Here is a 90,412-nt window from a genome sequence, read left to right on the forward strand (position 1 = left end):
GCGTCCGGATCCCGGCGCCGGGGCAGTCGCACATCGGTGCGCCAGAAGAAGCCCTGACAGAGCAGCAGCCACAGCCAGGCGAGAAGTGATCCAGCGGCAGTCCACACAACGGCGCTCACGCGCGCAGTCTGCCCCACGGGGCCGGCCCGGGACGGCTCATCGTCTATCGTGATCGGGTGAAGATCGCGCTCATGGACTCCGGAATCGGTCTGCTGGCGGCCACCGCCGCGGTGCGGCGGCTGCGCCCCGACGCCGATCTCGTGCTCTCCCTGGACCCCGAGGGCATGCCGTGGGGTCCTAGGACCCCGGAGGAACTGACCGAGCGCGCCCTGGCCGTCGCCGAGGCGGCCGCCGCGCGCCGCCCCGACGCCCTGATCGTCGGCTGCAACACCGCGACCGTGCACGCGCTCACCGCCCTGCGCGCCCGCCTGGAACCGGAGCTCCCGGTCATCGGCACCGTCCCGGCGATCAAGCCGGCCGCGGCCGGTGGCGGGCCCCTCGCCATCTGGGCCACCCCGGCCACCACCGGCAGCACGTACCAGCGCACCCTGATCCGGGACTTCGCCGGCGGCGTGCCCGTCACGGAAGTGCCGTGCTGGGGCCTCGCCGAGGCCGTGGAGCGCGCGGACGAGGCGGCGATCGACGCCGCCGTGACCGCGGCCGCCGCACTCACCCCGGAGGAGGTGACCACCGTCGTCCTCGGCTGCACGCACTACGAACTGGTCGCCGAGCGCATCCGCACCGCCGTCCAGCGCCCCGGCCGCCCGCCCCTCGTACTGCACGGCTCCGCGGGCGCCGTGGCCGCCCAGGCCCTGCGCCGGCTCGGCAAGCAGCCCGCTCCGGGCGCCACGCCGCACGGAACCCTGACCGTGCTGCTGAGCGGACGCGAGGGCCTGCTGCCCGCGCCGGCCCTGGCGTACGAGGAAGGGCGGCTGCTGCACGCGGTCACCCCGGCCGGCTGACCGGCTCCGGTCACCGACGGCCGCCGGCGAGCCGGAAGAGCCCGACGCCCGGCCGGCGCAGTCACGCTCCGCCACAGATACCAGCGGAGCGAAACCTGAGTACCCTCATGTGTATGAGGGACCACCGCCACGGCGAGAACGCCTCTGCCGCGCATCCCGACGTCTGGACCGGCCGTGCGACCAACCGCGTCCAGTGGCTGCTGGCGCTCGGCGGCGCGGCCTGCATGGCGCTCGGTATCGAGCTGGCCGTCGACTCGGCGTGGACGTCCGGCTCGGCGCCGCTCGTCATGGCCGTGGTCGGGTGCATCGCCGCTGGGCTGCTGGTCCTCTTCGGAACCCTCGCCTTCGTGCACGTCGCCCTGCGGGTCGACGAGGACCACCTCGAGGTGCGCTGCGGCCACATCGGCCTGCCCCGCCGCCGTATCCCGCTCTCCCAGGTGGCGGGCGCCACGTACACCTCGCATGTCACCCCCCGCCACTGGGGCGGCTGGGGCTACCGGTGGCGGCCGGAGAAGGGCACCGCGGTGGTCGTACGCCAGGGGGAGGGCGTCGTGCTGGAGCTGTGGGACGGGCACACCTTCACGATCACGGTGGACGACGCGGAGGCGGCCGTACGGGTCATCAAGGCGCGGTTGCGGCCCAGGAAGCCGGGCGCTGCGGCGCACTGAGGTGCCGGGACCTCTGACGAGACCTCTGATCTGACAGGCCCTGAGCCGCGACTCGGTCATCACGCAGGAGTGCGTCCCGCGTCGCGTGGGTGTGTGTCCGGCGCGCGGCTCGACGGTTCCTCGGTGAGCGGGCGTGCCGTGGCCATGCCCGCCAGCAGGCCCGCACCCACCGACACCGCGGTGAAGCTCAGCGCGTTGCCGATCGCGGCGATGGCGGCGAGCACCGTCAGGGCCGCGCCCGCCGTGAGGGCCACCGGCGTCGGCCGCGGGCCGCGCCACAGCGCGTACAGCACCCAGCCGAAGGCCGCCGCCAGCAGGGCCACGCCGACGACGCCCTGTTCGGCCGCCTGCTGAAGCGGCGCCGAGTGGGGCTTGCCGTCGGACAGCAGCGACTGGGCGGACGTCGCGCTCAGCTCCCCGAACCGGCCCGGGCCGACCCCCACGACGGTGTCCTCCCGCAGCAGGTCCCACGCGTCCTGCCACAGCTCGACTCGGTGCGGCGTGAGGCGCTCCTCGAGGGCGGTGCCGAGCCCGCCCGGTACGGCCCGGGCGGCGATCGCCCAGGTCAGCCCGGTCACCAGGACGGCGACCGTGGCCAGCACGGCGAGGCCGGCGCCGCGGCGCCGGGTGTGGCCGGCGGCCAGCGAGCAGAGCAGCACCGCCGCACAGGTGACGCAACCGGTGGTCGAGCCGAGCGCGGCAGCCAGCACCGCGGTCCCGGCGGCCACGAGGCGCAGCGCGAACCGCATGACCGGAACCGGAGTGGCCCAGGCCGCACAGCACGCGGCACCGGCCGACAGCGTCAGCACGGCCGCCGTGGCCCCGGCATGCCCCAGGGGTGCCGTGATCTGCGGACCCGGAGCGAGATGCGGAACGGCCACGGTCAGCCCGATACCGGCCAGCGCGCCGGCGCAGGGCGCGGCCACCGGCAGCAGCGCCCCGCTGATCCGCCCGGCGGCGTACCCGGCGGCCACGGCCAGCACCGCGAGCAGTACGCCTTCGGGCCGGCCGTCGCGCACGGCCCCCGTGATCAGGGACCAGCCGGCGCACGCCCCCAGCACCACGACGCCCGCCGCGTCCGGAACGATCCGTCTCTCGCTGTCCGCGTCCGGCCGGGACGCAGACGTCATTCCACTGGAACCCACCCCGCCCCGCCCCCCGCACCCCGTCGCCCCCGAGCCGTGAAGACCCCGGCCGCACAGACGGCCACCGGCCGCGCGACTGAGGCTTCGGCACACCGTAACGGCTGGTGGGCGGTTTGGGGATGTGTCGTGACGAAATGAGCAGGAACGTTGCTGCGGTGCCGGGGGGCGAAGGGCGCCGCTGTCCCGCGCGGCGCGACCGGAGCCGTGCGGCCGTCGCGTGGACCGCGCTGTCGGCGTCAAGGCCGCCCGACTTACACTCCGGGAGTGACCGTCACCGCAACCTCCGTCGACGAGTCGGACCAGCTGAAGCCGCGGATCGCGCCCGGGACACGGGCGGCGTGGGCCCGGCGGCTCGTGCGCCTCCTCCCTGCCGCCGCTGCCGCGCTCTCCGGCCTGGTCCTCTACGTCAGCTTCCCGCCCCGCACCCTGTGGTGGCTGGCCCTGCCCGCCTTCGCCGTGTTCGGCTGGGTGCTGCGCGGCCGGAGCTGGAAGGCGGGGCTCGGCCTCGGCTACCTCTTCGGCCTGGGTTTTCTGCTGCCGCTGCTGGTGTGGACCGGGGTGGAGGTCGGGCCGGGCCCCTGGCTCGCCCTGGCAGCGATCGAGGCGGTCTTCATCGCGCTGGTCGGCGCGGGTGTCGCGGTCGTGTCGAAGCTGCCCGGGTGGCCGGTGTGGGCGGCCGCCGTGTGGATCGCCGGAGAGGCGGCACGCGCGCGTGTGCCGTTCCACGGGTTCCCCTGGGGGAAGATCGCGTTCGGGCAGGCGGACGGCGTGTTCCTGCCGCTCGCCGCGGCCGGCGGCACTCCGGTGCTCGGCTTCGCGGTGGTCCTGTGCGGCTTCGGGCTGTACGAGGTCGTCCGCCTGGCCGTGTCGTGGCGGCGCACCGGGACGGTGCGGCGCGCCGCGGCGGCAGTGGGCCTGCTCAGCGTGGCCGTCCCGGTCGTGGGCGCCGTGGCGGCCCGGCCGCTGGTCAGCGACAAGGCCGAGGACGGCAGCGTCACCGTCGCGGTGATCCAGGGCAACGTGCCCCGCGCGGGCCTGGAGTTCAACGCCCAGCGGCGGGCCGTACTCGACTACCACGCGCGCGAGACCGAGCGCCTGGCCGCCGAGATCAAGGCCGGCAAGGTCGCACGGCCCGACTTCGTGCTCTGGCCGGAGAACTCCTCCGACATCGACCCCTTCGCCAACCTCGACGCCCGTGCCGTGATCGACACGGCGGCCAAGGCCGTCGGCGTACCCATCTCGGTCGGCGGCGTCGTCGAGCGGGACGGCAAGCTGTACAACGAGCAGATCCTGTGGGACCCGGCGAAGGGCCCCGTCGACACCTACGACAAGCGCCAGATCCAGCCGTTCGGCGAGTACCTCCCGCTGCGCTCGCTCATCGGCGCGATCAACGCGAACTGGACGGCGATGGTCCGCCAGGACTTCAGCCGGGGCACCGAGCCGGGCGTGTTCACCATGGACGGCGCCAAGGTCGGCCTCGTCACCTGCTACGAGGCCGCCTTCGACTGGACCGTGCGCTCCGAAGTCACCGACGGCGCCCAGATGATCTCCGTGCCGAGCAACAACGCGACCTTCGACCGCAGCGAGATGACCTACCAGCAGCTCGCCATGTCCCGGGTCCGCGCGGTCGAGCACAGCAGGACCGTCGCGGTGCCGGTGACCAGCGGTGTCAGCGCCTTCATCATGCCGGACGGGAAGATCACGCAGCGGACCGGCATGTTCGTGGCCGACTCTCTGGTGCAGAAGGTGCCGCTGCGCTCCTCGCTGACCCCGGCCACGCGGCTCGGCGTGCTGCCGGAGATCGCCCTCGTGCTGGTCGCGGCCGGCGGACTGGGCTGGGCGGTCGGCGCCGGTCTGCGCGGGCGACGCGCCGGTGACGTGTAGCCGTACGCCGGTCGCACGCCGCCTGAAACCGGCCAGGGTGCCCTGACAGGCCCCTTAGGGTCGTCGCCATGGCTACTCCTGACTTCATCCGCACGCTCCGCGCGTCCGCCGGGCATCAGCTGCTGTGGCTCCCCGGAGTCACCGCCCTGGTCTTCGACGACAAGGGCAGAGTCCTGCTGAACCGCCGGTCCGACACCCGCAAGTGGTCGGTGCTCGGCGGCATCCCGGACCCGGGGGAGCAGCCCGCGGCCTGCGCCGTGCGGGAGGTATACGAGGAGACGGCCGTGCGCTGCGTCGCCGAGCGGGTCGTCCTCGTCCAGGCGCTGGACCCCGTCACGTACGACAACGGCGACACCTGCCAGTTCCTGGACATCACCATCCGCTGCCGGGCCACCGGTGGCGAGGCGCGGGTCAACGACGACGAGTCGCTGGACGTGGGCTGGTTCGACGTCGACGCCCTGCCCGAGCTGAACGAGCACTGCCTGTTCCGGATCAAGCAGGCTATGTCGGACGCCCCCACATGGTTCGACACCACTGCCTCCGGCTGAACTATGGGGCCTGACCATATGGGGCGGGGCAGGGGTGCTGCCTAGGGTCGAGGCATGACCGCGCCCCGTGTCCTTCCGGCTCCCGACGCCTCCCCGCTCGACCTCGGCGGCCGCACCGCGCTCGTCACCGGCGCCGCCGGCGGCATCGGCCGCGCCTGCGCCCTGCGGCTCGCGGCCGCCGGGGCCAAGGTGAGAGCCGTCGACCGGGACGCCGAGGGCCTGGAGACGCTCGCCGGACAGGGCCGTGACCTCGCGGGCACCGTGGAACCGCACGTCCTCGACCTCACCGACCTGGACGCCGCCGAGCTCGCCGCCGCGGGCACCGACGTCCTCGTCAACAACGCCGGACTCCAGCTCGTCCGGCCCATTGAGGAGTTCCCGCCCGACGTCTTCCACACGGTGCTCACCGTGATGCTGGAGGCACCGTTCCGGCTCATCCGCGGCGCCCTGCCCCACATGTACGGGCAGGGGTGGGGCCGCATCGTGAACGTGTCGTCCGTCCACGGGCTGCGCGCCTCCGCCTACAAGTCGGCCTATGTGGCCGCCAAACACGGCCTGGAGGGACTGTCCAAAACCGCTGCCCTGGAAGGCGCGCCCCACGGTGTCACCTCCAACTGTGTGAACCCCGCCTATGTGCGCACCCCACTGGTCGAGAAGCAGCTCGCCGACCAGGCCCAGGCGCACGGCATCCCCGAGGAGCGCGTCCTGTCCGAGGTGCTGCTCCAGGACAGCGCGGTCAAGCGGCTCATCGAGCCGGAGGAGGTCGCCGAGGCCGTGGCGTATCTGTGCGGTCCGCATGCGTCCTTCGTGACCGGCAGCTCGCTCGTGCTCGACGGCGGCTGGACCGCCCACTGACTGCCGGGATCCGTCGGCCGGGGAGTTATCCACAGGGCTGACGGGACGGCCGGGTCATGGTGAATCCTGTGGGCATGTCCAGCGATCACGTTCAGTCAGCCGAGCGCTTCGCCGGCGCCGCCGAAGCGCCGCCGGCGAGTGCCGAGACGCCGTTTCTCGAGCTACTGGCCCGGGGCGCGTCCGCCGACGCCTACGAGCAGCCGGTGCTGCTCGCGCGCGCCGAAGGACGGCCGGCGGAGTGGATCGCGGCGCTCCAGCGGGCCAGGCCGCTCGCCCTGCGCGTGCGCGCGGAGCTGGAGGGTCGGCGTCGCCGCGAGGCCGAGCTGTCCGCCCTCTTCGAAACCGCCCACGACCTGGCCGGACTGCGCGACCTGGACGCCGTGCTCCAGGCGATCGTGCAGCGCGCCCGGTCGCTGCTCGGCACGGACGTCGCGTACCTCAGCCTGAACGACCCGGCGCGCGGCGACACCTACATGCGGGTCACCGAGGGCTCGGTCGCGGCCCGCTTCCAGCAGCTCCGGCTCGGCATGGGCGAGGGACTCGGCGGCCTGGTCGCGCAGACCGCACGCCCCTATGTCACCGACGACTACTTCAAGGACGACCGCTTCCAGCACACCCTCACCATCGACGCCGGCGTGCGGGACGAGGGGCTCGTCGCCATCCTCGGCGTGCCGCTGATGCTCGGGCACCACGTGATCGGCGTGCTGTTCGCCGCGGATCGCCGTGCCCGGGTCTTCGAGCGGGAGCAGATCGCCCTGCTCGGTTCCTTCGCCGCCCTGGCCGCGGCCGCCATCGACACCGCCAACCTGCTCGCCGAGACCCGCTCCGCCCTGGCCGACCTGGAGCGGGCCAACGAGATCATCCGGGATCGCAGCGGCGTCATCGAGCGCGCCTCCGACGTCCACGACCGGCTCGCCGAGCTGGTCCTGCGTGGCGGCGGGGTGCACGACGTGGCCGCCGCGGTCTCCGAAGTCCTCGACGGCACGGTCGAGTTCGCCGAGGCCGCCGCGGCACCGGCCGAGGCCCTGGAGGCCTCCCGCGCGGACGGGCACGCGGTACGGGACGAGGACGACTGGATCGCCGCCGTCGCCGCCGGCGGCGAACTGCTCGGCGCCCTCGTACTGCGCGGACACCCGGGGCTCGACCCCGTGGACCAGCGCACCCTGGAGCGGGCCGCCATGGTCACGTCCCTGCTGCTCCTGGCCCGCCGGTCCGCCGCCGAGGCCGAACAGCGCGTGCGCGGCGAGCTGCTGGACGATCTGCTGGACGCCCGCGACCGCGACCCGCGCCTGCTGAGAGAGCGCGCGACCCGTCTCCACGCCGATCTCGACGCCGTCCACGTGGTGCTGGCCGCGCGACTGGAGGGCGGCGCGGCCGACGCCGGGCAGGAGGCGGACGCCCGCAGACGCCTGGCGTCCGCGGCGTCCCACCTGGCCGCGACCCGGCACGGCCTCGCCGCCGCACGCGACGGCGGCGCCGTCCTGCTGCTGCCCCTCGGCCCGGGTGACACCGCCGGCGAACTGGCCCGCGGTACCGCCCGGCAGCTGGGCACGGCGGTCCACGCGCCGGTCACCGTCGGCGCCTCCGCACCCGCCGGGGATCTCGCCACCCGCCCCGAAGCGGTGGCCACGGCCTACGCGGAGGCCCGGCGCTGCCTCGATGCCTTGGGCCTCCTCGGCCGCCGCGGGGACGGGGCCGCCGCCGGGGACTTCGGCTTTCTGGGACTGCTCCTGGCCGGCGACCGGGACATTCCCGGCTTCGTCGACCGCACCATCGGCGAGGTCGTCGCCTACGACCGACGACGCGGCACGGAACTGCTGCGCACCCTCGACGCGTACTTCGCCTGCGGCATGAGCCCCGCCCGCACCAAGGACGAACTGCACGTCCATGTGAACACCGTCGCCCAGCGCCTGGAGCGCGTCGGCCGCCTCCTCGGCGACGACTGGCAGAGCCCGGCGCGCGCCCTGGAGATCCAACTCGCCCTGCGCCTGCACCGCTTGTCGGAACCGGCGCGGCACTGACCCCCGCACGCGGGGACGTACGGGGGCCGGGTCCCGCCAGATCGGCGGACGGCTCAGAGGGTCCGGGCGTTCGCCGCCGGGGCCGCGGCCCGGTCCGCCTCGGCGGCGGGGGCGACGTCGGCGAGGTCCCGGTGGCGGGTCTCCTGGGCCGCCGCCACGGCGACGACCGTGAGCAGCGAGGCGGCGATGACGTACAGAGCGATCGGTGTGGAGCTGCCGTAGTCGGACAGCAGCGCGGTGGCGATCAGCGGCGCGGGCGCGCCCGCCGCGACCGAGGCGAACTGGGCGCCGATGGACGCGCCGGAGTACCGCATCCGCGTCGCGAACATCTCCGAGAAGAACGCCGCCTGGGGCGCGTACATCGCCCCGTGCAGCACCAGCCCCACCGTGACGGCGAGGATCAGGCTGCCGAAGCCGCCGGTGTCGATCAGCGAGAAGAACGGGAACATCCACAGCCCGACACCGACCGCGCCCATCAGATACACGGGACGGCGGCCGATCCGGTCGGACAGCGCGCCCCAGGCCGGGATGACCGCGAAGTGCACGGCCGAGGCGATCAGCACGGCGTTCAGCGCGACCTGCTTGGAGACGCCGGCCGAGGTGGTGGCGTAGACGAGGATGAAGGCGGTGATGACGTAGTAGCTGATGTTCTCCGCCATACGGGCGCCCATCGCGACCAGGACGTCACGCCAGTGGTGCCGCAGCACGGCGACGAGCGGCAGCTTCTCCGCGTCCGCCTCCGCGTCCGTGGTCCGGTCCGCCTTGCGGGCCTCGGCCTGCGCCAACGCCTGCTGGAACACCGGTGATTCATCGACAGACAGACGAATCCACAAACCGACGATCACCAGCACCCCCGACAGCAGGAACGGGATCCGCCAGCCCCAGCTGCCGAACGCGGCGTCCGAGAGGAGAGCCGTCAGCAGCGACAGCACACCGGTGGCGAGGAGTTGCCCCGCCGGCGCGCCGGTCTGCGGCCACGAGGCCCAGAACCCGCGCCGCCGCGCGTCCCCGTGCTCCGACACCAGCAGAACGGCACCGCCCCACTCGCCGCCGAGTGCGAACCCCTGAACCAGCCGGAGCACGGTGAGCAGGACCGGCGCGGCCGTCCCGATGGTGGCGTGCGTGGGCAGCAGCCCGATGGCGAAGGTCGCCCCGCCCATCAGCAGCAGACTCAGCACCAGCAGCTTCTTGCGCCCGAGCCGGTCGCCGTAGTGCCCGAACACCAGCGCGCCCAGCGGCCGCGCGGCGAACCCGACCGCGTACGTCAGGAACGACAGCAGCGTGCCGACGAGCGGGTCGGAGTCCGGGAAGAACAGCTTGTTGAACACGAGCGCGGCGGCGGAGCCGTAGAGGAAGAAGTCGTACCACTCAATGGTGGTGCCGATGAGGCTGGCGGCGACGATGCGCTTGAGGTTGCCCGGGGGTGGGGGAGCGGTGGTTGCTGAGGCCATGTGCGCCACTTCCTCGTGTGCGGTGGGGACGGGTGGGTGTCGGCACACCGTAGGAAGACGCAGGTCAGGCGCACATGTGGCGGGGCAACATAGTTCGAGGGTTGGCTATGCCTGTGGCCACCATGCCGGCTCGCGGAAGGGCGGTTCAGGGGCTCGGAAGTGGGTGGAACATGTGCCGTCCGGGACGCGTAGTTCGGGGTGATTTGACGGTGCGGTGCTGACTCCCGTGCTGGTTTGGTGCTGACTGAAAGCCCACGTCATCACCCGTTCTCACCTGTCCCGTGCTGACTTGGTGCTGACTACGCTCTGCGGAACTCGGACATCTGGGGTTCATCGGCTCAGAGTCGTTGCGTGGTAGGTGACGGGGCTGAGAGACCGAGCCTGGCCCTGCCGTTCAGTCGCCGCGGGCACGGGCAAGGCGCTGCACCAGTGTGCGGTGCGCGTTTCTCCCAGCAGGTTCTGGGTCTGCTGGTGGTACATCATGAGCAGCGTCGTGACCAGGGAGAACGTAGGTTGGGCTCACTGTGAGCTGGATGTTGGCCCGTGTGTGGTCCGGATCTTCGTCTTGATCGATTTGGTGGGCGCAACTCGGAGATGGGTCCCCCACCTCAGGGAATCAGGGACGAGCGAGGACGGCTCGCGGGACGTTGCCCCGAACGGCAGCGGCAGAGCGCCCGGGCGTGGGACGGGCCTTGTCCGCCGCCCGCGAAGAGCACGAACTCGCGCGGATCGTGGCCCTTCTCGATGGTGACGCTGCGCAGCAGGTCGGCCATCTTGCTGTCCAGGACCTGGCGGATGCCCCAGGCGGCTTCGAGGACGCCCACGGGGAGGGTCGCGACCATGTCGCCGCTGATCAGTTCGTTGATCCGGCAGGCCCGATGCCCTGGATTCGGGCCAGTCGTCATGTCAATCCCGACATGGGTCGGGTCCGGTGAATCCGGTATTGCGGAAGTACGGTGGCCAGGCCCACTTGCGAGAGCCGTCCCTGGGGAACCAGACCCGTACTTTGAGATCTGGATGGCCTGAATCCACACGATGGATACGGCGTTTGCGGCGGGCTTCAACACGTCCGGCTGCGGGAGAGGTGCCGTGCCGCTCGCGAGGCGTCGATGTCAGGGATGGTCGCGATCGGGGAGACCCGTCAAACGCAGGCCGGGGAGGGGCTGATGCGGCGTCAGCGGCGGTGCCACGGCAGGGTCGACGGGTAGGTGTCCTCCTTGTCGGCCTGCTTGAGGGCTGCGGTGATCGCCGCGCTGATGGTCGCGAGCTGCTCCGCCTGTTCGGGGCTGAGCGCGTCGAAGATCACGCGGCGAACGGCGGCCACATGGCCGGGGGCTGCCTTGGTCATCAACTCCATGCCCTGGTCGGTGAGTTCGACGAGCTGTCCACGTCCGTCGGCCGGGTCGGCCCGGCGCTGTACGAAACCGGATTCCTCCAGGCGGACCACCGCGCGCGTGAGTCGGCTGCGCGTGAACTTGAGCTGTTCGGCGAGCGAGGACATCCCCAGGGTGCGGTCGGGCGCCCCGGACAGACGAGCCAACAGGCTGTAGTCCGCGTGCGTCATGCCCGCGTCGCGGCGCAGCTGCTGATCGAGGTAGTCGCTCAGCAGGGTCGAGCAGTCCATGAAGTCGATCCAGGCTCGCATCTCCTCGGGAGTGAGCCACCGGGTGGAAGTCATGGAGACCAGCCTAGAGCGATGTGTTTGCCTAATCAAACAAATCAGGTAGCGTGGGTGATGCTTGAAGAATCAAACATCTGTCGCCAGGGCGGCGCCTGCCGTCTTGAGCCTTCTTGCAGGAGGTCCCCATGCCCGGTTCAGTCTCCGATGCCGTCTCGTCCGCCGCCCCGCCCACCCAGCGCTCTCGCGCCCTGACCGTGGCCGCCGGGCTTCTCGCGGCGGCTGTTGTCGCCTCCCTGGGGAACGCGGTGGTCGCTCTGTTGGCCCGTGCGGCCGGCGCGTCGCACGACTTCGAACCGCTGACCCCGCCCGCCTACGTGCCGCTGACCGTGATCGGCGTCCTCCTCGGCGCCATCGGCTGGGCAATCGTCCGACGCGTGGCCAAGAACCCGGCGGGACTGCTGCGATGGCTGGCGCCTGTCGTCGTGGTCGTTTCGTTCGTGCCCGACCTGGCTCTGCTCGGGGGTGAGACCCCCGGCAAGGGTGCGCTGGCCGTCGGCGCGCTGATGGCGATGCATGTCGTGGTCAGTGGCGTGGCCGTTCTTGCCTACCGGCGCGTCCTGCCGGTGCCGGTCCGCTGACGCCTCAGAGCTCACTGGTCGGCGCGAGCGGTGTCCCGAGGCCCGGCTCGACCGGGTTTCCGGGACACCGCTGCCTGCGCGTAACTGGAACAGCCGTCCGTGCCATCAGTGATCTTTCCTTGGGCCATCCACCGAGTGGATGGCCCGGATACGGGATTCGGATCGCTCAGAGGATGGTGGCCGGGGCCTCGGGCAGCCCATAGTCATCGCTACCCGCACGCCGCTGTCCGGACCAGCGGCCGACGTGCGGCCATCCTCAGCATGCCGTGCGCCGTAGGCGCCCGTGAGGCATGCCCGCTTCCGTACGCCGTCCCATGGAGACGCCATGCCTGGTTCCGTACCGTTGCCTCCCACCGCGGTCGATGACACCGCCCCGTCGCCGGTCCCGGTGTCGGGCCCGGCCCACCTGCTGCGGGTGACCCTGCTGATGGCGGGCAGTTGTCTGCCGATCCTGGGGGCGGTGCTGATCGCCCCGGTGCTGCCGAAGATGCAGGACCATTTCGCGTCGACCCCGGGGGCCAAGGCGCTGGTTCCCCTCGCGCTGACCGTTCCGGCGCTGGCGCTGGCGCTGCTGGCTCCGTTCGCCGGGGTGATCGTGGACCGGCTGGGCCGCAAGCGCCTGCTGGTCGTGGCGACCCTGCTGTACGCCGTGTTCGGAACGGCCCCGCTCTACCTGGACTCCCTGGGTGCCATCATCGCCAGCCGCGCACTGGTGGGCGTTGCCGAGGCCGCGATCATGACCTGCTGCACCACCCTGATCGGCGACTACTACAGCGGACACCGGCGGGTGAAGTACCTCGCTCTGCAGACCATGTGCGCCTCCGCGTCGGCCACGGTCTTCTTCGTGCTCGGCGGTGCCTTGGGCGCGGCGGGCTGGAAGGCGCCCTTCTGGATCTACGCCGTGAGCCTGGCCCTCGCCCCGCTGATGGCCTCCGCCCTGCCCAGCCCCGCCGTCCGTGCGGCCACCGCCGGGGCCTCGGTCGAGACGGCCGGCGTACAGGTCCGCCGTCCCTTCCCCTGGCGGCAGCTCGCGGGCATCTGTGCCCTCACCTTCTTCGGGGCGATGGTCTTCTACACCGTCCCGGTGGAGATGTCGTACCTGCTCGACGACCTCGGAGTGGAGAGCACCGGTGTCATCGGGCTCGCCACCGCGATCGCGAGTGCCGCCACCGTGGTCGGAGCGATCACGTTCGCCCGGCTGAAGCGCTCCCCGGACCCGATGCTGCCCGCCGTGTTCGCGGTCTGCGCGGTCGGCTTCGGGGTGATGTTCCTGGCGGAGACCGCGCCGCTGCTGGTCGTCGGGGCGGTGATCAACTGCGTGGGCACGGGCATGCTGCTGCCGGCCCTTCTCACGAGCGCCATGTCGCGCCTGGCGTTCGAGGACCGCGGCCGGGGCACGGGGCTGTGGATGGCGGCCTTCTTCGGCGGCGAGTTCGTCTGCCCGCTCGTGCTGCTGGCCGTGGAGTCGGCGGTCGGCAGTCTCGCCGGGGCGGTGGGCGTCCTGGGGCTGGCCGCCGCCCTCGTCGCGGCGGGGCTCCTGGCGGTCCGCCGCCGCGCCGGCGCCGTCGATCCCCGGCCACTGCCCGAGCAATTGGCCTGAGGTTGCGGAAGCCCACGGGCCGGAGCGTACAAACCGGACGCCCGGCCCGCCTCATGTGCGGGCTGGAGCTCGTTGTCGCACCGGACGACGCCGAGACGGAGCGCGCTGATCGCACACTGCCATGCGGAGGGCCTGCGCGGGTTGCCGGCCGCCGCCCCGGATCAGAAACGACCCGGCGCCGGCTCCGTGCCCTGGGCGGCCGAGACGGCCTCGGCCGCGCCGTGGCCCGTCAGCGTCAGGCCCACCTCCGCGGCCTTCTGCCGCAGCCAGATGTGGGCCGCGTCCTGGGCGTGTACGGGGTGCCACCACATCGCCTCCTGCACCGGTACGGCCTCGAAGGGACAGGGCAGGACACGCACCGCGGCGGAGCGAACCGCTCGGCGGGCCAGGCGCTCCTGGATCATCGCGACCCGGCGGGTGCCCTCGACCATGTGGGGCAGCAGCTGGAAGGTCTGCACAGAGACCTCCACCCGGGGACTGATGCCGATCATGCTGAGCTGGCGGGCGGCGGGGGCATCGTAGGGGCGCTGGTAGACAGCCCACGGCAGACGGCCCAGCTGGTCGAGGGTGAGTGTGTCGCCGATCTCGGGGTTGTCGTCGGCGACCAGGCACAGCCAGCGGTCCTGGTGAAGGTCGACGTTGGGGAAGCCGTCGATGACGCCGTGCGGCATCAGCAGTCCGTCGACGGTGCTCAATACCGTCGCGGTGTTCTCCACGACGCTCGGCGCCGGGTGCTGGAAGGTGAGCCGGATGCCCGGCGCCTCCTGGTGCAGGGCGCGGGCCAGCGCGGCGCCGAACACAGCCGCGCCGTAGTCGGAGGCGAGCAGGGTGAACTCGCGGGTCTCGGCGGCGGGATCGAAGTCGGCCTGGCTGGCGAAGACACGCTCCAGCAGGTCGCACGCCGTGGCGCTGCGGTCGCGCAGGGCGACGCCGAGCGGGGTCAGTTCGTAGGCGTTGCCGGTCCGGGCGAGCAATTCGTCGTCGAAATGACGGCGGAGTCGGGCCAGTGCCGCGCTCATAGCCGGCTGGCTCAGTCCGATGCGCTCGCCGGCGCGGGTGACGTTGCGCTCCTCCAGCAGCGCGCGCAGGGCGACGACCAGATTCAGGTCGAGTCGGGACAGGTTCATCGGCACCACCTGGCAAACGAGACGTATTCACAGTGTGGATGAGGACCATCCACAGGATTCATTTCCGCGATCTCATGATCCAGGTCAGAGTAGACCGCAACTCAGCGGGAGGACATCTCATGGCAACGCTCGCGCAATCCGCCGGCCCGTTCGCGCTCGGCACGCTCTCCGCTCCGGACGGGAGTCCGTTCCCCGGCCTCGTGGTCCGGGACCGGGTGCTCGACCTGAGCACGGTCCTGGCCTGGGAGCCGGCCGATGTGCGTGCCGTGCTGGAACGGTGGGAGGAGGCCCTCCCCGTCCTGCACACCCTTGCGGACGAAGACGCCCTGGCGTGGCAGCCCCTGGACGACCTGCGGGTGCACGCACCGGTCGAGCCGCGTCAGATCTTCCAGTCCGGCGCCAACTACCGGCAGCATGTGATCGACCTGGAGGTGGCCCACCGCTCCCCGGACGACCCCCGCACCGTCGAGGAGGCGCGGGCGGAGATCGCCGCGGTGATGGACCGGCGGGCGGCGGAGGACCTGCCGTACGTCTTCATCGGTCTGCCGAGCGCGATCACTGGCCCGTACGACGACGTCGTACTCCCGGGATGGGCTGAAAAGCCGGACTGGGAGCTGGAGTTGGCGGCCGTGATCGGCAGGCCCGCCCATCGGGTCTCCGTGGAGGAAGCGTTGGGGTACGTTGCCGGGTACACGATCGCCAACGACCTCACCGACCGTGCCACCGTCTTCCGCCGGGACATGAAGGCCATCGGCACCGACTGGCTGCGCTGCAAGAACGCGCCCGGTTTCACGCCGCTCGGCCCCTGGATCGTCCCGTCGGAGTCGATCGCGGACCCCGGGGACCTGCGGGTCACGCTGAAGCTGAACGGCGAGACCATGCAGGACGAGTCCACCAAGGACATGCTCTTCGGCATCGCGCGACTGGTGTCGTACATCTCCCAGACCTCCCGGCTCCTGCCCGGCGACCTGGTGTTGACCGGCAGCCCGGCCGGCAACGGGATCCACTGGGGCAGGCTGCTGCGCGACGGGGACGTCATGGAGGGCTCCATCACAGGGCTGGGCGTGCAGCGCACCCGCTGTGTCACCGAGGAGCCCGGCACATGATCGACCGTACGGATCCCGAGGGCGCGATCGCCGAGGCAGCGAAGGCGTACTCGAACTGGGGGCGCTGGGGCGAGGACGACGTGCTCGGCACCCTCAACTTCCTCACCGAGGACAAGCGGCGTGAGGGCGCCGCACTGGTCCGGCGCGGAGTCAGCTTCTCGCTCTCGCAGCGGTTCGACATGAACGGCCCGCAGAAGGGCTGGCGGCGCCGGACCAACCCGGTCCACACCATGCTCGACACGGGTACGGACGCGGCCCTCGGCAACCAGGGCTTCCCACATGGCATCGGCGGGGCGGACGACGTGATCGCGATGCCGTTGCAGTGCTCGACCCAGTGGGACGGACTCGGGCACATCTTCGACCACGGGTTCGCGTGGAACGGGCGCCGGGCCGACAAGGTGGTCACTTCCGACGGCGACCTGGTCACCGGCATCGAGCACATGGCGCCGCACGTCGCAGGGCGCGGGGTCCTTCTCGACGTGGGCCGCGTCCTCGGCGGGAGCGGGGGAGAGCTGCCCGACGGGTTCGCGATCACCGAGGAGCACCTGCTGGCGACTGCCGAGGCGCACAGCGTGAGCGTGGGCCGCGGGGACATCGTCGTCGTACGGACCGGGCAGCTGGCCCGCGTCCGCCGCGACGGGTGGGGTGACTACGCGGGTGGGCCCGCCCCCGGGCTGTCGTTCACCACCGTCGGCTGGCTGCACCGCACGGAGATCGCCGCGATCGCCACCGACACCTGGGGCTTCGAGGTCCGGCCCAACGAGTTCGACGACGCCTTCCAGCCGCTGCACCAGATCGTCATCCCCAATATGGGCCTGGTGGTCGGCGAGATGTGGGACCTCGAAGCGCTCGCCGAGGACTGCGCGGCCGACGGAGTGTACGAGTTCTGGCTCACCGCCGCCCCGCTGCCCATCACCGGAGCCGTCGGCTCCCCGGTCAACCCGATCGCCGTCAAGTAGCCCGCAGAACCGGCCGGATGCGTCCTTCCCCGGACAGCGGCGGCGCATCCGGCCCCCCCGCTGACGGGTGATTCATCAGCCCCCTGGCCCGCCCTCGCTGCGGGCGAGCCGCACCCCGCCGCCCGAAGCCGCGCGGCCCAACCTCGGGAGGTATCCCCGACATGGCAGACAGCCTCACCCTCCCCCACTCCCGACTTCGCTCGGGTGGAGGCACCCCCACCATCCTCGTGATCGGAGGAGGCGCCTCCGGCAACGCCGTCACAGTCCTGCTGCGCCGCGCCGGCATCGCCGTCGACCTGATCGAGGCCAAACCCGACTGGAACGCCACCAGCGGCTCCGGCATCACCCTTCAGGGCAACGCCCTGCGCGTCCTGCGCGAACTGGGTCTTTGGGAGCAGGTGAGCGCCTCCGGATACGCCTTCGGCACGTTGGGCATCACGGCCCCCGACGGCACGGTGCTGCATGTCGCCGAGGACATCAGAACCGGCGGTGATGACCTGCCGGCCACCCTCGGCATGCAGCGTCCGCAGCTCCAGCGGATCCTCATCGACGCGGTCCGCGCCTGTGGCGCCACCGTACGTCTGGGCACCACCGCCGAGGCTCTGGAGCAGGACGCCGACGGCGTCTCGGTGCGCTTCAGCGACGGCACCGAGGGCCGCTACGACCTGGTGATCGGCGCCGACGGCCTGGGCTCCGCCACCCGCGCCGCGATCGGCATCACCGACAAGCCCGAGCCGACCGGCATGGCCATCTGGCGCATCGCGGCCCCGCGCCCCGAGGGCGTGGAGCGCACAGACCTGACCTACGGCGGCCCGGCGTACATCGCGGGTTACACCCCCACCAGCGAGAACACCATCTACGCGTTTGTCGTCGAAGCCTGTCGTGACCGAGCCTCGATCGCCCCGGGTGCCTACGCCGACGAAATGCGGCGTGCCGCGCAGGGGTATGGGGGGTTCTGGCCGGAGATCGTCGAGCACATCACCGACTCGCGGAAGGTCAACTACACCTGGTTCGACCGCCTGTTGGTCGACGGCTCCTGGCACCGGGGCCGCGTCGTGCTGATCGGCGACGCCGCCCACTGCTGCCCGCCCACCATCGCCCAGGGCGCGGCCATGTCCCTGGAGGACGCCCTCGTGCTCGCCGAGCTGCTCACGAGCGGGCGGGAGTGGGACGACGAGCTGTTCCAGACCTACTACGAGCGCCGCACCGCGCGGGTGCGGACCGTCGTCGAGGCGTCCGTGCAGATCGGCCAGTGGCAGCTGGACGGGGTGCGCGACGCGGACGTGCCGGGGCTGATCGGCCGCACCATGAACATGCTGAAGGAGTTGCCGTGACAGCACCCACGGTGGACGTGCACGCGCACGTCCTGCTGCCCGAGGTCGACGCCCTGGTGGCGGACTTGCCGGGATGCGCCCAGGCCCGGGCTCTCGACGCCCGCCGCAACGGCCCCGCGGCGCTCGCCGTCAGCGGCCCGATGGTCCGCGAACGCGCCCCGAGGATGATCGACGTCACCGCACGGCTGGCCGCGATGGACGCCCAGGGCGTGGACATCCAACTCGTCAGCCCGTCCCCCTCGCACTACCACTACTGGGCGGACGAGGAGACGGCCGAGAAGGTCTACCGGCTCGCGGGCGAGGCCACGGCCGCCCACTGCGCCCACGCCCCCGAGCGCCTGCACGGACTCGGGCTCGCCCCTCTGCAACATCCGCAGCAAGCTGTGCGCGCCCTCGAGCACGCCATGGAACTGGGCCTGTCGGGCGTCGAGATCTCCAGTCACGCCCCCGGCCGCGAGCTCTCCGACCCGGCCTACGAACCCTTCTGGACCCGGGCCGAGGAGACCGGCGCGATCCTCTTCCTGCACCCCTTCGGCTGCACGCTCGACGAGCGCCTGGACCAGTGGTACCTGTCCAACGTCGTCGGCCAGCCGGTGGAGAACGCGGTCGCGCTCTCGCACCTGATCTTCTCCGGCGTGCTGGACCGGCATCCGGGTCTGAAGCTGATCGCGGCCCACGGCGGCGGCTACCTGCCCACGCACATCGGCCGCTCCGACCACGCCTGGTCGGCCCGCTCCGACGCGGGCGCCGGCTGCGCCCACCTGCCCAGCAGCTACCTCAAACGCCTCTACTTCGACTCCCTCGTCCACGACCCGCACGTACTGCGGGAACTCGTCCGAGCGGCGGGCGCGGACCGGGTCCTGCTCGGGTCCGACTACGCCTTCGACATGGGCACCGAGGACCCGGTCGCCGCCCTGCGCGCCGCCCGGCTGCCCGACCCCGACTTCCACGCCGTACGCGGCGGCAACGCCGCCGCCCTGCTCAACCTCGCCTGAGGAAGGAACCCCCACATGACCAACCGCCTGCTCACGCATCTGCGGCACGTCGACCTCGCCGTGCCCGACTACGACAAGCAACTCGACTTCTACGCCGGCGTCTGGGGCCTGACCAAGGTCGCAGAGGACTCCGGCATCTCCTTCCTGGCCGCCGAGGGCAGCCCCGAGCAGTACGTGATCCGGCTGCGCAAGGCGGAGGAGAAGCGGCTCGACCTTGTCTCCTACGGCGCCGGGAGCCCGGCCGACGTGGATACCCTCGCTGAGCAGTTGCTCGCGGGCGGCGTGCAGCTGATCTCCCAGCCGGGCAAGGTTGAGACCCCCGGTGGCGGCTACGGCTTCCGCTTCTTCGACGTCGACGGCCGCACCATCGAGGTCTCCGCGGACGTCGAGGTGCGGCAGCACCGCAAGATCGAGGAGAAGGAATCCATCCCGGTCAAGCTGTCGCACGTCGTGCTGAACTCGCCGGACCTCGGCAGGACCCGCGAGTGGTACGAGACCCACCTCGGCTTCCGCCTCTCCGACACCCTGAGCTCGCCGCACATGGGCGAGGTCATGCACTTCATGCGGATCAGCAACCAGCACCACTCCATGGCCATCGCGAAGGGCCCGCACACCTCGCTGCACCACGTCTCCTTCGAGATGCGCGGCCTGGACGAGTACATGCGCGGCTCCGGCCGCGTGATGCGGGCCGGCTTCAAGAAGGTCTGGGGCCCGGGCCGGCACATGGCGGGCGACAACACCTTCACCTACTTCCTCGACCCGCACGGCAACACCGTCGAGTACACGACGGAGCTCGAAGTGCTGGACGAGGACACCTGGCACCCCCACGTCTACGACTTCTCCCAGCCCGAGGTCACCGACCAGTGGGGCACCGCCAACCCGATGAACGAACTCGTCGCCAAGGAGTCCTTCAACGACGTCGACCGCGGCGTGTTCGTCGCCCCGCCGGTCTGACCGGCACGGCCCGCCGGCCCCACCGGTGAGGCCCCCCGTCACCGGGGGCGTGGCAGCCCGGTCAAGCCCTGACTCCCCGCCGCGCCCCCGGCCCCTCGTCCCCCCTCCCGTCGACAGGACCCCTCCCATGCGTTTCGCCACGTACGAGTACCGCGACCGACACCAGGTGGCCGTCGTCGAGGAGGACGGCACCCTCCGTCCCCTGACCGGTGTCCACTCCCTGACCGGCTTGCTCGCCGAGGGAGGGGGCCTGCCCGAACTGCTCGACTCGGGCTCCGTGCCGCCCGGCGTCCCGGCCGGCCCCCACGTCTCCGAGGTGCGGCTGCTGTCCCCGCTCCAGCCGCCGACCGTGCGGGACTTCGTCACCTTCGAGGAACACGTCGAGGGCGTACGACGGTCCATCGACGGGGCCGCCGGAGTACCGGAGCAGTGGTACGCGGCCCCGACGTTCTACTTCACCAACCCCTACGCCGTGTACGGCCCGCACGACGACATCCCCGTGCCCCCGGGGTCGAGCGTCCTCGACTTCGAACTCGAGGTCGCCGCCGTGATCGGCAAGGAGGGCCGCGATCTCACACCGGAGCAGGCACGCGACCACATCGTCGGCTACACGGTCCTCAACGACTGGTCCGCCCGCGACCTGCAGTCCGCCGAGATGAAGGTCGGCCTCGGCCCGTGCAAGGGCAAGGACACCGCCACCACCCTCGGGCCGTACCTCGTCACCGCCGACGAACTGGAGAAGTACCGCGACGCCGACGGCTTCCTGCGGCTCGGCCTGACCGCCGAGATCAACGGCGAGGTGGTCGGCGAGGACCTGCTGTCCAACATGAGCTGGACCTTCGAGGAGATGGTCGCCTACGCCTCGCGCGGCACCTGGGTACGCCCCGGTGACGTCCTCGGCTCCGGCACCTGCGGCAACGGCGGCTGCCTCGCCGAGCTGTGGGGCGTACGAGGTCGGCACGACCCGGCGCCGCTGAAGCCCGGCGACACCGTCACCCTCACCGTCGAGGGCATCGGCAGCACGTCCAACACCGTGGTGGCCGGCGGCGACGTCATGCCGGTTCCGGTCGGCCGGCGCCGCTCGCGGGAGCGGCCGTGAGCGACCCGTACTCCCAGCGGCTCCTCGGCAGGGTCGTCGTGGTCACGGGCGCGGCCCGGGGTCAGGGCGCCGCGGAGGCCGAGGCGCTGACCCGTGAGGGCGCCCGGGTGATCACCACCGACGTGACGGAGGCACCCGGCTGCCGCCGCCTGGACGTCACCAGCGAGCAGGACTGGGCCGAGCTCGCCGTCGACCTGCGCGAGGCGTACGGGCAGGTGCACGGCCTGGTCAACAACGCGGGCGTCACCTGGCGCGCCCGGATCGACGACGTACGCCCCGAGGACATGGCCCGGGTCCACGCCGTCAACGTCACCGGGCCGCTCCTCGGCATCCAGCACCTGGCGCCGCTGATGCGGCCGGGGGCGTCCATTGTGAACGTCGGTTCGTCGGCGGCGCTGACCGCCCACTACCCGGTCGCGTACACCGCCAGCAAGTGGGCGCTGCGCGGCCTCTCGCGGACCGCCGCCATGGAGATGGGGCCGCGCGGCATCCGCGTCAACACCATCCACCCCGGCTTCATCGAGACGGAGATGACGGCCTCGGCCCCGCCCGCGTTCCGCGAGGCGAACGTCCGGCAGACCCCGCTGGGCCGCACCGGCACCGTCGACGAGGTCACCCCGCTCGTGGTGTTCCTCCTCTCCGACGACGCGTCCTTCGTCACCGGAGCCGAGATCCCGGTCGACGGCGGACTCACCGCGCACGGCGGCGCCAAGCCGATCTCGGATGCCCTGCGGCACCCGGGCGACTGAAGCAACGGAACACAGAAAGGTCCTTCTGCCATGGACAAGGTCTGTACGAGCGCCGTCGAGGCGGTCGCAGACATCCCCGACGGCGCGTCGCTGGCCGTCGGCGGCTTCGGCCTCAGCGGCATCCCGGCCGTGCTCATCCAGGCCCTGTACGAACAGGGCGCCACCGGCCTGAACGTGGTGTCGAACAACTGCGGTGTGGACGGGCGCGGTCTGGGCGTCCTGCTGGCCGCCGGCCGGATCGCCCGCGTGACGGGCAGTTATGTGGGTGAGAACAAGGAGTTCGCCCGCCAGTACCTGTCCGGGGAACTGGAGGTGGAGCTGGTGCCGCAGGGCACGCTCGCCGAGCGGCTGCGCGCCGGAGGAGCGGGCATCCCCGCCTTCTACACCCCGGCCGGCGTCGGCACCCAGGTCGCCCGCGGCGGCCTGCCCTGGCGCTACGCCCCCGACGGGAGGGTCGCACTCGCCTCCCCACCGAAGGAGACCCGCGACTTCGACGGCCGTACGCATGTCCTGGAACACGGCATCACCACCGACTTCGCCCTCGTACGCGCCTGGCGCGGCGACCGGCACGGCAACCTCCTCTTCCGTAAATCTGCCACCAACTTCAACCCGCTCGCCGCCATGGCCGGCCGCATCACCATCGCCGAGGTCGAAGAACTCGTGGAACCGGGCGAGTTGAGCCCCGAGGCGGTCCACCTGCCGGGCGTCTTCGTCCAGCAGGTGGTGGAACTGACCTCGGCCGAGGCGGCCGACAAGAAGATCGAGAAAAGGACCGTACGCGCATGACCACCCCGACCGATACGCAGCTGGGCTGGACCCGCGAGCAGATGGCCGCCCGCGCCGCCGCCGAACTCGACCACGGCTCCTACGTCAACCTCGGCATCGGCCTGCCCACCCTCATCCCCGGCCACCTCCCACCCGGCGTCCACGTCGTCCTGCACTCCGAGAACGGCATCCTCGGCACCGGCCCCTACCCCACCGACGACCAGGTCGACCCCGACCTCATCAACGCCGGCAAGGAAACCGTCACCGTCCTGCCCGGCGCGAGCTTCTTCGACTCGGCCCTGTCCTTCGGCATGATCCGCGGCGGCCACATCGACACCGCCGTACTCGGCGCCATGCAGGTCTCCGCCACCGGCGACCTCGCCAACTGGATGATCCCCGGCAAGATGGTCAAAGGCATGGGCGGCGCCATGGACCTCGTCCACGGCGCCCGCCGCGTCATCGTCCTGATGGAACACACCGCCAAGGACGGCAGCCCCAAGATCCTCACCGAATGCACCCTCCCCCTCACCGGCGAGCGCTGCGTCCACCGCATCATCACCGACCTCGCCGTCCTCGACATCACCGAGCACGGCCTCGCCCTCGTCGAAACCGCACCCGGCGTCACCATCGAGGACATCACCGCCCGCACCGACGCACCCCTCCGCCTGGACCACCTCACCGCCGCCTGCTGAACTCCTCCATGCCGCAAGGCCCTCCGACGAGGGCCAACCTCCAGTCGTGGCCGCGGTGGGCGGTGACGTGGGCAGAGGGTTCGTACGGACGAATGAGGGACTGGGGACCGGTCTCCTCAGTGGCGCCCGCTCACGAGCCCGGCGCCTGCCGGGCCGCCGGAGAACGCCCTCGCCTACGCGCAGGAGCGCGAGTAGATCCCGCGGGTCACCAGGGGCCGTGGTAGAGCAGGCCCAGGGTAAGGGCGGCCACCGCGGTGGCCAGGAACGCGATCCCGCCTACGATGTCGCGGGAGCCCACCCGCAGGTGGGCGATGATTGCGCCGATGAAGTACAGCACGAGGCCGGAGGCGGCGAGAGTTCCCAGTAGCGGAACGGCGAGCCCGGCCAGCAGCCCCACGGTGCCCGCTGCCAGCAACGCGCCCAGCACCGGTACATACTTCCGAGGTATGCCCTTCATGTCCGCCTGGGTCTTGGGGTATTCATGGCCGATCAGGTACGTGACGGCGGCGGCACCGTTGAAGACCGCGCCGAGGATGGTGACCGTGACGAAGGCGACGAACACGTTCTCTCCGCTCTGTGGGGACGATGTTGCTGGGCGCCCCGTTGTGGGATGCCGTTCTCTGGACAACAAGCCAGCGACTCGATGTGACATCGGTTGGCCGCCGGGTGTGCCAGTGGCCCGAACGCCTGGTAGTCGTTGCGCAACACCACGCGATGGTGCTGTCGGGGGGTGGGATGCTTCCTGTGCACTGATGATCGCACCGGCCGCCCCGGGGCGAGCAACTGGTCGTACGTGCTACTCCTCCGTCGCCATCGCCGTCCTGGCGGTCCTCGGCCCGAAGGAGCTGGCGGAGGCTGCCGCACCGTTGTCGGACGCGGCCAGGGCGACAGGCGCCGACTGGCTTACACCGGTCGTACGTGTCGGTGCTGCCGTGGCCGCGCTCGGCTCGCTGCTCGCGTTGATCCTCGGCGTCTCCCGCACCACGCTGGCTGGCCCGTGATGGGCACCTGCCGCGTGCTGTGACCGCGGTGCACCTGCGGTTCAAGGTGCCGCACCGCGCCGAGTTGGTGGTCGGCGCGGTGGTGGCGCTGCTGGCGGCGACCACGGACGTGCGCGGGGCGATCGGGTTCTCCTCGTTCGGTGTGCTGGCGTACTACGCCGTCGCCAACGCCTGCGCCTGGACCCTGCGGCCGCACGGGCCGTCCCGTGCGTATCATCCCCGTGGTCGGGCTTGCCGGCTGCCTGCTCCTGGCCTTCGTTCTGCCGCTGTCCTCGGTGCTCTCCGGGGCTGCGGTGCTGGCCGTCGGTGCCTCCGCCTACGGGGTCCGGCGCGCGCGGTGGCCGCACGCACGCCGTGACCCGGTGGCGGTCAGACGGTCATCCGATCGGTCGGCCGGTCGGCGCCGCAGGAGCGGGTCAACGCCCGGCGGCCGAGGAGCACGGCGCCCAGACCCAGCGGGACGGCGACGATGGCGCCGACGAGCCCATTGCCGGTGCCGGGACCGCCGCTGGAGGTGGCCAGGTGCAGCACCGCGAGGGCCGTGCCGGCCAGACCCACCGCGATGGCCGACATCCCGCCGGTGCGCGCGTTGCCGATGCTGATCCGGCCGCCGGCGCGGGCAAGGGCCAGCCAGCCGATAGCCAGGCCGAGCAGCCCTACCCCCAGGGCCAGGTTGGCCCCGGTCCGCCCGTCGCCGATGATCCCGCCCTCGGCGGCCACCATCAGCGCTGCTGAAGCACTCATGCCGCTCTCCTCCTACTCCGTCGCTGACTGCGAGGTTCGATGCGTCTTGAGCATGCGCGCCGGCCCCCTGCCGATCGTCCAGCAGACGCAGGCACTTTCCACTGCCGCATCCGCGGCATCCGGATACCGCGGATGCGGCAGGCGGCGCGCCGGCACCGCACACGCGGTAGCCGACCGCTCGTCCATGAGCCGGACTCGCCCACAACCTCACCCGGTTACGGTGCACCCATGGACAAAGGACGGTTCGCTGTCCCGGCCGCGGTCACCGACTGGGCGATCGCCGTGGGCGTGGCGGCGCTGCTGCTGGGCACCGGGCTGTCCGGGTCACACCCGGCTGGGAGCCGCGAACTGCTCGGCTCCGTGCTGCTGGCGGCCGGCGGGCTGGCGCTGGCCGCGCGCCGCCGCGCACCGCTCGTGGTCCTGGCTGTCACCGGGCCGTGCGCGGTGGGCTATCTGGCGGCCGGGTTCGAGGTGCTCGCGGTCTCCTGCCTGGTCGCGGTCTACGGCGCGGTACGCGCCGGGTACCGCGCCGTCACTCTGGCTGCTTCCGCAGGCCTGGTGGCCGTGCTCCACCTCACTGTCCTAATCTCCCGCGACGGGCCCGCGCGCGAGGTCGTGATGCAGGCCCGGAACACCCTTGAGATCGCCTGGCTGATCGCCGCCTTCGCCGCCGGGGAGGCGGTGCGGCAGGCCGAACGGCGGGCGGACGAAGCCGAGCGCACCCGTGAGGAGACCGCCAGGCGCCGGGCCGACGAGGAGCGGCTGCGCATCGCGCGGGAGCTGCACGACTCCCTCACCCACCAGATCTCGGTCATCAAGGTGCAGTCCGAGGTCGCCGTCCACGTGGCCCGGCGCCGCGGCGAGCAGGTGCCAGAGGCCCTGCTGGCGATCCAGGAAGCCGGCCGGGAGGCGAGCCGGGAGCTGCGCGCGACCCTTGAGGCGCTGCGCGACGACGGCACCACCCCGCCGCACGGACTCGACCACATCTCAAACCTGGTGAAAGGGTTCCAAACAGCCGGCCTGGAGACGACGCTGACGATCGAAGGACATCCGCACGCCGTGCCGGCCGCAGTGAGCCGTACCGCTTACCGGATCGTTCAGGAGTCGCTCACCAACATCGCCCGGCACGCCGCCGCAACCACTGCCTCGGTGCTCATCGACTACCGGCCGGACGCCCTCGCCATCCGCGTCGACGACAACGGAAAGGCCACCACCCCGCACCCCGCGCCGACGCCCGGCCTCGGGCTGCTCGGCATGCGCGAACGCGTCACGGCCCTGGGCGGCCGACTGCGCACCGGGCCGCGCAGCGCCGGCGGCTTCACCGTCCAGGCCGAACTCCCCACGAATGGAGCGTCGTGATCCGGGTCCTGCTGGTCGACGACCAGCCGCTCATCCGCAGCGGCTTCCGCGCGCTACTCGACCTCGAAGACGACATCGAGGTCGTGGCCGAGGCCGGCGACGGCCAAGAGGGCCTGGCGCTCATCAAGGAGCAGCTGCCCGACGTCGTGCTCATCGACATTCAGATGCCCGTCATGGACGGCATCGAAGCGACCCGGCACATCGCCGCAGACCCAGCCCTGGCCGGCGTACACGTCGTCGTGCTGACCAACTACGGCATGGACGAGTACGTCTTCGAGGCGCTGCGCGCCGGCGCCGCCGGGTTCCTTGTCAAAGACATCGTGCCGGAGGACTTCCTGCACGCCGTACGTGTCGCCGCCCGCGGCGACGCCCTGCTCGCGCCCGCGATCACCCGCAAGCTCATCGACCGGTACGTCACCCAGCCGCCCCCCACCCGCGCCGGCAGCGGGCTGGAGGAGCTGACCAGCCGCGAACGCGAGGCCGTCGCCCTGGCCGCACAGGGCCTGTCCAACGACGAGATCGCCGACCGCCTGGTCATCAGCCCGTTGACCGCCAAGACCCACATCAACCGGGCCATGGCCAAGCTCCACGCCCGTGATCGCGCCCAGCTCGTGGTCCTTGCCTACGAATCCGGCCTGGTAGCCCCGCGCAACTCCTGACCCCAGCGCGCCGTTGACTGGCCAGGACGCTACGGCGCCTCGTCGCCCAGGACCTCGCGGGCCAGCTCCTTGAGCGCCTTGGGGTCCTGCGGGAGGGCCTGCTTCCCGGCCTCGGCCGCCCGGTAGACGCGCCGGACCCGGCCGTCGACCACCCGCTGCTCGGAGACCAGCAGCCCGTCGGCCTCCAGCCGGTGCAGCGTCGGGTACAGGGTGCCGGGGCTGATCTGGCAGTCGTGGCGGGCCAGTTCCTCGGTCATCCAGGCGCCGTGGATCTCCTCCTCGGCCGCGTGGTGCAGGATGTGCAGCCGCACCGCACCCCGCTGGAACTCCCGCACCGCAGCCCGCCTCCGGCACTAGTGGCGCAACCGATATCGGCATCCGATGCTGCGCCCTGCGATGCCGTCGATCGAGAAATTTGTTTCACCTGCGTCAGGACGGGCGGCTGTCCAACGTTGAGCTGGCCAAGCGGGTGGGGCTGACGCCTCCCCCCTGCCTGCGGCGGGTCAAGCGCCTGGAGGAAGCGGGCGTCATCACCGGCTACCGGGCCGTCATCGACCCCGCAGCGGTGGGCCGCGACCTCGAAGTGCTCATCGACGTCGAGATCTACGCCAACGACCGCAAGACCGTTGAGGAGTTCGAGACCACCGTGGCCTCTTATGAAGAGGTCATCGAGTTCCGGCGGATGTACGGCCGTCCCGACTACTTTCTGCGCGTCGCCGTCGCCGACCATGCGGCCTACGAAGCCTTCCTGACTGGAAAGCTCAGCGACCTGCCCGCCGTCCTGCGCCTCACCTCTCACCTCACCATGAAGACGATCAAGGTGAAGAGCTGAGCGGCATGGTCACGGCACCTTCCGGTCCCGAGCGGTCGCGTCGCGTGCAACGAGGTACTGCCTCCACCTGTCGTTGACGTATTCCGCTTGCTGGCGAGCCCCACCTTCCTTCCCCCCGAACGCCGCTGCAGCAGCATCGAGGTGCACGACATTCCGGGCCAACACAAGCCGTGCTGGCCCGGGGGCATTATTTGGCAGCACGCGCAGAGCCATCACTGTGCCGTCGTCGCCGAAGGAAACTGGGCCCCAGAGCGGGGCAGTGGTGCCGGTCGGGTCAAGCGCCGCCCGGCCTGCGGGTCCCCAGTGGGCTTGCCGCCGGGCAGCCTCGCTCCCCAGCCCGGCACATGAGAGTGAAGAAAAACGCCCTTCAGGAAGCCAGCCCTCGTGCGCGCCGGATCATCGTCTCGTCCTCATCGACTTTGGTCTCCGAGTAACAGACCATCGGCGGATACCCGGCGCTCTGGACAGCGACAGACTTGCAGATATGAACTTCCGTCAACATCCGACTTCTCCCAAGGCCGATACCACCGTGGTCGCTGACTCCCCGCTGGCCATCATGCGTCGCCGCTGTAGGAGCAGCAGCCGGGCTCCTGCTGGGAGTCATCGAGATCCACAAGTCCTTGTCGGTAACCGTCTCGGCCGAGCGCGTGGTCCTGGCCAGCCAGGACGAACAATGGGAGTTCGCGAGCAACGAGATAGACAAGGTGCTCTTGGCGAGCAAACAGCTCATCCTGATCGATCACAACGGTCAGGAACTCACACGCCAGGCTTGTGATCTGAAGCCACGACGGCTGTACAGCGCTTTCGTCCAGCATGGCTACTCGTGGGCGGAAGGCGCACCCGACAACACCGCCTGACGCAATGACATCACCCGAACGATGCGAGTGGTCTCGATCCTCTGTTTCTACGGTGCCGGTGTCGTCCTGGTAGGCGAGATCATCCTGTTCCCCCGGGAGAGCGGGTCCCCGTGGTTGTCAGGACGGGAGCTGCCGTCTTCGGTGGGGTGTTCGCACTCGGTGCGGCGCTCTTCGCGCTGCTTTCTCTCCTGCGGTCGGATTTCCGCCTCTCCATCGCCGAGATCGGCGCGGTGCTCGCGATCGTGGGATCGCTGAACTGGCCGCGTCGCGCTGCCCGGACCGAGACACACCGCGTGTACCGCGGCCGGCTGCCCGGGAGGATGCGCGCCGGGTGGACGGGGGCTGGGCTTCGGACTGGTCTGGTTCGCCTTCCACCTGATGGCATTCATCGGTGGCGGCATCCTTCGGCGCGGTGCTTGCCGGGGCGCCCAGCAGCTGCGACAACCGTTTCTCCAGCTGCTGAACGCGGGAGGCCAGGCGGGGGTGCGGGCCTGGGCGTTGGCGAGGTCGGCCTGGAGCAGGATCGGCTGACCGGTGAGCCGCTGGCCGGGTCCGGGGCTGCCGGTTCAAGTTCGGCGGCGTGGACGATTTCGGCGTCGCTCGGTGTCCGCCTGGCGGCCGCAGCCTCCAGGGCCTGATATCGGGAAGTGGCTGGCCGACGACGGGGCATGTCCAGCATCACCACGCGGCCGCGGCGGACTACGGCGACGGCTTCTGACAGGTCGTCCAGGTCCGCCTGGACCCGGTTGATCAAGCGGCGGACGCGGCGGAATCATGCCGGAGGCCACCACGCGAGCCACACGATGAGTACTGTCACCAGTACGGCGGCCGCCGTGCCCGATATCAGACGCCAGGGCACAACGGGGCCGCCGCGCTTCACTGCTCTGATCAAATCCCACCGGCCGTAATAGCGATACGGGTCCGACAGTTCCCCGTGTTCGCCGTCATGCCACACCAGATAGGTAGAAGTAGGACTCAGCGCATCGAAACTCACCGCGTTCCAAGGAATGGCGACCAGGCCGGGCTCGTCTTTCCGATAGGGATCCCACATGAGCAGACCGTGTTGAGCGACCGCGATCCAGCTCCGTTCCTCCGGCTTGGTGGTCCGCCGCCAGCGCGCCACAGCCGCTGTCAACCAGCCGAGCAGCACCAAGCCAAGCACCGGCAACCGCCATTGCGGCGAGCCGTCGACGGTCAGCCCGAGCAGTGCGATTCCCGCGGCGAAGAGGGCCACGAAGTCGAACATCAATACAGACATGAAGACCATGTCGGGGCTGCCCAGGCGCCCCGCTATGTCCGACCGGTGCAGTCGAATGATCCGCCCGAAGCCGACATTCTCCGCGTGTTCGGCGAACATCCGCCGTGGCCATCGACTGCCCATTCCCCGCCTCCCAGTCGACCGCGCCCAAGCCGTCCCACCATGTGTACCGGCCGCCGCTGGAACCTGTCCCTACCAGGTCACCACTCAGCGGAGAAGTGTCAATCATCGGCCGGGAGGTGGCACGGCTTCCAGTCGGACAGGAAGTCACGGTCTCGCCGTCGCTCGGCCGTCGACGGGAACGCCCAGCCGGTCCGCCACCGTCGTGAGGGCTGTGCCCAGCGGGAGCGAAACCCGGGTGAGGGCGTGCTGGTCACCCCGGGTCGGGTCCCGGTTGACGATCAGCACCGGCTTCCCGGCCTGGGCCGCCTGGCGGACGAAGCGGAGCCCGGACATCACCGTCAGCGAGGAGCCCAGGACCAGCAGCGAGGACGCCGCACGGACCAGCTCGCGGCAGTGCTCGACGCGCTGCGGTGGAACGGTTTCGCCGAAGAAGACCACGTCCGGTTTGAGGATGCCGCCACAGACCGTGCAGGGCACCACGCGGAAACCGGCGACCTGCTCGTCCGTGAGGTCGGCGTCACCGTCCGGGTTGATTCCGGCGGCTACCGGCTCGAACCCCGGATTGGCCTCCTCCAGCCGCCGGGCGAGCTCGCGGCGTGGGCTGCGGGCGCCACAGGAGAGGCAGACGACCCGGTCCAGGGCCCCGTGGAGCTCCACGACGTCCTCACTGCCGGCGGCCTGGTGCAGGCCGTCCACGTTCTGGGTGATGACGCCCGAGATCAGGTCGTGCCGCCCGAACGCGGCCACGGCCCGGTGCCCGGCGTTGGGGCGGGCCCGGCCGAAGGTGCGCCAGCCGAGGTGGCTGCGCGCCCAGTACCGGCGCCGGGCCTGGGCGCCGGCGACGAAGTCCTGGTAGGTCATCGGCGTGTGCCGGCTCAGGCTCCCGCCCTCGCCCCGGTAGTCGGGGATGCCCGATTCCGTGGAAATGCCCGCTCCGCTGAGTACCAGCACACCGCCGTTGCTCAGCGCCTCGGCGACCGGCTCCAGGTCCGTGGTACCCGGCGGCAGGTCCTCGCCAGGGGTCCAGCTCAGAGTGGGGCGCATGCGCATGCCGTCAGGGTACGGAACAGCAGCCCCCGTCGCGGCCGCGTCGGCTGAGGCCCCGCCGCCGCGGGGCGGGCGAACGCGAGCGGGTCGCTCACCCGCCCTGGTGCGCCGGCAGGACCGATGTCAGCTCGACGTGGTGGCGCACCGCGAGCCCGGTGTTCGTGGCGCACTCGAAGGAAGCATCCAGGGGTGGCGTCTCCGCCGTTGCCGCTCTGGCGAGCCGACGCGCCGGCGGCTGTACGACGACGCGAACCGGTCCGCACCCGTGCCGCACCGCAAGGCGACGGAACTCGGCGAGCGACTGGTGTGCGGGAAGCGGCCGGCGTGACGGACCTGCTGGCGCGGCACGGATTCGAGCCGCGTCACCGCACTGGCGGCTCCGGACAGGTGCTGCGTGCGTGGGAAGCCCGCTGAAGCCCGCAGCCCGAACGCGACGAACCTGATCGACCTCGATCGAGCTGACATGGTCGTGTCCCCCAAGGGACAGCCGGCCAGTGCTGAAACCCTCTGAACGGGACAGACGGCAGGAGAGCGGTGCGTGCCTGTCCTGCGCCGCCCGAGCGAGGGATGAGGTGAGCGATGCGTGCGGTGACTGTGCGGCCCGGCACCAAGAACTCCGTAGAGGTGAGGGAGGTGCCCGACCCCGCCCCGGCTGCGGGCGAGCTGCTGGTGGACGGCCTGGCGGTCGGGGTGTGCGGCACGGACAAGGAGATCGTTCGGGGCGAGTACGGCTCGGCCCCGCCAGGGCGTGAGTGGCTGGTCCTGGGACACGAGTCCCTGGGGCGGGTGCGGCAGGCACCACCCGCAAGCGGCTTCTCGGCCGGTGACCTCGTCGCCGGGGTGGTGCGCCGCCCGGACCCCGAGCCGTGCGGGGCGTGCGTCCGCGGGGAGTTCGACATGTGCCGCAACGGCCGCTACACCGAGCGCGGCATCAAGGAGCTCGACGGTTACGGCGCCGAGGCGTGGTGCGTGGAGGCCGACTACGCGGTGAAGCTGGAGCCGCATCTGGACCGCGCCGGAGTGCTCATGGAGCCGACCACCGTGGTGGCCAAGGCATGGGAACAGGTCGAGCGCGTCGGTGCCCGTGCGTGGTTCGAGCCGCAGCGTGTCCTGGTGACCGGCGCGGGACCCATCGGCCTGCTGGCCGCCCTCCTGGGCATGCGGCGAGGACTGGACGTGCACGTGCTCGACCGGGTGACCGAGGGCCCCAAACCCGGCTTGGTACGGGACTTGGGCGCCACGTACCACGCGAAGGACATCGAGCAGGTCATCACCGCCGTACGCCCGGACGTCGTCATCGAGGCGACCGGCGCGAACGAGCCCGTGCTCGCCTCGCTGACCGGCACCGCGCCCTACGGTGTCGTGTGCCTGACCGGGGTGTCACCCGCCGGGCGCAGGATGACCGTGGACGCGGGCGCCATCAACAGGGAGATCGTGCTCCAGAACGACGTGGTGGTGGGCTCGGTCAATGCCAACCTGCGCCACTACCGGCAGGCCGCCGACGCCCTGGCCGACGCCGACCTGTCATGGCTGGAGCGCGTGATCACCCGGCGGGTGCCCCTGGAGCGGGCGACGGAGGCGTTCACGCCGCAACCCGACGACGTCAAGGTGGTCGTCGAGCTCTAGACGGTGGCAACGAGATCTCGAAGGGAAGGTTCTGGATGTCTCACGACTCCGCTCCGCTGGTCGTGGTCATGGGCGTGTCGGGCTCGGGGAAGACCACGGTGGGCCGCCTGCTGGCACGCAGCCTCGGTGTTCCTTACGCCGAGGGGGACGACTTCCACCCCGAAGCCAACGTGGCGAAGATGCGGGCCGGCCACCCTCTGGACGACGAGGACCGCCGCCCCTGGCTGGAGGAGATCGCACGATGGCTGGCCGGCCACGAGGAGAGCGGGGGTGTGGTGACCTGCTCGGCGCTGAAGCGGCGTTACCGTGACCGGCTGGCCTCCGCCGCACCGCGCGTCTTCTTCCTGCACCTCGACGGCTCGCCCGAGCTGATCGCCGCGCGGATCTCCGCGAGGAGGGGCCACTTCATGCCGCCCGACCTGCTCCGCACCCAGTACGCCGACCTCGAACCGCTGGGGGAGGACGAAGCGGGGGCGGCCGTCCCGATCGACGGTACGCCGGAGGAGACCGCCGCCCTCGCCCATGCCGCCGTCACCTCTCCCTGAGCTGCTGGGTGTTCCCCGGGCCCTGCACTGAAGTAGCTATTTGCTATAGCATCACCCAGCCAGTGGACAGGCCCGACCGTCAAGAAACCCTCAGGTTCGCCGACGGGTGCCCGTCAAGTTCGCCGAAAAGGATCGGAGCCTCAATCCACTACCGATGAGGGATGCAGGCATGGCTACGCTCTTGTACCGGCTGGGCGCGTTCAGCGCTCGACGGTGGCGAACGATGTTGGTCGCATGGCTCGTGACCCTGGCCGCGGTGATCGGCCTCGGGTTCGCCTTCGCGGGCTCCTTCCAGGACAGCAGCTCCATCCCCGGGTCACCGGCGCAGACGGCCCTGGCCAAGATGGACCGTCACTTCCCCTCCCCGGACGCGCAGTCGGCGCAGCTCGTCTTCCAGGCCCCTGCCGGCCGGAAGGTGACCGATCCCGACCTGCGGAGGTCGCTGGCGTCCACTCTCGCCGCGACGAGCGACGTGCGCGGAGTGAGCGAGGTGGGCGACCCGGCCGAGGACGGCACCGTCTCCGAGGACGGACGTACCGCCGTGGCGGAGGTCGGATTCACCACCAAGGCGGACGAGGACGTACCCGCCGGCACGCTCGACGCGGTGAAGGCCGCGGGCGGCCAAGCCGAGCAGGCGGGTCTGAAGGTCATCTACGGAGGTGACGCCTACGAGGAGTCGCACCCTCCCGTCGGGCCCACCGAGCTGATCGGAATGGGCGTGGCGCTGGTCATCCTCGTCATCACCTTCGGATCGCTCGCCGCCGCAGGACTGCCGCTGCTCACCGCCGTCCTCGGTGTCGTCGGGGCCATGGCGGCCATGATGGGCCTGGCGACCGTGTTCGGCGTGAGTGACAACGCGCCCACCCTGGCCATCATGCTGGGGCTCGCCGTCGGCATCGACTACGCCCTGTTCATCGTCTCCCGCCACCGCGCCCAACTCGCCACCGGCATGCCCGTCGCGGAGTCCGTCGCCAGGGCCAACGCCACCGCGGGCAGCGCGGTCGTCTTCGCCGGCGCCACGGTGATCATCGCCCTCACCGGTCTCGCGGTCGCCGGCGTCCCCATGCTGACCTCCATGGGCCTCGCCTCCGCGGGAGCCGTCGCCGCCGCCGTCGTCCTGGCCCTGGGCCTGCTGCCGGCGCTGCTGGGCATGCTCGGCCGCAGGCTCATCCCCAAGTCCGGCGCCCGCGCGGGCCGCAGGACGGCACGCGGTGGCCGGACCCCGCTGGGCGTGCGCTGGACCGAGGGCGTGCTGCGCCGCCCGGTACGGACCCTGATCCTCGGATCCGTCGGCATCGTCGCCCTCGCCTTCCCGGCGATGCAGCTCAAGGTCGCGGTCACCGACGAGGGCAGCAGCCCCGTCACCTCGTCGAGCCGACAGGCCTACGACGCCGTCAGTGACGCCTTCGGCCCCGGAGCCAACGGCCCTCTCGTCATCCTCGTCGAGGACGACGACCCGGCCGCCGTCACCTCCACGGCCGGCGCCGTCGGGAACACGCTCCAGGGCGTCAAGGGCATCGCGGACGTCAGCGGCGTCGACGTGGCCGAGGACAAGTCCGCCGCCCGCATCCGGATCGTTCCCACCACCGGGCCCCGTACGACGGAGACCAGCGACCTGGTCTCCCACCTGCGCACCGAGATGCGGCCCCTCGCGCAGTCCACCGGCAGCTCCATCGCCGTCACCGGTATGACCGCCGTCAGCATCGACGTCGCCGACAAGCTCAGTGGCGCCCTGGTCCCCTTCGCGATCGTCGTCGTCGGATTCTCCCTGCTCCTTCTCATGATCGCCTTCCGGTCCGTCGCCATCCCCCTCAAGGCCACCATCGGATTCCTGCTCTCCGTCGGCGCCGCCTTCGGAGCCACGGTCGCGGTGTTCCAGTGGGGCTGGCTGGCCGGCCCGCTGGGAGTGAGCAGCGAGGGCCCGGTGGCGAGCTTCATGCCCATCATCGTCATGGCCGTACTCTTCGGTCTCGCCATGGACTACGAGGTGTTCCTCGTGTCCGCCATGCGGGAGGACTACGTCCGTCAGGGCAACGCCCGCGTCGCCATCGTCAGCGGCGCCCGCAACGCCGCCCGTGTCGTCACCGCGGCCGCCCTCATCATGATCTCGGTGTTCGTCAGCTTCCTGTTCTCGCACGACGCCGACATCATGCCGATCGCCTTCGCCCTGGCCTTCGGAGTCCTGGTGGACGCCTTCCTGGTCCGCATGACCCTCGTACCCGCGGTCATGGCCCTCCTCGGCGACCGCGCCTGGTGGCTGCCCCGCCGACTGGACCGCGTACTGCCCCATCTCGACGTCGAGGGCGGGGACTTCCACGCCCCCGACGCCACACCGCAGGTCCCCGTCCGACCGACCACCCCCGTAGGCACCTGACCCGATGAACAGTCACGCCGGTACCGGGACAGCTCAAGGAGCACCTATGAACAGCGTCGACACACCACCAGGCACCACGGACCGCGTGCTGGTGGTCGATGACGACCCCGGTATCCGGAGCCTGTTGATCTCGGCTCTCGGCTTCGCCGGATTCGAGGTCGACGTGGCGGGTGATCTGACCCAGGCCCTGGAGCAGATCGACCGCCGGCCCCCCGACGTCATCGTCCTCGACGTCATGCTCCCCCATGCCGACGGATTCGAGATCCTCCAACTGCTCAGGGCTCGTGCGATACAGGTGCCGGTCCTCTTCCTGACCGCCCGTGACGCTGTCGAGGACCGCGTACGGGGCCTGCGCCTGGGCGGGGACGACTACGTCACCAAGCCGTTCAGCGTCGTCGAGGTCGGCGCCCGCCTCCAGGCCCTCCTGCGCCGCGCGCGCAGCGGATCCTCCGCCCCCGAGGAAGCACCGCTGTGCTGCGCGGACCTGGTCATGGACGATCGCCGCCACGAGGTCCGTCGCGCAGGCCGGGCCGTCGAGCTCTCACCCACCGAATACCGTCTCCTGCACTACCTTCTGAGCCACCAGGGGCAGGTCCTCTCCCGGGCCCAGATCCTGGAGGCCGTCTGGCAGTACGACTTCGGTGGTGACAGCGTCGTCGTCGAACGGTTCGTCTCCAACCTCCGCCGCAAGATAGACCAGGGGCGCACGCCGCTCCTGCACACCGTCCGAGGCGTCGGCTACACCCTCCGGGAGCAGGCCCGGAAGTGAGTCTCCGCAGCCGAATCACCTGGTCCCGCTCCAGCGTCCGCCTGCGCCTGCTGGCCGGGCTGGCCGTCCTGCTCGTGTTCGGCCTGACGGCCGGCGCGGTCATCAGCGCCTCCCTCCTGGAGGACTTCCTCGACAAGCGCTACGAGAGGACCCTCGAAGCCAGCGCGAACCGGCTCGCCGAGGTGATCGACCGAGGACCGCAGACGGCCGACGCGGACCAACTCGCCGCTCTCCTGGGCTCACCGCTCGGCATCGTCGTCGTCGACACCGACGACGAGGTCCTGGAAAGCACGGGCTCCGCGACCACGGCGGCCGGCGAAATCGTCGAGCTCTGCGCCACCGCACCGGCCGGCACCGTCGTCATCCACGACGGGGACGAAGGTGGGCACGGTCTCGCGGCGGTCCGCATCCCCAGCCCCGGGCTCACCATCGACCGCGGAGGTGCCGAGGACGTCGTTCGACCAGCCGCCCTCATCCTCACCATCGACACCTCCGTCGACGACAGCACCGTCGACTCGGTCATCAGACGCCAACTCGCCCTCGTCGGGGCCGCGCTGCTGGTGCTGCTGGGACTCGCCGTCATCGTCCTGCGCCTCGGCATGAGACCCCTGGCGCGCATGGCCCGCACCGCGGACGCCATCGCCGAGGGTCACCTCACGGAGCGTTTGCCGGCCCGACGCAACGGCAGTGAGGTCGACCGGCTCTCCGAAGCCGTCAACCGGGCCTTCGACGCCCAGGCCCGAGCAGAGGCGACCGTGCGCTCCCTGGCGGCCGACACGTCCCATGAACTGCGCACCCCGCTCTCCACGATCTCCGGATGGCTCGACCTGCACCGCCAGGGCGGCGTCACCGGGCCAGGGCTCGAAACAGCCCTCGAGCACATCGAGAACGAGGTCGGACGCATGCGCCTCCTCGTCGAGGACCTCGCTCTGCTCGCCCGCCTGGACGCCGGCCGGCCGGTCGAGCAGCAGGACGTCGACCTCACCGTCCTGGCCGCGGGCGTCATCGAGGACGCCCAGATCATCTACCCGCAGCGCAGCATCACCCTGGCACTCGCACCGCCTGCTCCCGTCGTAGGCGACGCCAACCGCCTGGCACAGGTTGTGCGCAACCTCGTCGGAAACGCCGTCCAGCACACCCCCGCACGGACCGCCGTGGTCGTGGACATCACCCACCGGGGAGACGATGTCCAGCTGACCGTCATCGACGACGGCCCCGGCATCTCCCCGCAGGACCTGCCGCGCGTCTTCGAGCGCTTCTGGCGCGCCGAGGCGAGCCGCAGCCGCGCATACGGAGGGTCGGGCCTCGGCCTGGCCATCGTGGAAGCGATCGTTCACGCCCACCAGGGCCGGGTGCACGTGGAGTCCGACGTAGGGGTCGGGACCAAGGTCACCATCTGTCTGCCCCGCAGGGGACACGGGAGCTGACGCGGACCCTCTTCTCAGTCCGAGAAACGAGCCGCGACGCGCGGCGTGTTGGCGTCGCGGCTGTGCGCCCGCATCAACTCCTCCGCGCGGTCGCCGTCCCCTGCGGCGATGGCGTCGTAGATGGCGCGGTGCTGGTGGTAACGCTCCCGCACCGCGCTGCGCCGCTCACTGGCGATCTCGTCGAGAAGGATGTCGCGCCGTTCGTCCGTGCCGAAGGCGTCGACCATGTGCAGCATCTGGATCAGCGTGGCGTTGCCACTGGCCTGGTCGATCGCCGCATGGAACCGGCGCATGCAGTCCAGGAGTTCGAGGACCAGATCGCGTTCGCCCGGAGCGCCCGGACCGGCCGCGTCGATCTGGCCGACCAGGTCGTCGGCCTTGTCGAGCAGCGCGCACATCGCTGTCCGCTGTGCCGCTGTCGACTTCTGCGCTGCGAGCCGCGCGGACAGTGCCCGCAGTGTGTCCTCGATCATGGTGAACTCACGCAGTTCGCTCTCGTCGAACTTGGCGATCCGCACGGAGCGGGGGCCGACCCTCTCCACCAGCCGGTCCTGTTCGAGGCGCCGCAGTGCTTCACGGACAGGCGTGGGGCTGATGTCCAGCGATTCGGCCAGTCCGCGCTCGGTCACCTTCTCCCCGCGCTTGAGGGAGCCCGAGATGATCGCCTCACGGATCGCCGTGTAGGCCTGGTCTCCCAGGGTCACGGGCGCCATGAGCTGCGGCAACTGTCCCATAGCGGAGATGGTATTTGCTGTAGCGTAAGGAGGTCAACGCGGTGCCTGCGGGGCGTGCCGATCCCCGCACGGGCCCCCTCCTGCGGAACGGGATTTCGCATGAAGATGACCATCGACGATCTGCGGTTCTTCCAGGTCGTGGCGGCCAGCGAGACGCTCACGGCAGCGGCCCACCGGCTCGGCTGCTCGTTGCCCGTCATCAGCAAGCGGTTGAAGGCGTTGGAGGAGCGCCTCGACGTCCGTCTCGCGCAGCGCGGCACACGCCGGCTGGTCCTGACATCGGAGGGCGCCCTCTACGCGAGCAGGCTCGACTCGATCCTCGACCAGCTCCGTGAACTGGAAGACCTCGTCACCGACGGCTCAAGGGAACTGCGGGGTTCTCTGGTCGTCCAGGCGACCCTCGGCCTCGGCCGCGCGCACGTGGCTCCGCTGCTGGCGGAGTTCGCCGGGGCGCATCCCGAGGTGCAGGTGCAGCTGAACACGTCGGCGCTTCCGCTGCGACCCCAGCAACGCGGGTTCGACGTGGCGGTTCACGTCGGCAGTCCGCCCGACTCCTCGCTGCGGATGCGCCGCCTGGTGGAGAACCGTCGCGTGCCGTGTGCCGCACCGTCGTACCTGGACCGGCGTGGCGCCCCGGCGCGGGTGGAGGATCTCGCGCGGCACGACTGCATCGTGCTGCGCGAGAACGAGAGCGACTACGCGCTGTGGCGGTTCGGAGATGCCGGCGATCCGTGTCATGTGCGGGTGCGCGGTTCGTTGTCGAGCAACGACGGCGACGTGGTGACGAACTGGGCCCTGGAGGGCCGTGGCGTGATCATGCGTTCCGAATGGCATGTGCGCCCGCACATCGAACGTGGTGAGCTCGTCCGCGTGCTCCCTCACGTGCCGACGCCCGCGGCCGACATCTATGCCCTGCTCGAGGACGACGGCCATGTCCCGCGCCGCGTGACCGAACTGATCGAGCATCTCGCGGCCCGCCTGCCCGGCCGCCTGGGGCGTTCCAGGTGACGACGCCACCTCCCTGAGGGCTTTCCCCAGCGGAAAACCCACCTTGCCCGCTACGGCCTTGTAACGGGCGTCGCCGCTGGTCAAGGTGGGCTCACCACCACGGAGGGCCGGGACGTCCCGGACAGGGCGCGCACCCCCGAGCCGGGTGTGTCGACCACGCGGGCTGAGGAGTGGATTCGTGCCGAAGACGTATCGCCTCGCGGCGATCCTGGGCGACAAGTTCGACTTCGCCAGTGCCGACTACTGGCTGAAGCACGGCACGATGCTGCCCGCCAACTGGCGAGACGTGCTCGGACCGGAATGCCGGATCGGGGCCACCGACGATCCGAGCCTCGTCGTCGACGTCGGCCGGTGATCTGTCCGAGAGCCGCACGGAGTTGCCCCAGCCGCCCCGGGTGCGAGGGTCCTCGGCTCTCATCTGCCCGCACCAAGAATCGGATCCAGCAGCCGCCCGTACGGTGGCGGCGCGAAGGGACGACCCGCATGACGACGATGTCGGCAGGGCAGCGCTCACGGACCCGGCGCATCACGTTCCTGGTCGCTCTCGCGGTCTTCGCACAGGAGTCGACCTGGAACTTCTACGAATCCCAGGTTCCCCCGCTGCTGCGGGAGCACCTCGGCAGTGCGGGCCTGGTCGGCCTGTTGATGGGCATGGACAACCTGCTCGGCATCTTCATCCAGCCGTGGATCGGCAACCGGTCGGACCGCACCAGGACCTCCTGGGGACGGCGCATGCCGTACCTGGTGGTCGGGATGCCGCTCGCCGCAGCACTGTTCGTCGTCATCCCGCACGCCGCGGCGTCACTGCCGTTCCTGATCGCGACCATGTTCGCCTACGCGCTGGTGGCCAACACCTTCAAACCGATCGCCGAAGCACTCGTCCCGGACTTCATCGCGCCCGAGCGACGCAGCCGTGCCAACGCCGCAGTCAAGATCGCCTCGAGTCTGACCGCCATCGTCGCCGCGGTCATCAGCATCTTCCTGGTCGACGACCATCCGAGTCTCGCGTTCGCGATCCCCGCGATCATCATGCTCTTCTCCGTCGGGGTGCTCGCGGCCACCGTGCGCGACAACCGGTCCCCGGCCTACCGGGCCGCGGTGGCGGAAGGCCGCGAGGAGCAGGGTGCCGAGAGCAGGGGGCCACGGGTCCGGGACACCTGGGTCGAGATCCTCAAGGACACCGACCGCAGCCGCCTCCTGCTCCTCGTGGCGATCTTTCTCTTCGGCGGCGCGTGGGCCGCGTCCCGGTCCCTGATCACGCTGTACGGGATGGAAACCCTCGACATGTCACGGGGAGCCGCCGGCGGTCTCACCCTGCCCAGCGGTATCGCCTTCATCCTGGCGGCCTACCCGGCAGCGGTGCTCGCCGAGCGCTACGGACGGCTCCGGGTCATGACGGTGGGCATGTCCGTCTTCGCCGCCGCGATGGTGCTGGGGACGCTCGTCCGGACCTCGACCGGCGCCACGGTGGCCCTGTGCATCGCTGCGGCCGGAGCGACCTGCTTCCTCGTCAACGCGGTGGTCGTCCTGTGGAACCTCGCCCCGTCCGCCCGGGTCTTCGGGACCTACGCCGGCATGTACACCGTCGGCTGGGCCGGCGGCGGCTTCCTGGGCCCAGCAGCGGTGGGCGCGATGGTCGACGTCACCGGCTGGCCCCTGATGCTCCTCGACATCGCCCTCGTCGCCTCGCTGTCGATCATCGTCGTCGTCAGGATCAGCGCCCTCCAACGCCGAACCATCCCCGTCACCACCCAGTAGCGACGAGATGAGAAACACGTGTCCCGCATCCTGATCACCACCGACTACCTCCATCCCGGCGACGAGGCCGACGAGTACCTTCGCAGGCACGGCCACACGACGGTCCACGCACCGCTGGTCGGCCGCCGCGACCCGGAGCACCTCGTGGCCGCCCTCGACGGGATCGACGCCGCGCTCGTCGGGAACGAGCCCATGACCGCCGAGGTGCTGTCCCGAGCGCGCCGCCTGCGCGTCATCGTGCGCACCGGCGTGGGCTACGACTCCATCGACATCGCCGCCGCGGGAAAGCTCGGCATCACGGTGAGCAATCTGCCGGGGATCAACGCCAACGCCGTGGCCGAGTACACCATCGGTCTGCTGCTGGCCGCGGCACGGGGACTGGTGCACAGCGCGAGGGGAGTCGAGGCCGGCGCCTGGCCCAGGCAGGACGGTCGTGAACTGCGCGGGTCGACGCTCGGTCTGCTCGGATACGGGGCGGCCGCGCGCGCCGTCGTGCCTCTGGCTCAGGCATTCGGCATGCGCGTGCTCTGCACGACCGGTGTGCCAGAGAACCTGCGTACCGATCCGTCGGTGCGGTTCGTCGAGCTGCCCGAACTGCTGGACACCGCCGACTACTTCTCGGTGCACACCGCGCTCACGCCACGGACGCGAGGTCTCCTGGGTGCTGCTGCCTTCCGCCGGATGAAACCGACCGCGGTCCTGGTCAACACCGCGCGGGGAGCGATCGTCGACGATCGGGCCCTGGTCGATGCCGTCCGCGAGGGACAGATCGCCGGAGCGGCTCTCGACGTGGTGAGCGACGAACCGCTCGCCGCCGACAGTCCGTTGCGGAACGTGGACGGGATCGTCGTCTACTCCCACCTCGCGGGGCAGACCGCCGAAGCCCGGGCCGCCACCGGCCGCGAGGGCGCGGCGGAGCTGGTGGCCGCCCTCGGGGGACACCCGCGGTTCCTCGTGAACGCTCACCTGCTGCCGGAGACCCGCACCGGCGAGAGATCCGGCTGACACCTGCCCGCCTGCTGCCCCCACCGATCAGGAAGAAGAAACCATGCACAAGGAATTGGACGACAAGGAACCGGTCGGCTCCGTCAAGGTCATGGCGCCGACAGGCATGCTCGGAGCCGGATTTCCCGAGGCCACGATCGACCGCGGCCTCGAACTGGGTGCCGATGTGATCTCCGTCGACGGTGGGAGCACCGACTCCGGCCCCTACTACCTCGGTTCGTCGCAGCCCAAGACCACGCGTGCGGCGGTCGCCCGCGACCTGCGTGTGCTGCTGAGGGCCGCGGCACGTGCCAACATCCCGCTGATCGTGGGTTCGTGCGGCACCAGCGGCACCGACGACGGTGTCGACTGGGTCGCCGGCATCGTCACCGAGATCCTGGCGGACGAGGGACTGGACCTGCGGGTCGCGCGGATCTACAGCGAGCAGGACGCCAACGCACTCAAGGAGCGCCTGGAGTCCGGCCACATCCACCCGTTGCCTCCCCACGGAGACCTGGAGCCCGAGACGCTCGAGAGCTGCACCCACATCGTGGGCATGATGGGGCATGAGCCGATCGTCGCCGCGCTCGAAGCCGGCGCCCAGGTCGTGCTGGCGGGCCGCGCCACCGACACGGCCGTCGCGGCCGCCTACGCCCTCATGAAGGGCATGCCGGCCGGACCGACGTGGCACGCCGCCAAGATCGTGGAATGCGGCGGCCAGTGCACCAGCAACCCGCGTGCCGGTGGGGTGCTGGCCACCATCGACGCCGGCGGCTTCACCATCGAGCCGCTCGACCCGGCCGTGGCCTGCACACCGATCCTGGTCGCCGCCCACATGCTCTACGAGACCGTGAACCCCTTCCGGATGCGTGAACCCGACGGCACTCTGGACGTCGGAGAAGCCACCTACGCGGCACTCGACGACCGCACGGTGCGCGTCGAGGGCTCGCGGTTCCACGTCGCCGACCAGCACACCGTCAAGCTGGAGGGCGCGAGGATCACCGGGTACGAGACGATGTCGTTCAGCGCCATCCGAGATCCTCACATCCTCGCGCACATCGAGGACTGGGCCCGCCTGCTGCGCCTGATGATCAGCCAGCGGGTGGAGCAGACACTCGGCCTCCGCGAGGACGAGTACGCCTTCGACATACGCCTGTACGGCTACAACGCGGTACTGAAGGACCGCGACCCGGCCCAGGGCCCGCCCCGTGAGGTGGGAGTCATGCTGCTCGTCGAAGCGCCGGACCAGGAGACGGCCACAGCCGTGGCGAAGGTCGCCAACCCGTTGATGCTGCATCTGCCGACAGCCGACATGAACTACCTGCCCAGCCTCGCCTTCGCGACCTCCCCGGCCGAGGTCGAGCGCGGGCCCGCGTACGAGTTCGTACTGCATCACGTCGTCGACAGCGTCACTCCCACCGACATGTTCCGTATCGAGATCGAGGAGACCGTGCACCATGGCTGAGACGGGCCCTACCACCCTCGGGGACCTGGCATTCGAGGTCCGCTCCAAGAACGCCGGGCCGTTCTGGATCACGATGGAGCTGTTCATGCGCGATGCCGAGGGCTACGGCATCGCGGCCGACGCCGCGTTCCTCAACGAGCGCACCGTCGCCGAGCTCTACGGAGTCGACGAGACCCGGATACAGATGTTCCGCATTCCGTCGCTGAACGTCGTGAAGATCTCCTTCCCGCGTCCCGTCGGCCAAGGTTCGCTCCGCGACCGTGACATCCACTCCGGGCAGCAGCATGTGCCCTTGGCGATGCTGCCCGTACCCACAGCCTGTTGACGACCTGAGTTAACGGCGATAAGTTAACGCCACTAATCTGGACGGGAGTCGCCGGTGCTCACACGTGAAACCGAGGACGTCTACGCGCTCGCGCCGTATGCCAAGACGCTCGGAGTCGTATTCGAGGAGATGACGAAGGCCGGCGTTCGAGGCAGGTTGGCGCACGATCTCTCGCTGTCCACGGTGGGCGGCGGCCTCCACGGAGGGGCTTTGATGGGGCTCGCCGATGTGTGTGCTGCCGTGTGCGCCGCCCTCAACGGTCCAGTCGGCGCTGCACCGGCCACTGTCGAATCGAGCACCCATTTCCTCCGGCCGGCACGCACAGGCGTCGTAGCGACGGCGCGTCCCTTGCGCTTGGGGCGCAATAACGTCATCGAGGTCGACGTCCATGACGACCAGGGCGAACTGTGCGTCCGGGTGACCCAGGTGGTCACGACCATCAAGCCGAAGGAATCCTGATGCGTCGTCGAGATCTGTGACCGGCTCCAGAGTTCGTGCCGCCAAGGGCCAGGGTGGTCTCCTCCGGAACCAGCTGCTCGACATTGCCGGCCGGCTGCTCGAAAGCGGTGGCGCGGACGCTCTCACGATCCGGGCGGTGGCAACGAGCGCGGGAGTCAGCCCGCCGGCCGTCTATCTCCACTTCGCGTCGAAGAGGGAACTCGTACATGCCACGTGCCTGCGTGTGTGGGATTCACTGTTCGCCGAGTTGGAAGCAGTCTCCCGGGCGGTTCCTGATCCCGTGACGGCGCTGTATGAGACCTGCGTCGCCTATATCGCATTCGGACTTCGTCACCCTTCCCAGTACCGCTTGGTGATGGCCGGCGAGGCCACCGAGGCCAGCCGCCGGAACGAAGACGCGTGCTTCCGCTATTTCCGGGACAAGGTCACAGCCTGCCTTGACGCGGGGGTGCCGATCGAAAGCAAGACCGAAACAGCCAGACTGCTGTGCGCCGGCGTGCACGGGGCGGTCTCTCTTCTGATCCACCAAGAGCATGACGCATGGCCACCGGACACCGATCAGTACGTCAGACGGGCGGCGTCCGCGGCCGTCCACGGCGCTCTGCTCACTGCCTCCGGCGCGACCAGGCCCTCGATGGCTGGTGTCACGCGGTCGGGCTGACCCCCGTCCGGGAACCACGTCGATCACCGCCCGGCCGTGGCGGCCGGGGAAGCCGGGGCAGGGCCTCGCTCAGGGATGGCCCCTCTGGAGGGCGGAGCCTGGCTGGCGGGGGAAGCCGGCGCCGGAGACGTGGGCGGGTTCACCGAATGTGGGGGAGTGCCGGCCGGACGGGCCGGGCTGTCCGACGTGCTGTTCGTGACGGCGAACAATGCGCAGGCAGCAGCCGCGGCCAGACCCAACAGCACAAGGGCGGTGCGGCGAAGGGGAAGGGACCACCGACTGGGCGCAGCGGGAAGGAGGGCAGGCCGCAGCTGTCCCGAATCGACGGTGTCGGCCCGGGCGGCGAGAGCCTCGCGCAGCCGCTGCTCGATCGCCTCGTGGTGGGTCCGGCTGCGGCTCATCGCCCGTTCTCCGCGAGGTGCCGGCAGCGGTATGGACGAGAGCGCGGCTGAGAGGGGTGGCCGGTCATCGGGGTATCTCCTCCAGTTGTCTGCCGAGAGCGTCCAGGGCCCGGCTGACGGTGGACTTGACCGTCCCGCGGGAGACGCCGAGGGTGTCGGCGATCTGTGCTTCGGTGAGGTCGGACCAGTAGCGCAGCACCAAGACCTCGCGCTGCCGACGTGTGAGACGCCGCAACGCGTCGATCACTTCCTGATGCGTCTCGGCGAGGAGCACGCTCTGGTCGGCGGACGGGAACTGGCCTTCCCGCTCGGGGACGTAGGCGCGAGCCGTACGGCGTCGGCGCAGAACGGAGCGAGCCGCGTTGACCACGCAGGTTCGCAGGTACGCCTCGGAGTCGTCCAGGCCGGCGAGCCGCCGGCCGTGGCGGCGCAGGAGCGCGGTGAAGGCGTCCTGTACGACGTCCTCCGCCGTGGGAAGGTCGTCCACCAGAAGCAGTGCCAGCCGCACCAGCGCCAGCCGACGGTGGTGGTAGAGCTCGCTGAAGCTGTGGTCGTCCCCGGCTGCGGCCGTGCCGGTGGGCAGCGTCTTGAACTGCCCCTCACCGCCGTCCTTCTGACTGGTCAGTGAAAGCAGAGTGAGTCCGCCGCCGAACAAGGGGCGTCCCAGCCTGCGCATGCTCCGCCACCAGGTGACCGACGGTGCGGCGGTGGGGATCGTCGCTGTTCTCACGTGTCTCCTGGACGTCGCGGTACCGGTCTGTCCACCCGGACCCCGGGTGGACAGACCGTGCTGCCGGCCCCGAGCCGGGCAGCGTGCCATCACGTGGTGGCGCCGAACGACCTACGGCCGGTCAGCGAGCCAGAACGCCGGAGGGCCTCACTGGGCCGGAGCCGCGAACTTCACCGGCTGGGCGGGCTTGGCGTCCTCCGGGACGTCCGTCTCGGACCCGGGCACATAGGGCTGGGCGGGCTTCGCGTCCTCCGGGACGTCCGTCTCCGAGACCGAGGCGGGCGTCTCGGACCCGGGCACGTAGGGCTTGGCGTGTTTCCCGGTGGACGTGGACGTCACGGGAGAGGCCGCGCGAGCCTTCTCGGCCTCGGTGGGAGCATCCGCCGTGGCGCTGTCGGCGTGGGCCGTGAAGGCTCCACCGAGGGCCAGCGCGGCGCCCACAACTGAGACGCCCAGCGCGGCGCGAACCCGGCCCGGGCGGGAGCTGCGGACAGCGGCGTGACGTACTGACATGTTCGGTCCTCGAATCGTCGGTCGTGGTCTGCTGGGCTGACCGTCCGTCATGGGTGGCTTCCATGCGGGGCCCCTTGCTGGAGGCGCATCCACTCCGACAGACGTCCGAAGGTCCTGGAGGTTGCTGGTCGAGCGACACAGGTACGTGCGAAATTCAGTGATCTGCGTCACTGAGAACCGGGGGGAGTCGCCGGGCTGGGTTCCGGGTGAACTTCCGGACGGCAGCGACCGTTGTACCGGACGCAGCGCATCGCACACACGACGAAACGAGGGGGTTTGCGGTGACAGATCTGACGGCCGCGGTCGAATCGGTGGAGCAGCTCTCCACAGTCTGGCGCGCCATGGTGCTCGACCGGGACGACAACGCGGACGTACGGGACCTGCCGGGTGTCGCCGTCCGCTGGGCCGACTGCCGCTTCGCCTTCTGGAACGCGGTGACACTGACCGACGTCGGGGCGGACGCGGCACTGCTCGGACAGCGCCTGGGGCAAGCGGCGGACATCATGCGGTCCAAGAAGCAGCCGGGCTTCCTGTGGCTCTTCGAGGACCTGCTCGCCGACGACGCGCGCGCGGCACTGGACGAGGCGGCAGCGCGCGCGGGCCTGGCCTACGCCTTCCCCGGCACCGGCATGGCAGGCGACCTGCTGCCGATCCCCGAACCGCACCATCCCGACCTGACGTTCGAGCGGGTGACCACCGACGGACACCTGCGGGCCTACGCGGACATCAACTCGCGTGCCTACGGCTTTCCTCTGGAGGAGGGGCGCGACGGCATCGTCGGCTCCACGCTGTGGAAGAAGGAGGTGTACGCCTACCTGGCCCTGCGGGACGGTGACCCGGTCGCCTGCGCCGCGACGGTCGAGGCGGAGGGCCGCCTGTTCGTCGTGCTCGTCGCCACCGAACCGGACGCGCAGCGCCGGGGATACGGCGAGGCGGTGACCCGCAAGGCGCTGTATGAAGGCGCCCGCGCGACCGGACTGACCCGCGCCACTCTCCACGCGACCGCCGCCGGGGCACCCGTGTATCCGCGGATCGGCTTCGAGCCGAACACGCCGATGCGCTTCTACGGGCTGGCGGGCTGAGCCGCCGACGGGTGTCGTCCTCCTCGCCGGGCGTGATCGTCCCTCCACGGGCGTCGACACGCTCACCGGCGAGGGCCTGGTCGACCAGGTGCCCGGCTACGGCTACTACGCGGCCAAGGTCGCCCAGGAGAACGCCGTGCGCGGCAGCGGCGTGCCGTACGGCATCGTGCGCGCCCCCCAGTTCTTCGGGGCCGCAGCCGCTCGAACGCGTCCGCGGCCGTGTCCAGCGCGTCGTCGGTGAGGGGCTCGTGCTGGTCCATGTGCCGCTGCCTCCGCGGGGCGATCGTCGTGCCTCAGGCAGTACGTCCGCCGGAGTGCGCGGACGCCGCGCCGCTCAGTCCGGGTAGCGGGGCGTCCACTGCGCCTGTGCGATCGCCTTGCGCAGGTCCTCCTCCGTCGCCTGCGGGGCCACCCCGTCCTCGACGGCGGCGAGGGCCGCGGCCAGGGCGATCTCGCGTGCGGACTCCCGCATGCCGGCCAGGGGCGGCAGCAGCGGCACGGGACCGTCGACACCGTCCGCCGCCCGTACCGCGCACTGCGCGACGGCCCGGGCGGCGGCCACGAGCATGCGGTCGGTGACGCGCGTGGCGCGGCTCGCGGTCACCGCGAGGCCCATGGCCGGGAAGACGTACACGTTGTTCGACTGCGCCACCGGCACCTCGTGTCCGTCCACCGTCAGCGGCGGGAAGGGCGAACCGGTGGCGATCAGCGCCCGGCCGTCGGTCCAGCGCGTGAGGTCCGCGGGCTCGGCCTCGGAGTGGGAGGTGGGGTTGGACAGCGGGAAGACGACGGGCCGTTCGCAGGTCGAGGCCATCTGCCGCACGATCTCCTCGGTGAACGCGCCGTGCGCCGTCGACAGCCCGATGAGCGCCGTCGGCTCGACCCGGCGCACCACTTCGGCGAGGCCGGTGCCGTCCCAGCCGGCCACCTCGCTGTCGTCGCGTGCGAACGCCCGCTGCTGCGGCGTCAGTTCGGAGCGCGATCGCACCAGCAGGCCGTCGATGTCGAGGATCCAGAACCGTGCCGTGGCCTCCTCCTCCGGCAGGCCCTCCTCGACCATGGCCGCACGGATCATGTCGGCGACACCGATCGCGGCCGAACCGGCGCCCAGGATCACCACGCGCTGGTCGGGCAGCGGGGTGCCGGCCACGTTCGCCGCGGTGGACAGGGCCCCGAGGGTGACGGCCGCCGTGCCCTGGATGTCGTCGTTGAACGTGAGCAGCCGGTCGCGGTAGCGGGCGAGGATCGGGTGGGCGTGCGCGGTGGCGAAGTCCTCCCACTGGAGCAGCGTCCCCGGCAGCTCCGCCTCGACCGCCGAGACGAACGCCTCGATCATCTCGTCGTACTCGGCGCCGGTCAGCCTGCGGGCGCGGCGGCCCAGGTAGCGCGGGTTGTCGAGCAGGTCCTCGTTGTCCGTGCCGACGTCCAGCAGGATCGGCAGGGTGCGGGCGGGGTGGATGCCGCCGATCGCCGTGTAGAGGCTGAGCTTGCCGATCGGGATGCCCATGCCGCCGACGCCCTGGTCGCCCAGGCCGAGGATGCGCTGCCCGTCGGTGACGACGATGACGTCCACGTCCTGGTTGCCGTGCGGGCGGTTGCGCAGGATGTCGCGGAAGCGGTGCCGGTCCTCCCAGCTCAGGAACAGCCCGCGCGGCCGGCGGTAGATCTCGCTGAACCGCCGGCAGGCCTCACCCACCGTCGGCGTGTAGACGATGGGCAGCAGCTCCTCCAAGTGCTCGGTGACCAGACGGTAGAAGAGCACCTCGTTGGTGTCCTGCAGCTGCCGCAGGTAGATGTGCCGGTTGAGGGGCTTGTCGTAGCCGTGGAACGCCTCGTAGGCCCGGGCGACCTGCTCGTCCAGCGTCTCCACGGCGGGCGGCAGCAGCCCGTCGAGCCCGAGCTCCTCGCGCTCGCGCCGGCTGAAGGCGGTGCCCTTGTTGACCAGCGGGTCGGCCAGGGTCGTGACGGCGGGGCTGGTGGTCGGGCGGGGGTGGTTCATCGGCTGGTCCATGAGGTGACGTGTTCCCGCGACCGGCCGGTCCGTGCGCGTGACGTGTGCCATCCGGACGAACCGCCGTGCCTCTCCGGAAACCTTCCCCGGCACCGATGAGTTCTGCCGCGCCGCCCCGTCTACCCCTGCGAAAGGCATACCGAGCCCCAACAGCCCGCAGGAGACAGTGACATGAGTGTGACGACCCCTCAGACCCAGGCCGCGCAGACCGGTTCCCGGAGCAGCTCCGGCCTTCTTTCCACCCGCCCGGTATGGCTGGTCGGTGTCCTGGCGACGCTCGCCGGTGCCGTCGTGACGGAGGCGTTCGCGCTGGTCGCACGGGCGGCCGGGGTCCCGATGGAGGCGGCGAGCCCGGGGGCCGCGGAGGCCGCGGAGATCCCGGTCGGCGGCTTCTTCGGCGGGGTGGTGTTCTGGTCGGTCGCCGGGATCGTCCTCGCGGTCGTGCTCGCCCGCTGGGCCAGGCAGCCCGCCCGCACCTTCACGGTGACCACCGTCGCGCTCACCGTCCTGTCCCTCGCCGGCCCGGCTGTCGCCCCGCACACGGCCACCTCCACCCAGATCGTCCTGGCCGCGTCCCACGGGGTGGCCGCCGCGGTGATCATTCCCCTGCTGGCCCGGCGGCTGTCCCACGGGCAGCGGTGACGCCGCCCCCCGACACCCGGAATCCCGACACCGGCCCGTCGCGCATCGCCGCCGACGGGCCGTCGTCATGTCCGCGACGCCGCCCGCGGAAGCAGCCCCGGCAACCCGAACAGCCCAGTACCGCTGCGCCGGAGGAGGCGACGGTGGATGAGCGGGGTGAAAGTGGTGGAAGGCATGCGCATACACACCGGGACGAGGAGGCGCGATGGCGGAGGCAGCGGTCGAGGTAGGCGCGGCGAGCGCCGCCACGCGGGGCGGCGCGGACCGGTCCGTCTTCGAGCAGCTCAGCGCCGTCGCCGACGCCGTCCTCTACGAGGGCTACCTCCTCTACCCCTACCGCCGTTCCTCGGCCAAGAACCGCGTCCGATGGCAGTTCGGGGTGCTGTTCCCCCGGGACTGGGTGGAGGCGGACGGTCCTGTCGTCCCCGGCGTCTCCGGCTCCGCCGACTCCTGGTACCAGCAGACCGAGTGCCTGGTGCGGCTCCGGCGGCCCGGCAGCGCCTCCGTACGCGTGCGGATCCGCTACCTCCAGTTGCAGCGCAAGCAGGTGCAGGACCCCGGGCACCGGCCCGTCGAGTCGCTGCGCACCGACGACGGCACCGTGCACCTGACCTTCGACGAGGCCGTACCGCGCGAAACCGGCATCGAGGTCCCGCTCGACGAGCTCCTGCGCGGCGGACGCACCGTCGCGGTGGGCGCCGCGGCCGGCGAGGACATCGAGCCGCTGCCCAAGGGCGCCGGGCGGGTGGTGCGGCAGCGCGCAGCGGTACGGGCCGAGACCACCGTCACCGCCGAGCGGCTCTCCGACGACCTGTGCCGGCTGCGCGTACGGACCACGAACACCGCGCCCGCGCCGGCCCCGCGCACCCCGCGTGACGAGGCACTGCGCCGGGCCCTCATCGCCACCCACACCCTCATCGGCGGTGAAGGCGTGGAGTTCGTCTCGCTCATCGACCCGCCCACGGACCTTGAAGCGCCCGCGCGCGCCTGCCGCAACGAGTTCACCTTCCCCGTCCTCGGCGGTAGGGCCGAGGACGCCGGACACGTCCTGCTGTCCGCGCCGATCATCCTGCCCGACCACCCCCAGGTGGCCCCCGAGAGCCCGGGCGACCTGCACGACGCCGCCGAGATCGACGAGATCCTCACGCTGCGCACGATGCTGCTGACCGACGAGGAGAAGCGCGAGGCCCGGGCCACCGACCCCAGGGCGGCCGCGATCCTCGACCGCGTCGACACCATGCCGCAGGAGGTCTTCGAACGACTGCACGGCGCTGTCCGCTCCCTGGCACCGGCCGCCCCGCCGGCCTCGGCTCCCGCCGACCGCCCCTCCTGGTGGCAGGAGGGCGCCGACGACGGCCTCTCCCCGTCCACCGACACCGTGCTCGTCGACGGCGTCCGCCTCGGCGGCGGCAGCCGCGTACGGCTGCGCCCCCGCGGACGCGGCGCCGACGCCCAGGACATGTTCCTGGCCGGGCGGACCGCCGAGGTGGCCGCCGTCTTCCACGACGTCGACGGCAGCGTGCACCTCGCCGTCACCCTCGACGACGACCCCGCGGCCGAACTGCACTCCTGGTACGGCCGCTTCCACTACTTCCGGCCCGACGAGCTCGAACCCCTCGGGCCCGCCGGATCCCCGGACGAGCCGCCGGCACCGGCTCCCGCCGCGGCCCAGACGCGGCACACGACCGACTCCGAGACCCCCGCAGCGGAGGCCGAGTGACATGACAATCCACAGCAGCACCACCGAAGTCAGCAAGGAGCCCGAGCGGGCCGAGGACCGGCAGGGCATAGACGAGATCACCATCCTCTGGATCTCCGAAGGCATGAGCTGCGACGGCGACACCGTCTCGCTCACCGCCGCCGACCAGCCCTCCATCGAGGACCTGGTGCTCGGCCTGATCCCGGGCCTGCCCAAGGTGAACCTGGTCAACAAGGTGCTCTCCCCGAGCCTCGGAGGCGAGGACTTCCTCGCCCCCTACCGGGCGGCCGTACGGGGCGAACTCGCCCCGTTCATCCTCGTGATCGAGGGCTCGATCCCCAACCAGAACATCATCGAGGGCGACGGCTACTGGACGTCCTTCGGCAACGACCCGGAGACCGGCGAGCCGCAGACCCTCAACTGGTGGATCGACCAACTGGCGCCCAAGGCCTGGGCGGTGGTCGCCGCCGGCACCTGCGCCACCTTCGGCGGCATCCACGCCATGTCCGGCAACCCCACCGGCTGCATGGGCCTCGCCGACTACCTCGGCTGGGACTACACCTCCCAGGCCGGACTGCCGGTCGTCAACGTGCCGGGCTGTCCGATCCAGCCCGAGAACTTCATGGAGACCCTGATCTGGGTCCTCTACCACGCGGCCGGCTCCGCACCACCGCCCCCGCTCGACCACATGCTGCGCCCGCAGTGGCTGTTCGGGAAGACCGTCCACGAAGGCTGCGACCGCGGCTCCTACTACGAGCAGGCCAGCTTCGCCAAGGACTACAACTCGCCCAAGTGCCTGGTCAAGACGGGCTGCTGGGGTCCGGTCGTCAACTGCAACGTGCCCAAGCGCGGCTGGATGGGCGGCATCGGCGGCTGCCCGAACGTCGGCGGCATCTGCATCGGCTGCACGATGCCCGGCTTCCCCGACGCGTTCATGCCGTTCATGGACGAACCCCCGGGCGGCACCCTGTCGTCCCTGGCCATCAAGCCGTACGGGGCCGTCATCCGCCGGCTGCGCGGCATGACCAACGAACTGGTCAACCACGAGCCCAAGTGGCGCCACAACAAGCGCAAGCTGACCAGCGGCTACGACCCGCGCTGGCGGCCCTGATGAGACCCGCGACCCACCACACCACCCGCAGCGAGGGCGCGACCCTCCACACCACCGACAGTGAGGGGCAGTACCGCAGATGACCACCACCGAGGCCCGGCCCACCGAGCGCAAACCACCCCAGCTCGTGGACATGTCCTGGGATCCGATCACCCGGATCATCGGGAACCTGGGCATCTACACGAAGATCGACTTCGCCAACCGGGAAGTCGTGGAATGCCACAGCACCTCGTCGCTCTTCCGCGGCTACTCGGTGTTCATGAAGGGCAAGGACCCGCGCGACGCGGGCTTCATCACGTCCCGGATCTGCGGCATCTGCGGCGACAACCACACCACCTGCTCCGACTACGCCCAGCAGATGGCCTACGGCGTCAAGCCGCCGCCGCTGGCCGACTACATCGTCAACCTCGGCGAAGCGGCCGAGTACATGTTCGACCACACGATCTTCCAGGACAACCTGGTCTTCGTGGACTTCTGCGAGGCGATGGTCAAGGCCACCAACCCCGGTGTGCTGGCCCGCGCCGAACGCACCGAGGCGCCTCGTGGCGACATCCACGGCTACCGCACGATCGCGGACATCATGAAGGCCTTCAACCCCTTCGAGGGCGAGGTCTACAAGGAGGCCCTGAAGGTCAGCCGGGTCACCCGCGAGATGTTCTGCCTGATGGAGGGACGGCACGTCCACCCGTCCACGCTCTATCCCGGCGGCGTGGGCACCATGCCCCAGCCGAACACCTTCACCGACTACCTCAGCCGGCTCATGCGGGTCATCGACTTCGTGAAGAAGGCCGTCGCCATGAACGACGACGTCTTCGACTTCTTCTACGAGGCGCTGCCCGGCTACGAGGAGGTCGGCCGCCGCCGGGTGCTGCTGGGCTGCTGGGGTGCCTTCCAGGACCCCAAGACGGTCGACTACCGGTACGAGACGATGAACTCCTGGGGCAAGGACATGTACGTCACCCCGGGCATCATCGTCGACGGCGAGCTCGTCACCAACAACCTCGTCGACATCAACCTCGGCCTGCGCATCCTGCTGGGCAGCTCGTACTACGAGGACTGGGTCAACGAGACGCCCTTCGTCACCCACGACCCGCTCGGCAACCCCGTCGACATGCGCCACCCGTGGAACCAGACCACCGTCCCGGTGCCGCAGAAGCGCAACTTCGACGACAAGTACAGCTGGGTCATGAGCCCGCGCTGGTTCGACCAGCGCACCGGCGACCACCTCGCCCTGGACACCGGCGGCGGCCCGCTCGCCCGCCTGTGGTCGACCGCGCTGAACGGCCTGGTCGACACCCCGTACGTCAAGGCCACCGGCCACAGCGTGCGCATCTCCCTCCCCAAGGGCGAGTCCCTGCCGGAGACCACCCTGGAGTGGCGCATCCCGCAGTGGAGCAACACCATCGAACGCGACCGCGCCCGGCCGTACTTCATCGCCTACGCCGCCGCCATGGCCCTCCAGTTCCTGGAGGAGTCCATGGGACTGATCCGCGCCGGCGAGACCAAGGTGTTCGAGAACTACGAGGTGCCCGACGAGGCGATCGGCTGCGGCTTCCACGAGGCGGTGCGCGGCGTCCTCTCCCACCACCTGGTGATCAAGGACAAGAAGATCGCCAACTACCACCCGTACCCGCCCACCCCGTGGAACGCCAGCCCCCGCGACATGTACGGCACACCCGGCCCGTACGAGGACGCCGTCCAGGGCCAGCCGATCTTCGAGGAGAACGGGCCGGACGACTTCAAGGGCGTCGACATCATGCGCACCGTCCGCAGCTTCGACCCCTGCCTGCCGTGCGGTGTCCACATGTACGTCGGCAAGGGCAAGACGCTCACCACTCTCCACTCGCCGACCTACGGGGCGAACCATGGCTGAGCCCGCCGCCGCACGGCTGTCCGACCCGGACGTCGAGGCCCGGCTCGCCCGGCTCGACGAGGCCCTGGAAGCCCTCGCGTCCCTCCCCGGCCCCGCCACCGAGGCGGTCCGGCTGCTGACCGAGGTCTACGGCGAGGCCCTGGCCCGCGTCCTGGACCGGGCGGACGAGGAGCTGGCCGCACGTCTCACCGAGGACGAGCTGCTGGGGCACCTGCTGGTGCTGCACGACATCCACCCCGAGCCGGCCGAACGCCGGGCGGCCCGCGCGGTCGAACGGCTGCGGCCGGCCGTCCAGGAGCGGGGCGGGGACGTGGAGTGGGCCGGAGTGGAGGGCGAGGTGGCCCGGGTGCGTATGACCACGGGCGGCGGCTGCGGCTCCGGCTGCGGCGGCGGAACGTCCGAGGTCACCGACGCGGTCCGGGCGGCGGTGCTCGCCGTGGCCCCCGAGCTGACGGCCGTGGAGCCGCTGACCGACACCGCCCCAGCCTTCGTACCGCTGGCCACGCTCACGCACCGGGGCGCGCGGTGACCACCGACCGGGCGCTGGCCCGCCTCATCCGCTCCTCCGCCGAGCGCACGGCGGCGGAGGAGACGGAGGTGTGCGACCTGTGCGCCGCGCCGGTCGCCGAGGAGCACGCCCACCTGTACGACACCGGGCAGGACGAGGTGCGCTGCGCCTGCGGCCCCTGCTCGGTGCTGTTCGCCGAAGCCGGGGCCGGGGCCGGGCAGTACCGGCTGGTGCCCCGGCGCCGGGTCCGGCTGCCCAAGGTCGATACGGCGATGCTCGGCGTACCGGTCGGCCTGGTGTTCTTCGTGCCCCGGGCGGACGGCGCCGTCACCGCCCAGGGCCCGAGCCCGGCCGGCACCATGCGCTGGGAGGTGGACGCGGCGGCCTGGCAGGAGCTGGCCCGGACGTGTCCGCGGATCGCGACCGTGGAACCCGAGGTGGAGGCGCTGCTGGTGAACACCGTCCACGGCCTCGACCACCACTGGATCGTGCCGATCGACGACTGCTACCGGATGGTCGCCGTCGTACGCCGGGAGTGGCGCGGCCTGTCCGGCGGCGGCCGGATCTGGCCGGCCGTCGAGCGGTTCTTCGAGGACCTCACCGAGCGGTCATGAGCACGCACTCCGCAGGTCGGAGGCGAGGAAGGAGAACATCCCATGGGCAGCATCAGAGTGGGCCGGGCGCAGACGAAGCCCGACACGCCCACGCATGTGACCGGCATGCACCAGGGCAACAAGGGACGGTACGAGGACCAGAAGGGGCACAACGAGGACGGCACCGCCGACGCGCGCCGCTCCACGGGGATCCACTGGAAGCGGCATGACGCCCTCGCGGAGACCATGCCGAACATCTCGCCGGGATGACAGCCGTGATCAGAGAGCAGGGAGTCGCCGCAATGAAGGTCCGACGAGCACCCAGACCCATCGCACGCAGATCCATGGCACGCAGCCCCCTCGCACGCGGCCTCGTCGCGCGCAGGCGGGGCGGGACGAGCGGGCAGCGGGTGCTGAAGGCCGAGGCCGTCCTGGCGGGCGGTCTGGCCGTGGCACTGCTGTGCTGGGAGTTTCCCAGCCTGCGGCGGGAGATGCGGATCTGGCGGATGGCCGGCGGTTTCCGCGCCGGCCGCCGCTACCCGTGAGCCCGCCGTGCACGAACTGTCGATCGCGACCGCGATCATCGAGCGGGCCGGTGAGCTGGCCCGGGCGGACGGGACGGCCGCCGTCTCGGCGGTGACCGTCCGGGTCGGCGAGCTGGCGGGCGTCGTCCCCGACGCCCTCGGCTTCGCCTTCGAGGTGGCCCGCGACGGCACCGCCCTCGCCGGGGCGCGGCTCGTGGTCGAGCAGGTGCCCGCGCAGGCCTGGTGCGGCCCGTGCGCCGAGGAGTTCGCGGTGGGCATGCCCCCGTTCTTCTGGTGCCCGCGCTGCGACCGGCCCTCCAGCGACCTGCGCAGCGGCCGGGAGCTGGAGATCGCCGGGATCGAACCGGTCCCGACCTAGCGCAAGGCCCCGCATAGCGGAAGGCCCCGCCGACCCGTCGGCGGGGCCTTCCGCGCGGGTCAGCAGATGCGCGGCAGCTGCTCGCCGAGCGGCAGGTCCACCACCCGGGTGCCGCCGAGACCGGTGGCGACCACCACCATCCCCGGGTGCTCGGCGACACACTCGCCGATCCGCGCGGCCCCGGCGCCCTGCGGGTGCGCACGCATCGCGGCGAGCACCTCCTCCGCCTCCGACGGCGGGACGAAGGCGACCAGCCGCCCCTCGTTGGCGACGTACAGGGGATCGAGCCCGAGGAAGCCGCAAGCGTTCGCCACCGCGTCCGGCACCGGAACGGCCCGCTCCTGCAACCGGACACCGGTCCCGGACGCACGGGCGATCTCGTTCAGGGACGCCCCCAGGCCGCCCCTGGTGGGGTCGCGCAGCACATGGACGTCCGGGGTGACGGCCAGCATGGCCGCCACCAGATCCGCCAGCGGCGCGGTGTCGCTGGCGACCTCCACTCCGAACTCCAGGCCCTCCCGGACGCTCATGATCGCCACCCCGTGCAGGCCGATCGGCCCGCTGACGATGACGACGTCCCCGGGCCGCGCCCGCTGCGGCCGGATGTCCACACCGTCGGGCACCAGCCCCACCCCGGCGGTGGTGACGTACACCCCGTCGCCGTGCCCGGACTCCACGACCTTGGTGTCACCCGTGGCGATCGTCACCCCGGCGGTCTCGGCCGCCGCGCCCATCGCTCGCGCGATCCGCTCGACGACCGTCAGCTCCACGCCCTCTTCCAGGACGAAGGCGGCGGAGAGGTACGCGGGCCTCGCCCCGCTCATGGCCAGGTCGTTGACGGTGCCGTTGACCGCGAGGTCCCCGAGGCTGCCGCCCGGGAAGAACAGCGGCCTGACGACATAGGAGTCGGTGGAGAAGGCGAGCCGCGCGCCGCCCAGTTCGAGGACGGCGGAGTCGGTGAGAGCGGCGAGGGTGGCGTTGCCGTAGGCGGGGCTGAAGACCTGCTCCATCAGCTCAGCCGACAGGGCGCCGCCTCCGCCGTGCCCCATCACCACCACACCCTGGTCGCGCAGCGGGGCGGGACACGTCCAGTCGGCCGGGTCGACCACCTCGGCGAGTCGCTCAGGCAACGGGAGCCACCTCCTCCTGCGATGCCCCGCCGCCCTGCGGCGTCGGGGCGTTCATCCGGCGGTACAGGTAGTAGGCCGCGCAGGCGCCCTCGCTGGAGACCATGGTGGCGCCGAGCGGGGTGCGCGGGGTGCAGGTGGTGCCGAACGCGGCGCACTCGGTGGGCTTGATCAGGCCCTGGAGCACCTCGCCGCTGCGGCACTCGGCGGGCTCCTCGGTCCGGATCCCGGTGACGTCGAAGCGGTGCTCGGCGTCGAACGCCCGGAAGGCGTCGGTCAGCCGCCAGCCGCTCGAAGGAATGCGCCCGATACCTCGCCAGTTGCGGTCGGTGACCTCGAACACCTCCTCGATCATGCGCACGGCGGCAGGATTGCCGTCCTCGCGCACGGCACGCGGGTAGGCGTTCTCCACCCGGTGCTCACCGCGCTCCAGCTGGCGGACCGCACGGCGGATGCCCTCCAGGATGTCCAGCGGCTCGAAGCCCGTCACCACCATCGGAACGCCGAACCGCTCGGCGAGTTCCGGGTACTCGGCCGTGCCCATCACACTGCACACGTGCCCGGCGGCCAGGAATCCCTGCACCCGGCACTCGGGCGCCGTCATGATCGCCTCGATGGCCGGGGGCACCCGCACATGAGACACCAGCAGGCTGAAGTTGGTCAGGCCCAGGCGGCGCGCCTGGTGCACGGCCATCGCGTTGGCGGGGGCGGTGGTCTCGAAGCCGATCGCGAAGAACACCACCTCCCGGTCCGGGTGGCGGCGGGCCAGCTCCAGGGCGTCGAGCGGCGAGTAGACCACGCGGACGTCGCCGCCCTCGCCCTTGACCCGGAACAGGTCGCGGTCGGTGCCCGGCACCCGGAGCATGTCGCCGAAGGAGCAGAAGACCACCCCGGGCCGTGCGGCGATCTCCAGCGCCTTGTCGATGACCTCCAGCGGCGTGACACAGACGGGGCAGCCGGGGCCGTGGATCAACTCGACCTGTTCGGGCAGCAGTTGGTCGATGCCGTGCCGGATGATCGAGTGGGTCTGGCCGCCGCACACCTCCATCAGGGCCCACGGCCGGGTCGCGGTGGCGCGGATCTCGTCCAGCAGCCGCCGGGCCAGATCCGGGTCGTTGAACTCGTCGATGTACTTCACGCGGTGCCCGCCTCCTTCGCCGCCTGCTCCCAGGCGTCACCGAACTCCTCCTCCAGCAGCCCCAGTTCCTCGAACAGCTTCAGCGAGGCCAGGGCCGACTCCTCGTCCAGGCGCTGGAGCGCGAAGCCGACGTGCACGATGACGTACTCACCCACCCGCACGTCGGGGACGTACTCCAGGCACGCCTGTTTCCGCACGCCGCCGAAGTCGATCAGCCCGGTGAGCGGATCCGCGCCGTCGTCGATGGCCACGACCTTGCCGGGCACTGCCAAACACATGGGTCACTCCTCCTGTCGTAGGTGCGCCGCGACCACCAGCTGGCCGAGGGCCAGCCCGCCGTCGTTCGGCGGGACTTCGCCGTGGCGGAGCACCGTGAAGCCGTCTGTGGCCAGCAACCGTGTGCACTCCTCCTCCAGCAGCGCGTTGGCGAAGACCCCGCCGCTGAGCGCGACGGTGGCCAGGCCCGTGTCCCGGCGTGCGCGCCCGCAGATCTCCGCGACGGCCCGCGCCACGGCGCGGTGGAAGCGGGCCGCGAGCACGGGGGCCGGGGTGCCGCGCCGCAGGTCGGTGACCAGCGCGCGCAGCACGGGCGCCGGGTCGAGATCGCCGGTGAAGGCGTACGCCGAGGTCTCGGCGTCCCACGCCGAGGCGGCCGCCGCCTCCAGCTCCAGGGCGGCCTGGGCCTCGTACCCCGCGCGGTGGCAGACACCGACCAGGGACGACACGGCGTCGAAGAGCCGGCCCATGCCGGAGGTCGGCACACAGGCCAGCCCGCTGGCCAACTGCCGTTCGAGTACGGCCAGTTCGTCGGGCGCGCAGGCGCCCACACAGGGCAGATCCGCGTCCCACGGCAGCCCTGCCGCCCGCAGCCGGGCCAGTGCCAGGCGGCACGGGTTGGCCACGCCCGCGTCCCCACCGGGGAGCGGGGCGGGCGCGAGGTGGGCGTAGCGCCGGAAGCCGCGGTAGCCGGCGAGGAGGATCTCGCCGCCCCAGACGGTGCCGTCGTCGCCGTAGCCCGTGCCGTCGAAGGCGACACCGATCACGGGTGTCGTGCCGTCGAGGCCGTGCTCGGCCATCGCCGAGGCGAGGTGCGCGTGGTGGTGCTGGACGAGCACGGGCGTGCGCCCGGCCCGTCGGGCGGCCCATCTCGTCGAGTGGTATCCCGGGTGCCGGTCGGCGGCGACGAGCTCGGGTGTGACCCCGGTCAGGCACCGCATGTGCTCCTCCGCGCTCCGGGCCGCCTCCAGGCTGCCGAGGTCGCCCATGTCGCCGATGTGCGGGCCGAACCAGGCCTGGTCGCCCGCGCCGAGGCACAGGGCGTTCTTCAGGTCGCCGCCCACGGCCAGCGCGGGCCGCACCGGCACCGGCAGCCGCAGCGGCCGGGGCACGTATCCCCGGGAGCGGCGCAGCACCTGCTCGGTGCCGTCGGGCCGCACCCGCAGCAGGGAGTCGTCGCAGGGCGAGGCGATGGGCCGGTCGTGGGCGAGCCAGGCGTCGGCCAGGCCGGCCAGCCGGGTCAGTGCCTCGTCGTCGTCCGTGACGATCGGTTCCCCCGAGCGGTTGCCGCTCGTCATGACCAGCATGCGGGGACCCGGCGGATCGCCGGGCAGTCCGAACAGCAGGGTGTGCACGGGGGTGTAGGGCAGCAGCACGCCGAGGTGCGGGCTGCCGGGGCAGACGCCGGGCGCGAGGCCTGCCGGCCCCGGCCGCCGACGCAGCAGGACGATGGGGCGCCGGGGGCTGGTGAGGGCCGCCGTCTCGGCGGGGGAGGGCTCGGCGATCCGCCGTACGGCGTCCAGGTCCGCGCACATCACCGCGAACGGTTTGCCGCCGCGCGCCTTGCGGGTGCGCAGCGTCTCGACGGCCCGCGCGTCGGTGGCGTCACACGCCAGGTGGTAGCCGCCGAGGCCCTTGACGGCGACGATCCGCCCGGCGGCCAGCAGCGCCCGCGCCGCCGCGAGGGCGTCGGCGTCCCGCGCCGGGCGGACCCCGCTCCCGGAGGCGGGCACCAGACGCAGCCGGGGACCGCAGTCGGGGCAGGCCACGGGCTGGGCGTGGAAGCGGCGGTCGAGGGGATCGCCGTACTCCCGTGCGCAGCCGGCGCACATCGGGAAGCCGGTCATGGTCGTCACCGCCCGGTCGTACGGCATACCGGTGGCGATGGTGAAGCGGGGCCCGCAGTGCGTGCAGGTGACGAACGGGTGCCGGTGCCGGCGGTCGGCCGGATCGGCCAGCTCCCGCAGGCAGTCGGCGCAGGTCGCCGTGTCGGGCGGGAGGTGGGTGCGGCCGGGGGAGCGGTCCGTGGAGCGGATGCTGAAGGTGCCGTCGGCGCCCGTGACGGGCAGGTCCTCGAACCCGACACCGGTGACGGTCGCCAGCGGTGGTGGCTCCGCGGCCAGCCGGTCGCAGAAGCGGTCGACGCCCTCCGGCGGGCCCTCCACCTCGATGACGACACCGCTCGCGGTGTTGCTCACGAACCCCGCGAGGGCGAGATCGGTGGCCAGGCGGTGCACGAAGGGGCGGAAGCCCACGCCCTGCACGGTGCCGCGCACGGTGACGCGGCGGCGCACCGCCTGTGCGACCGGCGCGGTCACGGGACGAGGCCGGCTTCGGCGTCCTCATGGGCGTGGCTGTGCGGGCGGGGCGCCAGGGGAGGCCGGTGCACCGGGGACCCGTCCCGTACGGCGAGCACCCGCTCCAGCAGAGCGTCCACGCCGACACCGGTGCGGGCGCAGGACCGCAGCACCTCCACCCCGGGGTTGACCCGCTGCACATGGGCGTCGAAGGCGGCCTCGTCGAACCCGGCGGGCCCCGTCAGGTCCGTCTTGGTCAGCACCACGAGGTGGGCGGACCCGAAGGCGGTGGGGTACTTGAGCGGCTTGTCCTCGCCCTCCGTCACCGCCATGAGGACGATCCGCAGGCTCTCGCCGAGGTCGTAGGAGGCCGGGCACACGAGGTTGCCGACGTTCTCCACGAACAGCAGCGAGGTGCCCTCCGGCAGCCAGCCCTCCACGTGGCCGCGCAGCTGCCGCGCCTCCAGATGGCACAGCCCGTCGGTCAGCAGCTGCTTCACCGGGGCGCCTGAACGGGCGAGCCGGTCGGCGTCGTTCTCGGTCGCCAGGTCGGCGGTGAGCGCGGCCACCGGCAGGCCCCGCTCCACCGCCCGGGCCAGCACCCGCCCGAGCAGTTCCGTCTTGCCGCTGCCCGGGCTGGACAGCAGGTTGACCACGCTCACTCCGCGCCGGGCCAGCTCCTCGCGCAGGCCCGCGGCCAGACCGTCGTTCTTCGCCAGGACGGCCTGAGTGACCTCGTCCACGGAATCGCACATGGCGCCGCTCCTCGCGGTCAGTAGGGAAAACGTTCCGCTACCGATCCTGGGCGCCGTCTCTCACGGTGCCCGGCAGCCCGGCGGGGACAGGGCGGGGGATTCGTCCGGGCGGCTCAACGGGGGCGTGGCCGCCGGGTCGGCGAGCAGCACCGGGACCATGGTGTGCAGCGCCGCGACGGCCCGCCCGACCGCCTCGCGCACGGTCGCGCCGATGCCCGGGGCGATGTCCTCGTCGGCGGGCGCCCGCAGCTCGGGTTCGCAGGCGAGGACCAGGACGCGGGGGAGCGGCTCGTCGCCCAGGTGGGCGGCGAGGGCGAGGACCTTCGCCGGGTCCATGCCGTGCGCCTCGGGCGGGGCGGCCCCCGTGGCGCCGTCGGGCAGGTCCGGCTCGATCAGCGACAGGGTGCCCGGCGCGTGTCCCCGTACGGCCGCGTCGACCAGGACGGCCGTGTCGTAGCCGTCGAGCAGTTCGTACGCCAGGTCCATGCCGCGGATGCCGAAGTCCCGCACCCGCACCTCGGGCGGCAGCGGGTGCTGCTCCAGGGCGCGGATCACCTCGGGGCCGAAGGCGTCGTCGGCGAGGAAGATGTTGCCGACGCCCGCCACGAGCAGCCGGGCGCTCACTGCGCACCTTCCTGGGCCAGCGGCCGGGCGGAGCCGTGCGGGAGCTTGCGGACGAACGCCGAGCGCAGCGCGTGGTACGGGGCCTGCGGGTCGAAGAAGACGGCGCGCATGCGGGCGAGTTCGGCCCGCCGGTACTCCGCGAGGGGCCGCTGGAGCTCGTCCGCGTGCCGTGCCGTCGCCTTGGTGGTGATCCGCTGTGCGATGCCCGGGTCGCCGGCCACGTCGGCGGCCAGGCGCTCGACCTCCGCGGTGAACTCCCTGGCGGGCACCGGCACCAGACGGTCCACCAGTCCGATCCGCTCGGCGGTCGCCGCGCTCACCGGCAGCGCCTCGCTCGTCAGCCGCTCCGCCGCCTCGGCTCCCACGCGGCGCGGCAGCGAGTACGTCCAGTACTCCGAGCCGTACAGGCCCATGTTCCGGTAGTGCGGGTTGAGGACGCTGCCGGTGCGGCACCACACCTCGTCGGCGGCCAGGGCGAGCATCACGCCGCCGGCCGCCGCGTTGCCGCCGAGGGCCGCCACCACCACCCGGTCGGTGGTGCGCAGCACGGCCTCGACCAGGTCGTTCATGGCGACGAGGTTGGACCAGGACTCGCCCGCCGGGTCGCTCGACGCCTCGATGACGTTGAGGTGGATGCCGTTGGAGAAGAAGTCGCGGGCGCCGCCGAGCACCAGCACCGAGGTGCGGCGGGTGAGCGCGTACCGGTAGGCGGCGAGCAGCCTGCGGCAGTGGACGGTGCTCATCGCCCCGCCCGGGAACGAGAAGGACAGGAAGCCGATGTCCCCCCGCTGCCGGTAGCGGATGTCCGTCCAGGTAGTGCGCTCCGGGGGCAGTTCGAGCGGGACGGCGATCTCCGGCAGCCAGTACGGGCGGCCGTTCGAACCCGGCATGCCCGGGGCGCTGCCGGGCGGCGCCGGGAAGCCGGCGAGCACCGAGGCGGCCGGGCGGCGGAACGGGGCCGGGTCGCCGGAGGCCTTGCGGGGGCGCAGCTCCGGGATCCACACCGCGCCGTCCCGGGTGGCCCGGCAGACCGCGCCGGACCGGGTCGCGAGCAGTTCCCCGGGCTGCCCGCGCAGCCGGTCCTCGGGGTGCCCGCCGTGCAGGAACACCTCCCGGCCGCAGACCTCGTCCAGGACGCCCGGCTGCGAGTCGGCCCCGCGGAGCTTGCGCAGCACCGTCGCGGTGTCGTCGTGCTCCCAGTCGATGCGCCGCTGCTCCTGGCGGAAGTAGTCCCGCCACACCACGCGGATCCCGGGGTCGCTCTGCGGGCGCGGCTTGAAGGACCCGTCGGCGAACCGCCGCACGGCGAGCAGGACGGCGGCCGTGGCGGCGTCGGACACCTCGTTGCGGTACATGTCGCTCTTGCCGGCCGGCGGCACCGGGAACGCCCCGTCCGCCCAGATGTCGCCCGCGTCCATCGCCGCCTCGGCCTGGAGCACCGTCACGCCCCACTCGGAGGCCTCCTCGGCGATCGCCCAGTCCAGTGCCGACGGGCCCCGGTCGCCGGGCGGCCCCGGGTGCACGATCAGGCAGGTGTGCTCCCGCCACACGTCCTCCGGCAGGGCCGACTTCAGCATCGGGGCGACGACCAGCTCCGGGCACACCTCGCGTACGGCGGCCCGGACCGCGTCGGCGCCGTGCGAGGCGAGGACGACGTCCACCCGGTGCCCCTGGTCCGACAGTTCCGCGTACACGCGCTGGGACAGGCTGTTGAACGCGCTGGCGACGAGCAAGATGTCCATGACATGGCATCGTCGCCGGTGACGGGAGGGCCGAGAAGGACCGCGGCGGCGTTTCGCGGCCCTCTTCCGCTTCCGGCCTACTCTCCCGACGGCGCCTCTCCCGGCGGCGTGGTCAGCGGGACGCCCGTGGCCACCGGAGTGCCGCTCGCGCAGCTGTTGGGCTCGCCGACCGTCCCGGGAGAAGGACGTCCTGTGGTGATCACCCGCTCGCGGCCACCGGGGCCCGCGACCTGGACCGGCTGCGGGAGATCAACCCGGCGCTCAGGAGCTTCGACGCGTGGCTGGCGGAGAACGCCTCGAAGATCGAAGTGGGCTGAGCAAGCGGCGTCCGGGCAAGGCTGGACGACGAGGATCCGTCCTGAAGTGAGCACATGGGCCCGCGGCGTGCTGGTTGACGCGTCAACCGTGCCGCACCCGTGGAGTCGGCCAGGTTCACGCCGCCGGTCCTCCGGTCCGCCTTGCCCGCGCCGTATGCCTGACGCACGCTGGTCGTATGGGTGGGCGAGACGGCCCCACGCTCATCACCTCCGTCCAGCGGGCCATGCGCCTGCTGGAGGCGGTGAGCGCGCACGCGAACGGCGCGCCGGCGAAGCAACTGGCGCGTGAGACGGGCCTGCCCCTGGCCACCGCCTATCACCTGCTGCGGACCCTGACGCACGACGGATATGTGCGGAAGCTGGACGACGGCGGGTTCGTCCTCGGCGACAAGCTCCAGACTCTGCGGACCACGGGCCGTGCGCAGGCGCTGCTCAGCCGCGTCCGGCCCACGCTCGCCGCGCTGCGCGACGAGCTCGCGACCGCCGCCTACCTCACCTTCTACGAGGACGGCGAGATCCGGGTCGCCGAGATCGTCGACAGCCCCGGAACGCCCCGCGTCGACCTCTGGGTGGGCTTCGAGGACGCGGGACACGCGACCGCACTGGGCAAGTCCGTGCTGCGCGAACTGGACGACGAGGCCCGCAAGGACTACCTCTCCCGCCACCATCTCGCCGACCTCACCCCGCGGACGATCACCAGCCCCCCGGAACTGCTCCGGCGGCTGGAGAACCCACCCCTGGCCCCGGCCGTCACGGACCTGGAGGAGTACACCCTGGGCACGGTCTGCGTCGCCGTCCCGGTCTACAGCGGCGACACGCTCGGTTCCCTCGGCGTCTCCCTGCCGGCGAGCCGGCTCTCCCGGCTGCCGGAGATCCGGGAGCGACTGCTCCCGACCGCGAGCCGCGTGACCCGGGGCCTCTCGCTCACTATCTGAAAATCCTCTCCTTGCCCGTGTCCTGCCTCACCCCGTTTTCTGGATGAAACAGACATTTCAGTAGTGTGCCCGGCGCACAGGTGAGGACTGCGGACGCGAACATGAGCCAAGCCCGAGACCGTGGTGGCGACCACCGGCCTGTAGGGCCGTTCGACAACCGAGTGACCGGTATCGGGGCCGCGGCCCGCAGACGCGCCGGCGCGCAGCTGGCCGCGGGGGCGCCCGTCCTGCCCGTGCTGGTCGTCTCCGTCGTCGTGCTCGCCGACCTCGCCGACGGTGCGGGGATGATCTGGCTGCCCGTGCTCGCGGCCGGGCCCGCCCTGGCGGCCACGACCAACGGGCCGCGCGGAGTCTTCTGGGTCGGCTGCCTCGCCGTGGCGCTCGGCGCGACCCTCGGCGTCCGGGACGGTGTGCCCGGCCGCGAACTGGCCGCCCTGCTGTCGGCCCTGGTGGCCGTCACCCTCGCGAGCGGCCTGGCCGCTGTCCTGCGCGAGCGCCGTGAACGGGTGCTCGCTGCCGTCCGCTCGGTCGCCGAGACCGCCCAGCACGCACTGCTCCGGCCCGTGCCGGCGACCGTCGGACCGTTCCAGGCGGCCGTCCGCTACAGCGCCGCGGCCGCCGAGGCCCGGATCGGCGGGGACCTCTACGCACTGATACCCACCCCGCACGGGGTGCGGCTGATCGTCGGCGACGTGCGCGGCAAGGGGCTGCCCGCCGTGGGGACCGCCGCGCTGGTGCTCGGCGTCTTCCGCGAGGCGGCCCACGACGAGCCCGACCTGCTCGCCGTGGTCGACAGGATCGAACGCAGCCTCGCGCGCAACCTCGGCCACGACGACTTCGTCACCGCCATCGTCGCGGGATACCCGCGGGCAGGGCATCTGGAGGTGGTGAACTGCGGACACGCGCCCCCGCTGCTCGTCCGCGCCTGCGGAGACGTGACGGCGGTGGAGCCCACGCATCCGGCCCCGCCCCTCGGGCTGCGCGCCCTCACGGGCCACACGCCCGGCCTCCAGACGCTCCCTTTCCGCGACGGCGACCAGCTGCTCCTCTACACCGACGGCGTCACCGAAGCCCGCGACGACGGCCGCGCCTTCTACCCGCTCGCCGAAGGGCTGGAGCGGCACGTGTCCCACGAGCCGGCCCGCACCGTCGGCGCGCTCCACGACGAACTCCTGGCCCACGTGGGCGGCCGGCTCCACGACGACGCGGCGCTGCTCCTGATTCGCAACCCGGCCGCACACGAAACGGAACTTCCCCGAGCGGCCGCTCCCGGCGCGGCGTGCGGGGCGGGGGCTGCTGATGAGAGCCCGGTCGCCTCTTTCCGGTCGGTCACGGGCACAGAGCGACAAGACGCGTGATGTTGCTGTCATGCGCCTCGCCGGCGGCCGGCCGGGCGGCATCCTGCGCCCGTGGACACGGAGCAGGTGTACGCCGCTTTCTCGGCCGCGGGCGCGGCGTTGTCGGGGGCGGCCGCGGTCGCCGCGGTGCTGGTGGCGCGGTGGCAGACCAGGTTCGCGCGACGCGTCGCGCTGGAGACGACGCACGCGCAGCGGGCCGTGGAACGGGAGCTGCGGCTGGAGGCGCAGCGCAGCGAGGCGTGGACGGCCTTCCTGTGCGCCGCGGACGCGTTCGCCGGCGCGGTGTGGACCCTCGCGGACGTGGCGCCCGAGCACCGTGCGGAGGAGCTCCGCCGCCGGAGCGAAGTCCTCACGACGGCGTGCTCGGCGCTGCCGATGCACGGGCCGGACCGTGTCGTCCGGCAGGCCGAGGCGCTGCGTGAGCGGTGCGCGCGGATGGAGCAGTACGCGGTCCGGCGGGCGGTGGTGCGCTCCGCGCTCCAGGCGCTGCTGGAGAAGTGGTGTCCGGGAAACGCCGAGCACTGCGAGTCCGACGCTCATTCATCCGCATGGCTCGCCCACGTCCTGCTCGAGGGCTGGGGAGACCGCGAGGACGACGAGCGCCCTGACGATCTCGCCCATCTGGAAGACCTGATCAGGGAGAGCGGTGCGCTGGCGGACGCCGACCTCGCACGACTTCTCGCTGTGGCGCGTTCCCCCGTCTGCTGGGAGCTGCTGGCGGCCGAACCGCGGTGGTTGCGGCCGCGCACCGGCTACGACGAGGCGCGGGACGCGTTCACCGCGGCCGTGCGCGACCAGTCACGCCTCGCGCAGGTCCTTGACCCGGCGGAGCTTGCCGACTGACCGCTCCAGACTCTCCGGCTCGACGATCGCCACGTCGGCGGTGATGCCGATGCCGTCCTTGACGGCCTTCGCGATCGCGCGGGCCGCGGCCTCCCGCTGGTCCGGGCCGGTGCCCGGGCGGGTCTCGACGCGGACCGTCATGTGGTCCAGACGGCCGCGCCGGGTCAGCTGGATCTGGAAGTGCGGTGCCACGCCGGGTGTGCGCAGCACGATCTCCTCGATCTGGCTGGGGAAGACGTTCACCCCGCGCAGGATGATCATGTCGTCGCAGCGGCCGGTGATCTTCCGGATGCGGCGGAAGGCGGGCCGGGCCGTGCCGGGCAGCAGCCGCGTCAGATCGCGGGTGCGGTAGCGGACGACCGGCAGCGCCTCCTTGGTCAGGGACGTGAAGACCAGCTCGCCCTCCGCGCCCTCGGGCAGCACCTCACCCGTGATCGGGTCGACGACCTCGGGATAGAAGTGGTCCTCCCACACATGCAGCCCGTCCTTGGTCTCCACGCACTCCTGCGCGACCCCGGGACCGATCACCTCGGACAGGCCGTATATGTCGACGGCGTGGATGTCGATCCGTTCCTCGATCTCGCGGCGCATCTCCTCCGTCCACGGCTCGGCCCCGAAGATGCCCACCTTCAGGCTGCCGGCGCGCGGGTCGACGCCCTGCCGCTCGAACTCGTCGAGCAGGGTGAGCATGTACGACGGGGTGACCATGATGATCTCGGGCCGGAAGTCCTGGATGATCTGCACCTGCCGGGCCGTCATGCCGCCCGAGGCGGGGATGACGGTGCACCCGGCCCGCTCGGCGCCGTAGTGTGCGCCGAGGCCGCCGGTGAACAGGCCGTAGCCGTAGGAGATGTGCACCTTGTTCCCCGGGCGTCCACCGGCGGCGCGGATCGAGCGGGCGACCAGGTCCGCCCACATCGACAGGTCGTTCTCCGTGTAGCCGACGACCGTGGGGCGGCCGGTGGTCCCGCTGGAGGCGTGGACCCGGCGGACCTGGTCCATGGGGACGGCGAACATGCCGAACGGGTAGGTGTCCCGCAGATCGGCCTTCGTGGTGAAGGGGAACCGGGACAGGTCCGCCAGCGAGCGGCAGTCCTCCGGGGTGACCCCGGCCTCGTCGAACTTCTGCCGGTACGCCTCCACGTTGTCGTAGGCGTGGCGCAGGCTCCGGCGCAGACGGTCGAGCTGGAGCTCGCGCAGCTGCTCGCGCGTCAGGCGCTCGGCGTCGTCGAGCAGGGCGTGGGGGAGGGGCTCGCCCCGCCGCTGTCCCGTCGCCGTGTCAGCTGTACTGCTCACGTCACCCACCACCTTGTAACCCGACCGACCATTCGGTTAGCTCCGGCGCCGACCAGTAATCCAGTCGCCCCGGGGCCTGTCAAGGATCAGGTCTTACCAAGGCGTGCGGGGTCGTTCTATGATGGACCGAACGAATGGTCGGTTGGGAAGTGGGACGGATGGACACGACACACTCCAGCCCCCCGGGGGCGGACGGCACCGAGCCGGTTCTCCAGCGGCACTTCGACGCGACGATCGCGCGGGACCAGCGGATCGAGCCGCGCGACTGGATGCCGGAGGGCTACCGGAAGACACTGATCCGGCAGATCGCGCAGCACGCGCACTCGGAGATCATCGGCATGCAGCCGGAGGGCGAGTGGATCACCCGCGCGCCGTCGCTGCGCCGCAAGGCCATTCTGTTCGCGAAGGTCCAGGACGAGGCCGGGCACGGGCTGTACCTGTACTCGGCGGCGGAGACGCTGGGCGCCGACCGCGCGGATCTGACCGAGCGGCTGATCGAGGGCCGCCAGAAGTACTCCTCGATCTTCAACTACCCCACCCTGAGCTTCGCGGACGTCGGGGTGATCGGCTGGTTCGTGGACGGCGCGGCGATCTGCAACCAGGTGCCGCTGTGCCGCTCGTCGTACGGGCCGTACGCGCGCGCGATGGTGCGGATCTGCAAGGAGGAGTCGTTCCACCAGCGGCAGGGCTACGAGCTGCTGATGACGATGATGCGCGGCACCGAGGCGCAGCGCGAGATGGTGCAGGACGCCGTGGACCGCTGGTGGTGGCCGTCGCTGATGATGTTCGGCCCGCCCGACGACGCCTCGCCCAACTCCGCCCAGTCCATGGCCTGGAAGATCAAGCGGCACAGCAACGACGAGCTGCGTCAGCGCTTCGTCGACATGACCGTCCCGCAGGCCGAGAAGCTCGGCGTCACGCTCCCCGACCCGGAGCTGCGCTGGAACGAGGAGCGGGGCCACCACGACTTCGGCACGCCCGACTGGGACGAGCTGATGCGGGTCATCAAGGGCGACGGCCCGTGCAACGCCCAGCGGATGGAGCGGCGCCGCAGCGCCCACGAGGAGGGCGCCTGGGTGCGCGAGGCGGCCACCGCCCACGCGGCCAAGCAGGCGTCCCGCGAGCGGAAGGGAGCGGTGGCATGACCGCCGAGAAGCAGAACTGGCCGCTGTACGAGGTGTTCGTGCGCGGCAAGCGCGGCCTGAACCACGTCCACGTGGGCTCGCTGCACGCCGCCGACGACCGCATGGCCCTCACCCACGCCCGCGACCTGTACACGCGGCGCAACGAGGGCGTGTCCATCTGGGTCGTGCGCTCGGAGCACATCACCGCCTCCACCCGCGACGAGAAGGACCCCTTCTTCGCGCCCAGCGCCGACAAGGTCTACCGGCACCCGACCTTCTACGACATCCCCGCCGACGTCCCGCACATCTGAAGGAGAGGGCATGAGTGACGACCACGTCTACCTGACCCTCGCCGAGGGGCACGAGGACGACGCCCGCTGGGCCTACGGCACCGGCTTCGAGGACCCGCTGCACGGCGTGGACACCGCCGTGCCCGAGGGTGTCGACGCCGGTGAACTGGCGGATCTCTGCGTCACTTTGGCCGACGACGCCCTGGTCTCGGCCCAGCGGCTCGCCGAGTGGACCACCCGGGCCCCCGAGCTGGAGGAGGAGGTGGCCCTCGCCAACATCGGACTCGACCTGCTCGGCCAGGCCCGCCTGCTCTACTCCCGTGCCGGCCAGGTCGACGGCACCGGGCGCGGCGAGGACGCCTTCGCCTACTTCCGTGACGCCGGCGACTTCCGCAGCGTACGCCTGGCCGAACTGCCCAACGGGGACTTCGCGTTCTCGATCGTGCGGCTGCTGGTGCTCTCCAGCTGGCGCCTCGCGCACTTCGAGCGGCTCACGGCCCACCGCGACCCGGTGCTCGCGGCGATCGCCGCCAAGGGCGTGAAGGAACTGGCGTACCACCGGCAGTACGCGGCCGAGTGGGCGGTGCGCCTGGGCGACGGCACCGAGGAGTCGCACCGCCGGATGCGCAGGGCGCAGGAGCAGGTGGCGCCCTACCTGGGCGAGCTGTTCACGGCGTGTGACGTCCGGGACGAGGTCGTGGCGGTCCTCCGCCAGGTCACCGAGGCCGCCGGACTGCCCATGCCCGTCTACGGCCCACTGCCCGGTTCGGGCCGCGCCGGGGAGCACACCGGGCATCTCGCCCCGCTGCTGGCCGAGTTGCAGGGCGTGGCCCGCGCCCACCCGGAGGCGACATGGTGACGACACTGCTGGACGCGCGACGGGCCCGGCGCATCGCCGAGCAGGTGCCCGACCCCGAGCTGCCCATGCTCACGCTGGCCGACCTGGGCGTCCTGCGGGGCGTCGAGATGACCGAGGGCGGCACCGTCGTCGCGAGCCTGACGCCGACCTACTCGGGCTGCCCGGCCATGGCGGAGATGCGCGCCGGCGTGGCCGCCCGGCTGCGCGACGCCGGGTACGCGCGCGTGGAGATCCGCACCGTCCTGGACCCGCCGTGGACCAGCGACTGGATCACTCCGGCCGGCCGACGCAAGCTCGCCGAGCACGGCATCGCCCCGCCCGGGGCCGCGCCCGTCCGCGCCGCCGGCCCGGTCCCGCTCGTGCTGGCGCCGACCCGCCGCTCCGTGCCCTGCCCCCGCTGCGGCAGCGCGGACACCGAGGAGACCTCGCGCTTCGCCGCCACGTCCTGCAAGGCCCTGTGGCGCTGCCTCGCCTGCCGCGAGCCGTTCGAGTACGTCAAGGAGATCTGATGGAGGACCTGATGGAGCCGGCCCCCGCCCCGGCGGCACGCGCGCGTGCCCGCCGACGTCCGGTCTTCCACCCCCTGCGGGTCGCCGCCGTGCAGCCGCTGTGCGAGGACGCGGCAGCCGTCAGTTTCGACATCCCCGCCGAGCTGGCCGAGGAGTTCGCCTTCGCGCCCGGCCAGTCGCTCACGCTGCGGCGCGAGGTCGACGGCCGCGACGAACGCCGCTCCTACTCGATCTGCTCGCCGGTGGGCGCGGCACCGCGCATCGGCGTGCGCGTGGTGCCGGGCGGCCTCTTCTCGTCCTGGCTGGTGCACGACGTACGCCCCGGCGACACCGTCGAGGTGATGGCCCCCACCGGCGCCTTCACTCCCGACCTCGGCACCCCCGGCCACCACGTCCTCGTCGCGGCCGGCTCCGGCATCACGCCCATGGTCTCCATCGCCGAGTCCGTCCTCGCCGCCGACCCTCGCTCGACGGTCACCCTCTTCTACGGCAACCGCCGCACCGGCACGGTGATGTTCGCCGACGAGCTGGCCGACCTGAAGGACCTCTACCCGACGCGTTTCCAGCTCGCCCACGTCCTGTCCCGCGAGCCCCGCGAGGCGGAGGTGCTCTCCGGCCGCCTCGACGCCGAGCGGCTGTCGGCACTCGTCGGCGCGCTGGTCGACGTGGAGTCCGCCGACCACTGGTGGCTGTGCGGCCCGCACGGCATGGTCCGCGCCGCCCAACAGGTACTCGAAGGCCTCGGCGTGCCCGGCGACCGCGTCCACCAGGAGCTGTTCTACGCCGACGACGAGCCCGTCCGCGAGGTCCGCCACGCGGAGACCGGCCCCTCCGGCCCGGTCAGCCAGGTCACCGTCATCCTCGACGGCCGCTCCACCACCTCCGCCCTGCCCCGGGAGCGGACCATCCTCGAAGGCGCCCAGCAGACCCGCCCCGACCTGCCGTTCGCCTGCAAGGGCGGCGTCTGCGGCACCTGCCGCGCCCTGGTCACCGACGGCAAGGCCGACATGCGCCGCAACTTCGCCCTCGAACCGGCCGAGGTCGACGCGGGGTACGTCCTCACGTGCCAGTCGTTCCCGGTGTCGGACGCCCTGACGGTGGACTTCGACACCTGACCGGAGCCGCACCGCAGTTCCCTGTCCGTCAGGTGGTCCGCAGCACGCGCAACGCCGTGAGGGCCACGTGGAGTTCGGTGCGGCGCTCGCCGGATTCGAGGTCGGTGTCGAGGAGGCGTTCGATGGTGCGCAGGCGCTGGTACATGGTCTCCCTGGACAGGCCGCCGCGACGGGCCGCCGTGGTCTTGTTGCCGGCGGCGTCGAGGTAGTGGCCCAGGGTCGTCAGCAGGTCGGTGCCGTGCCGGGTGTCGTGGTCGATGAGCCGGCCGAGGCGCCGCTCGGTGTAGTCCTGGATCCGGGGATCCTCGCGCAGCGCGTACAGCAGGCGGCGCAGGTCGATGTCCGGCAGCTCGTGGAAGGAGCGGTCCGCGGGAAGGGGCTGGCCGGGCGGGGTGGCCTCCGTGACGCGGGCCGCCTCCCGGAAGGAGCGGGCGATGTCGGCGAGGTCCGCGACCTCCGAGCCGACGCTCACGAGCGCCTCCGGGGACAGACCCAGCGCGGTGCGGCTCAGGCGCTCGGCCACCGGACGCCAGGGCTGGGCGGCGCGCAGGGCCAGCAGGACACCGAGGCGGCCGGGGGAGAGCTCCCCGACGAGCGCCGCGACACCCGCCGACCGGAGCTCCCGGTGCAGCCGGGCCTCCGGCTCGGTCCCCGCGGCACCGGGGCCCAGGTCGACGAGCAGTGCCAGGTAGCGGCTGTCCTCGGTGGGCAGGCCCAGCGCGGCGCAGCGGGCCCGGGCGTCCTCGGCGGAGGGGTGGCGCTGCTCCGCCAGTTCCCGCAGGGCGTTGCGGTGGGCCGTGTGCTCCCATGGCGTGGCGTGGATGAGGCGGGCGACGGTCAGCGCCATCGCCGTTCTCTCCAGGACGGTGATGTGCTCCGGTCCGAAGGCCGGCCCGTCGGCGGGCAGCATCGCCAGCCGGCCCCAGCGTTCGCCCTGGTAGGAGACGGGCGCGGTGAGCCAGCCCTCCGGTCCGCCCACGCCGGTGTGGTCGCCGGGCCCGGTGGCCCGGGAGCGCTGCTCCCAGCCGGTGAGCGCCTCCCGCACCGTGCTGCCCGACGGCTCGCAGATCAGCGCCTGGTGCGCCAGGTTCTCCAGGACGACCGTGCGGCCGCTCATCTCCGCCGCCGCGTGCACCACGTCCTCCGGCCCCGCACCGCGCAGGGTGAGCGCGGTGAACGCCTCGTGGATCCGCTGGGTCCGGCGCATCGCCTCGGCCTGGTTGCCGAGGATGAGCGCGTGGACGACCTGGGTGACCTCCAGGAAGTTGACGTCCCGGGCGAGGGTCACCAGGGGCAGGCCCCGGGCGCGGCAGGCCTGGACGAGGGCATCGGGCGCGCGGTGGTAGCGCCGCACCAGCTCGATGACCAGGGCCGCCGCTCCCACTTCGGTGAGTTCGTCGACGTACCGGCGGACGCCCGCGGCGTCCTCGGGCAGGGGCATGCCCGTGGTCAGGACCAGCTCGCCGCCCTTGAGGAAGGAGGCCGGGTCCGTCAGCTCGGTGATGTGCACCCAGCGCACCGGCCGGTCCAGATACGGCAGCCCGGTGACGACCTGGGGCTGTCCGGCGGCCAGGACGGGCAGGGCCAGCACGTCGGCGACGGTCGGCGCGCGACCGGCCGGGGCCTTCGGGTGGTTCTCGTTCACGGTGTCTCCCTGCTCGCCCGGTCACTCTGACAAGCGGCACTGACCTGCGCAAGAGCTGCCCATGGGTGGGGCGGGCGGTACCCGAGGGGTTCGGCGGTTGACACAACGTCCGAACAACGCGTTCCGGCTGGACAGATCACGCGTTGTCGCCGTTCGCGGGGGCCTGGATGCTCGGTTACCGGAGCTGAGCCAAGCAACCACACCTCGACGTACGGCCGGGAGACAACATGACCGCACTGTCGCCGCACCTTCGCCAGGCCACGCCCGTGGTGGCGGCCCGGGGCGAGGGCGTCCACCTCTACGGTGAGGACGGCCGCCGCTACCTCGACTTCACCGCCGGCATCGGCGTCACCAGCACCGGGCACTGCCACCCCAAGGTCGTGGCGGCGGCGCAGGAGCAGGTGGGCACGCTGATCCATGGCCAGTACACGACCGTCATGCACCAGCCGCTGCGCCGTCTCGTCGACAAGCTGGGCGAGGTGCTGCCGGCCGGCCTCGACAGCCTGTTCTTCACCAACTCCGGCAGCGAGGCCGTCGAGGCGGCACTGCGGCTCGCCCGCCAGGCCACCGGCCGGCCCAACGTCATCGTCTGCCACGGCGGTTTCCACGGCCGTACCGTCGCCGCCGCGTCCATGACCACCTCCGGCATCCGCTTCCGGTCCGGCTTCTCCCCGCTGATGAGCGGTGTGGTCGTCACCCCGTTCCCGACGGCCTTCCGGTACGGCTGGGACGAGGAGACCGCGACCCGTTTTGCCCTGCGGGAGCTCGACTACACCCTCCAGACGATCTCGTCGCCCGCCGACACGGCCGCGATCATCGTCGAGCCGGTGCTCGGCGAGGGCGGCTACGTGCCCGCGAACCGCGCCTTCATGGAAGGGCTGCGCGAGCGGGCGGACCGGCACGGCTTCCTGCTGATCCTCGACGAGGTGCAGACCGGCGTCGGCCGCACCGGACGCTTCTGGGGCCACGACCACTTCGGCGTCACGCCCGACATCCTCGTCACCGCCAAGGGCCTGGCCAGCGGCTTCCCCCTCTCCGGCATCGCCGCCTCCGAGGAACTGATGACCAAGGCGTGGCCCGGCTCGCAGGGCGGTACGTACGGCGCCAACGCCGTCGCCTGCGCCGCCGCCTGCGCGACCCTCGACGTCGTCCGCGACGAGAAGCTCGTCGAGAACGCCGAGGCGATGGGCAAGCGGCTGCGCCACGGCCTGGAGGCCGTGGCCGACCGGACCCCGGGCATCGGCGACGTCCGCGGCCTCGGACTCATGCTCGCCACCGAGTTCGTCACCGAGGACGGCAGCCCCGACCCCGAGACCGCCGCCCGCGTGCAGCGCGCCGCCATCGACGAGGGCCTGCTCCTGCTGCTGTGCGGCGCCTGGAACCAGGTGGTCCGTATGATCCCCGCCCTCGTGATCGACGAGGCGGGTGTGGACGAGGGTCTCCAGGCCTGGACGAACGCCGTGGAGGCCGGTACGTCGGGAGCGGCGGAGCGATGACGACAGCCACCCGCGACCTGGCGGGTCTGACGGACCGCATCGCCGAGATCGCGCCCGGCCTGCGGGTGGAGACCGGTCCGGGGGCGACGGGCCCTTACGCCTACGACGCCTCCAACTACCGTGTGCTGCCGCGGGCCGTGGCCTTCCCGCGCACCGCCGACGACGTGGTCGCGGTGCTGCGGGCCTGCCGGGAGGCGGGCATCCCGGTCACGGCCCGGGGTGGTGGCACGAGCATGGCGGGCAACGCTGTTGGCGCGGGTGTTGTTCTGGACTTCTCCCGGTACATGAACCGGATCCTGGACATCGACGTCGAGGCGCGTACCGCGCGGGTGGAGGCGGGTGTCGTCCTGGACGCGCTGCGCAGTGCGACCGCCCTGCACGGGCTGGACTTCGGCCCGGACCCGTCCTCGCACAGCCGCTGCACCCTCGGCGGCATGATCGGCAACGACGCGTGCGGCAACCGGTCGGTGCGGGACGGGCGGACCAGCGGCCATGTCGAGGCCCTGGAGATCGTGACGGCCGACGGCGTGCGGGCCGTGGCCGACCACTCCGGGCTGCGGGCCGCCGAGCCGGGCGACGCGGAGGCTGTGCGGCGCGTCGCTCGGCTCGAAGCCGGCCTCAGGCGGCTGGTCGAGGACAACCTGGCGCTGATCCGTACCGAGCTGGGCCGGATCCCGCGTCAGGTGTCAGGTTTCCAGCTGCAGCACCTGCTGCCGGAGAACGGGTTCGATCTGGCTCGTGCTCTGGTGGGCACCGAGGGCACCTGTGCGGTCGTCACCGCCGCGACGGTCCGCCTGGTGGCGACCGCACAGGCATCGACGCTGCTGACGCTCGGCTACGAGGATGTGGTCGAGGCGGCCGAGGACGTGCCGGAGATCCTGCGCTGGTCGCCCAGCGCCGTGGAGGGCATGGACGAGGCGATCGTGGCCACCATGCGCGCCCGCCGCGGCGCGGACTCCGTCACCGGGCTGCCCGAGGGGCGGGCCTGGCTGTACGTCGAGCTCGAAGGCGACGACCAGGCAGCGGTCAACGCCCGGGCCGCTGAGCTGCTGGATGTGCTCAAGGCGCGGGGGCGGATGACCGGCGGCCGGGTCGTGGAGAGCCCGGCGGAGCGGCGTTCGCTGTGGCGGGTGCGGGAGGACGGGGCCGGGCTGGCCGCCCGCCTCGTAGATGGTGGCGAGTCCTGGCCGGGCTGGGAGGACGCGGCCGTCGCGCCCGAGAACCTGGCCGCCTACCTGCGCGACTTCCGCAAGCTGCTGGCCTCGCACCAGCTGACGGGCGTGCTGTACGGGCACTTCGGCGCGGGCTGCGTCCACGTACGCATCGACTTCGACCCGGCCACCGAGACCGGCCGGACGGTCATGCGCCGCTTCCTTACCGAGGCGGCCGCGCTGGTGGTCGAGCACGGCGGCACCCTGTCGGGCGAGCACGGTGACGGGCGGGCCCGCAGCGAACTGCTCCAGGTCATGTACAGCCACCGCATGATCGCCGCGTTCGCCGCGTTCAAGAAGACCTTCGACCCCGAGGGGCTGCTGAATCCCGGTGTGATCGTCGACCCCGCACCGCTCGACGCGGACCTCGCGCTTCGTGAACTCCCGCTGCTGGACACGACGTTCAACTTTCCCCATGACGAGGACGGTTTCGCGGGCGCCGTGCGCCGCTGCGTGGGTGTCGGCCGGTGCCGCAGTGACGCGGGCGGGGTGATGTGCCCAAGCTACCGGGCCACGGGCGAGGAGAACGCCTCCACCCGCGGCCGGGCCCGCATGCTCCAGGAGATGGTGCGCGGCGAGGCGATCGAGGACGGCTGGCGCTCGACCGAGGTGCGCGACGCCCTTGATCTGTGCCTGTCCTGTAAGGCCTGCTCCAGCGACTGCCCGGTCGGTGTCGACATGGCCACCTACAAGGCGGAGTTCCTCCACCACCACTACAAGGGCAGACTCCGGCCCCGCTCCCACTACTCACTGGGCTGGCTGCCCAGGACCTCCGCCCTGGCCGGATACGCCGCACGACCAGTCAACGCCCTGTTGCGCGGACCGCTCGGCAAGCTCCTCGCCCGCCTTGGAGGCGTTACTACCAAGCGCAGGATCCCCGCCTTCGCCTCCCGCCGCGCCCTGCGCAAGACCCTGCGCGCGGCCAAGGCAGCAGAGGCGGCGAAGGCCGTGCTGTTCGTGGACAGCTTCACCCGCGCCTTCCGCCCCGAGATCGCCGGAGCCGCGAGCCGCGTGCTGGCCGACGCGGGCGTCCCCTGCACGCCGCAGGACGGCCTGTGCTGCGGACTGACCTGGGTCAGCACCGGACAGCTGAACATCGCCCGCAAGATCATGACCCGTACCGTCGCCGCCCTGGACAACGGTGACGGCCGGCCGATCATCGTGGCCGAGCCCAGCTGCGCCGCCGCCCTCAAACGCGACGTGCCCGAACTCCTCGGCACCGAGGCCGCCCGGCGCGTCGCCGACCGGGTCCACACCTTCACCGGGGCCCTCACCGACCTCGCCGATGAGGACTGGAGCCCGCCGCCGCTGCCCGAGAACGTCGTGCTCCAGACCCACTGCCACGAGTACGCCACCTTCAAGGGCCGCCGCCCCGCCGACCTCCTGCGCCGGCTCGGCGTAGGCGGCGTCGACGAGGCCGAGGGCTGCTGCGGCCTCGCCGGCAACTTCGGCTTCGAGGCGGAGCACTACGACACCTCCATGGCCGTCGCGGACCTGGCCCTCAAGCCCCGCATCGACAACCTCGGCGGACGCCCCGTCGTGGCCGACGGCTTCAGCTGCGCCACCCAGATCGACCACCTCGCCGGTGACCGGGGCATCCGCGCCCTGCACCTCGCCGAACTCCTCGACCCCGCCGCCGATCACACAGGAGAGACATCATGACCGAGGTACTGACCCAGTTGTTCATCGGCGGGGCCTGGGTGGACGCCGCGGACGGCGCCACCATGCCCGTCGACGACCCCGCGACCGGCGAGATCCTCTGCCACGTCGCCGACGCCGGCCCCAAGGACGCCCGGCTCGCCGAGGAAGCCGCCGTCCAGGCCCAGGCCGAGTGGGCGCGTACGGCACCCCGGGCCCGCAGCGAGATCCTGCGCCGCGCCCACGAGATCATCCTCGAGCGCACCGACGAACTCGCCCACCTGATGACGTCCGAGATGGGCAAGCCGCTCTCCGAGGCCAGGGGAGAGGTGGCGTACGCCGCCGAGTTCTTCCGCTGGTTCTCCGAGGAGGCCGTCCGCATCGACGGCGGCTGCGGCACCCTGCCCGACGGCCGCAACCGCATGCTGCTCTCCCGCCGCCCGGTCGGCCCCTGCCTGCTGATCACGCCGTGGAACTTCCCGCTGGCCATGGGCACCCGCAAGATCGGCCCGGCCATCGCGGCGGGCTGCACGATGGTCCTCAAGCCGGCCCCGCAGACCCCGCTGTCCAGCCTCGCACTGGCCGGGATCCTGAAGGAGGCCGGGCTGCCGGACGGTGTGCTGAACGTCGTCACCACCTCCCGTGCCGGAGAGGTCTGCGAGCCCCTCCTGCGCGGCGGCCGGATCCGCAAGCTGTCCTTCACCGGTTCCACGGCCGTCGGCCGGCTGCTGCTCGCCCAGTGCGCCGACACCGTCGTACGCACGTCGATGGAGCTGGGCGGCAACGCGCCGTTCATCGTCTTCGACGACGCCGACCTGGACGTGGCCGTGGACGGTGCGATGGTCGCCAAGATGCGCAACATGGGCGAGGCCTGCACCGCGGCCAACCGCTTCTTCGTGCACCGGTCGGTGGCCGACGAGTTCGCACGACGCCTCGCCGAGCGCATGGGCGCGCTCGTGGTGGGCCCCGGTACGCGGGACGGCGTCGACGTCGGCCCGCTCATCGACGCCGCCGGACGCGCCAAGGTGCAGGAACTCGTCACCGACGCGGTGGAGCGCGGCGCCCGCGTGCTCGTCGGCGGCCGTACGCCCGAGGGGCCCGGCTGCTTCTACCCGCCGACCGTGCTCGCCGACGTCGACCCCGGCAGCCGCCTGATGGACACGGAGATCTTCGGGCCGGTCGCCGCGATCCTCACCTTCGACGACGAGGACGAGGTCCTGCGCCGCGCCAACGACACGCCCTGGGGTCTGGTCGGTTACGTCTTCACCCAGGGTCTGGACCGCGGGCTGCGCGTCAGCGAGGGTCTGGAGGTGGGCATGGTGGGGCTGAACACCGGCCTCGTCTCCAACCCGGCCGCGCCGTTCGGCGGGGTCAAGCAGTCCGGTCTCGGCCGCGAGGGCGGCCGGGTCGGGATCGAAGAGTTCCTGGAGTACCAGTACGTCGCGGTGCCCGTGCGCTGACGGCGTCCTCGAACGACACATCGGCGTCCCTGAACGACACATCGGAGCAGAGCACCATGGCGAGACCCCACACGGACGGTGAAGCCGACTGGGAGCGCGTCCGCGCGGCCTACCCGGAGCAGCTGCCCCTGCTGAACCTGAACAACGCGGCCGTGAGCCCGCCGCCCCTGGTCGTCGAGCAGGCGACGATCGAGGCCTACCGGCTGGTCAACCGGAACCCCGACCGCAACATGTGGAGCAACCTCGACCTGGCGCTCCCCGAGACCAAGGCGGAACTCGCCGGGCTCATCGACTGCGACCCCGGCGAGATCGCACTGAACCGGAACTCCACCGAGGGCCTGTGCACGGCGATCTTCGGTATCCCGCTGGCCGCCGGCGACCAGGTCGTCATCTCGCACTGGGACTACCCGAGCGTGCGCGCCGCCTGGTTCCAGCGGCAGGAACGCGAGGGCATCGAGGTCGCCACCGCCGACTACGACCTCATGGACAGCGACGACGAGATCTTCGAGGCGTACGCGGCGGTCCTGACCCCGCGCACCCGTGTCCTGCAGATCACCCACATGTCCCACTGGACGGGACGCGTCGTGCCGGCGAAGCGGCTGTGCCGGCTGGCGAAGGACAACGGGACGCTCACCGTGGTGGACGGGGCCCAGACCTTCGCGCAGATGCCGGTCAGCTTCCGTGACCTGGACTGCGACTTCTTCGTCACCAGTCTGCACAAGTGGATGGGCGCGCCGGTCGGCAACGGCATGCTGGTCGTCAGGGAGGGAGTCATCGACCGTACGTGGCCCCTGCTGGCCCCCTTCGATCCGCCGCCGCTGCGCGTCGACAAGTTCGACCACTGGAACCTCGGCACGTACAACTCGGCCCTCCAGGCCGGCATCCTGCCGGCGGCGCGCTTCCACCGGGAGATCGGGGCGGCGGCCGTCCACGCGCGCGTGCGGGAGCTGACCCGCTACTGGGTGGAGCGCGCCAAGGGCATCCCCGGGTTCCGGCTGCACACGCCGCTGGACACCGACACCCTGGGCGCGGTGAGCCTGTTCTCGATCGACGGCCTGGACGCCAGAGCGGTGGAACAGGAGCTCCGGGACGAGCACCAGGTGCATGTGAAATACCGGGAGGTACGGCACCTGAGCGGCATGCGCGTGTCGCCCCACATCTACATGCGGGAGAGCGAGCTCGACCGCTTCGTGGAGGCACTCGCGGAAGTGGTGGAGAAGCAGCGCGCCGGCCGCACCTGACCCGGAAACGCGTCACGCCCCCTGCCGCCGGCCGGCAGCAGGGGGCCCTGTCATGTGGGCCGGGCTGTCAGGCGCCCAGGCGGCGGTCGCTGATGCCGGACGCCGTGTCGGCGACCAGGCGGCCCCACTCGGGCAGCCGGTCCGCGTCGTAGCGAGAGTCCGGCATGGAGACGGCCACGGAGGCGAGCGGTGTGCCGTCCTCGTCCAGGACGGGCGCGGCGATCGCGCAGACGTCGGGGCGGTACTGGTTGCGGTTGAGGGCGTAGCCGTCCGTGCGCACCCGCTTCAGCTCGGCGCGCAGCTCGGCCGGGTCGACCGGCGTCGCGTCGCTGTAGCGCTCCAGCCGGTGCGCGACCAGTTCGTCCACGTCGGCGGGCGGCAGATGGGCCAGGATCGCGCGCCCGGTGGCGGTGGCGTGCAGGGGAGAGGTGTCGCCGATCGCGTAGTACGTCCGCACCGCGTGAGCGCAGTCCACCCGGTCGACGACGACCATGCACTGCAGCGCGTCCGGCACCGACAGGTGGATCGTCTCGTTCAGCGCGTCCCGCAGCCGGATCATGGGCTCCCGCGCCGCCGCGAACAGGCTCGATCCCTGCAGCGCCGCCGGCCGTACGGCGAGCACCCGCGCGCCGATCTCCCAGCGGGTGGTGTCCTTGCGGTTCGCCCGCAGCCATCCCGCCTCGTTCAGGCTGACCAGCGTGCGCTGCACCGTCGACTTGGGCAGGCCGAAGAGCTTCGTCAACTCGCCCACCGTCACGGGCTGGTGGTGCGCGACCGCCTCCAGGATGCGCAGCGACCTGGTCACGCTCTTCATTTCCATCGGGGCCCCGTCAGTTCTCGTTCGTCGGTCTCACCTCTTGACTCCCTCCTGGAGTCGCGGGCATGATCGTGCCGGATTCTAGCACGGCGTTCCACATTACGGCACGCAGTGGGAATCCGGCCATCCCGCGGTGATGCACGGTGGCAGCGCCCTGACCGCGCCTGCCCCCGCGGGGTGGCCCCCTGCGCCCGGCCCTCCCCCGGCCGGGCGCAGGGCAGTGGCGGTCGTCCGGACGTGAGAAAGGGCCGGCTCCCACGCTGATGCGCGGGGGCCGGCCCTCGGTCGATGCCGGGCTCTCGTTCAGGCGCCCAGGCGGCGACCCGTGATCTCGGCCGCGGTGTCGGCGACGAGGCGGCCCCATTCCGGCAGCCGGTCCGCGTCGTAGCGCGAGTCGGGCATGGAGATGGCCACGGTGGCCAGGGGCGTGCCCGACTCGTCGAGGACGGGCGCCGCGATCGCGCAGACGTCCGGCCGGTACTGGTTGCGGTTGACCGCGTATCCGTCGGCGCGGATACGGTCCAGCTCGGCGCGCAGTTCGTCCGGGTCGGTGGGCGTCGTGTCGCTGTAGCGCTCCAGCCCCTGCGCGACGAGCTCCTCGACGTCCTGCTTCGGCAGGTGGGCCAGGACGGCACGCCCGGTCGCGGTGGCGTGCAGGGGCGAGGTGTCGCCGACGGTGTGGAACGTCCGTACGGCGTGAGAGCAGTCCACGCGGTCCACCACGACCATGCACTGCAACGCGTCCGGCACCGACAGGTGGATCGTCTCGTTCACCCGGTCCCGCAGGCGGACCATGGGCTCGCGTGCGGCGGCGAAGAGGCTGGACCCCTGGAGGGCGGCGGGCCGTACGGCCAGCACGCGGGCGCCGATCTCCCAGCGGGTGGTGTCCTTGCGGTTGGCCCGCAGCCAGCCGGCTTCGGCCAGCGTGACCAGGGTGCGCTGCACGGTCGACTTCGGAAGGCCGAAGAGCTTCGTCAGTTCCCCCACGGTGACCGGCTGATGCTGGGCGACCGCCTCCAGGATGCGCAGCGACCTGGTGACGCTCTTCATTTCCATCTGGTTTCCCCCTGTTAATCCTCAGAATCTCTCGCGGACACCTCTTGACTCCCCTGGGAGCCACTGTCATTCTCTGTGCCAGATACTAGCACAGCATTCCACAATGTGGCACGGCTCGCCGGAAGATCCCGAGGACGCAGCCGGAACTCCGAGACAGGGCGTTCGTGAGCCGAGGTCCCCCGAAGGACCCGCCCCCACCGCCCGAACCACCTCGAATCGAACAGCCTCACGCCGGGGGCTCAGCATGCGCCCCGGCGATACGAAAGGAAAGCCCCGTGTCAGCTGCCAGGAAGCGAGTCGCCGTCGTCGGTGTGGGAACCATGGGCAGCCAGGCCGCCTGGCGCCTCGCCGCCCGTGGCGCGGAGGTCGTCGCCTACGACCGCTTCGCCCCCGGCCACGACCGCAGCGCCGCCGGTGGCGAGACCCGCATCTTCCGCAGCGCGCACTTCGAGGACTCCCGCTACGTCCCGCTCCTCAAGCACGCCGACGCCCTCTGGGAGGAGCTCCAGCAGGAGACCGGCCGCGAGCTGCGCCGCCTGACCGGATGCCTGCTGATGGGGTCCACCGAGCACCAGCAGATGGCCACCGTCCTGGAGTCCATCGCCGAGCACGGCCTCGATCACGAGGTGCTCGACGCCGACGCCCTGGCCAAGCGCTTCCCGCAGTACCGGCTGGAGGACGGCGACGCGGCCGTGCTCGACCGCCGCGCCGGCTTCATCCGGCCCGAGCTGACCGTCCAGACCGCGGCCCGTCGCGCCGAGCAGCTGGGTGCCCGCATCGAGCGCTACACGCCGGTGCGCGAGATCAGCCCGGCCGGCGGCGGGGTGGAGGTACGCACCGACTCCGGCAGCGAGCGCTTCGACGCGGTCGTCGTCACCGTCGGCCCCTGGGTGAACGACCTGCTTCCCGACCTGCCGTGGGAGGTGGACATCCGCCGCCTGATCAGCGCCTGGTACGTCCCCACGACCGACGCCTGGTTCGGCGAGGAGCGCCCCGCGTTCATCCGCACGACCCCCACGCACTGCTACGGACTGCCCTCCCCGGACGGCGTCTCCGTCAAGCTCGGCCTGTCCCGCGCGCTGCACAAGCCCGCCGGCGACCCCAACGCGCTGGACCGCACCGTCCAGCCGGAGGAGCTGGACATCTTCACCGAGCAGATCCGCCGCTATCTGCCGGATCTGCATCCGGACCCGACCCGCCTGGCCGTCTACATGGAGGGCTACACCGAGAGCAGCCGCCCGCTGATCGGCCCGCTGCCCGGCGCCGACAACGTCGTACTGCTCGCCGGGTTCTCCGGCCACGGCTTCAAGCTCTCGCCCGCCTTCGGGGACATCGCCGCCGACCTCGCACTGGACGGCACCACCGCCCAGCCCATCGACTTCGTGTCCACCGTCGGCCGCACCGCGGCCTGAACCGTCCCGACCACCATCCGGCACATCCGGCAAGGAGCACCCCATGGCCACGAGGAAACGCGTCGCCGTCGTCGGGACCGGCACGGTGGGCAGCCAGGCCGCCTGGCGGCTGGCGGCCCGGGGCGCGGAGGTCGTCGCCTACGACCGGTTCGCCCCCGGTCACGACCGCAGCGCCGCCGGCGGTGAGACCCGGGTCTTCCGCAGCGTGCAGACCGACGACGGCCGCTACGTGCCGCTCGTCCGGCACGCCGACGCCCTCTGGGAGCAACTGCAGGCGGAGACCGGACGGGAACTGCGCCGCCTGACGGGGGCCCTGTTCATGGGGCCGGCCGACGACCCCGAGATGCGCACCGTCCTGGACGTCATCGCCGAGCACGGCCTCGACCACGAGGTCATCGACCCGGAGGCGCTGGCCAAGCGGTTCCCGCTGTTCCGGGCCGACGACGGCGACGTGGTCGTTCTCGACCGCCGCGCGGGCTTCGTCCGCCCCGAGCTGACCGTGCAGACCGCGGCCCGCCGTGCCGAGGAACTGGGCGCCGGCATCCGCCGTTACACCCCGGTGCGGGAGGTCAGGCCCGTCGCCGGGGGAGGCGTGCAGATCCGTACGGACACCGGTACGGAGCGTTTCGACGCCGCGGTCGTCACCCCGGGCCCCTGGGTGGGCGACCTGCTGCCGGACCTGCCGTGGCAGGTGGACGTCTACCGGGCGATCAGCGCCTGGTTCCTGCCCACCGAGGACCACCCGGCCGGTGAGGAGCGCCCCGCCTTCATCCGCACGGGCGGCACCCACTTCTACGGCATCCCCTCCCCGGACGGCCTCTCCGTCAAGCTCGGCCTGTCCCAGGCCCACCACAAGGCCGTGGACGACCCGAACCGGCTGAACCGGACCGTCGCGCCCGAGGAACTGGAGACCTTCACGGCGATGGTGCGGCGCCACCTGCCCGGCCTGAACCCCGACCCGGTCCGCGTCTCCGCCTACATGGAGGGCTACACCGGCAGCACCCGCCCGCTGGTCGGCCCCCTGCCGGACTGCGACGACATCATCCTGCTGGCCGGCTTCTCCGGCCAGGGCTTCAAGCTCTCGCCCGCCCTGGGCGACATCGCCGCGGACCTCGCCCTGGAGGGCCGCACCTCCCAGCCGATCGACTTCATCAGCACGCTCGACCGCACCACAGCCTGAATGAGGAACGACATGACACTCACCGTAGGCCCGCTCCGTGCCGAGCCGGGCCGCAAGACCCGGGGCACGATCCCCGTGGACCTCGGACCCACGACCGTCGAGATCCCGCTCGTCCTCGTCAACGGCTCCCGCCCCGGACCCCGGGTCGTCATCACCGGCGGCGTCCACGGCGGCGAGTTCGTCGGCGTCGACGCGGCGACCCGCCTCAGCGGGCTCCTGGAGCCGGACGACGTCACCGGCCAGGTGGTGATCTGCCCCGTGGCCAACCCGCCGGCCGTGTACGACGGCCGCCTGGGCAAGTCGCCGCTGGACGACGTCAACATCAACCGCGTCTTCCCCGGCGACCCCGACGGAGGGCCCACCGAGCGGCTGGCGGCCTGGCTCTTCGAGCACGTCGTCTCCGGTGCCGACGCCTACGCGGACCTGCACAGCGGCGGCATCGACGAGACCCTGATCGACTTCGTCGGCTACCGCCTGACCTCCGACGCGGACCTCGACGCCAGGACACGGGCCATGGCCCACGCCGTCGGCTACGAACGCGTCCTCTTCGGCCGCAACGCCGAGGGCGGCAACAGCCACGCCGCGGCCGCCCGTCAGGGCATCCCGGCCATCCTCATCGAGACCGGCCAGCTCGGTGAACGGGACCCCGACCAGACACGGGCCCTGCTCGACGGCCTGTATCGGCTCCTGCACCACCTCGGCGTCATCGAGGCACCCCAGCATGTCGCGCCCGTGACCGTGCGGCCGCGCGACTGGGTCTGGACCGGCTCCGTCGTCTCCCCGGCCACCGGCCTGTGGTACCCGGACGCGGCCACCGGCGACGCGGTGACCGTGGGTCAGTCCATCGGCCGCGTCATCGACCCGGCCGACGGCAGCGAACACAAGGTCACCGCCACCGCGACCGGACAGATCCTCTACGGCATGAACGGGCTCACCGTCGCCCCCGGCGCCGAACTCGCCGCCATCGCGGTGCCGCACGACTGACCGGCACCGCCCGCATACCCGCCACCCCCCCGCGAACCACCCACTCACCCCGAACAGCTGGTACCCACGCGCCAATTTCAGGAGATTTGTCATGAGTGATCCCATGATCGGTCGCAGAGCGCTCCTGCGCGGAGCCGGCGGCATCGCCGCCCTCGCCGCCCTGCCCTCCCTCTCGGCCTGCGGCACCGGCACCAGCCGCGCCGCGTCCGGCGGCGGCAAGGGCGGCGGCAAGTCGGTGGTCGTCCGCGACAGCGGAGGCACCTTCGGTGAGGCCCTCCAGAAGGCGGTCTACACGCCGTTCACCCAGGAGACCGGCATCAAGGTCCAGGTGGTCAACCTCCAGGGCACGCAGATGCTGGCCCAGATCAACCAGGGCCGCCCCCAGTTCGACCTCATCAACAACTCGATGATGGACCACATCAAGTTCGCGGCCCAGGACGCCCTGGAGCAGTTGGACCGCGACCGGATCAAGAGCCTGAAGAGCGCCAAGATCCCCGAGAACCAGATCACCGACCATGCCGTCGGCAACGGCTTCTACGCCCAGTGCATGGCGTACCGCACGGACGCCTTCGGCGGGCGTAAGCCCGAGTCGTGGGCGGACTTCTGGGACACCAAGGCGTTCAAGGGCAGCCGCTCCATGTGCAACCCGGACGCCGACCTGCCCGAGCTGGAGTTCGCGCTGCTGGCCGACGGCGTCCCGATGGACAAGCTCTACCCGCTCGATGTGGACCGCGCCTTCAAGGTGCTGAGCCGGCTCCGGTCCGACATCAAGAAGTTCTGGGACAGCGGCCCGCTCCCCGGTGTGCTCCTGAGCCGCCAGGAGGTGACGATGTCCACCGTATGGCACGGCCGGCTCGCCGATCTGACCAAGCAGGGAGTCCCGGTCGCGGCCCAGCTCAACGGTGCCCGCCGCCAGTTCCAGGGCTACGGCATCGCCAAGGGCGCGGCCCACGTCGACGCCGCCTACCAGCTCATGGACTTCGCGCTGCGTCCCGAGATCCAGGCCAACCTGGCCAAGACCTTCCCGTCAAACCCGTCTTCCCTGGCCGCCTACAAGCAGCTCAGCGAGAAGGAGCTCTCCACGCTCGCGGGTGCGCCGCAGTACTACGACAAGGGCTTCGACGCGGACATCGACTGGTGGATCAAGAACGAAGCCGCCGTCACCAAGCGCTGGTTGGAGTGGGCTCGTGGCTGAATTCGGTGTTGCCACACCGTCCGTCGAGGTGGCCGGCGGCAAGCCGGCCACCACGACCGGCAAAGCGCTGTCGGTGGTGGCCCTGCGCAAGACGTACGGGGACGTCGTCGCCGTCGACGAGGCGTCCATGGAGATCGCGGCCGGGGAGTTCGTCACCTTCCTCGGCGCCTCGGGGTCGGGCAAGACCACGACCCTGATGATGATCGCCGGGTTCTGCGAGCCGGACTCCGGCACCATCACCGTCGGGGACCGCGACGTCACGCGGCTCGCTCCGCAGAAGCGGAACCTCGGCTTCGTCTTCCAGCAGTACCTGCTCTTCCCGCACATGACCGTGCATGAGAACGTGGCCTTCCCGCTGACGCTGCGTGGAGTGCCGAAGGACGAGATCCGCCGGCGGGTGGGGGAGACCCTGGAGATCGCCGGCCTGTCCGGCTTCGGCAATCGTCGCCCTCGCGAGCTGTCCGGTGGCCAGCAGCAGCGCGTCGCCCTGTGCCGCGCGCTGGTCTACCGCCCGCCGGTGATCCTCATGGACGAGCCGCTCGGCGCCCTGGACAAGAAGCTGCGCGACCAGCTCCAGGTCGAGATCAAGTCCATTCAGCAGGAACTCGGCCTGACCGTCATCTATGTGACGCACGATCAGGAAGAGGCGCTGGTCATGTCGGACCGTATCGCGGTGATGCGCAACGGCCTGATCGAGCAGTTCGACACGCCCCGGGAGCTGTTCGAGCGCCCGAGGACCCCCTTCGTCGCGGACTTCCTCGGCGCGGCCAACTTCCTGCCCGGCCGCATCGAGCAGGACACCGACGAGCACACCCTGGTCCGCCTCGACCAGTCCGGCGGCCTGCTGAAGGCACGACGCCACGACCTGGCTTTCGGCACCCCGGTCAAGGTCGCCGTCCAGCCGGGCCGGCTGCGGGCCTGTGCCCCGGACGACGGTTTCTGTACCGGCACGGTCGAGACCGCCACCTACGTCGGCACTCTGGTCCGCGCCGGTGTACGCGTCGACGGCGGGGACGCGCCGCTGCTGCGGCTGGAGGTACCGGCCGGCCGCGGACCCGTCACCGGCGAGCGGGTCGGAATCAGCGCCGACCCGGACGACGTCAACCTCTTCCCCGTCGAACAGGGCGGGTGAGCCATGGCCGCCACCCTGACCGCGAACGCCCCCGCACGGCCGCGCAAGCTGCTGGCCTCCCGCAGAACGCGGGTCGGCATCCTGTA

General features: G+C 71.6%; 87 protein-coding genes and 1 pseudogene (1 of these 88 cut by a window edge). 62 read left to right on the top strand and 26 right to left on the bottom strand.

All coding sequences use genetic code 11. The features are described 5' to 3' along the window. Positions 1 to 137: the 5' portion of a glycosyltransferase gene (locus tag IE255_RS17920; RefSeq protein WP_190051268.1), read on the bottom strand. Its footprint begins 1,057 nt before the window's first position; 137 of the gene's 1,194 nt are visible here — the first part of the coding sequence; its start codon is at positions 135 to 137; its stop codon lies off the left edge, out of view. Positions 138 to 176: 39 nt separating this feature from the next. On the opposite strand from IE255_RS17920, the gene IE255_RS17925 reads away from it, so the two are divergent. Then, entirely contained in the window at positions 177 to 962 is a 786-nt protein-coding gene (locus IE255_RS17925) for a glutamate racemase (protein ID WP_190051269.1), read from the top strand. Positions 963 to 1,075: 113 nt separating this feature from the next. Further along, complete coding sequence (locus tag IE255_RS17930; protein WP_190051270.1) at positions 1,076 to 1,630, top strand: hypothetical protein; 555 nt, start codon at positions 1,076 to 1,078, stop codon at positions 1,628 to 1,630. Between the two features lie 59 nt (positions 1,631 to 1,689). Here the strand turns inward: IE255_RS17930 and IE255_RS17935 are convergent, their stop codons facing one another. Beyond that, positions 1,690 to 2,760, bottom strand: a complete 1,071-nt coding sequence (locus tag IE255_RS17935; protein WP_190051271.1) for an O-antigen ligase family protein — start codon at positions 2,758 to 2,760, stop codon at positions 1,690 to 1,692. A 279-nt stretch (positions 2,761 to 3,039) separates the two neighbouring features. On the opposite strand from IE255_RS17935, the gene lnt reads away from it, so the two are divergent. From lnt to IE255_RS17955, 4 genes are all read left to right on the top strand, one after another. Further along, on the top strand, positions 3,040 to 4,659 hold the full coding sequence (gene lnt / locus IE255_RS17940; protein ID WP_190051272.1) for an apolipoprotein N-acyltransferase: 1,620 nt from the start codon (positions 3,040 to 3,042) through the stop codon (positions 4,657 to 4,659). Positions 4,660 to 4,727: 68 nt separating this feature from the next. After that, positions 4,728 to 5,207 carry an NUDIX hydrolase gene (locus IE255_RS17945; RefSeq protein WP_190051273.1) on the top strand — a complete coding sequence of 160 codons (480 nt, stop codon included), beginning with the start codon at positions 4,728 to 4,730 and terminating at the stop codon, positions 5,205 to 5,207. A 54-nt stretch (positions 5,208 to 5,261) separates the two neighbouring features. Further along, positions 5,262 to 6,062 carry a 3-hydroxybutyrate dehydrogenase gene (locus IE255_RS17950; protein ID WP_190051274.1) on the top strand — a complete coding sequence of 267 codons (801 nt, stop codon included), beginning with the start codon at positions 5,262 to 5,264 and terminating at the stop codon, positions 6,060 to 6,062. A 74-nt stretch (positions 6,063 to 6,136) separates the two neighbouring features. Next, entirely contained in the window at positions 6,137 to 8,083 is a 1,947-nt protein-coding gene (locus IE255_RS17955) for a helix-turn-helix domain-containing protein (protein WP_190051275.1), read from the top strand. Between the two features lie 53 nt (positions 8,084 to 8,136). On the opposite strand, the gene IE255_RS17960 is transcribed toward IE255_RS17955, so the two are convergent. The 3 genes from IE255_RS17960 to IE255_RS17970 form a co-directional block, all read right to left on the bottom strand. Then, complete coding sequence (locus IE255_RS17960; RefSeq protein WP_190051276.1) at positions 8,137 to 9,534, bottom strand: MFS transporter; 1,398 nt, start codon at positions 9,532 to 9,534, stop codon at positions 8,137 to 8,139. A gap of 608 nt (positions 9,535 to 10,142) precedes the next feature. After that, positions 10,143 to 10,439, bottom strand: a complete 297-nt coding sequence (locus IE255_RS39230; protein WP_229906456.1) for a hydantoinase/oxoprolinase family protein — start codon at positions 10,437 to 10,439, stop codon at positions 10,143 to 10,145. Positions 10,440 to 10,708: 269 nt separating this feature from the next. Then, entirely contained in the window at positions 10,709 to 11,212 is a 504-nt protein-coding gene (locus tag IE255_RS17970) for a MarR family winged helix-turn-helix transcriptional regulator (RefSeq protein WP_190051277.1), read from the bottom strand. A 128-nt stretch (positions 11,213 to 11,340) separates the two neighbouring features. Between IE255_RS17970 and IE255_RS17975 the strand changes: the two genes are divergently transcribed. Together IE255_RS17975 and IE255_RS17980 are read left to right on the top strand one after the other, a co-directional pair. Beyond that, a complete protein-coding gene (locus tag IE255_RS17975; RefSeq protein WP_190051278.1) occupies positions 11,341 to 11,793 on the top strand; it encodes a DUF6069 family protein in 453 nt (150 codons plus the stop codon). Positions 11,794 to 12,118: 325 nt separating this feature from the next. Beyond that, positions 12,119 to 13,393, top strand: coding sequence for an MFS transporter (locus IE255_RS17980; protein ID WP_190051279.1), 1,275 nt, complete (start codon positions 12,119 to 12,121; stop codon positions 13,391 to 13,393). Positions 13,394 to 13,554: 161 nt separating this feature from the next. Here the strand turns inward: IE255_RS17980 and IE255_RS17985 are convergent, their stop codons facing one another. After that, entirely contained in the window at positions 13,555 to 14,520 is a 966-nt protein-coding gene (locus tag IE255_RS17985) for a LysR family transcriptional regulator (protein ID WP_190051280.1), read from the bottom strand. Between the two features lie 119 nt (positions 14,521 to 14,639). Between IE255_RS17985 and IE255_RS17990 the strand changes: the two genes are divergently transcribed. The 9 genes from IE255_RS17990 (at position 14,640) to IE255_RS18030 (ending at position 23,173) form a co-directional block, all read left to right on the top strand. Then, positions 14,640 to 15,626 (top strand): fumarylacetoacetate hydrolase family protein, encoded by a 987-nt coding sequence (locus IE255_RS17990; RefSeq protein WP_190051281.1) that lies wholly within the window; start codon positions 14,640 to 14,642, stop codon positions 15,624 to 15,626. Continuing rightward, complete coding sequence (locus IE255_RS17995) at positions 15,623 to 16,585, top strand: cyclase family protein (RefSeq protein WP_190051282.1); 963 nt, start codon at positions 15,623 to 15,625, stop codon at positions 16,583 to 16,585. The genes IE255_RS17990 and IE255_RS17995 overlap by 4 nt, the downstream gene beginning before the upstream one ends. A 161-nt stretch (positions 16,586 to 16,746) precedes the next feature. After that, positions 16,747 to 17,919, top strand: a complete 1,173-nt coding sequence (locus IE255_RS18000; RefSeq protein WP_190051283.1) for an FAD-dependent oxidoreductase — start codon at positions 16,747 to 16,749, stop codon at positions 17,917 to 17,919. Then, positions 17,916 to 18,914 (top strand): amidohydrolase family protein, encoded by a 999-nt coding sequence (locus IE255_RS18005; RefSeq protein ID WP_190051284.1) that lies wholly within the window; start codon positions 17,916 to 17,918, stop codon positions 18,912 to 18,914. Before IE255_RS18000 ends, IE255_RS18005 begins: the two co-directional genes overlap by 4 nt. Before the next feature lie 15 nt (positions 18,915 to 18,929). Next, positions 18,930 to 19,868 (top strand): VOC family protein, encoded by a 939-nt coding sequence (locus IE255_RS18010; protein ID WP_190051285.1) that lies wholly within the window; start codon positions 18,930 to 18,932, stop codon positions 19,866 to 19,868. A gap of 127 nt (positions 19,869 to 19,995) precedes the next feature. Further along, entirely contained in the window at positions 19,996 to 20,967 is a 972-nt protein-coding gene (locus IE255_RS18015; protein WP_190051286.1) for a fumarylacetoacetate hydrolase family protein, read from the top strand. Continuing rightward, entirely contained in the window at positions 20,964 to 21,716 is a 753-nt protein-coding gene (locus IE255_RS18020; RefSeq protein ID WP_190051287.1) for an SDR family NAD(P)-dependent oxidoreductase, read from the top strand. The genes IE255_RS18015 and IE255_RS18020 overlap by 4 nt, the downstream gene beginning before the upstream one ends. 30 nt (positions 21,717 to 21,746) lie before the next feature. Beyond that, entirely contained in the window at positions 21,747 to 22,502 is a 756-nt protein-coding gene (locus IE255_RS18025) for a CoA transferase subunit A (RefSeq protein WP_190051288.1), read from the top strand. Next, complete coding sequence (locus tag IE255_RS18030) at positions 22,499 to 23,173, top strand: CoA transferase subunit B (RefSeq protein WP_190051289.1); 675 nt, start codon at positions 22,499 to 22,501, stop codon at positions 23,171 to 23,173. The genes IE255_RS18025 and IE255_RS18030 overlap by 4 nt, the downstream gene beginning before the upstream one ends. Positions 23,174 to 23,378: 205 nt before the next feature. On the opposite strand, the gene IE255_RS18035 is transcribed toward IE255_RS18030, so the two are convergent. Then, positions 23,379 to 23,735: a DoxX family protein gene (locus IE255_RS18035; RefSeq protein WP_190051290.1), complete on the bottom strand. Its 357-nt coding sequence runs from the start codon at positions 23,733 to 23,735 to the stop codon at positions 23,379 to 23,381. Between the two features lie 235 nt (positions 23,736 to 23,970). On the opposite strand from IE255_RS18035, the pseudogene IE255_RS18040 reads away from it, so the two are divergent. Further along, positions 23,971 to 24,509, top strand: a pseudogene (locus IE255_RS18040) (APC family permease); the annotation flags it as partial. A gap of 34 nt (positions 24,510 to 24,543) precedes the next feature. Here IE255_RS18040 and IE255_RS18045 read toward each other — a convergent pair. Next, positions 24,544 to 24,918 (bottom strand): DUF6223 family protein, encoded by a 375-nt coding sequence (locus IE255_RS18045; protein WP_190051291.1) that lies wholly within the window; start codon positions 24,916 to 24,918, stop codon positions 24,544 to 24,546. Positions 24,919 to 25,146: 228 nt separating this feature from the next. Between IE255_RS18045 and IE255_RS18050 the strand changes: the two genes are divergently transcribed. Together IE255_RS18050 and IE255_RS18055 are read left to right on the top strand one after the other, a co-directional pair. Continuing rightward, positions 25,147 to 26,277, top strand: a complete 1,131-nt coding sequence (locus IE255_RS18050) for a sensor histidine kinase (RefSeq protein ID WP_190051292.1) — start codon at positions 25,147 to 25,149, stop codon at positions 26,275 to 26,277. Then, positions 26,274 to 26,936, top strand: coding sequence for a response regulator (locus IE255_RS18055; protein WP_190051293.1), 663 nt, complete (start codon positions 26,274 to 26,276; stop codon positions 26,934 to 26,936). The genes IE255_RS18050 and IE255_RS18055 overlap by 4 nt, the downstream gene beginning before the upstream one ends. Before the next feature lie 29 nt (positions 26,937 to 26,965). On the opposite strand, the gene IE255_RS18060 is transcribed toward IE255_RS18055, so the two are convergent. Continuing rightward, a complete protein-coding gene (locus IE255_RS18060) occupies positions 26,966 to 27,271 on the bottom strand; it encodes an Rv3488 family transcriptional regulator (protein WP_190051294.1) in 306 nt (101 codons plus the stop codon). Between the two features lie 80 nt (positions 27,272 to 27,351). On the opposite strand from IE255_RS18060, the gene IE255_RS18065 reads away from it, so the two are divergent. Together IE255_RS18065 and IE255_RS18070 are read left to right on the top strand one after the other, a co-directional pair. Continuing rightward, positions 27,352 to 27,768 carry an Lrp/AsnC family transcriptional regulator gene (locus tag IE255_RS18065; protein ID WP_190051295.1) on the top strand — a complete coding sequence of 139 codons (417 nt, stop codon included), beginning with the start codon at positions 27,352 to 27,354 and terminating at the stop codon, positions 27,766 to 27,768. 536 nt (positions 27,769 to 28,304) lie between these two features. Then, positions 28,305 to 28,625 (top strand): YqeB family protein, encoded by a 321-nt coding sequence (locus IE255_RS18070; RefSeq protein ID WP_444546188.1) that lies wholly within the window; start codon positions 28,305 to 28,307, stop codon positions 28,623 to 28,625. Positions 28,626 to 29,397: 772 nt separating this feature from the next. Here IE255_RS18070 and IE255_RS18075 read toward each other — a convergent pair. After that, on the bottom strand, positions 29,398 to 29,982 hold the full coding sequence (locus tag IE255_RS18075) for a hypothetical protein (protein ID WP_190051297.1): 585 nt from the start codon (positions 29,980 to 29,982) through the stop codon (positions 29,398 to 29,400). A 168-nt stretch (positions 29,983 to 30,150) separates the two neighbouring features. Continuing rightward, positions 30,151 to 31,056: an NAD-dependent protein deacetylase gene (locus tag IE255_RS18080; RefSeq protein WP_190051298.1), complete on the bottom strand. Its 906-nt coding sequence runs from the start codon at positions 31,054 to 31,056 to the stop codon at positions 30,151 to 30,153. A 576-nt stretch (positions 31,057 to 31,632) separates the two neighbouring features. Between IE255_RS18080 and IE255_RS18085 the strand changes: the two genes are divergently transcribed. The 5 genes from IE255_RS18085 to IE255_RS18105 all read left to right on the top strand — a co-directional run bounded on the left by IE255_RS18085 (position 31,633) and on the right by IE255_RS18105 (position 37,794). After that, positions 31,633 to 32,679 (top strand): glucose 1-dehydrogenase, encoded by a 1,047-nt coding sequence (locus IE255_RS18085; RefSeq protein WP_190051299.1) that lies wholly within the window; start codon positions 31,633 to 31,635, stop codon positions 32,677 to 32,679. 35 nt (positions 32,680 to 32,714) lie between these two features. Then, entirely contained in the window at positions 32,715 to 33,224 is a 510-nt protein-coding gene (locus IE255_RS18090; RefSeq protein WP_190051300.1) for a gluconokinase, read from the top strand. A 223-nt stretch (positions 33,225 to 33,447) separates the two neighbouring features. Next, positions 33,448 to 35,598 (top strand): MMPL family transporter, encoded by a 2,151-nt coding sequence (locus IE255_RS18095; protein ID WP_190051301.1) that lies wholly within the window; start codon positions 33,448 to 33,450, stop codon positions 35,596 to 35,598. A 46-nt stretch (positions 35,599 to 35,644) separates the two neighbouring features. Further along, positions 35,645 to 36,367, top strand: coding sequence for a response regulator transcription factor (locus IE255_RS18100; protein ID WP_190051302.1), 723 nt, complete (start codon positions 35,645 to 35,647; stop codon positions 36,365 to 36,367). Further along, positions 36,364 to 37,794, top strand: coding sequence for a sensor histidine kinase (locus IE255_RS18105; RefSeq protein ID WP_190051303.1), 1,431 nt, complete (start codon positions 36,364 to 36,366; stop codon positions 37,792 to 37,794). Before IE255_RS18100 ends, IE255_RS18105 begins: the two co-directional genes overlap by 4 nt. A gap of 14 nt (positions 37,795 to 37,808) precedes the next feature. On the opposite strand, the gene IE255_RS18110 is transcribed toward IE255_RS18105, so the two are convergent. Next, positions 37,809 to 38,528 carry a GntR family transcriptional regulator gene (locus IE255_RS18110; RefSeq protein ID WP_190051304.1) on the bottom strand — a complete coding sequence of 240 codons (720 nt, stop codon included), beginning with the start codon at positions 38,526 to 38,528 and terminating at the stop codon, positions 37,809 to 37,811. 99 nt (positions 38,529 to 38,627) lie between these two features. Here IE255_RS18110 and IE255_RS18115 point away from each other — a divergent pair, with 99 nt between their 5' ends. From IE255_RS18115 to IE255_RS18150, 8 genes are all read left to right on the top strand, one after another. Beyond that, positions 38,628 to 39,536 carry a LysR family transcriptional regulator gene (locus IE255_RS18115; protein ID WP_190051305.1) on the top strand — a complete coding sequence of 303 codons (909 nt, stop codon included), beginning with the start codon at positions 38,628 to 38,630 and terminating at the stop codon, positions 39,534 to 39,536. 178 nt (positions 39,537 to 39,714) lie between these two features. Next, positions 39,715 to 39,891 carry a hypothetical protein gene (locus IE255_RS18120; RefSeq protein ID WP_190051306.1) on the top strand — a complete coding sequence of 59 codons (177 nt, stop codon included), beginning with the start codon at positions 39,715 to 39,717 and terminating at the stop codon, positions 39,889 to 39,891. A gap of 128 nt (positions 39,892 to 40,019) precedes the next feature. After that, entirely contained in the window at positions 40,020 to 41,294 is a 1,275-nt protein-coding gene (locus tag IE255_RS18125) for an MFS transporter (RefSeq protein ID WP_190051307.1), read from the top strand. A gap of 18 nt (positions 41,295 to 41,312) precedes the next feature. Beyond that, positions 41,313 to 42,299, top strand: coding sequence for a phosphoglycerate dehydrogenase (locus IE255_RS18130; protein WP_190051308.1), 987 nt, complete (start codon positions 41,313 to 41,315; stop codon positions 42,297 to 42,299). A 43-nt stretch (positions 42,300 to 42,342) separates the two neighbouring features. Continuing rightward, positions 42,343 to 43,743 (top strand): acyclic terpene utilization AtuA family protein, encoded by a 1,401-nt coding sequence (locus IE255_RS18135; RefSeq protein WP_190051309.1) that lies wholly within the window; start codon positions 42,343 to 42,345, stop codon positions 43,741 to 43,743. Next, positions 43,736 to 44,068: a DUF4387 domain-containing protein gene (locus IE255_RS18140; protein ID WP_190051310.1), complete on the top strand. Its 333-nt coding sequence runs from the start codon at positions 43,736 to 43,738 to the stop codon at positions 44,066 to 44,068. Before IE255_RS18135 ends, IE255_RS18140 begins: the two co-directional genes overlap by 8 nt. A gap of 54 nt (positions 44,069 to 44,122) precedes the next feature. Next, positions 44,123 to 44,527, top strand: a complete 405-nt coding sequence (locus tag IE255_RS18145; protein ID WP_190051311.1) for a PaaI family thioesterase — start codon at positions 44,123 to 44,125, stop codon at positions 44,525 to 44,527. Between the two features lie 16 nt (positions 44,528 to 44,543). Continuing rightward, positions 44,544 to 45,188: a TetR/AcrR family transcriptional regulator gene (locus IE255_RS18150; RefSeq protein ID WP_190051312.1), complete on the top strand. Its 645-nt coding sequence runs from the start codon at positions 44,544 to 44,546 to the stop codon at positions 45,186 to 45,188. Positions 45,189 to 45,653: 465 nt separating this feature from the next. On the opposite strand, the gene IE255_RS18155 is transcribed toward IE255_RS18150, so the two are convergent. Together IE255_RS18155 and IE255_RS18160 are read right to left on the bottom strand one after the other, a co-directional pair. After that, positions 45,654 to 46,319 carry a SigE family RNA polymerase sigma factor gene (locus IE255_RS18155; RefSeq protein WP_229906457.1) on the bottom strand — a complete coding sequence of 222 codons (666 nt, stop codon included), beginning with the start codon at positions 46,317 to 46,319 and terminating at the stop codon, positions 45,654 to 45,656. A gap of 147 nt (positions 46,320 to 46,466) precedes the next feature. Beyond that, entirely contained in the window at positions 46,467 to 46,832 is a 366-nt protein-coding gene (locus IE255_RS18160) for a hypothetical protein (RefSeq protein ID WP_190051313.1), read from the bottom strand. 281 nt (positions 46,833 to 47,113) lie between these two features. Between IE255_RS18160 and IE255_RS18165 the strand changes: the two genes are divergently transcribed. Beyond that, positions 47,114 to 47,914, top strand: coding sequence for a GNAT family N-acetyltransferase (locus IE255_RS18165; protein ID WP_190051314.1), 801 nt, complete (start codon positions 47,114 to 47,116; stop codon positions 47,912 to 47,914). A 334-nt stretch (positions 47,915 to 48,248) separates the two neighbouring features. Here IE255_RS18165 and IE255_RS18170 read toward each other — a convergent pair whose 3' ends face one another. Further along, on the bottom strand, positions 48,249 to 49,925 hold the full coding sequence (locus tag IE255_RS18170) for an NAD-dependent malic enzyme (RefSeq protein WP_190051386.1): 1,677 nt from the start codon (positions 49,923 to 49,925) through the stop codon (positions 48,249 to 48,251). 171 nt (positions 49,926 to 50,096) lie between these two features. Here IE255_RS18170 and IE255_RS18175 point away from each other — a divergent pair, with 171 nt between their 5' ends. The 9 genes from IE255_RS18175 to hypA all read left to right on the top strand — a co-directional run bounded on the left by IE255_RS18175 (position 50,097) and on the right by hypA (position 57,254). After that, positions 50,097 to 50,567 carry a DUF6069 family protein gene (locus IE255_RS18175; protein ID WP_190051315.1) on the top strand — a complete coding sequence of 157 codons (471 nt, stop codon included), beginning with the start codon at positions 50,097 to 50,099 and terminating at the stop codon, positions 50,565 to 50,567. Between the two features lie 205 nt (positions 50,568 to 50,772). After that, positions 50,773 to 52,287 (top strand): hypothetical protein, encoded by a 1,515-nt coding sequence (locus IE255_RS18180; RefSeq protein ID WP_190051316.1) that lies wholly within the window; start codon positions 50,773 to 50,775, stop codon positions 52,285 to 52,287. 1 nt (position 52,288) lies between these two features. Next, complete coding sequence (locus tag IE255_RS18185; RefSeq protein WP_190051317.1) at positions 52,289 to 53,377, top strand: NADH-quinone oxidoreductase subunit B family protein; 1,089 nt, start codon at positions 52,289 to 52,291, stop codon at positions 53,375 to 53,377. Between the two features lie 79 nt (positions 53,378 to 53,456). Continuing rightward, complete coding sequence (locus IE255_RS18190; RefSeq protein WP_190051318.1) at positions 53,457 to 55,250, top strand: nickel-dependent hydrogenase large subunit; 1,794 nt, start codon at positions 53,457 to 53,459, stop codon at positions 55,248 to 55,250. Further along, positions 55,243 to 55,779, top strand: a complete 537-nt coding sequence (locus IE255_RS18195; RefSeq protein WP_190051319.1) for a NifU-related iron-sulfur-binding protein — start codon at positions 55,243 to 55,245, stop codon at positions 55,777 to 55,779. The genes IE255_RS18190 and IE255_RS18195 overlap by 8 nt, the downstream gene beginning before the upstream one ends. Further along, positions 55,776 to 56,372, top strand: coding sequence for a DUF5947 family protein (locus tag IE255_RS18200; RefSeq protein ID WP_190051320.1), 597 nt, complete (start codon positions 55,776 to 55,778; stop codon positions 56,370 to 56,372). Before IE255_RS18195 ends, IE255_RS18200 begins: the two co-directional genes overlap by 4 nt. A gap of 42 nt (positions 56,373 to 56,414) precedes the next feature. Beyond that, positions 56,415 to 56,621: a hypothetical protein gene (locus IE255_RS18205; RefSeq protein WP_190051321.1), complete on the top strand. Its 207-nt coding sequence runs from the start codon at positions 56,415 to 56,417 to the stop codon at positions 56,619 to 56,621. Between the two features lie 74 nt (positions 56,622 to 56,695). Then, positions 56,696 to 56,896 carry a hypothetical protein gene (locus IE255_RS18210; protein ID WP_190051392.1) on the top strand — a complete coding sequence of 67 codons (201 nt, stop codon included), beginning with the start codon at positions 56,696 to 56,698 and terminating at the stop codon, positions 56,894 to 56,896. 7 nt (positions 56,897 to 56,903) lie between these two features. Beyond that, on the top strand, positions 56,904 to 57,254 hold the full coding sequence (gene hypA / locus IE255_RS18215; protein WP_190051322.1) for a hydrogenase maturation nickel metallochaperone HypA: 351 nt from the start codon (positions 56,904 to 56,906) through the stop codon (positions 57,252 to 57,254). Positions 57,255 to 57,313: 59 nt separating this feature from the next. On the opposite strand, the gene hypE is transcribed toward hypA, so the two are convergent. The 7 genes from hypE to IE255_RS18250 are packed head-to-tail and all read right to left on the bottom strand — an operon-like array spanning position 57,314 to position 65,213. After that, on the bottom strand, positions 57,314 to 58,384 hold the full coding sequence (hypE, locus tag IE255_RS18220; protein WP_308280903.1) for a hydrogenase expression/formation protein HypE: 1,071 nt from the start codon (positions 58,382 to 58,384) through the stop codon (positions 57,314 to 57,316). Beyond that, complete coding sequence (gene hypD / locus IE255_RS18225; RefSeq protein WP_190051323.1) at positions 58,377 to 59,519, bottom strand: hydrogenase formation protein HypD; 1,143 nt, start codon at positions 59,517 to 59,519, stop codon at positions 58,377 to 58,379. Before hypD ends, hypE begins: the two co-directional genes overlap by 8 nt. Further along, a complete protein-coding gene (locus IE255_RS18230) occupies positions 59,516 to 59,797 on the bottom strand; it encodes a HypC/HybG/HupF family hydrogenase formation chaperone (protein WP_190051324.1) in 282 nt (93 codons plus the stop codon). Before IE255_RS18230 ends, hypD begins: the two co-directional genes overlap by 4 nt. Positions 59,798 to 59,800: 3 nt before the next feature. Next, complete coding sequence (gene hypF / locus IE255_RS18235) at positions 59,801 to 62,113, bottom strand: carbamoyltransferase HypF (protein WP_190051325.1); 2,313 nt, start codon at positions 62,111 to 62,113, stop codon at positions 59,801 to 59,803. After that, entirely contained in the window at positions 62,110 to 62,847 is a 738-nt protein-coding gene (hypB, locus tag IE255_RS18240; protein WP_190051326.1) for a hydrogenase nickel incorporation protein HypB, read from the bottom strand. Before hypB ends, hypF begins: the two co-directional genes overlap by 4 nt. A 60-nt stretch (positions 62,848 to 62,907) precedes the next feature. Beyond that, positions 62,908 to 63,471, bottom strand: coding sequence for a hydrogenase maturation protease (locus tag IE255_RS18245; protein WP_190051327.1), 564 nt, complete (start codon positions 63,469 to 63,471; stop codon positions 62,908 to 62,910). Next, positions 63,468 to 65,213 carry an enoyl-CoA hydratase-related protein gene (locus IE255_RS18250; protein ID WP_190051328.1) on the bottom strand — a complete coding sequence of 582 codons (1,746 nt, stop codon included), beginning with the start codon at positions 65,211 to 65,213 and terminating at the stop codon, positions 63,468 to 63,470. The genes IE255_RS18245 and IE255_RS18250 overlap by 4 nt, the downstream gene beginning before the upstream one ends. Positions 65,214 to 65,706: 493 nt before the next feature. Between IE255_RS18250 and IE255_RS18255 the strand changes: the two genes are divergently transcribed. The 3 genes from IE255_RS18255 to IE255_RS18265 all read left to right on the top strand — a co-directional run bounded on the left by IE255_RS18255 (position 65,707) and on the right by IE255_RS18265 (position 68,666). Continuing rightward, positions 65,707 to 66,465, top strand: a complete 759-nt coding sequence (locus IE255_RS18255; RefSeq protein WP_190051329.1) for an IclR family transcriptional regulator — start codon at positions 65,707 to 65,709, stop codon at positions 66,463 to 66,465. A gap of 101 nt (positions 66,466 to 66,566) precedes the next feature. After that, the gene (locus tag IE255_RS18260; protein WP_190051330.1) at positions 66,567 to 67,823 is read left to right on the top strand and encodes a SpoIIE family protein phosphatase; all 1,257 of its coding nucleotides are present in this window, start codon (positions 66,567 to 66,569) and stop codon (positions 67,821 to 67,823) included. 51 nt (positions 67,824 to 67,874) lie between these two features. Continuing rightward, a complete protein-coding gene (locus IE255_RS18265; protein WP_190051331.1) occupies positions 67,875 to 68,666 on the top strand; it encodes a hypothetical protein in 792 nt (263 codons plus the stop codon). On the opposite strand, the gene paaK is transcribed toward IE255_RS18265, so the two are convergent. Beyond that, positions 68,622 to 69,962 (bottom strand): phenylacetate--CoA ligase PaaK, encoded by a 1,341-nt coding sequence (gene paaK / locus IE255_RS18270; protein WP_190051332.1) that lies wholly within the window; start codon positions 69,960 to 69,962, stop codon positions 68,622 to 68,624. The two genes, IE255_RS18265 and paaK, sit on opposite strands and share 45 nt — an antisense overlap. Before the next feature lie 158 nt (positions 69,963 to 70,120). Between paaK and paaA the strand changes: the two genes are divergently transcribed. Genes paaA through paaE form a run of 5 tightly spaced genes read left to right on the top strand, consistent with a single transcriptional unit; the run spans position 70,121 to position 73,859 of the window. Beyond that, a complete protein-coding gene (paaA, locus tag IE255_RS18275) occupies positions 70,121 to 71,107 on the top strand; it encodes a 1,2-phenylacetyl-CoA epoxidase subunit PaaA (protein WP_190051333.1) in 987 nt (328 codons plus the stop codon). Further along, positions 71,104 to 71,397, top strand: coding sequence for a 1,2-phenylacetyl-CoA epoxidase subunit PaaB (paaB, locus tag IE255_RS18280; protein ID WP_190051334.1), 294 nt, complete (start codon positions 71,104 to 71,106; stop codon positions 71,395 to 71,397). The genes paaA and paaB overlap by 4 nt, the downstream gene beginning before the upstream one ends. Before the next feature lie 10 nt (positions 71,398 to 71,407). Next, entirely contained in the window at positions 71,408 to 72,235 is an 828-nt protein-coding gene (gene paaC / locus IE255_RS18285) for a 1,2-phenylacetyl-CoA epoxidase subunit PaaC (RefSeq protein ID WP_190051335.1), read from the top strand. Next, the gene (gene paaD, locus IE255_RS18290) at positions 72,229 to 72,744 is read left to right on the top strand and encodes a 1,2-phenylacetyl-CoA epoxidase subunit PaaD (protein ID WP_190051336.1); all 516 of its coding nucleotides are present in this window, start codon (positions 72,229 to 72,231) and stop codon (positions 72,742 to 72,744) included. Before paaC ends, paaD begins: the two co-directional genes overlap by 7 nt. Beyond that, a complete protein-coding gene (gene paaE / locus IE255_RS18295) occupies positions 72,744 to 73,859 on the top strand; it encodes a 1,2-phenylacetyl-CoA epoxidase subunit PaaE (RefSeq protein ID WP_229906458.1) in 1,116 nt (371 codons plus the stop codon). Before paaD ends, paaE begins: the two co-directional genes overlap by 1 nt. A gap of 28 nt (positions 73,860 to 73,887) precedes the next feature. Here the strand turns inward: paaE and IE255_RS18300 are convergent, their stop codons facing one another. After that, positions 73,888 to 75,504, bottom strand: a complete 1,617-nt coding sequence (locus IE255_RS18300) for a PucR family transcriptional regulator (RefSeq protein ID WP_190051337.1) — start codon at positions 75,502 to 75,504, stop codon at positions 73,888 to 73,890. A gap of 227 nt (positions 75,505 to 75,731) precedes the next feature. On the opposite strand from IE255_RS18300, the gene IE255_RS18305 reads away from it, so the two are divergent. Genes IE255_RS18305 through IE255_RS18320 form a run of 4 tightly spaced genes read left to right on the top strand, consistent with a single transcriptional unit; the run spans position 75,732 to position 82,550 of the window. Further along, a complete protein-coding gene (locus IE255_RS18305) occupies positions 75,732 to 77,000 on the top strand; it encodes an aspartate aminotransferase family protein (protein ID WP_190051338.1) in 1,269 nt (422 codons plus the stop codon). Continuing rightward, the gene (locus IE255_RS18310; RefSeq protein WP_190051339.1) at positions 76,997 to 79,873 is read left to right on the top strand and encodes an FAD-binding and (Fe-S)-binding domain-containing protein; all 2,877 of its coding nucleotides are present in this window, start codon (positions 76,997 to 76,999) and stop codon (positions 79,871 to 79,873) included. Before IE255_RS18305 ends, IE255_RS18310 begins: the two co-directional genes overlap by 4 nt. Next, entirely contained in the window at positions 79,870 to 81,309 is a 1,440-nt protein-coding gene (locus IE255_RS18315) for an NAD-dependent succinate-semialdehyde dehydrogenase (RefSeq protein ID WP_190051340.1), read from the top strand. Before IE255_RS18310 ends, IE255_RS18315 begins: the two co-directional genes overlap by 4 nt. 56 nt (positions 81,310 to 81,365) lie before the next feature. Continuing rightward, positions 81,366 to 82,550 (top strand): aminotransferase class V-fold PLP-dependent enzyme, encoded by a 1,185-nt coding sequence (locus IE255_RS18320; RefSeq protein WP_190051341.1) that lies wholly within the window; start codon positions 81,366 to 81,368, stop codon positions 82,548 to 82,550. Between the two features lie 67 nt (positions 82,551 to 82,617). Here IE255_RS18320 and IE255_RS18325 read toward each other — a convergent pair whose 3' ends face one another. Both IE255_RS18325 and IE255_RS18330 read right to left on the bottom strand, forming a co-directional pair. Beyond that, a complete protein-coding gene (locus IE255_RS18325) occupies positions 82,618 to 83,364 on the bottom strand; it encodes an IclR family transcriptional regulator (protein ID WP_190051389.1) in 747 nt (248 codons plus the stop codon). Between the two features lie 306 nt (positions 83,365 to 83,670). Then, the gene (locus IE255_RS18330) at positions 83,671 to 84,417 is read right to left on the bottom strand and encodes an IclR family transcriptional regulator (RefSeq protein WP_190051390.1); all 747 of its coding nucleotides are present in this window, start codon (positions 84,415 to 84,417) and stop codon (positions 83,671 to 83,673) included. A gap of 281 nt (positions 84,418 to 84,698) precedes the next feature. Here IE255_RS18330 and solA (IE255_RS18335) point away from each other — a divergent pair, with 281 nt between their 5' ends. The 5 genes from solA (IE255_RS18335) to IE255_RS18355 all read left to right on the top strand — a co-directional run bounded on the left by solA (IE255_RS18335) (position 84,699) and on the right by IE255_RS18355 (position 90,326). After that, positions 84,699 to 85,835, top strand: coding sequence for an N-methyl-L-tryptophan oxidase (solA, locus tag IE255_RS18335; RefSeq protein WP_190051342.1), 1,137 nt, complete (start codon positions 84,699 to 84,701; stop codon positions 85,833 to 85,835). Positions 85,836 to 85,878: 43 nt separating this feature from the next. Next, on the top strand, positions 85,879 to 87,015 hold the full coding sequence (gene solA / locus IE255_RS18340; RefSeq protein WP_190051343.1) for an N-methyl-L-tryptophan oxidase: 1,137 nt from the start codon (positions 85,879 to 85,881) through the stop codon (positions 87,013 to 87,015). Between the two features lie 12 nt (positions 87,016 to 87,027). Further along, the gene (locus IE255_RS18345) at positions 87,028 to 87,999 is read left to right on the top strand and encodes a succinylglutamate desuccinylase/aspartoacylase family protein (protein ID WP_229906459.1); all 972 of its coding nucleotides are present in this window, start codon (positions 87,028 to 87,030) and stop codon (positions 87,997 to 87,999) included. A 91-nt stretch (positions 88,000 to 88,090) separates the two neighbouring features. Then, positions 88,091 to 89,194 (top strand): ABC transporter substrate-binding protein, encoded by a 1,104-nt coding sequence (locus IE255_RS18350; protein ID WP_190051345.1) that lies wholly within the window; start codon positions 88,091 to 88,093, stop codon positions 89,192 to 89,194. Next, complete coding sequence (locus IE255_RS18355) at positions 89,187 to 90,326, top strand: ABC transporter ATP-binding protein (RefSeq protein WP_190051346.1); 1,140 nt, start codon at positions 89,187 to 89,189, stop codon at positions 90,324 to 90,326. Before IE255_RS18350 ends, IE255_RS18355 begins: the two co-directional genes overlap by 8 nt. The last annotated feature ends 86 nt before the right edge of the window (positions 90,327 to 90,412 follow it).

Origin of the sequence: Streptomyces lomondensis (genome assembly GCF_014651035.1) — a bacterium.
GTDB classification, from domain to species: Bacteria; Actinomycetota; Actinomycetes; order Streptomycetales; family Streptomycetaceae; genus Streptomyces; species Streptomyces lomondensis.

What these genes read in the sequence shown, in the direction of transcription:
- IE255_RS17930 (WP_190051270.1), top strand. Translation starts at nt 1,076, where the DNA reads ATGAGGGACCACCGCCACGGCGAGAACGCCTCTGCCGCGCATCCCGAC.
- IE255_RS17935 (WP_190051271.1), bottom strand. Translation starts at nt 2,760, where the DNA reads ATGACGTCTGCGTCCCGGCCGGACGCGGACAGCGAGAGACGGATCGTT.
- IE255_RS17945 (WP_190051273.1), top strand. Translation starts at nt 4,728, where the DNA reads ATGGCTACTCCTGACTTCATCCGCACGCTCCGCGCGTCCGCCGGGCAT.
- IE255_RS17950 (WP_190051274.1), top strand. Translation starts at nt 5,262, where the DNA reads ATGACCGCGCCCCGTGTCCTTCCGGCTCCCGACGCCTCCCCGCTCGAC.
- IE255_RS17955 (WP_190051275.1), top strand. Translation starts at nt 6,137, where the DNA reads ATGTCCAGCGATCACGTTCAGTCAGCCGAGCGCTTCGCCGGCGCCGCC.
- IE255_RS17960 (WP_190051276.1), bottom strand. Translation starts at nt 9,534, where the DNA reads ATGGCCTCAGCAACCACCGCTCCCCCACCCCCGGGCAACCTCAAGCGC.
- IE255_RS39230 (WP_229906456.1), bottom strand. Translation starts at nt 10,439, where the DNA reads ATGACGACTGGCCCGAATCCAGGGCATCGGGCCTGCCGGATCAACGAA.
- IE255_RS17970 (WP_190051277.1), bottom strand. Translation starts at nt 11,212, where the DNA reads ATGACTTCCACCCGGTGGCTCACTCCCGAGGAGATGCGAGCCTGGATC.
- IE255_RS17975 (WP_190051278.1), top strand. Translation starts at nt 11,341, where the DNA reads ATGCCCGGTTCAGTCTCCGATGCCGTCTCGTCCGCCGCCCCGCCCACC.
- IE255_RS17980 (WP_190051279.1), top strand. Translation starts at nt 12,119, where the DNA reads ATGCCTGGTTCCGTACCGTTGCCTCCCACCGCGGTCGATGACACCGCC.
- IE255_RS17985 (WP_190051280.1), bottom strand. Translation starts at nt 14,520, where the DNA reads ATGAACCTGTCCCGACTCGACCTGAATCTGGTCGTCGCCCTGCGCGCG.
- IE255_RS17990 (WP_190051281.1), top strand. Translation starts at nt 14,640, where the DNA reads ATGGCAACGCTCGCGCAATCCGCCGGCCCGTTCGCGCTCGGCACGCTC.
- IE255_RS17995 (WP_190051282.1), top strand. Translation starts at nt 15,623, where the DNA reads ATGATCGACCGTACGGATCCCGAGGGCGCGATCGCCGAGGCAGCGAAG.
- IE255_RS18000 (WP_190051283.1), top strand. Translation starts at nt 16,747, where the DNA reads ATGGCAGACAGCCTCACCCTCCCCCACTCCCGACTTCGCTCGGGTGGA.
- IE255_RS18010 (WP_190051285.1), top strand. Translation starts at nt 18,930, where the DNA reads ATGACCAACCGCCTGCTCACGCATCTGCGGCACGTCGACCTCGCCGTG.
- IE255_RS18015 (WP_190051286.1), top strand. Translation starts at nt 19,996, where the DNA reads ATGCGTTTCGCCACGTACGAGTACCGCGACCGACACCAGGTGGCCGTC.
- IE255_RS18025 (WP_190051288.1), top strand. Translation starts at nt 21,747, where the DNA reads ATGGACAAGGTCTGTACGAGCGCCGTCGAGGCGGTCGCAGACATCCCC.
- IE255_RS18030 (WP_190051289.1), top strand. Translation starts at nt 22,499, where the DNA reads ATGACCACCCCGACCGATACGCAGCTGGGCTGGACCCGCGAGCAGATG.
- IE255_RS18045 (WP_190051291.1), bottom strand. Translation starts at nt 24,918, where the DNA reads ATGAGTGCTTCAGCAGCGCTGATGGTGGCCGCCGAGGGCGGGATCATC.
- IE255_RS18050 (WP_190051292.1), top strand. Translation starts at nt 25,147, where the DNA reads ATGGACAAAGGACGGTTCGCTGTCCCGGCCGCGGTCACCGACTGGGCG.
- IE255_RS18075 (WP_190051297.1), bottom strand. Translation starts at nt 29,982, where the DNA reads ATGTTCGCCGAACACGCGGAGAATGTCGGCTTCGGGCGGATCATTCGA.
- IE255_RS18080 (WP_190051298.1), bottom strand. Translation starts at nt 31,056, where the DNA reads ATGCGCATGCGCCCCACTCTGAGCTGGACCCCTGGCGAGGACCTGCCG.
- IE255_RS18085 (WP_190051299.1), top strand. Translation starts at nt 31,633, where the DNA reads ATGCGTGCGGTGACTGTGCGGCCCGGCACCAAGAACTCCGTAGAGGTG.
- IE255_RS18090 (WP_190051300.1), top strand. Translation starts at nt 32,715, where the DNA reads ATGTCTCACGACTCCGCTCCGCTGGTCGTGGTCATGGGCGTGTCGGGC.
- IE255_RS18095 (WP_190051301.1), top strand. Translation starts at nt 33,448, where the DNA reads ATGTTGGTCGCATGGCTCGTGACCCTGGCCGCGGTGATCGGCCTCGGG.
- IE255_RS18100 (WP_190051302.1), top strand. Translation starts at nt 35,645, where the DNA reads ATGAACAGCGTCGACACACCACCAGGCACCACGGACCGCGTGCTGGTG.
- IE255_RS18110 (WP_190051304.1), bottom strand. Translation starts at nt 38,528, where the DNA reads ATGGGACAGTTGCCGCAGCTCATGGCGCCCGTGACCCTGGGAGACCAG.
- IE255_RS18115 (WP_190051305.1), top strand. Translation starts at nt 38,628, where the DNA reads ATGAAGATGACCATCGACGATCTGCGGTTCTTCCAGGTCGTGGCGGCC.
- IE255_RS18125 (WP_190051307.1), top strand. Translation starts at nt 40,020, where the DNA reads ATGACGACGATGTCGGCAGGGCAGCGCTCACGGACCCGGCGCATCACG.
- IE255_RS18135 (WP_190051309.1), top strand. Translation starts at nt 42,343, where the DNA reads ATGCACAAGGAATTGGACGACAAGGAACCGGTCGGCTCCGTCAAGGTC.
- IE255_RS18140 (WP_190051310.1), top strand. Translation starts at nt 43,736, where the DNA reads ATGGCTGAGACGGGCCCTACCACCCTCGGGGACCTGGCATTCGAGGTC.
- IE255_RS18160 (WP_190051313.1), bottom strand. Translation starts at nt 46,832, where the DNA reads ATGTCAGTACGTCACGCCGCTGTCCGCAGCTCCCGCCCGGGCCGGGTT.
- IE255_RS18170 (WP_190051386.1), bottom strand. Translation starts at nt 49,925, where the DNA reads ATGGACCAGCCGATGAACCACCCCCGCCCGACCACCAGCCCCGCCGTC.
- IE255_RS18175 (WP_190051315.1), top strand. Translation starts at nt 50,097, where the DNA reads ATGAGTGTGACGACCCCTCAGACCCAGGCCGCGCAGACCGGTTCCCGG.
- IE255_RS18180 (WP_190051316.1), top strand. Translation starts at nt 50,773, where the DNA reads ATGGCGGAGGCAGCGGTCGAGGTAGGCGCGGCGAGCGCCGCCACGCGG.
- IE255_RS18185 (WP_190051317.1), top strand. Translation starts at nt 52,289, where the DNA reads ATGACAATCCACAGCAGCACCACCGAAGTCAGCAAGGAGCCCGAGCGG.
- IE255_RS18190 (WP_190051318.1), top strand. Translation starts at nt 53,457, where the DNA reads ATGACCACCACCGAGGCCCGGCCCACCGAGCGCAAACCACCCCAGCTC.
- IE255_RS18195 (WP_190051319.1), top strand. Translation starts at nt 55,243, where the DNA reads ATGGCTGAGCCCGCCGCCGCACGGCTGTCCGACCCGGACGTCGAGGCC.
- IE255_RS18205 (WP_190051321.1), top strand. Translation starts at nt 56,415, where the DNA reads ATGGGCAGCATCAGAGTGGGCCGGGCGCAGACGAAGCCCGACACGCCC.
- IE255_RS18210 (WP_190051392.1), top strand. Translation starts at nt 56,696, where the DNA reads ATGGCACGCAGCCCCCTCGCACGCGGCCTCGTCGCGCGCAGGCGGGGC.
- IE255_RS18230 (WP_190051324.1), bottom strand. Translation starts at nt 59,797, where the DNA reads ATGTGTTTGGCAGTGCCCGGCAAGGTCGTGGCCATCGACGACGGCGCG.
- hypB (WP_190051326.1), bottom strand. Translation starts at nt 62,847, where the DNA reads ATGTGCGATTCCGTGGACGAGGTCACTCAGGCCGTCCTGGCGAAGAAC.
- IE255_RS18250 (WP_190051328.1), bottom strand. Translation starts at nt 65,213, where the DNA reads ATGGACATCTTGCTCGTCGCCAGCGCGTTCAACAGCCTGTCCCAGCGC.
- IE255_RS18255 (WP_190051329.1), top strand. Translation starts at nt 65,707, where the DNA reads ATGGGTGGGCGAGACGGCCCCACGCTCATCACCTCCGTCCAGCGGGCC.
- IE255_RS18260 (WP_190051330.1), top strand. Translation starts at nt 66,567, where the DNA reads ATGAGCCAAGCCCGAGACCGTGGTGGCGACCACCGGCCTGTAGGGCCG.
- paaA (WP_190051333.1), top strand. Translation starts at nt 70,121, where the DNA reads ATGGACACGACACACTCCAGCCCCCCGGGGGCGGACGGCACCGAGCCG.
- paaB (WP_190051334.1), top strand. Translation starts at nt 71,104, where the DNA reads ATGACCGCCGAGAAGCAGAACTGGCCGCTGTACGAGGTGTTCGTGCGC.
- paaC (WP_190051335.1), top strand. Translation starts at nt 71,408, where the DNA reads ATGAGTGACGACCACGTCTACCTGACCCTCGCCGAGGGGCACGAGGAC.
- paaD (WP_190051336.1), top strand. Translation starts at nt 72,229, where the DNA reads ATGGTGACGACACTGCTGGACGCGCGACGGGCCCGGCGCATCGCCGAG.
- paaE (WP_229906458.1), top strand. Translation starts at nt 72,744, where the DNA reads ATGGAGGACCTGATGGAGCCGGCCCCCGCCCCGGCGGCACGCGCGCGT.
- IE255_RS18305 (WP_190051338.1), top strand. Translation starts at nt 75,732, where the DNA reads ATGACCGCACTGTCGCCGCACCTTCGCCAGGCCACGCCCGTGGTGGCG.
- IE255_RS18310 (WP_190051339.1), top strand. Translation starts at nt 76,997, where the DNA reads ATGACGACAGCCACCCGCGACCTGGCGGGTCTGACGGACCGCATCGCC.
- IE255_RS18315 (WP_190051340.1), top strand. Translation starts at nt 79,870, where the DNA reads ATGACCGAGGTACTGACCCAGTTGTTCATCGGCGGGGCCTGGGTGGAC.
- IE255_RS18320 (WP_190051341.1), top strand. Translation starts at nt 81,366, where the DNA reads ATGGCGAGACCCCACACGGACGGTGAAGCCGACTGGGAGCGCGTCCGC.
- IE255_RS18325 (WP_190051389.1), bottom strand. Translation starts at nt 83,364, where the DNA reads ATGAAGAGCGTGACCAGGTCGCTGCGCATCCTGGAGGCGGTCGCGCAC.
- IE255_RS18330 (WP_190051390.1), bottom strand. Translation starts at nt 84,417, where the DNA reads ATGAAGAGCGTCACCAGGTCGCTGCGCATCCTGGAGGCGGTCGCCCAG.
- solA (WP_190051343.1), top strand. Translation starts at nt 85,879, where the DNA reads ATGGCCACGAGGAAACGCGTCGCCGTCGTCGGGACCGGCACGGTGGGC.
- IE255_RS18345 (WP_229906459.1), top strand. Translation starts at nt 87,028, where the DNA reads ATGACACTCACCGTAGGCCCGCTCCGTGCCGAGCCGGGCCGCAAGACC.
- IE255_RS18350 (WP_190051345.1), top strand. Translation starts at nt 88,091, where the DNA reads ATGAGTGATCCCATGATCGGTCGCAGAGCGCTCCTGCGCGGAGCCGGC.